Genomic DNA, 110,275 nt, shown 5'->3' with positions numbered 1-110,275 from the left:
GGCGGCACCCTGGCCGGACGCAGGTCGACGCTTGTCAGCGTTGCCAGCGCGGCTTGCGTGGACGGGCCGGTCATGCGGATCCAGAACCATGTCTCATCCCGGTATCCGTCCCAGGCATCGGGCGGCAGAGGCGTGGCCGGGAGGCTTGCCTGCCCGTCGGTGAGGACGAGGATCTCATATGTTCCGAGACGGGCGACGGTGATGCCCCCGGCCTCTGCCGTCTGGTTGATCCGGTCCGGGAAGGGCAGCCCATGGCCCGCGCACCAGGCAGGGGTTCCGGGCCCGCGCAGGCCCAGTCGCGGGCGCGCGGTCAGGTCGATCAGGCGGTTGTCGCCGGTTGCCGGTACGAGCGGACGATCTGCCAGCGGGAAGCTGCGCCGGGGATGAGCGGTCATGTTCAGGCCTCCTGCCTGGCGTTTTGCGGATCGTAGAAGGCGTGGCCGACAAGCGGCGCCTGCACCTCTACCCCGGAGCGGGTGCGGATGGCGATGCCCTGCCCCGGTTCGGCGCCGGCATGGGCAAGCCCGATGAGTTTCCCCACCGTCGGCGAGACGGCGACCGAGGTCACATGCCCGACGGGCTTTCCGTCCGCCATGACGAGACAGGATTCGCCGACCTCGCCGAAGGCGCTTTCGGGCAGTTCGAAGCGGCAGAGCGTGCGGGCCAGGCCGATGGCGCGCCGCTTGTCCACGGCGGGTTTGCCAAGGTAGAAGGGCTTCTTGCGCGATATCGCCCATTGCATCCCCAGTTCGTCCGGCGTGCTCAGCGCGTCGGTGTCCTGGCCGATGATGATGTGGCCCTTTTCCAGCCGCAGGATGCGCGAAGCTTCGAGGCCGTAGGGCCGGACCCCGGCGCCTTCGAGCAGGTCCCAGAGGTGCGGCGCGTAGCTGCGAGGGGTGTGCAGCTCGAAACTCAGCTCGCCGGTGAAACCGATCCGCATGATCCGCACCGGGCAGCCGCCGAGCGTACCGCTGCGCCCTTCCAGGAAGGGGAAGGCCTCGCGGCCGAGGTCGATGTCGCCGGCGAGCGCTTCGAGCGCCGCGCGGGCGTGCGGGCCGGTGACATTGATCGCGGCAAAGCCGGCGGTGACGTTCTGGATATCGACCTGCATCCGCCACTGGGCATTCCACCAGGACATGTCCGAGAAGACGCGATCCACCGCGCCCGTGGTGGCGGTGACGTAGAAGTGGTCCGGGGCCATGCGCCAGGCGACCCCGTCGTCGATGACCGACCCCATCTCGTTCAGCATCAGGCAATAGCGCACGCGGCCAACCGGCTGGTTCGCATGCGCCATCGTGTAGATGCGGTCGAGGAAGGCGCCCGCGTCCGGGCCACGGATGGCCAGCTTGCCGAGGGTCGAGACATCGAGCATCCCGACGTCCTCGCGCACCATCCGCACCTCCTGGGCGGCCAGTTCGGCGGTCGGGCCATCGCCGTAGACCATCGGCCGCCACCAGGCGCCCGCCGGCCCCATCCGCGCGCCGGCCGCGCGGTGCCGCGCGTTGAGCGGGGTGCGGCGTTCCTGGCTGCGCAGCGGTCCGGCCAGCACGCCGAGCTTTTCGGGGCCGAAGGGCGGGCGGGCGGTGGTGATGCCGATCTCGCCCACGGTGCGCCCGGTTTCACGGGCCAGGATGCGGGCGGTCTGGAGGGCCGAATGACGGCCTTGCGACGGCCCCATTCCGACGGTGGAATAGCGCTTGACCAGTTCCAGTTCGGCATAGCCGTCGGCCACCGCGTTGACGATGTCCTTGACCTGCAGGTCCTCGTCGACATCGACGAAATCGCGGCCCTTCGGGTCGGGATCGGAGACCGGGAAGGTCCGGTGGAAATGCGCCTGCGCGTCATCGGGGACATCCGGCAGGCTGGCCGCAAGACCCAGCGCCACTGCCGCCTGCGCGCCTGCGCGTTCGCCGCTGGCGATCACCGCATCGGGGGCGAAACACCCGGCGACCGAGCCGGCGAGATGCATGTTGGCGGGCAGGTTCGACAGCGTGAACCGCTGGCTGGCGTCGTCGAAGCCAAGTTGCGCGCCCGCGTGCAGGGGCAGCTGGTATCCCGGCGTCGCGCCCGCATCGATCACGGCGAGGTCGCAGGCAATGGTTTCGCGACCGCTGGCCGTGGTCACGTCAAGGGCGGTCAGTCGGCGCTTGCCATGGGCGCCCTGGATGCGTGCGCCCTTGAGAACGCGAAGCCCGGCCTCGGCGAGGGGTTCGGTCGGAAGATCCACCGCCTCGGGCGGGACCAGGACGGCGCGGACAGGAACGCCGGCCTCGTGCAGATCGAGCGCGGCGGCGATGCCATGAGGGGTGCCGGCGAAGACCACGGCGGCGCTGCCGGGGCGGATGGCATAGTGGCGCATCATGCGCTGGACCGCCGAGGCCGAGACGATGCCGGGCAGGTCGTTGTTGCGGAAGACCAGCGGCTGGTCCTGCGTGCCGGAGGCGACGATCACCTGCGCGGCGCGGACGCGGAAGAGCGTGTCGCCCTGGATCACCGGCAGGAAGTTGTCCGTATACCAGCCGTTGCAGGTGGCCCCGGTCAGGATCGTGACCCCGTCGAGACCGCTGCGCGCCTGTGCAAGTGCCGCGCTGCCGTTGCGGGCATAGGTCAGCGCTCCGCCGGTTTCGGGCTCGCTGTCGACGATGACCACCTCAGCTCCCGCCGCGGCGGCGGTGCGCGCGGCGGCGAGACCGGCGGGCCCTGCCCCGACGACCAGGACGTCGCACTGGAGGTTGCGGCGCTGGTAGTGCCCTTCGCCCAGCGCGGTGTCCACGACGCCAAGGCCGGCCGAACGGCGGATCAGCGGCTCCCAGAATTTCAGCCAGCTTGACCGCGAGGGACCGAAGAAGCTGCGATAGTAGAACCCCACCGGCATGAACCGGCCGAAACGGTCGAGCACGCTGCCAAGATCGCGGTCGGCGCCATGGGTGGTGTTCTGGGCGCGCACCGCCATGCCCTCGGTCAGCGGCCGCCGGTCGGCGCGGACGTTGGGTTCGGAGCCGATCTGCACCAGTGTATTGGCCTCGAGCCCCGCCATCGACTGGGGTCCGCGCGGGCGGTGATACTTGAACGAGCGTGACAGGACCCAGCGGCCCTCGGCAAGCAGGGCGCTGGCGACCGTGTCCCCGGCGAGGCCGCAGTGCGACGTTCCGTCGAAGGAGAAAGTCAAGGCGGTGTCGCGGACGATCCGGGTGCCCCAGGGGGCAGGCAGGCGGGCGGTCATGTCAGGTCTCCGGCGAGGTGGGGAGCCAGGTGCGCAGGACCTGGTCCGTCACTGTGTGGCGTTCGGCGAGAAAGACGGTGTTCGAGGGGCGGTGGCGCCACCATTCGACCATCGGCCCGAGCGGGTTCTCGGCAAAGAAGACATGCGCGACGACAGTGTCGGGGTCATCGCTGCGGGTCGACCGGCGGGGGCCGAGATACTGGAATTCGGAGATGTCGCGCAGCCCGTTCACCGGGCATTCGAGCTGTTTCATGGCGTCCTCAATGGCTGGCGGCGGTGGCGCCCATCTCGTTCAGCAGGGCGAAACGGTCGAAGCGGGTCAGGGCGAAGGGCGCGATGATGTCGGGCACCTTTCCGGTCGCCACGCATTCGGCCATGTATTTCCCGGCCACCGGGGTCGCCTTGAACCCCCAGGTGCCCCAACCGGCGTCCAGCCAGTAGTTCGACAGCGGCGAGGCCCCCATGATCGGGCTGTAGTCGGGGGTCATGTCGGTGATGCCGGCCCATTGGCGCAGCAGCTTGACGTTGTGCAGGAAGGGGAAGAGGTGCAGCGCCCCCTGGGCCAGGTGCACCTTCTGGTCGAAGCTCGAACGGGTGGAGGCCAGCTGGTAGGGATCGGAGCCGCCGCCGATCACGATCTCGCCGCGCGAGGATTGCACGAGGTAGGTGTGCAGGTTGGCCGAGGACAGCAGGATATCGAGGAAGGGCTTCAGCGGCTGCGTCACCATCGCCTGCAGCGGGAAGCAGCGGATCGGCAGGCGGATGCCGGCGAGTTCGGCCACCTGCCCGTTCAGCCCGCCTGTCGCCTGGATCACCTGACCGGCGCGGATGGTGCCCCGGTTCGTCTCGATCTCGGTCACCCGGTCGCCGGTGCTGCGGATCGCGGTGACGGTCGTGCGCTGGTGGATCTCGACCCCCTTGGCCGCCGCCCCCCTGGCATAGCCCCAGGCCACCGCGTCATGCCGGGCGGTGCCGCCGTCGGCGTGCCAGAGACCGCCCAGCACCTCGTGCAGGCCGCCTTCGTCCATGTGCAGGTGCGGGCAGAGTTCGCGCACCGTCTGCGCGTCGACCACCTCGATCCGGGCGCCGGCGAGCTTGCCCATCTCGGCGCGCAGGTGGAAGCTGCGCATCGTCGCGTCGGAATGCGCGAGCGTGAGCTGTCCGCGCTGCGAGAACATGACGTTGAAGCCGAGATCCTCGGACATGCTCTCGTAGAGGCTGACCGCCTCGCGGTAGAAGCGGATCGACTCGGATGTCAGGTAGTTCGAGCGGATCGTGGTGGTGTTGCGCGCGGTGTTGCCGCCGGCGAGATAGCCCTTTTCGAGCACCGCCACCGAGCGGATGCCGTGCTGGTTCGAGAGATACCATGCGGCGGCCAGCCCATGACCGCCGCCGCCGATGATGACGACGTCGTAGCTCCGTTTCAGATCCGGTGTCGCGGGGATGTCGCGAAACGGCCGGTGGCCCTTTGAAAGGCCATATCTGAGCAATGCGAAGGGCATGGTCGAGCTCCATTGGTTCGCGCCATTGAACCGCCCGGCACCCCCTTGCCGCAAGAAATGGAAAATTGCCCTCAGGCATCGAATTGCTTATGACCAAGAAAGACAACAGGGGTCCACCGTGGCACGCCAGATTCCGCATCTGATCTACCTCCAGGCCTTCGAGGCCGCCGCGCGGCACCTGAGCTTTACCCGCGCGGCGGAGGAGCTGAACTGCACGCAGGCCGCCATCTCGCAGCGGATCCGGGGGCTGGAGCAGTATTTCGGGCGGCCTCTTTTCCTGCGCAAGGCCAATGGGTTGGAACTGAGCCAGGCGGGACAGGCCTACCTGCCGGGGATCACGCAGGCGCTGGACGTGGTCGAGGCCTCGACGCGGGGACTGACCGGGCGCAGGGCGCGGCAAAGCCTGACCGTCTCGGCGCCGATCTCCTTCCTGAACCTGTGTCTTGCCCCCTTGCTGGAGGGCTTCCTGGCCGGTCGCGAGGAGACGGCGGTCCGGCTGAACGGGGCGATCTGGACCGATCCCAACGTCGAACTTGCCGATGTCAGCATCGCCATTGCCGAGCGCGGGATGATGGCCCCGGATACGGTCGATCTCGGCCCGGCCCGACTGGTGCTTGCAGGAGCGACGCAGGCCGAGCGGCGGATCGAGGTGCAGGGGAAATACCCCCTGTGGGATCTCTGGGGCCAATCGGGCGAAACCGGCGCGACCTTGCGGGTCGATACCGCCGTCACCGCGCTCGACCTGGTGGCGGCGGGGATCGGGCGGAGCGTGGTCTATGAACCCTATGCGCTGGGTGCCCGCGCGCGCGGTGCCGGGTTCGAACTGGGGCCGGCCGTGGACGTGGGCCATATGCTGACGGTCCGCGCCAACCCGGATCGCCCGAGGTCGGCCCTCGCCGGCGAGTTCATCGGCTGGTTGTCAGGCCACTTTCCAGCGGTCGAGTGAGATGTCGCCGAGGTTCACCAGGCCCAGGTCCGGATCGAAGATCACCTTCATGATCCGCGCTTTGGTCAGCTTGTAATGGGAGACGGCAAGCGCGTCTGCCGCCTCGACGTCGCGTGCCTTGATCGCCGCGAAGATCTCGGCGTGTTCGCCCGTGGTGGTCGCGAGGTGCGCGTGCAGTTCCTGCGCCTTCTCGCCCACCTCGGTGCCCTGCCCATAGGAGAAGCAGGCCCGCGCCAGCCGGATCGTGCCGACCAGCGCCTGCTCGTAGAAGTTGGAGATGTAGCGGTTGCCGGTCGCGTTCGAGATCGCCGTATGGAAGTCGGCGTTGGCCTCGGAGAGGAGCACGCCGTCACAACTCGCGACCGCGCTGTCGAAGGCGCGCATGTGGCGTTCGATCTCTTTCAGGTCCTTTTCGGTGCGGTTCTCGGCGGCAAGCCGATGCACGAGGCGACTGGAAATCAGCAGGGCATCGTAGAGCTTGGGCACGTCGTCGAAATCGAGCGGGGCGACCTTGGCCTTGCGCCCCTCGCGCACCACCAGCCCGTCGGCGATGAGCTGGATGATCGCTTCGCGCACCGGCGTGCGCGAGACCTCCAGCCGGTCCGCCAGTTCCGCTTCGTCCAGCAGTTCACCGGGGCGCAGGTCGAGCCGCAGGATCGAGTCCCGCAATGTCCGCGCGACCTTGGATCCGTCCCGTTCCGACATCCGACTCTCCTTCCCTTGCCCTTTGCCCCTGACTGTTAAGTTGTGGTCCCGCCTGTGTCCATCGCCCTGCCCGCCGGAACCGGGTCGACCTCGACCCAGGCGCCGCCTTGTGCGGCGGAACGACCGATCGCTTCCATCGCAGCAACGCCCGCCAGCGCCTGCTGCCGGGTGACCGGATAGGGCGCCGCATCCGCTATGGTCGCGGCGAAAGCGGCCAGTTCGGCGGCGAGCGTGTCGGTTTTGCCGAAGCTCTGCTCGGTCTGCTTGCCGGCGAGGTCCGAGAGGACCAGCTGCTCCTGGTTCGGCATGTGCGCCCAGCCCTTTGAGCCGAAGATGTGCAGCCGCCAGAAGCTGGCGGAGGCCATCAGCGTCGAGAGCGTGCCCGTGGCGCCGGAAGCGAAGTCGAGATGCACCGTGGTGGTATCGTCGAGATGGCTGGAGACGGCGAGGCGGCGGCTGAGGACCGAGACGCGCGCCACCGGCCCCATCACGCCGATCATCGCGTCGAGGATGTGAATGCCCATCGCCGCCATGCCGCCGGCCGGGTTCTCGGCCGATGATCCGCGCCACATGTCGTCGCGGTAGTCATAGCCGAAGGGGCCGCAGAAGCTGCCCTCGACATGCAGGGCGCGGCCGATGCCGCCTTCGGCGACGGTTGCTGCAAGCGACTGGTAGGCCGGCAGGAAACGACGGTTGAAGCCAACCGCGAGCCGCACGTTCGCCGCCGCGCAGGCGTCGAAGGCGGCGGCGGCATCGGACAGGGTGAGGGCAAGCGGTTTCTCGACGAAGACATGCCTGCCCGTCGCGGCCGCCTCGCGCACCTGCGCGCCGTGCTGGCTGTGCGGCGTCGCGAGAACGACGGCATCGACCGCGTCGAGAACATCCTCGAGACCGGGGCGAAGCGTCAGGCCATGCTCGGCGCAGAAGGCTTCGGCCTTGCCCGGCGTCCGGGTTGCCGCGTGGGTGAACCGGAGCGGCCCGCCCTGCCCCGCCGTGACGAGGTTGCGGCCCCAGCGGCCGAGGCCGACGATGGCGGCACTGACCGGGGGCGCGCTCACAGCTTGGCCCCGCCGTCGATGATGACGTGACTGCCCGTCATGTAGCCCGAGGCGTCGGAGCCGAGGTAGAGCGCGAGTTCGGCGATTTCGGCGGGTGTGCCCATGCGCCCGACCGGCTGGCGCGAGGAGAACATGGCGCGGGCGGCGTCGGGGTTGTCCATCGCCTCGATCCGGGCGGTCATCGACGGCGTCTCGACGCCCGAGGCGCAGATCGCGTTGCAGCGGATGCCCTGCCCGGCATAGTCGAGCGCCACGGATTTCGTCATGCCGAGCACCGCTGCCTTGGTGGCGCCGTAGGCAAAGCGCTGGGGCGCCGCGCCGACCGAGGAGATCACCGAGGCCATGTTGACGATGCTGCCGCCACCGCCCGCGATCATCAGCGGCAGCGCCGCCTGCATCATCAGGAAGATCGAGGTGACGTTGACCGAAAGCGCCCGGTCCCAGTCGGCGCGGCTGCATTCGTCCAGGGAGCCGACGGTCACGATGCCGGCGCAGTTGAACTGGACGTCGAGGCGCGGCAGGGCGGCGTGGAAGGCTGCCACGGCCCCGGCATCGGTGATGTCGAAGGCGTGGGGGACGATGCCGGCGCCCCTCTCCAGCGCGGCGAGCCCGGCGGCATCGCGGTCGATGGCGTGGACCTCGGCGCCCTCGGCGGCAAAGGCCAGCGCGGTCTCGCGCCCGATGCCGGCCGCGGCGCCGGTAACGACGCAGAGCTTGCCGGTGAAGCGGTTTCGGGACATGGGGTTCCTTTCTACTTCGAATAGAGCTGGTCGGGCAGCCAGAGAACGATCTGCGGCCAGAGCGTGATGCAGAGCACGCCGAGGCACATCAGCAGGAAGAAGGGCGAGGCGGCGAAGATGATCCGGGTGATGCTGGTCCGGGTCAGATCCTGCAGGATGAACAGGTTGAACCCGATCGGCGGGGTGATCTGCGCCAGCTCGATCATCAGGATCAGGAAGATGCCGAACCAGATCGGGTCGAACCCGGCGGCCAGCACCAGCGGCAGCGTGATCGGCAGGCTCATCACCGTCATCGAGACGCCTTCGAGGAACATGCCCAGGACGATGTAGAGCAGGGTCAGCACCAGGATCAGCTCGTACGGCGACAGTTGGAACCTGCCGATGGCGGCGGAAATGTCCTGCGGCACGTGCATGAAGCCCATCGCGGTGGACATGAAGGCCGCCGAGATCATGATCGCGCTGATCATGCAGCTGGTGTGGACCGAGGCGAAGAGGCTTTCCATGAAGACCTTGCCGCTCATCTGCCCGGTGACCACCGTGTAGATCAGCGTCACGCCGACGCCGACCGCAGCGGTTTCGGAAGGAGTGGCGATGCCGGAATAGATCGCTCCGAGCACCAGCGTGATGAGCAGCCCGATGGGGAGGAGGTTGCCGACGCCGCGCAGCATGTCGGCGGCGGAGGGGCGCGCGGTGTCGGCGGGCGCGACCTTCGGAAACAGCAGGCTGACCGCGATCACATAGAGCGAGTAGAAACCCGCGATCATCAGGCCCGGCAGGATGCCGGCGGCGAAGAGGCGCGAGATCGAGACCTCGGCGACCACGCCGTAGACGATCATGATGATCGAGGGCGGAATTAACAGGCCAAGGCTGCCGGCCCCGGCGAGCGAGCCGTAGGTGAGCGGCGAGTAGTAGCCCCTGCGGTCGAGTTCCGGCACGGTGATCTTGCCCACCGTCGCGGTGGTCGCCGCGCTCGATCCGCAGATGGCGGCGAAGATGGCCGAGCCGACGATATTCGTGTGCAGCAGGCGCCCCGGCAGGTGGAAGGTCAGCGGCGACAGGCCCTTGAACAGGCGGGTCGAGATATCGGTTCGGAGTATGATCTCGCCCATCCAGACGAACATCGGGATCGCCGACAGCTCCCAGCCGGTGGCGCTGCGGATCATGATCGGTCCGAGAATGGTGCCGATGCGGGCCAGCGGCATGTCGATGAACAGCGACAGGCCGGCGATGCTGACCAGGAGGAGGCCGGCGAAGACCCAGACGCCGAGGCCGAGGAAGAAGACGATGAGGGCGAGGACGCCGCCGGCGATGTAGAGACTTTCCATGGGTCAGTCTCCCTCGACCGCATCGGCGGGAACGCCGTCGAACACCGCGTCGATGGCGCTGGACAGGATCTGCACCAGCAGGAAGACCAGTCCCGTGAAGATCGCCGCGTCGATATACCAGGTTGGCGTCTCCATCAGCGTCGGGCTGACCGACCCGCGCAGGAAATCGCGGCGCAGGATGGTCCAGATGTTCGAAGCGACGAAGGCGAAGATCACGAAGGTCACCGTCAGGCAGAACAGTTCGACTGCCACCGCCAGGCGCGGACTGGGCAGCGCCCGGATCAGGCTGACCCGGACGTGCTTGCGCGACTTCAGCGTATGGGCGATCGAGAGGTAGGTCATCGCGCCCATGGCGTAGCCGATGAATTCGCCCATCGAGTTGGTCGAGCTGCCGAAGAAGCTGCGAAGTATGATTTCGAGGTTCACGTGGACGACCATGTAGATAAGCAGCCCCGCAGACACCCAGATCCCGAGGCCGGAGCAGAAGGCCGAGACCGCATTGACGCCACGTTTCACCATGACCTGTTCTCCCTGCGTTTTATATGTGGAGGGCACCCGAAGGTGCCCTCTTGATGCTTACTTGGCCTGGCGGCTGCGGTAGGTGTCCAGGATCTCCTGGCCGGTCGCGCCGGTCTTGGCCAGCCAGTCGGTGTAGACCTGTTCGCCCGCCGCGACCAGTGCCGCGCGGAATTCCGGCGAGACGCTTTCGGTGATGGTCACGTTGTTGGCGCGCATGTCCTCGTAGTTCTTGGCCACCCGCTTGCCCAGCTCGGCCCAGGCGGCCTCGCTGGCGATCTCGGCGGCGTCCAGCACGATCTTCTGCTGTTCCGGCGTCAGGCTGTCGAAGGCGTCCTTGTTCATGTGGGTCATGTTCAGCGCCATCGAATAGTTGACGGCGGTGAAGTTGTTGAGGAATTCCCAGAACTTGACGCTTACCCCGCCATCGGCCGAGGTCAGCACCGCGTTGATCGCGCCCGAGGCCAGCTGCGGCACGGTGTCGGCCCAGCTGATCTGCACGGCATTGGCGCCGGCGTTGCTCATGGTGCGCACGCCGCTGGGATCCCAGGCCCGGATCTTCAGCGCGGCGAGTTCCTCCTGCGACGTGATCGGGCTGTTGGCCCAGATCCCCGACGGCGGCCAGGGTGTCGCCCAGAGCAGCACCTGGTTGTGCTTGGCGAAGACCTCCTCGTAATGCGGACGGCCGACTTCCCACAAGAGCTTGGCGTCGGCGTCCGAGCCGGCGATGAAGGGCAGAGAGGACAGCAGGAATATCGGTTCGATGCCGGCGACCGCGCCCATCACGGTATCGGCGATCTGGATCGCGCCGTCCCCCACCGCGTCGAACTGGTCGACCGACTTGTAGCCGATCGAGCCGTCGTAATGCGCGGTGATCTTGATGGTGCCGCCCGAGAGCTCGTCGACGGCCTTGATGAAGGCCTCGTCGCCGACGCCCATGATCGAGGACTGGCCGTATTCGTTGGCCAGGTCCCAAGAGATCTCCTGCGCCGTGGCCGGCAGGCCCAGGCCGCCGAGCGCGGTCGCGAGCAGGAATGCAGTTGCCTTGAAGTTCATGGTCATCTCCTTGTTGGTACGCGGCTTACCGCGCCTTTGGTTCATTTGTAATTGCGGGTCATGTAGGCTTCGGTGAACTTGCCCGAACGGGCATCTTCCGCCCTCTCGGTCTCCGTGCGTTCTGCCGGCGGGCCATAGCCGCCGGCGCCGGGTGTCTCGATCACCACGCGCGAGGCGGGCGACAGCCGGATCGTCGAGGCCTTGGGCGGCAGCATCCTGCGCGCCTGGCCTTCCGTTTCGATGGCGAAGGATCCGGCGCCGCCGGGCTGGCCGCCGAAGAGCCCCCAGGGCTGATGGCGGAAGCGTTCGCCGACACCGTTGAATTCGCAGGTGTGATCGACCGGGCGCAGGATGCGGCGGATGCCCATGCCGCCCCGGTGGCGGCCCGCGCCGCCGCTGTCCTCGACCAGCGCATAGCCCTCGACGCGGAGCGGATACTCCTGCTCGATGGCCTCGACGGGGAGGTTCGAGGTGTTGGTGATGTTCACCTGCACGCCGTCCTTGCCGTCCTTCGTGGCCCGCGCGCCCATGCCGCCGCCAAGCGTCTCGAGATAGACATACTGTCGCCCGGTGCGGGGGTCGATGCCGGCGAAGACCGCGCTGGTGTTTGCGCCGTTCGCCGCCGCGATCGCGCGGTCCGGGAGTGCCTCGGCCAGGGCGCCGATGACCACGTCGACCACCCGCTGGCAGGTATTGGCGCGCAGGGCGACGGCGGCCGGGCTGACGCAGTTCACCAGCGAGCCTTCCGGCGCCACGATGTCGATGGCGTCGAAGATACCGTGGTTGTTCGGCACCTCGGGATCGAGCAGCGCCTTCAGCGCATAGCAGACCGCCGACTGGGTGGCGTTGAAGGTCAGGTTGAAGTTGCCGGCGACCTGCGGATCGGTTCCGGTGAAGTCGAAGCAGATCCTTTCGCCGGCCTTCTCGATCTTGAGAACGATGCGGATGTCCTCGGTCCCTGCTCCGTCGTCGTCCATCATGTCGGTGAAGCCGTAGCTGCCGTCCGGCACCTGGGCGATGGCGGTGCGCATCCGCAGGTTGGTGCGCTCGACGATCTCGTCGAAGATGCGGCAGAGGCGGTCGGCGCCGATCCGGCCCATCACGTCCTCAAGCCGACGACGACCAAGACGCGCCGCGGCGATCTGCGCGTTGAGGTCGCCCTGGCGTTCCTCGGGCAGGCGCATGTTCAGCATCAGCAGGCGCTGGATGTCGTCCACCAGTTCGCCCCGGCGGAACAGCCGCACCAGCGGGATGCGCAGACCTTCCTTGTAGATCTCGTCGAGCCCGCCCGACATGGAGCCGACCGCCGCCCCGCCGACGTCGGCGTGGTGCACGATGTTGGCCACGAAGCCGATCAGCCGTTTGCCGTCGAAGACCGGCGCGGCGAGGTTGATGTCGGGCAGGTGCGTGCCGCCGGCGACATGCGGATCGTTGGCGATGAAGATGTCGCCCGGCGCGAGATCGTCGCCGAACTGCGCGCAGATATGGCCCATGAGGCCGGACATCGAGGCGAGGTGGATGGGCAGCGCGTTCTCGGCCTGCACGATCAGCCGGCCGTTCGCGTCGGCGATGGCGGTCGAGTGGTCGTGACGCTCCTTGATGTTGGTCGAGAAGGCCGAACGCATGATGGTCAGGAAGCATTCGTCGGCGACGGACTTCAGGCCGTTCCAGACGATCTCCAGCTCGATCGGGTCAATGGGTGCCGGAGTCGTCCCGGCGCGTTCAAGTGCTGCGGTCTCAGACATTGGCGAGCTCCATGATGAGGTTGAGCGCGGCGTCGACGGTCACCGTTGCGCCGGGCGGCACGACGGTCGTGGCGTCGAACTGGGCAATGATGACAGGCCCCTTGAGCACGGTGCCCACCGGGATGCCGGTGCGCTCGTAGATCGGGGTGTCGACGGCAGCCTCTTCGGTGAACCAGGCTTTCGTCGTGCCGACGGGCGCGGCAAGCTCGGCTGGGCCGGTGGCGTCGGCCCGTCCCTGGAGCAGCCGGGCCAATGCCTTGGCGCGGACGTTCACCACCTCGACGGGCGCGTCCGGGTCGGCATGGCCATAGGACCGCAGATGCGCTTCGAGGAAGCCGTCGCGCAGCGCGGCCAGATCGCTCAGGTCGCCGGAGAACTCCACCGGCAGTTCGTAATTCTGGCCGACATAGCGCATGTCGAGCGAGAGGATCACCCGCCCGTCGCTGGCGTCTCCGGCTTCGGCGTCCAGCCATGCGCGGCCAGCCTCGTCGAGTTGCTGCGCCGCCTCGACGATGCGCGGCAGCGCGGCCGCGTCGAGCGTGGCACGGCAGGCGGCGACAAAGTTCTCCTGCAGCTCGGCCTCGAGCAAGCCGTCGGCGCAGAGGATCCCCGGCGCCCGCGGCACCAGGATGCGGCGGATCCCCAGCGCCTTGGCGACGTCGAAGGCGTGCAGCCCGCCGGCCCCGCCGAAGGGCATCAAGGTGAAGTCGCGGGGATCATGGCCCTTCTCGGTCGAAACCGCGCGGATGGCCCGGGTCATGTTCGAGGTGGCGATGCCGGCGATGCCCAGCGCCGCGCGGACCGGCGAGACGCCGAGGTCCGCGGCGATCTCCTCGACGACCGCGCGGGCCTTCTCGGGATCGATCATCAGCCCACCGCCGGCAAGCGAGAGCGGCAGGCGGCCGAGATAGACGTTGGCATCGGTGACGGTGGGCTTGGTGCCGCCCTTGCCGTAGCAGGCAGGGCCCGGCACGGCGCCGGCGCTTTCGGGGCCGACCTTCATCAGGCCGTCGGCGCCGATCTGCGCGATGGAGCCGCCACCCGCGCCGACGGTGTGGATGTCGACCATCGGCAGGCGGATGCGGAAGCCCGCGATCTCTCGCACGTGGGCGATCTCGGTGCGCCCGTCGCGGATGAGGCAGACGTCGGTCGAGGTACCGCCGATATCGAGCGTTATCAGGTTGCCGATACCCGAGGCGGCTCCTGATGCCGCGGCGCCGACGGCGCCCGCGGCCGGCCCCGAGAGGGCCGTGCGGACCGGGAACTGCGCGGCCTTGGCGACGGACATCAGCCCGCCCGAAGACTGGAAGATGCCGAACCGCGCATTGGGAGCGAGTCCGCCGATCGCCGCCTGGAGCCGGTCCATGTAGCGGCTGACCTCGGGCTGGAGAAAGGCGTTGATGAGCGCCGTCGAGAAGCGTTCGTATTCGCGGAACTCGGGCTGCACCTCGGACGAGATGGAGACATAGAGATCGGGCCGGGCCTTCCGGATTGCCGCCGCGATCCGCTGTTCGTGGTCCGGGTTGATGAAGGAGAAGAGCAGGCAGATCGCGAGGCTCTGAACACCGTCGAGCGCGGCGATCTCTTCGATCAGCGCATCGATGGCTGCATCGTCGAGTTCGGCGATCACGCCGCCGTCGTAGCCCACCCGCTCGGTGACCTCGAGCCGGTTGTGGCGCGCGGCGAGCGGCGGCGGCGCATCAATCTGCAGATCGTAGATCGAGGGGCGGACCTGGCGCCCGATTTCGAGCAGATCGCGGAACCCTCGGGTGGTGACAATGCCGACCTCGGCCCCCTTGCGCTGGAGCAGGGCATTGGTGGCGACGGTGGTGCCATGCGCGAAGCGGTCAACGGCGGTGCCATCCAGCCCGATCTTCTCCTGCAATTCGCGAAAGCCGTTGATGATGGCCTCGGACGGGTCCGCCGGCGTCGAAGGCCGCTTGTGCACCACCATCGCACCGCTGCGCACGTTGCGCGCCGAAAAATCGGTGAAGGTCCCCCCTACGTCGACCCCGACGATCCATCCCTGGCCTCGGTCGCTGTCCAGCATCGCGTATCCCCTGCGAATCATGTTCGATGCATTTCAGTATCCATTTTGGATGCCGAAATTCCAAACAAATTCTTGCCGGGTTACCCTGAGACCTCCGAGGTGCCAGATTCTTGGGCGAGTTTGGCGGCCGGTTTTCCGGGACTATCCCTTTGCAGCAAGTACCGACCGGGACGGCGCTCCGTGGATCGTCGCGGCCGAACAACTACTGGACCGGCAGGCTTCCGATCCTTCGCAAGCGTCCATTTCTGACAGGTCGTGGCGTCAGTTCGAGCGGGGCTGCCAGTTACAGGGCAGGAGGTCATCGATGCATTGGTCAGATGATCATCGGTCATTCGCTGCAGAACATCGGTGATCCAGGCCCATGGATCGACGTTGCTCAGATTCGCATCGGCAAGCAGGGTGCCGATGGTGGCCCGCCCATTTGTTCCACCCAAAAGCGCCGCAAATCAGCGGCACTCGCCGATTCCAGCGCTGCGATGCCGGCACCGGCCTTCCGGTACGACTTCACCTTCCTCCCATCCTGGTCAGCCTCGCAGCCGGAAGACCGAGCCCTTCCCGCCGGTCTCCCGCTGCACCTCGTGCCCGCTTTCCGCGACCCCGGTATTGCTGCCCGCCCACTATGGGTCTGCCAGCCGAACCCAAGGCACATCTGTTCAGCGCGTAGGGCAAGGCGGGCGCCGGCCCCCATGGCGCCCAGCCAAGAAACGCGGGGAGCGCAACCCCGATCAGGGCAGGCACGAACCAACCCGCAACTTGGTCGGCATATTTCTGGATCGGAGCGCGGCTTCGCTGTGCGTTTGTGACCATCTCGGCGACCTGGCTCGGCATCGTGTCGGCGCCTAGTCGACGCGCCTCGATTACCAGGGAGCCGGTGCCGTTGATGGTCGCGCCAGTGACCGGCTCGCCGGCGACCTTCTCGACCGGTGCCGGTTCGCCAGTGATCATGCTTTCGTCCACCGACGAGCGGCCCTCGATGACCACACCGTCCACCGGAACCTTGTCGCCGGGTCGAACACGCAACCGGTCACCGACCTGCACATCCTCCAGCGGAATTTCCGCTTCGCTGCCGTCAGCGCGGATGATGTGGGCAGTCTTGGCGGCCATGCCAAGAAGGGCCAGGACGCTGAAGAGCCATGACGCCCATCGCGATCAGGGAGAACATGTTGAGGCTCATGCGGCGGAACGAATTCCAGCCGCACCAGAGCACGACGGGCGTGCCTCGGGCAGGTCCAGATCGTCGTTTGGATTTCGGACCTTTCGGGGCTGTCGTTCGTCGTTTCGACTTACATCTTGTGGGGGCGATAAGTGATGCCGTTGGCTTCCTGTATCTCGCGGACGTATGTGATGATGCGCGCCACCTCGCCGCTGGTCACTTTCTGCGGCGGCATATTGCCGAACGGCCAGTGATGCTGCCGCACACCGTTCATGGCGGCAATCATGAAGGCCTGATCGGCGTGGTGACCGGGATTGTAGATGTCGTGGATCAGGGGCGGCCCCTGATCGGTGCCCAGGCCGTTCTGGCCATGGCAGGTGGCACAAACCGCGTTGAAATAGCGCTCGCCCTCCTGCGCCTCCGACGAAAGCTGGGGCATGACAAATTCGGCCTGTGTCAAGACCTGCGCGGACCGCTGCGGTGGAGCCGGGCGGAGGGCGAAATACGCACCGATCCCCAGGATCGCGAGCCCTGCAATGGCGAGATAAAGCTTGGCTGAAGTCATGTATTCGGTTCCTGAGTTATTGAATTCGAGGCAACCTGCGCCAGGGCGGTTGCAATGCTTCCGGCAATCGAAATTGCATTGGACGCGTGAGGGATCGTATCGGTCGTGACGATGCGTGCAGCACCCGCAGTGAGTATGTCTTCGAAAGCGCTGCCCGCAAGGACCGCGTGGATGAGAACACAGACCGGTGCCCGCCCGCCTGCCGCCAGGACGCGGTCGACCGCGCGGACCATGGTCCGGCCCGAGGAGGCAATATCGTCGAGGAGAACTGGCGTGCCGCTGCCCAGGTCCGCAACACGGGGGAGGGTCACTTCGACGGACCGGTCACCGCTGCGCTGCTTGTCCAGCACCTCGAATGGACGCCTTGCCATTGCCGCAACCTCGGCAACCCATTGCCGGCTTTCGTTATCAGGCCCGATCAGGACCGCGTCGGGAACCTCGCTGGCGATCCAATCCGCAATCAGCGGTGCCGTCGCCACCCGAATGGCGGGAACCGAAAACACCTCGTTCAGGCTTTTGATCCGGTGCAGGTGCGGATCGACGGTAATCAGCCAGTCGAAACTCTCGCCAAGGAACCTGGCGAAGAGCGGCGCGCTGATGGCCTGGCCCGGCGCAAACCTGCGATCCTGGCGCATGTAGCCGAGGTAGGGCGCGATCAGCCCGACCCGGCCTGCCCCCAGCTCGCGCGCCGTTTCGGCGGCAAAGCGCAGCGGCAGCGCGGAGCGGTCCGGATCGCGCAGGTTGATGACGATGGCGATTTCGGCACCATCCAGCCCCTCCGGCAGGGTGACAAGGCTCTCGCCGTCCGGAAAGTGGTGCCAGTTCAATGCCAGAACCGTTCCGCCGAAATGCCGGGCAATGGCCTGTGCCAGCGGCAGCATTTCGGGGAAAGCTACGAAGATCATGGTGGCCCCTCGGCTATCGTCATGACTTCGCGGTGCAACTCGGCATAGGCGCGGGAATAGGCCAGTTCGCCCTTTGTCGAGGCATGGATCGTGAACATCGGCTGACCTGGCGCAAGGGTCTCGCCCGGCCGCGCGTGCAGCCGGACCCCGGCGCATTTCTGGCGCGGCGCTCCTGCGAGTTTGGCAATACGGGCGATGAGGCGGTTATCGATGGCCCGCAGGGTGCCGCCATGCGGCGCCAGCACTTCGGCGCGTTCCGGGGCCTCCTTCGGCTCGTGGAACCCGCCCTGCCTGTCGCAGATCGCCATGAATTTTGCCTCGGCCGCGCCGCTGTCGAGGATCGCTTCGGCAATGCCGCGTCCCGCGCCCGTGGTGCCGGCGGCAATGTCGAGCAGGCCGCCTGCCAGGTCGAGCGCGCGCGCACGAAGGTCTTGCGGCGCCCGCGCCTCGCGCCGCAGGACCGACAGAACGTCCGCTGCTTCCAGCGCCGGGCCGATGCCATACCCGACCGGGCCGCTGCCGTCGCTGACGTGCAGCACTACATTCAGGTCGAAGTGGTGGCCCACCGCGACGAGGCGATCGCCCAGCGCCGCGGCGGCCACGTGACTGCGCACCTTGGCAGTCGGACCGACCGGCATGTCGATCAAGACGTGGTTCGACCCCACGGCGGCCTTCTTGGACAGGATGCTGGCCACCAGTTGCCCCGTCGAATCAAGGTCGAGCGGTCGTTCGATCCGGATGAAGTGGTCGTCTGCCGGACTGAGGTTCAGCGCCCCGCCCCAGACGACGCAGCCACCCTCGGCCTCGACAACCTTGCGGATGGCCATTTCGTCGAGATCGACGGGGGTCATCACCTCCATCGTATCAGCTGTACCTGCGGGAGAGGTAATGGCCCGGCTCGACGTCTTGGGAATGATTTCTCCCGCCGCCGCGACGATGGCAACGACGATAGGCGAGGTGCGGTTTCCCGGCAGCCCGCCGACGCAATGCTTGTCCAGAACCCGCGCCCTGCCCCAATCGAGGCGGTCACCGGCCTCCAGCATCGCGCGGGTCAGAGCGACCGTTTCCGCTTCGTCCAGCCGGTCGCCGGTGCAGGCGGTCAGAAAGGCTGCAAGCTCGAGATCCGACAGCCGGTGGGCGAGCGTGTCCTGGACGATGGCGGTAAAGTCGGCCGCGGTCAGGCGCGCGCCATAGGCCTTGGCGCGGATCTGCGAGGCCGATGGCGCCGGTTCAGGGTGCGAAAACCTGCCGCGATCCCCCTCCCGCGCCGCGAGCGCGGTCCAGGCGGACATCGACAGGGCAGCGTGATCGCTGGGAAGCCACGCGCCCTTCGTCACCACGTTCAGCTCCGCGATGATCGAGCGGCCGCGCAGGTCGATGCGGACGCGGGTCTGCGCGACGAAACCCTCCGCGCGGCAGATGTGGCAATCCTCGGTCATGTAGACCACGGGTTGGCGATAGGTATCGATGCCGGCTGGGATCAGGGCAAGCACGTCGGTCATCGCGGGCGGTCCAGGCGGATGGTTTCCAGATGTTCCGGGGCCCTTGCGGGCCAGCCGAGTTCATGTTCGATCCTGCCGCGCAGGATGTCCGAGGCCGCGGGCTCGCCATGGGTCACGTAGGTCATCGCCGGCCGTTGGGACGCGCCGCGCATCCACTGCAGGATTTCGTCGCCATCGGCGTGGCCCGAGAAACTCTGAAGCTGGGCAACCTCTGCCTCGATCGGGATCTCCTGCCCGAACATCCGCAGTCTTTTCGCCCCGTCCACCAGTGCCGCGCCGCGCGTGCCGCCGGCCTGGAAGCCGGACAGCAGGATGGTGTTCCGCCGATCCGGCCCGAAGCTGACCAGGTGGTGGAGGATGCGGCCTCCGGTCAGCATACCGCTGGCCGAGATGATGATCATCGGGCCCCGCCGCGTGTTGAGCGCCTTCGATTCTTCGACCGTGCGAACGCGCCTGGCCAGCCGGAACATGGCCTGGCAATCTTCCCAGGGCACGTGGTGTTCGTCGTGGTGGCGGTGGTAGATCTCGGTCGCGTCCACCGACATCGGGCTGTTGAGGTAGACTGGAACGCGCGGGATATCGCCGCGCGCCATCAGGCGTGCAATATGGAACATGAGGCCCTGCGCCCGTCCGACGGCAAAGGCCGGGATCAGGGCGGTGCCGCCGCGGGCAAAGGTGCGGTTCAGGATCGGGGCCAGTTCCGCTTCGGAGTCGATATCGGGATGCTTGCGGTTGCCATAGGTCGACTCGCAGACCAGCACGTCCGCGCCCTCGAAGGCGTCCGGCGGGCGCATCAGCGGATCGCGGTCGTGGCCGAGATCGCCGGTGAAGTGAACGGAGATATCGCCCAGCTCGAGGCGGATCTGCGCAGCTCCCAGGAGATGACCGGCGGGAATGAAGGTCGCCACGATATCTCCGCCGAGGTCGATGCGCCGGTGAAAGGGCGTCGTGTCGATCCTGAGCAGGGCCGCCTTGGCGTCCTTCAGGGTGTAGAGCGGCGTCGGCTTCCGGTGCCGGGAAAACCCCTTTCGGGCGGCGTAACGCGCCTCTTCCTCTTGGAGGTGGGCGCTGTCGGGCAGGATCAGCCCGCAGAGCTCCGAGGTTGCCTCGGTGCAGAGGATCCGTCCGCGATAGCCATTGCGGACCAGCGCCGGCAGGTAGCCGCTATGGTCGAGGTGGGCGTGGGTCAGCAGGACCGTGTCGATACTGGCAGGGCGCACCGGAAACGGCTTGCGGTTGCGCAGACGCAGGTTCTTGAAGCCCTGGAACAGACCGCAATCGACCAGGATGCGGCGGGTCCCTGCTTCGACCAGGTAACGCGACCCGGTAACGGTGCCGGCCGCGCCGAGGAAGCGGAGGGTGGGGCCCGAGATGCGGGTCATGCGGGCCTCCGTCGCGATTGGGCGGCGCAGTTGGAACCTCTGGCAGGCAGCTCCAGCAACCGGGTTCGAAATCCTGGCCATGCCGCCGGCGGTGGCGGGGCCGCTCCTGCGGATGAGACTGTCAGTGGCGTCATGTTCTCCTCCTGGCCGGTTTGGGGCCGGCCCGAGGTGAACACCCAGGGCCGGCGCAGGATGTCAGTTCCCGAACGGGGGCTGCCCGCCCATCATGCCCGAACCGCCCATCATGCCCGGTCCGCCCATCATGCCCGGTCCGCCCGGCTTCATCCCGCGCATCTCCATCCGCCTGGCCGGGGCCGCCATTTCATCGGCGGTGATGCGACCATCGCCATCAGCGTCCAGATGCTGGCACCGGTCAACCATGGTCTCGCGGATCATCGCCGCATGCAGGGTCTCGAACTCGGACAGGGACAGGGTGCCGTCGCCGTCGGCGTCGAACTCGGTCAGGCGCGCCCGCATCGTGGCCATCGGGTCGCCCTTGGCGCCGCCGTGCATCATCATCCGCATCATGTCGCCATCCATCATGGACATGCCGCCGCCATCACCCGGACCGCGCATCCCATCGGACATCATCTGGCGGTGCATCTGCATCATCATTGGCATCATCATTCCCATCATGTCCTGCATCATGTCGCCTCGGTCGCGCATCGGGCCGTCGTCCCTGTCCGTGCCGGATGGCGCGCCGTGGCCGTGATGGTTCTCGGCCACGGCGGGGGAAACCAGCGAAATGGCGATGGCGGTGGCGAGTGTCGTAATCGTCTTCATGGTAGGATCCTCGTTTTACGGGGTTTCGGAGAGGCGGGCGCGACAGGCGCCGGGCCTTCTATTCTTTGGGAACCCGCCGCTGCCCCAATGCCTGGTCGTCGGCAGCGATTGCGCCGAAGACATATCGTCACGATGGGGCGAGTGAGGTCTCCGATCGGGACCAGCTCAGCGGCGCAGCTTCATTTCTGCCGGGGTGGGTGGAAGACGCTGTAAACCGGAGCGGGCGCCTCGGCGTGGCTCAGTTCCACGATTGACACATCTTCTCCTTCCGGCTCCGGCAGGTCGTTCCACACCTGAGGAAGAAACAGGACGTGACAGGCTGATGGCCCAGCGCAATGACGGGAGGCAGAACTCTTGTGGCTTTCGGCAACGAATGGATCGGGCGAATGATGAAGGACAGGCCTCGCATATTCAGGGTGGCCGACACCTTGCTCATGCGCGTGAGCCATGCCTCCCAGAGCGATCGATCCCAGGATCAGCACCATCGCCAGGCCCCGTGTCGCCGACTGCAACAGCAATCTCCACCTGGATCTGTTCATATGGCAAGCCTCCTGATCCTGCCATCATGCGACACAGATAAAGTCACACATTGATTCACATCAAAAGAAGCATCCCTGTACGTAACCATAGTGTGAAGCGGCCGTGAATGGCGGAAGGAACAATGGTCCGGCCGCTTCGGCCGACTTCCGAGTTCCGTCTGGTCAGCGCATCAATTCAGGTCTGAGTGGAACGGCGCATGGGACCTCACCCTGTTTCTGGTCCGGGCGGCATGCGAACTTTCCGGTCAGGACCCCAGTCGGAAGATGAAGGAATACGCCAGAAGAGATTGTCGGGAAACGTCTGCAGGTTGACGTGTCGGTGCCGCAGGGCCAGTCGCTGGCCAAGGCAATGTACGCAGCTCAATTCCCCACCGTTCAATGGCTGGTTTGATGTCAGAACCTACACTTGGCTTAGACGCTCGGCCGCATGCATCAATACGAGCGCGCGGGCCGCGTTCGAAATCTGGCCTGTGTAGCTGGCGGAAATACGACCCGGTCGAGATCCGGCCAAAGCCCTGCCAGCGAGTATCCCTACTTCCAGCACTCAATGAACAAAACGCTTGACCTTCCACCTGCTGGAACCCGCATCCTGCGCTTCAGTTCGGAATGGAAGCCGGTATGGAAAGCCCCAGACGACAGCAAGCGCAACACCGAGAGCCGCGGCGCGACGGCGACCTGAGCGGCGACTTCCGCGCGGAACCGCCTGCCTCGGCGCCGCATCCACGCGGTTGTGGCAACTCGGCGCGTCCCGCCGTGATCGCCCTGGCCTCCTCACGCTTTCGCGACTTGCCGGGCCGGTTGCCGCTGGTTATCCAGAACCCATGATGAAGCGCCTGCAGTCGTTCCTGGGCCTTTTCGCCATGATGCTTTTCATGGCGGCGGCCTTCGTCAACCCTGCGAATGCATCGGCCATGCTCTCGTGCGGCGCGGCCGATATCGTTCATCAGGCCGACGCGCACACCGATCATCACGGGCACGAACACGACAGCGAAATGGCCGCCAAGGCCAAGCCAAAAGCCGAACATTGCGCCAGCCATGCCTGCTTGCTTGCCCTGCCCGGAATGCCGGCGCTTTCGCTGATCTCATTCGATCTTCGCCCCCTTGCCTTGCCGCCTTCCGCCTCGCCGTCTCCTCAGAATTGGGAGCCGCAGGGCTTAAGGAAGCCGCCCCGCTTCTGATCGTTCGATAACCTGTCGGCCGTTCCTGAACGGCCGGTATCGACGATCCGAACGCGGAGCCTAACAATGAGATTGATACCTGCGGCCCTGTTGCCGCTGCTCGCCGCCGCCTGTGGGCCGCTGGCCGAGCTTTCCCTGCCGGCGCCCCTGGCCGCCGCTGCAGATCCCGTGGCTGGGGTCCGCGCCGCGACGACCGGCCCCAACGTCCGGCACACCCCCCGTCCCATCACCGATCCCGGCGATTGGCGCAGCCTGAACGATGCGCAGAAGGAGGCGACGAAATGATGCGCCTGCTGATCGCGCTGGGCGCACCAGCAGTGCTCGCGGCCTGCGCCGATACCGCATTGGTCTCGACCGCCAGCGCGCCGCGGGCCGGCTTTGCCCTGGTCGCGGAAACGACGCGCCGCGCAACGGGGGCGGAAACTGCCTGGCATCAGAGCGCGGCCGATGTAGAGGCCAGCCAGGCCAAGGTCCGGGCGCTGGTCCAGGGCAAATCCATAAGCGCCGAGACGGCGGTGCGCGTGGCCCTGATCAACAACCGCCGCCTGCAGGCCGCATATGCCGAGCTTGGCCTGTCGGCGGCGGACCTCTGGGAAACCGCGCTTGGCCCGATCCCGACCCTGAGCCTGAGCGTCACCAACCTCGGCCCCAGTGCCGCGACGCGGACGCTGGAAGTCGCCCTCATGGGCTCGCTTCTCGACGCGGCCACGCAGAAGGCGCGCTCGCAAAAGGCCGAGCTGGAGTTCCGGGCCGCCCAGCTGGAGGCCGTCGGCACCGCCCTCGCCATCGCGCATCAGACACGTCGCGCCTGGGTCGAAGCGGTTGGAGCATTCGAGGCCGCCGCCCTGGTCCGCCAGGCCCAGGAGACCGCCGACGCGGCCTCGGAACTGGCCGCCGAACTTGGCCGCACCGGGGCGATGAACAAGGCCGACCAGGCCCGCGAACATGTCTTCACCGCCGAACTCGCCGGCGAAGAAGCCGCCGCCAAACTCGAAGCGCAGCTGGCCAAGGAGAAGCTGACCCGGCTGATGGGCCTCTGGGGGGCCGATATCCGGTTCTACGTCCCCGACCGCCTGCCGCAACTGCCGGCCAGGGTTCCGGCGCGGAGCGACCTGGAGCGCCTGGCCCTTGCCAACCGGGTCGACCTCGCCGCTGGCCGGCTGGAGCTGGAGCAGATTGCGCTGGAACACCGCCTGGCCCAGTCGACCCGGATGCTCTCGGACATCGAACTGGCGGTCGGTGGCGAGGCGGAGCGCGACGGCGGAACAACCGAGAAATCGCCGATGATCGAGGTCGGCTTCGCGATCCCCATCTACGATACCGGCAAGCTGAACCAGCGCCGGGGCGAGATGGCCTATATGCGCGCCGCGAACATCCTGGCGCAGGACGCGATCAACGCGCGCTCGGAGGCGCGGTCGGCGCATGCGGCGATCACCGGAGCGCATTCCATCGCCCGCCACTGGCAGCAGCAGGTGCTGCCGCTGCGCCGGACCATCGATGAGGAGGCGCTCAAGAGCTACAACGGTATGCTCACCTCGACATTCGAACTTCTGGCCGACGCCCGCGAGGGGCTCGAGGCGCAACTGAACGCGGCTGCCGCGCGGCGCGACTACTGGCTGGCGGACGCCGACGCCAGGGCCGTCGTCTGGGGCGGCACGGCAACGGGAGAAGACGGATGATCACACGCAGAAACCTGCTGAGCGCCGGCGTGGGGGCCGGTGCGGTCCTCGCCTCGGCGGCGGCGGCGCAGACCCGCTTCCGCGACCTGCCGGAAGCGGCGAGCACCGACAGCCCCTACACCCAGGTGCCGCCCCGGCCCGCGGACGGCTTCGACTACAACCCCGTCGTGACGCTCAACGGCTGGTCGCTGCCCTGGCGGATGAACGGCGACGTCAAGGAGTTCCACCTGGTCGCGGAACCCGTCGAGCGCGTCATGGCCGATGGCATGATCGCCCGGCTGTGGGGCTATAACGGCCAGTCCACCGGCCCGACCATCGAGGCGGTCGAGGGCGAGCGTGTCCGCATCTATGTCACCAACCGCCTGCCCGAGCACACCAGCGTGCACTGGCACGGGCTGATCCTGCCCTCGGGGATGGACGGCGTCGGCGGGCTATCGCACCCGGCGATTCCGCCGGGCAAGACCTTCGTCTACGAGTTCGACCTCATCAAGTCCGGCACCTTCATGTACCACCCTCACGCCGACGAGATGGTGCAGATGGCCATGGGCATGATGGGCCTGTTCATCGTGCACCCGCGCGATCCGTCCTTCATGCCCGTTGACCGCGACTTTGCCTTTCTGCTGGCGGCCTACGACATCGACCCCGGCACCTATGTTCCGAAGGTCGCAGAGATGACCAATTTCAACATGTGGACCTGGAACAGCCGCATCTTCCCCGACATCGACCCGCTGGTGGTGTCGCTGGGAGACCGGGTCCGGGTGCGGGTCGGCAACCTCACCATGACCAACCATCCCATCCACATGCATGGCTATGACTTCGAGGTGACCGGCACCGACGGCGGCTGGGTCCGCCCCGAGGCGCGCTGGCCCGAGGTGACGATCGACATTCCGGTCGGCGCGATGCGCGCCTACGAGTTCGATGCCGTGCATCCCGGTGACTGGGCGATCCACTGCCACAAGTCCCACCACACGATGAACGCGATGGGGCACGACATTCCGACCTTCATCGGGGCGGACAAGCGGCGGCTGACGCAGATGATCCGCCGCCAGCAGCCGGGCTACATGCCGATGGGCACCGCGGGCATGGCGGACATGGGCGAGATGAGCATGGAGATCCCCGAGAACACCGTCCCCATGATGACCGGCTGGGGCCCCTACGGCCCGCTGGAGATGGGGGGCATGTTCTCGGTCGTGAAGGTGCGCGAAGGCATCGCCGCCGACGATTACTCGGACCCCGGCTGGTACGAGAACCCGCCCGGCACCCAGGCCTGGGAATGGACGGGGGAACTGCCAGACCATGCCCGGAACGACAGCCCGAAAACGATCCTCACACCGCGGCCCGGACACGGGTCGCACAAGGGATGATGCAATGAAAAAGGAGAAACGACCCATGCAGATCAAACCTCTTCTCGGAACGATTGCCCTGGCCATCGCGCTTCCCAGCGCCGCCCTGGCGGCCGGCACCCATGCCGGCGGGCATGGCCATGACAAGGCCGGCCACGTACAGGATGGCGGCCATCATGCCATGATGAAGATTGGCCAGCCCGCCAAGGCCGCGCCGACCCGGACCATCGAGATCACCATGCGCGAGACCGAGGACGGCCGGATGATCTTCGAACCGGGCGACCTGAAATTCGCCCCCGGCGAGACGGTGCGGCTGAAGATCACCAACGCCGGGGAGACCGACCACGAGTTCGTCATGGACACGGTCGACGCCATCGAGGAGCACAAGGCGCTGATGGAGAAATTCCCCGAGATGGAGCACGACGACCCCAACGCGGTCCGCCTGCGCCCCGGTGAAACCGGCGAGATCCTCTGGACCTTCGGCGAGGCCGGAACATTCAAATATGCCTGCCTGATCCCCGGTCATCACGATGCCGGCATGCACGGCCCGCTTCACGTCAACTGATGGAGAATCACATGAAAACCACGATCCTTGCTGCGGTCCTGATGGCCCTTGCCGCTCCCGCCTTCGCCGATACGCACCTGACCAAGGGCGTCGTCACCAAGATCGACACCAAGTGGAACAAGGTGACCATCGACCACGAGGCCCTGACGAGCCTCGACATGCCGGCGATGAAGATGGTGTTCCAGGTGGCGGACCCGTCGATGCTCGACGGTCTGTCCGAAGGCGCCGAGATCACCTTCGTCGCCGACCGCGTGAACGGCAAGCTCACGGTAACCGAGTTGAACAAGGACAATTGACAGCACTGCACCGGGGGCATGGGCTATCATGCCCCCAAGCGGCAGCACCGGAGCCTCGCAATGCATGTGTCGGAACACGACAGGTCAACGCCAGCGACGTCGGTCACGATTGCCTTCATCGACCTGGCCGGCTTCAGCGCGATCACCGACATCTACGGTGACGAGGCGGCCTTGGCGTTGCTCACCACCTTCGAGGCACTCGTCCACGACGCCATCGAGGGTCATGCCCCGCCAGTCAAATGGATGGGCGACGAGGTGATGCTGGTGTTTCCCGATCCCATGACCGCACTCGGAGCCCTTGGACGCCTGCTTTCGGCCTGCCGCCAGCAACCGCGACTTCCGCTCACCAGGGTGGCCGTCCATCACGGTCCGGTTCTGCAAAGAGCGGGCGATTTCTTCGGATCGACCGTGAACATCGCCGCTCGCGTTGCATCGCTGGCAGGTCCCGGTCAACTCCTCGCAACCGAAGCCATAGCGAAGATGGCGGAAGAAGAAGGCATCTCCATGCGTGCCCTGGGCCCAACGGCGATCAGGTCGCTTCCCGCGCCCCTGGCGCTTTACGAGCTGTATCTGGCGCCTGCTCCCGATCCCGCGTGGATCGACCCGGTCTGCAAGATGCTGGCACCCTTCGCACCCTTTGGACGCGATGCGCCGGATCAACCCTGGTTCTGCTCGGCCCAATGCGCCGCGGCATTTGCCAGGTCGCCTTGGGCCTACCCCTTGCCATCCGTTGCGCGCGATTGATCCGGATTCGGCAAATAAACGCGAACAGACTCGAGAGTTTCGGTTTGCTGTATCGGGTGGACTTTATGGCTTGGAGTTAAGGAGCAGAAAGGCGCTGGCGCGCAAAGCGGAATACGACTCACAAGGTTAAATCAGGCCTCTGCGTACCTTCGACTGGATGCGAACTCACGGTGGAGGAAGATACGGGTCTCAGGTCAGCTTTCACCAACCATCCGCCGGGGTCTGTCCTAAGGTCTGGGCAGGCGTCGGAGAGACTTGCATACCACCACGGCAATGGCATCCCCCAAGACATGGCGCAGCCGTGCGCGGAAGAAGGGAAATCCCACCCACACGCACGGCTGATCGTCCAACCCGAAAGGCCGACCTTGCCCCATCGCTTTTGGAGCGTTTCGCTCCGGCGTTTAGCGGGTCCGCAATTGGGCCAACGCGGTGTTCCACTTCACCAGCGCAGCAACCGAGGTGTCCGCGGATTCAATTTGAAGTTCATTGGGAACAAATGCGCCTTCAACGACCTGCTTCGCGACCGTCGGGATGATCAAGCCTTCCGAAATCGGCACTGCCTTGACCGCCAGCAGCAGCAATTTCAGTTGCTGCGCGGCACGCAACCCGCCGGACACTCCCCCGTAACTGGCAATCGCTACCGGTTTGAAGCCCCACTCGGGCCCCAGGAAGGTGACCGCGTTGACGAGGCTCGACGGCGGCATGTGGTTGTATTCGGGTGTCACGACGACGAAGGCATCGTTCCGGCCAACCGCCTCGGCCCAGCGTAACGTATGCGCATGTGCATAGTTGCCAAGGCGGGGGTGCTTCGGTTCGTCGAAGAGAGGGAGGTCGAAATCCAGAAGATCGAGGATCTCCGGCTCCACCGCCTGATGCGCCGATACCGCATCGAACAGCCATTGCGCCACCTTGGGGCCGGTGCGGCCCGGCCTGGTGCTGGCGATAATGATCCCGAGCTTCATGGGTATTCCTTTCCTGTTGACCTGTCGCGCGCGGCAATGCTCCTGCCCCGTCCAGCGATGGCAGGCAGCATTGCCGGGGGTTCATCCTGGCGAGGCCCCGGCGGCGATTTGCCGGCCGGGCCCCCGTCGTTCCGGTTCACGCCGGATCGGCCAAACGGCCGCCGCCATCCACCGAGATGTTCGCGCCGCTGATGTATTTGGCCTTTTCGGACAACAGGAACGCCACCGCCTCGCTGACGTCTTCGACCTGGCCGGCGCCACCCAGGGCGGTGAAGACACTGGGCCCTTTCGCCTTCTTGATCGCCTCCAGCCTCGGAGACTCGATTGGTCCGGGAGCGACGACGTTGACCCGGATCTTGTCGGGGCCGAAGCGCTTTGCCAGGCCCTGAGCCAGCAGGTTGACACCCGCGTTTGCCACCGATCCCGGCAGGTGCCGCAGCGACGGATTCTTGCCGCCGCCGCCGCTGAGCAGCACGACGCTGCCGCCACCCGATTGGGCCATGTGGGGCACAACGGCGCGGGTCAGGCGCACGGAACCCATGAGCTTGGTGCCGAGGACCGCCCCCCAGTCTTCGTCGGTCAGGTCGAGGAAATCGCCGAAGATCGGCAAGGTGGTCGTGACGACAAGCCCGTCAAGCCGCCCGTGGCGGCGAACGATCTCGTCGGCGGCTGCAATCGCGGCCTCCATGCTGCTGACATCCACGTTCAGCAGATCGGCCCCTTCAATCGCCGGGCCCTTCGTCTCGATCGAGCGTGACGAGGCGACAACCGTTGCGCCCTGGTCCAGGAGTTGGCGCGCAATGCCTTCGCCAATCGCCCCGCTGGCGCCGACGACCCACATCACTTTCCCAACAAGTTTCGTCATTCTACTTTCCTTCGTTTGCAATCGCCGCGATCAGACCATTCAGGTCCCTGACAGTCGGCATTTCGATCAGCGCCTCCACGGCGTCGCTCAGGCGGGCGAGATTTCGCTGCGGCCTGCCCTTGTTCCGCTGGGCGAGGCAATCGACCAACTTCTCTGTAAACTCCGCCCCGGTCATGGGACGTTCGGGGCTTCCCGGCATGGTGTCGCACGAGCCCGAGAAACGCCCCTGGCGGGTCGAGACTTCGACGACGGCGGGCGTCAACTCTCCGGTTTGGCTGGTGTCGACCGATATCTCGATCCGGTTGCAAAAGGCGGCAATCTCCGGGTCGCGAACACGGTCGACATCGAGATCGGCCAGGTCGCACTTTCCGCGCAGGGCCATGCAGGCAAGCCCGTATTCAAGGCTGAACTGTGCAGCCACCACGGGGTTCTCGGAGGGATCGAACCCGCCGCCGACCATATGGTTCATGAAGGGCGTGATCGTCACCGCGATCCGGTCGATCTCGTGCCCGACAAGGCCATGCTTCGCCATGAGGTCCGCGAGGGCGCTCATCGCCGCGTGACTGCAACTGCAGACGGGATAGACCTTCTGGATGGCCCTGGGAAACAGGAACGAGGCCCCCAACCCTTCCAGCAGTCGCGACGGCTCGCCGCCCTGGTACAACGACCATAGCCCGCCGCGGCCCGTCAGCCAGTTCGTCGCCCCCGTTACGCCATGTCCGACCGCGGCAGCGGCGAAAATGCCGTGCCGCGCTGCGAGGCCGGGCTGAAGCCGCTTTGTCAGGGCCCGGTCGATATTCGTCTGCTGGCTGCCGGCCGCGAGGCTCAGCGCGATGCCGAGCGCCTGGGCCGCCTGGGCTTCGCTATACCCCAGGAGCCGAGCAGTTGCCGCAGCCGCCCCGAATACCCCGTAGAGCGATGTATGCGTCCAGCCCCTTTGTGGCGGCGTGGCGGCCTCGGACAGGCGACACATCACCTCGCAACCGACCGCATGGGCCGACAGGACATCCACGCCACTGGCGCCGACAGCCTCGCCAACAGCCAGAACGACGGGCACGATCACCGCGTCGGCGTGAACGGATCCGTAGAGCGTATCGCCGTCGAGCGCACTCGTTGCCGCGGCATTCACCATCGCCGCGCCGGAGGGAGCCAGCGACGGACCGCCGCGCCAGACCGTCGCCGGCCCGGCTGCACATTCGGCACGTGCCAGTTGCTCGATACTGGCAACGCCGGGTCCGTCGACCCCGGCGATGCCAAGGACGACGGTTTCGAGCAGGTTGCGGCGCCCGATCCCGGCGTCTTCATCCGAGAGCGACAATGGCCCCACCGCGAAACGCGCCAGTGCCTTTTCCGTGGCGACTGGCGCGTCGCGATCTGATGCGCTTGTCTGCGACATCTCACATACCGGCGCGGACCGTGTTGCGGATCCGTCCGACGTTCGGGATTTCCAGTTCCATCACGTCGCCGTCCGCCAGCAGGCGCGGCGGCTTCATCGCGAAGCCGACACCGCTGGGCGTCCCGGTGGCAATGATGTCGCCCGGTTCAAGCGTGATCCCCTGCGACAGAACGGAAACGAGTTCCCGAATGTCGAAGATCATTTCACCGACGCTGGCGTTCTGGCGGATTTCCCCGTTAACACTGAGGCGGACTTCCAGGGCATCCGGGTCCGGGATGTCGCCCGCCGGGACAATCCATGGCCCCATCGGGCAGCTCCCGTCGAGGCCCTTGCCCTTGAACCAGCGGTCGTGACGCTTCTGAAGGTCGCGTGCGGTCACATCATTGATGACGGTATAGCCGAAGATGTGGTCAAAAACCTGCTCGCGCGGAATGTTGACGCCGCGTTTGCCGATGATGATGCCCAGCTCGACCTCGTAGTCCAGCGCCTCGGTCAGGCCCTCATGCAACGGAACGTCATCGACGGGACCTACAACCGTTGTGGGAGGCTTGCTGAAATACTGCGGATGCTCGGGGATCTTGGCCTCCTTGGCGCGCGCCTCGGAGGCTTCCTTGACGTGCGCCTTGTAGTTGCGCCCGACGCAGAACACGTTCTTCTTCGGACGCGGGATGGGCGCCAGCAGGTGCACGTCGGACGCGCGCACCCGTGTGCCGGCCGGGTCTGCACCGGCCGCGAGCAACCGTTCCGCGAGATCGGGGAAAGCCGCGATTGCATCGGTCAGCGAGGTCGATGCCGGCAGGCCCTGGGAGGCAAAGAAGGCATCGAGCGAGATGATCTCGGTATCGGCGCCCGGCATGAGGTCGGCCGGATTCAGGCAATAGCCGGCCTGCTCGACGCCATTGCTGGCGTAGCTTACAAATCTAATCTGCATTTTTGTTCTGCTATCCGGTTAGTTGAGGGCGCGCGCGTCGGCGATCTTCTTGGCAATGCGCTCGCGCCAGACTTCGATCGGGACGAAGGTGGGGTCGTCCTCGCAGAGCTTGCGGGTCTCGGCCCGGATTTCCTCGGCGGATTTGTCGAGATCGAGAGGCTCGGCGCAGGGTTGCGCGATGTACCAGGGAGCGTCCGTGAATATCTCGATCCGATTGAGTTCGGGATCGCGGAAGTAGAGCGTCCAGGCGTTGCCGTGGTTGACGGCCCGGAAATCGCTCGCGCCGCCGACCTTGCTAATACGCCGGTAGTGCGCCTGCAATTCCTCGAGCGTCTCCACCCGAAAGGATATCTGGTTGACGACCTTGTCATTTAGATCGCCGGTGCGTCCCGTCGCCAGCACAACCTGGTGGTGCTCGCGGGCGTCTCCGCTCATGAACACCAGCGTGCGACCGGGAAGATCGCCGCGGTCGGTGACAACGAGGCCAAGAACCTTCTGATAGAACTCGGCCATCGGCTCGATGTCTTTCACGAAGATGCCGACATGGCTGAAACTGAGAAGAGCGTTTGTCATCTGTGATCCTTTCGGAAATTCATATCGGCAGGTAGATCGTGTCGAGGATGTCGATCGTGTCGAGGACCGCCGTGCAGTTGCGGATCGCGAGATTGCCGTCTGTGACGCTGAACTGAAGTTCGTAGCGGCCACAGGTCGAGGGACGGCCATTGAGCCAGACCATGAACCCGGCCTGGGCCGTGAGTTCCGCCGCGTTCGCGTGGGTCCAGCAGATCGCGTGCATACGCCGTCGCAAGTCACGCGTGCGACCGGACTCGATCCGCGCGGTCAGCCGGCGCATGTCCTCACCGATCAGAAGGACGTTGTCGCCGTCCTTGTATTCGATGTCTCGCAGGACCGAATAGTATCCGTCCTCGGCAAAAAGCCCCAGCCACTCGTCGAAAGAGTTCTGATCGAGCAGACGGATATACGTCTGCATGATCGAGGCGACGGCCTTGTCGAAATCAGCTTGTTGCATTTTCGCGTTCCAGAATTTCACGGTTAGCAGTCTCGTCCCCAATGTTGACCGCGTCGGCCATCAGAGAACGCCAGCCCGCCCAGAAGGAACGGACAGCATGATCTTCGGTCGGGCCGCCGACAGGACCGGGGTTCATGTGCCCACGGCTGACGATGACGCGCCCGCCGTGGCGTGCCATCAGGCCCTTCTGGATCTGGCTGAAGATCTCGATGTCATCGACGCCCGCGCGGCCGCCCGGCCCCCAGGAATAATGAAAGCGCTCGCCGATCTTGCGCCGGCGTTCGCTGTCTGCGCTGGCGGGCACCAGGACATAGTTCACGACCCGCGTCTTGTTCACGGCGATCGGCACGATCACCCGCAACGCGGTGACGTCCCAGACCGGGTTGTAGAGAGCGATCAGCGACGGGAAGATGTTCAGATAGACCCGCCGATTGCGCACCTGCTGAACGACGAGCGTTTCGGCCGCATCCTTCTGGTCGAAGGCCCCGTGGATGCCGAGATCGACCGAGAAGTGGCTCCCCTCCTCTGCCATGAAGCCCGCGTTGCCCTTCATTCCGAAGACCGAGGCGCGCTGCTTGAAGGCGTAGTCGTGGAGGTATTCGGCGTGATAATCGTCAACCGTATTCTCCATGAGGAGTTTCCAGTTGCCGTCATAGAGATAGTCGTAGATCCCGATCGTATCGAGCGGTTCGTCGGTATAGAGCGCGATCTCTTCGAGGTAGGGCATCGCGTCGGCGATGTAGGACTTGAGATCGGGTCCTTCGGTGGTGAGCTTGACGAAAACCAGCCCGAAAACCTGTTCGATCGCGGGGACTTCGACAAGGCCGAGCTTGTCGAGGTCGAAATCCGGCCCGTATGCCTCGACGCGCGGCACCGATTTCAGGTTGCCCTGGGTGTCGTAGGTCCAATGGTGATACGGGCAACGAATGCGTTCGCACTTCCCGGACCGCTCGGTCAGCAGAAGCGTCGCCTTGTGGCGGCAGCTGTTGTAGAAGCCGCGAATTTTCCCGTCATTGCCGCGGACAGCGATGATCGGCTGCCCGCCGACCTCGGCAGTGCGGTAGTCGCCCGGTTCGGCCAGTTCGCTTTCGTGGGCCACGAAGGACCAGGAGCGTCCGAAGATGTGCTTCTGTTCGAGGTCGTAGATACCCGGATCGGTGTAACAGGCGCGGTCGACCACGAAGGGGCCGGCGTGTATCGTTTCGGCAAGTTTCAGCATTCTGAACCTCTCACATTTTCTCGGAATCGACGCCGGGGATTGCGCCCATTGCGGCCTGGGCCAGGCCGATTTCACCCATCAGGCGCTTGATCCGCGCATTGCAATTGCCATCGAAAGGCTCGTGCAGCAGCCTGATCCGCTCGCTGAAGGTCTTCTTGATGGTCTTGTCCGTCTGGGACCGCTTGTCCCAAAGCACCTGATCTTCCAGCACCTGGGGAAGTTCAGATGAATCCAGCCATGCCGACTTGTAAGAGATGATGCCGGCGCGGTTGACCAGGAACACCGGGTTGTTGAAGTGCGGGTCGACATAGGACCGCTGCGTCGTGCCCTCGATGTCGTCAATGACAAGGGGGAAGGTCAGCTGCTCCTCGTCCTGGAGCCGCTGGGCCAGACGCCGCTTGTCCTCCATCGAGGTATGCGGAACGATCTTCTGCCCCGGATGCGCCTCGCGCGTGTAGACGTAGCAGAACTCGATATCCTGCTTGTAGATCTCGTAGAGCGACACGAGGCTCGGATTGCTCGTGCGCACATTTGTGACGCAGGGCGGGCAGGCGTAGCAGCCGAATACGATCAGGACGGACTTCTTTCCGAGGAGGTCCGACAGTCGCCAGGTCCCTCCCCCGAGACGTTCCTGCTCGAAGTCGGGCGCCAGCGAGCCGAGGGGCGCCGTGGAGCGGAACGTGTCGATGAGCCGGCCCCATTCCTCATTGAGCTCACCCCCCATGGGGTCGCTTTGCCAGGCCCGCGACCAGGATCCCGGAGTAGGCGTATTATAGGTTTCGTCAGGCGTATAGCGGTGGTCAATTTCCATCGAGTCCTCCTTTCTCGGTCGTCGCGTGCATCAGGATCTGTTCAGGTCGAACTGGAGGCCCAGTTCGTACTGGCCGACCACCATCGCACCGACATGGTGCCGGCGGTGCAGCGTGTGCACCTGCCCGTCCCGCACGAGACGTTCCAACGGGTATTTGCGGAAGAAGCCGGAGCTTCCGACCAACTGGCCGATTTCGCCGGCCAATTGGTTGAATGTTTCAACGGCCAGCCATTTCGCCTTGTTGCTCAGCACGATGGCCTTTTCACGTTCGGTGGGAATGAGATTGGCCGCGTAGTAGAAAAGAAGGCGTGCCGCATCCGTGCGGGCGGAAATCGATCCGAGTGCGCTCTGATATGTCTCGTTGTCCTTCTGACCCTTGTCCCTCAGATAATCCCGCGCAAATTCATGCATACCCTGGATGGTTCCGAGGTAATTGGCGGTGAAGCCGAAGTTGATCTTCGCGAGCCAGAGCTCCTCGTAGAAGTTTCGCGAATTCCGGAGAATGCAATCTTCCGGAACGAAGCAATCACGGAATGTCAACAACGGGCTGACGCAGGCACGCATCCCGCTCGGATCCCAGACGCTTTCATCGATTTCGAGACCTTCGGTGGCGGTATTGACAACCACGGTTTCCATTCTCTGGGCCGCGGTATTGAACATATGCACCGTCATCCAGGTGCAATGCGTGGCATTCGTCGCGTAGTGCTTGACGCCATTTAGATTGAAACCGCCGTTGACGGGCAGCGCGGTCGAGGAATGCCTTCCCCCGCCGGGTTCGGAAGCCGAGCCGACAAGCAGCTTGTTTTCCGTGCGCGTCGGTTCGCTGAAACGTTTGACCTGCTCGTCGCTGCCCTGATCGCGAAGGATCTGCATCGCATTGCTGTGCGTCTGGAAGCAGTGTGCCGTCGAAGGAGCAGACTTCGCGAGGCGCTCGATTATCAGGAAGAACGACAAGGGATCGCGGCCGTCAAAATTGTAGCCGAGGCCGCCGTCTTTCTCGGGCAAGGTCGCAAGCAGGAGATTTGCCGCGCCGAGGTCGTTGAAATCCTCGACGGGGAATTCGGCACTTCTGTCATAATCCGCTGCCCTTCGGGCGATGCCCTTGGAAACGATTTCATCCAGCCTCTCGACGAGGGCGACGTGATGTGAGTTCAGTCCAAGCATCCGATATCCCGTTTTTGTTCACATGTCGCACATTTGTGCGTTTGTTTATCAAGATTGCGTTTATTGCCCCTTGAGTCAAGGCAAGTTTTGCTGACCAGGTCTGTTACCGAGGCAATTGCACCGACTGCTGGGGTCGCAAGGCCCAACCGGGTTCATTCTCGGCGCGATAAAGCAGATCGACTTCCCAGTTCAGGTATTCGACCATTGCGGGTTTCCCGCCCCCAAGCGGCGAAGAGGGCGTATGCCACATGTCCTGCGGCGGGCTGAGGGAATTGACGAAGCCCGATTCGAAATCACCAAAGGCCGCCGGCCATTCGCCGTGATCGGCGAAAAGGACCATAACATCATCAGGCCAATTCGACGCGATATCGCGATAGGCCAGGCAGGCAATGTCGGGATCCCTGGCCATTATGACCAGGGGGCCCCTGATGCCCGCCCCGAGCAGCCGCTCCAGGAGACCTTCCCGCAATGTGAAAAGCGCACCGGGAGCATGACCTTGAAGGAAGACGCCACTGGGAGACAGATCCAGAAGGGTTGCGCCTTCACTTCGCGCTCGTGCCGTTTCGGCAGCAAGTCTCGCCTCTGGCGGAACAAGATGGGCGAAGCGGCAGATACCCTGCGGAGTTGTCTCCATCGGGCCTTCGTCCAGAACGAACACTTCCCGCCAGCCGGAACGCCGCAACCAGTAAGCGGCCATCGTGTTCCTGACCCCTGCGTCATCGAAGAGCACGATCCGCGAGCGGAGCGTGCCGATATATGTATCCGTGCATTGAACCAGCTGTCCGGCGGGTGCATTGCGGGCCCCGGTCAGCCTTGCTTCCGCAAACTCCTTGGGGTCGCGAACGTCGAAGAGATAGGTGGTCCGGTCATCCGCAGACTCCATCTCCAGGTACTTGTCCCAGGAAATGACGGGGATCTTTTCCGCGCTCCGCCAGGTACCGGCCATTGCCCGCGCGCCCTGCATGGCAGCGGCATCCGGCCTCTCGACCTCAAGCGACTTCCCGTGTTCGACGCTGAAACCGGCAAGTTCCCAACCCATCGTTCCGTTTCTAAGCGCGTAGACAGGGTTGGGAATCCCGGAGGCGATCAGGGTCTGCGCGCCGATGATGCTTCTGGTGCGCCCCGCACAGTTGATTACGACCGGCAATTCGGGTGCTTCAAGAAGCGCGGGCAGCCGGTAGATCAGCTCTCCGCCCGGGCAATTCACGGCACCGGGGAGGCTCATCCTGCGGAATTCCTCGAGAGGCCGGCAGTCGACAACCGGGATCCCAGGGTTATCGCTGCGCAAGGCATGCAACTCTTCGGGGGAAATCGATGGCGTTTCGTCGACGTGTTCGATGTACTCGCCGAAAGCCTTGCTCGGGACGTAGATTCCCTCGAAGAGCTTCAGTCCGTGCCGCTCCCATTCCGCGGCGGAGCCGTCCAGGCAGCGAACCGTTTCGTAGCCAAGGGACATCAGGACGGCCCGGGCCGACGCCATGCGGTTCAGCGACGTGGCGTCCTGCCGGCCGTCGTCACAGAGCACGATCGGCGTTCCCTTGCGAGGCACCAGTCGCTCGATCCCGGCTTCCAGCTGCGACAGGGAAAGGCAGCGCGCGAAGAAAAGATGACCGCGAGCGTAGACTCCCTGATCGCGCACATCGAGGAGGCACAGCTCCCGTTCACGCTCCAGGTCGGCCACCAGATCTTTCGGTGAAATTAATTCGGCAGTAGAAATCATTTCAGATTAGCCCTATTAGTTCGCATACCGCACAAACATGAAGGTCCATGCGAATGAGCGCTGACGAGCAGTCCGGAACCACGAACAAGGCCTATGTCCGCTCTCTGGAACGCGGACTGGTGACGATCCGTGCGCTGGGAGAGTTTCCCGATGGCGCCACGCTGAGCGAAGTCTCGGCGAAAGTTGATCTGGACCGGGCAACGACGCGGCGATTGCTTCTGACACTGGTCGACATGGGCTATGTCCGTCAGGACAAGAAGCAGTTCGTTCTTGCGCCGCGCGTGCTGGAGCTCGGTTTCTCGTATTTCTCGTCCATGCCGGTGTGGGAAGCGGCCCAGCCCTTCCTCGACTCCTATTGCGAGACGACGCTTGGAACCATCTCGATTGGCGTTCTCGACAATGCCGAGGTCATCTACGTCGCGCGGGCGCAAAGCCGCCGCAGCGTCTATGCGATAAACGTGACGGTGGGCTCGCGCTTTCCCTGCTATTCCACCTCCATGGGACGCGTATTGCTGTCCGGCCTTCCGAACGAGCAGATTGCCGAGGTTCTTGGCAGCATCGAGTTGAAGGCCAGAACCCCGAATACGACGGTGTCGCTTGGAGATTTGATGGCTTCGATCGAGAATGTCCGCGACCTCGGGTACGCGATCTCCAACGAGGAGACCGAGATTGGCATCCGTTCGATTGCGGTGCCCCTCCGTAACCGGAAGGGCGATATCGCCGCCGCCCTGAATACAAGTTTCCAAGTCTCTTACGCGACCACGGCCGAGCTTGTTGAGACCTACCTGCCGCAACTGCGGGACGTGGCGGCGAAGATCGAAGCCCTGAACATGCTTCCGTCGCGCAAGACCGGCAACTGAAGCCTTCCGGATCACTTGGCCTGCTCCACCGCAACCGCGGGACCGGCGAAGCGGGCGGCGGCCAGCAGGGCAACCAGGCCCACTGCCGCCACTGCGTTGACGATATGCGCGCCCGAGAAGATGTCGACCGGCAGAAGCAGCGCCAGCCCCACCAGGAGATAGATCGGCCGCATGAACCTGGTTACCGGACGCGTCAGGTATCCCGTAATGGCACCCGAGACGCACCACACGCCGACCAGCGCGGTAACGAAGGTGAAGGCGATATCGACCCAGTCACCTTCCATGATGAGACCCGGGGAGAAGACGAAAAGGAAGGGGATCAAGAAAGCTGACCAGCCGAACTGCACCGCCTTGAACGCCGTCTCCATCAACGGGGCCTTTGCCAGGGTCGCGGCGGCGAAGGCGGCGATTGCGACCGGTGGCGTGATCATCGACATCATCCCGTAGTAGAGCACGAACATGTGCGCCGCCATCGGGGAGACCCCGAGCTGGACAATGGAGGGCGCAACGAGCGTTGCGAGGAGAATGTAGACGCCCGTCGTCGGCATCCCCATGCCCAGGATGATGCAGAGAAGAGCCGAAAGGAGCAGCAGCGGGAAGAGCATTCCGCCGGCGATGCGAACAAGTTCGAGCGTCAGGCCGAACCCCAACCCGGTGATGTTCAGGACGCCCATGATGATGCCGGCCGCGCCGCCGATCATGAGCATTTCGAGCGATGCCCGGCCCGTGCTCAGGGTTGCCGTATACAGCGCCTTCAGGCTCAGGCGTGCGCCTCCGTAACCGAAGAAGTATCCGATAGGGATCACCGTCAGCGCGGCATAGAGAGCCGCCGTCTCGGGCTTCAGGTTGAAGTGGAACAGGCCGACGATGATGAACAGGAACGGGATGAAGTTGAGGAACCCCCGTCGCAGCGTCTTGGAGCCTGACGGGATGAGCGCCTTGTCAATGCCCGAGATCTTGTCGCGTGCGGCCTGCTGGTCCACCACGCAGAAGAGCGCCGCAAAATACAGGACCGACGGAATGATCGCCGCATAGACGATCGAGGTGTAGTCAACCTGGATGAATTCGGCCATCAGGAAGGCCGCGACGCCCATCAGGGGCGGCATGAGCTGACCGCCGGTCGACGCGACAGCCTCGATCGCAGCCGCAGACGAGGCCGAGTAGCCACCGCGACGCATCAGGGGAATGGTCACGCTTCCGGTTGCAACCACATTGGAGACGGCACTGCCGGAGATCGACCCGAACAGGCTCGACGCGAGCACCGCAATCTTCGAGGAGCCGCCGCGGTATCTCCCCATCATGGACATTGCCAGGTCGGTGAAGAACTTGCCGCCCCCGGCCGGTTCCAGAACGAAACCGAAGAACATGAAGGCGACGATCACGGTCGTAGCCACCTGCATCGGCACGCCGAAAATGCCATTGGCGTCCAACGTCAGATACGGCACCAGCCGTTCGAAGGTTACCCGTTGCCCCTGCAGGCTGCCAGGCAACAGGTAGCCGAAGAACGCGTAGAGCACGAACACGAGCAGCAACGCGAACAGAAATGTTCCTGCCGTTCGACGAAGTCCTTCCAGAATGCCGAGCAAGAGCAGGAGCGCTGCAGCAATTGTCGAAACCTCCGCGCCCTGGAAGTTGTAGATAATTGCCTCGTAACGCACCATGATGAAGATCGAGGTGAGCGCCATCACAACGGCGATCACCACGTCGTACCATGGCGGGCTACGGCGGGCAGAAGCCTGGTGGCCATTCGCCGGAACGAGCAGAAACAGCGCGGGAAGCCCCAGAGCCAGGATGCCCGCGTAATACTGTTCGTTCATGAAGAGCATGCCGACAGCCCGGTAGAGATCGGCGGCCCAGGCAAGGGCCGCCAGGACCAGAACAATCAATAAGAGATGTGCAAACTTGACGAGAACGGTTGCCTCGGATGAAGTTGCCACTTCGCTTCCGACTGAATCAGCGGAGACTTCCGCACCATGGTTTGCCATCATATTCTCGCGTTATTCTGGTTACTTGCCGATTTCGCTGTAAAACTTGAGCGCGCCATCGTGATAGGGCACACCGACGTCCGGATGCATGTTGTCCGGTTCGAACTCGGCCATGGGCGCATAGGCTTCGATCAAGGCCTGCTTGTTCTCGTGCAGCGCTTTCGCGATCTGGTAGACCACAGCCTCGTCCAAGCTCGCGCTCGCAGTCAGCACATACTTCGAAGACAAGACGTTGAGAGGCTCGGTCACACCCGGATACTGCGGATTCGGCTCTACCCGTTCGATGAACGAACCAGGCAAGACCTCTGCAGCACGCGCCTTGGCCTCTTCGGTGTCGGGAACAGAAATGAACCGGATTCCAACTGCCGCCTCTGCCTCGCGCGTTTTCCCGGAACTCAGCGAGAATGAAGTGACGTCGAGGTTTCCGGCAACAAGGTCGTCGACCGCGCGGCCCCCATCCGGAACCGGAATCAGAGTAACGTCATCCTTGGATACGCCCGCAGCAGCGAGTTTTGCGTCGAGCATCAGCGCCGCTGCCCGCACACGCGCGAAACCATCGGCCACGCGTTTGCCCTTGATGTCTTCGGTTGTTTGAATGTCCGAGTCCTTCCGGACCATCAACCCTGTCCGAAGTGTGCGCAGCACTGCGATGACCCGAATGTTCTCCTGCTTCTGGCCCCGATATTCCGTCCCGCCCAGCCAAGCCTGATAGAGTGGCGGCGTCGTGGCGATGGCCAGTTGCAGATCACCCGCGTTGACACGAGTAAGGGAAACTTCCGAGCCGCCTTCCGGGATGACACGGGGGTTCAAATCGGTCGCCTGGTCGATGATCTTCGCGACTGCCGCTCCGGTAAGATAGGAGGCAGAGCCCTGCGGGGACGTGCCGAGCGAGATGGTCTGCGCATGGCCGACGCCAGCAAAGGCGATTGCCCCGGCCATGGCCAGTGAACCTAGTATTTTCATGTCTTCTCCTCCCAATGCGGCACGGATTCAGATATGCCGCCCGCGTTTCCAAATGTCCCGCACCAAGGCGCAAAGCGGCGCAGGGTTTTTGCGCGCCCCTTGGCCATGGCACTTAGGTCCCCCCAATGCAAATGTGCGCATAGCGCACGTTTGTTCATTAAATGCTAGGCGAGTGCATCTTTACTGTCAACGTGTTTTGCGACCTGCCTTGGATGAGCAAGATCCCCGGCCGTCGCCAATGAGGCAGCTCCAACCGTGGATGATTGACAAACCTGCGGCAAAACCTCAAAATATCGCACAAATGTGCATCATGTGAACTTTGTGAGGCGATATGGAACTGCGTCAGAAATTCTTGGAGGGTATGAGCCGATCTGCCTCCACCGTTTCGGTGATCACAACTGACGGCCCGGCCGGACGGCACGGGGTGACGGTCAGCGCCATGTCGTCCGTTTCGGCTGATTCTGCGTCGCCTTCACTGCTCGTCTGCATCAACAAGACCAGCAGCGCCGCCGACGCGATCAGGGAGAACGGCGCCTTTTGCGTAAACGTGCTGCGCGACGACCAGGTCCGCCTGTCGGATGTCTTTGCAGGAAGGCACCGCGACGAGTATCCAGACAAGTTCGACTTTGGCGAATGGACCAGACTCAAGACCGGCGCCCCGGTCGTGCCCGACGCCCTGGTTGCCTTCGACTGCCAATTGAAGGAAGCCATCCTTCACGGCTCGCACTGGATATTCATTGGCGAAGCGGATGCTATCGAGTTCGCTGCGGGGATGTCGCCACTGATCTACGCCAACCGGGGCTACGCCAAGCCGTCTCCCCTGGTCACGCGGAAAGCAGCGGACACAACGGAGCGTTCGGTTACGGTGGGGTGTTCGACCAATTGGGGACCGTTCTTCATGGGAGGCATAGCTGCGCGGTTTGGCGGCACCCATCCCGATGTGAACCTGAATGTTGTCGAGGGCACCCAACGCGATCTGCTGATCGCGCTTGAACTTGGCGATATAGATTGCGCGATAACACACGATCTTGAACTGCCGGCCACACTTCAAACGCAAGAGTTCACCAAGCTGGAACCCTACTGCCTGTTGCCGGGTGGCGACATTTTCGAGGACAAGGAGGCCGTTGATCTCATTGAGCTTTCCCGACGCCCCATGATTCTTCTCGACAGCAGCCCGGTCACTGAAATGTTGGCCGGCCGTTTCTCCGACATCGGATTGACGCCCAACATCGCCTTCCGCGCACGAACGTTCGAGATGGTGCGCACTTTGGTCGGCAATGGCCTTGGCTATTCGATTCTGTTCACCCGACCGAACGGCGCGGCGGGCTATGACGGCACCACAACGACGAAGAAACGCCTTAAGGAGGGCAGCCTGCCCGCAATGTCCCTGGTATTGGCCACGCGGAAATCCGAGGTGACCACTCCGCTGGTCAATGACTTCATCCAAGCGTGCCTCGCGTGCAGGCCGGAGGCAGTCCAAGGCACCCGAAGCATTCTTCCGGCCACCGAGCCAACGGCATAGTCGGCACACAGGATAATTTTGCGACAAGCCTTCACGGCGTCCAGCGCCAGGCAAGCCTTGGAGCACGCGTCGTGGTTCCTGTGTTTCGACATGTCCCGATCTTCAGGCCTTGGCGACCACGAGACGCGAGACCGCGGCTCGCGTCACCTTCCGCGTCTCGGGACGCTGCTTGAGAGGGCTGCGCATACAAGCGGACCCCGCGACGATATCTGCCGCTTGTGAAAGGTCCCGCGAAACCGGTGCCATCCGCGATTGAAAGGGCCATCGCCGAGTCTGGCGATATCCTCCAAGGCGCGGGCGCATCAGAACGTGGCGCGACCTCCGGATATATCGAAGGTCGCCCCGGTCGAAAAGGAACAGGCTTCGCTGCAAAGCCAGCCGATCATCTGCGCCACCTCTTCGGGCGCAACGAAGCGGGCCATCGGCACATTCGCCAGCAAGGCACGTTTGCGATCCTCGTCGAGTTCACCGAAGATATCGGTCGGGCTCGCCGAGGGCGTGACCGCGTTGACCAGCACCCCGGTCGTGGCAACTTCCTTTCCCAGCGACTTGGTCAGAGCGATCTGCGCGGCCTTCGAAGCGGCATAGCCTGACACGAAGGGGTTCCCATCCTTGCCCGCCACCGAGGCCACGTTGACGATCCGCCCGTATCCGCGCGCCGACATATGCGGGACCAGGGCCGAGCAGCAGTGGAAGGTGCCCATCAGGTTGATGCGCAGAACCGCCTCGAAGTCGCTGGCCAGATAGGTGCCGACCGGCGCGCGCGGGCCGAGCGTGCCGGCGTTGTTGACCAGGATGTCGACCTGTCCGAAATGGTCGATGGCGGCCCTTGCCGCTGCCTGAACCGCCTGTTCGTCGCCGACGTCGGCCTGGACTATGTGGACCTCGGTCATGTCAGCCAGTTCCGTCGCCGCGGCCTCCAGGCGCAAGGTGTCGCGCGCCCAGAGCGAAAGGCGGGCGCCACCGCGCGCCAGCAACCGCGCGGTCTCCAGCCCGATACCCCGGTTGCCCCCGGTCACAACGGCAACCCGGCCCGCGAAGTCCGGTCGAGCAATCGTGGGCATGTCACTTCTCCTCGCGCATTTTTGGTTGCGCAAACGTTTACCATCCCTACCGTACACAAGGAAAGTCCCGGATTCGAAAGGGTATGAAAATGGACGCTCCGCATCGGGATCGCGTGATCCGTGGATTGACTTCTGTTCATTTGAATCGCCCCGGAACCACGGGATAATCATATATATCCTTGGCCATCGGCCATGCGAGCCTATCTGCGCCGACGGGAGGAACTGCTGCGGCGTTCATGTTGTGGGAAAGGGAGGACACCTTGAAACCAAGCCTGAAGATCAGAAATATCGTTTACGCAGTTGTCGCTGCGAGCATCTCGACTGCAGGAACGGCCTGGGCCGAGACCAAGCTGGTCTATGCCGGCTACATTTCCGAGCGCTCCATCGCCACGACGCTGGACACCTGGTTCATGGATCAGGTCGAAGCGCGCAGCGGCGGCGACATCAAGTTCGAGCGCTATTACGGTGGCGCGCTGATGAAAGCGCCGGACATCTATCCCGGCTTGGCCCAGGGCGCCGTCGATTTCGCGACGGGTACGCCGCAGGCCTACAACCCGAAGGACTATCCGCTGTCGAACGTGGTGCTGCCCTGGATCACGGAAAAGGCCGACGCGGTGGTCTATGCCTTCCGCGATCTCTACGAGGGCAACGCCGACCTGCAGAAGGAATTCTCCTCGCAGGGTGTCAAGATGATGTGGGCCCTGCCCTTCCCCGATGGCGGCATCTGGGGCAGTTTCCCGGTGCGTATGCCCGAGGACATGAACGGCAAGCGCATTCGCGCCGTTGCCGCGATCGCCTGGGGCGTGGAGGCTGGCGGCGGCTCGCCCGTGCCGATGAGCTTTGCCGACGCCGTCGAGGCGGTGAACCGCAATGCGCTGGACGCAATGGCCAATACGCCCTTCGACAGCGCGGTGAACAACGGCGTGCCAAAGGTCGTGGCCTATGCGTCCGATGCCGGACGGCTTGGCATCAACAGCGTCTCGATCGCCTCGCTGAACCAGGCGAGCTATGACCGGCTGAGCGATGCACAAAAGGCGGTCATCAACGAGGTCGCCGCCGAGGTGCCGGGCCGCTATGTCGAGCTGATCAACGCGAGCATGAGCAAAGCTGCCGAGCGGTTCCTCGAGGAAGGCGCCGAAACCGAGGTGATCCTCGCCACCGACGAGGAAGCCGCCAAATGGCAGGAAGTCATGGGACCGCTGATGCGCTCGAAATACATCGAGATGGCCTCTTCGGTCACGGAGAATGGCGGCGCGATCTACGACCAGTTCGTCGAGCTCGTCCGCAAGTATGAACCGGAGGCCGTCTATACGCCGGGCCTGGCCACCTACGTGAAGTTGAAGGCCGGTCACTGAGACCGATCAAACCATTGGCCGGCCGTTGTGGACCCCCCACGGCGGCCGGTTCTGTCAGGCGAGAAGAGGAGGCCGCCCGATGAAATTCTTCCATGCGATATCGCGCTTCAGCGTGGCCGTCGGCTCTCTGAGCGGACTTGCGACCGGGATCATGATGGTCGTGATCCTGGTCGACGTGATCGGGCGCGCGTTCTTCGCCGCACCACTTCCGCTGGCAACCGAGATCAGCGTCATGCTGCTGATTGTAAAGGTCTTCCTGGGCATGGCCGGTGCGCAGGCCACCGATTCCAACTTTCAGGTCACCGTGCTGACCGATCAGTTGTCGACACGGCTTCGGCATTTCCAGCGCCTCCTGACCCTTCTTATCGCGCTGCTTGGCATAAGTCTCATCACCTGGTTCGCCGCCAAATATGCGATCTCATCGACGCAGAAGGGCGAGATGTCATTCGGCGTGCATCCCTGGCCGATCTGGCCCGAGCGGATCATCCTGGCGGCCGGCCTGGTGCTGCTGGTCGTGCAGCTGGCGGTCGATCTGATCGGCACCATGATCTGGGGCGAGGCCAAGATGAAGGCCGGCCTGCCCGACCATAGCGGCGCGATCTGAGGTTCACTGAAATGCAATCCATCGACCTCGCACTCGGGTTCGGACTTCTGGGCGGGATGCTGATCCTGCTGCTGATCGGTCTGCCGATTGCCTATTCGCTGCTGACCGCCGGTCTCGTCGGCCTGATCCTGACGCGGCCCTGGATGGCGGTCGAGTTTCTTGTCTCGACCTTCCCCTATTCCGCCTCGGCCAACCTGGCCTATGTCGTGCTGCCGCTATTCCTGTTCATGGGGCACATGAGCTTTTCCGCCGGCATTGCCCATCGCGCCTTCGACAGCGCGAGGGTCTGGGTCGGCGCCCTGCCCGGCGGCATGGCCATCGCAACGGTATTTGCCTGCGCGGGGTTCGCGGCGGTGTCGGGGTCTAGCCTTGCGACCTCGGCCACGGTGGCGCAGGTCGCCGTGCCGCGGATGCTGAAGGAAGGCTATTCCCACGCGATTTCCGCAGGCAGCGTCGCCGCCGCCGGAACGCTCGGCGTGCTGATCCCGCCCTCGGGGCTGCTGATCGTCTATGCCATCGCGACCGAGACCTCGGTGCCCGACCTCTTCCTCGCCGGCATCGTGCCCGGCATCCTGACCGCGGTGCTCTATGCGATCATGCTGTTCGGCTGGGTCAAGCTGGTGCCGGGCGCCGGCCCTTCGGTGCGCGGGCAGCGCACCACGATGGGCGAAAAGATGAGGGCTGCCTTCCAGAGCTGGGAGATCCTGCTGCTGTTCCTGATCGTCATGGGCACCATCTATCTCGGCATCGGCACCGCCACCGAGGCGGCCGCCTTCGGCGCGGCCGGGGCCGTGCTGATCGTCGCGCTGCGCGGTGGCAACCGGCGGGCAATCATCTGGCGCGGGCTGGTGGATACCGGCGTCACCACGTCGAGCGTCTTCCTGCTGATCATCGGCGCGGGCTTCTTCGGCCTGGCCCTGACCACGACGCAGGTGCCCCAGCAACTCACGCTCTGGCTGACGCAGTTCGACCTGCCGAAGTGGCAGCTGACCCTGCTGTTGCTGCTCCCCTACCTCTTCCTCGGGTTCTTCGTCGACGCGATCACCATGATGCTGCTGACCCTGCCCATCATCTTCCCGGTGGTGCTGGCGGCCGGCATCAATCCCATCCTGTTCGGCATCCTGGTGACGAAATGCGCGGAGATCGGAGCGATCACCCCTCCGGTTGGCCTGAACATATTCGTGGTGAAGAACACGGTACCGGAGATCGACGTGATGCACGCCTTCAAGGGAGCAATCCCCTTTGTGGTGGTGGAACTCATCATCATCGGGCTGCTGGTGGCCTTCAATGATATCGCCCTGATCCTGATCTGAGGAGCGTTGAACGAACAGCAAAGGCCGCCCCGAGCGATCCGGGCGGCCTTTCTGTCTTGGAGTTGCTACGTTCAGAGGGTGTTCTTGACCGCTTCCACGATGCGTTCGACACTCGGGATGTAGGCATCTTCGAGGTTCGGGGCGAAAGGCACCGGCGTATGCGGGCAGGTCACCATCCCGACCGGGGCCTTCAGGGCGTCGAAGGCCTGCGAGACCGCCAGGGCGGCCACGTCGGCGGCCAGCGAGCAGCGCGGCGGGCTTTCGTCCACCACGATCAGGCGGCCGGTCTCGTCCAGGCTGTCGAGGATCGCCTCCTCGTCGAGGGGCGAAGTGGTGCGCGGGTCGAGCACAGTGACCTTCACCCCGTCTTTCGCCAGCCTATCCGCCGCCTGCATCGCGCGCGGCACCATCGCCCCGAAGGCGACGATGGTGGCGTCGCGCCCGTCGCGCAGAATATTGGCCTCGCCGAAGGGGATCTCGTAGGCCTCTTCCGGCACCTCGCCCTTCATGTCATAGAGCGCCTTGGATTCGAGGAACACCACCGGGTCGTCGTCGCGGATCGCCTTGATCAGCAGGCCCTTGGCGTCATAGGGGTTCGAGGGCATCACCACCTTGAGACCGGGGATCATGGTCAATATCGGGTGCAGGTTCTGGCTGTGCTGCGCGCCGGCGCGCATCCCCGCCCCGCCCATGGTGCGGATCACCAACGGCGTGCGGGCCTTGCCGCCGAACATGTAGCGGAACTTGGCGGCCTGGTTGTAGATCTGGTCGAGACAGACGCCGATGAAGTCGACAAACATCAGCTCGGCCACCGGGCGCATCCCGGTCACCGCCGCGCCGGCGGCAGCCCCGATGATGGCGCTTTCGGAAATCGGGGTGTCGATTACCCGGTCGGGGCCGAACTTGGGATAAAGCCCCTTGGTCACGCCCATGACGCCGCCGACCGAGCCGACATCGCCGCTCCCGCCGGTGCCGCCGCCCACGTCGATGCCCATCAGGATGACGCTCTCGTCGCGCGCCATCTCCTGTTCGAGAGCCTGGTTGATCGCCTTGCGATAGGAAATTACGGCCATCTCTCGCCTCTCAATATTTCACGTAGACATCGGCTTCGAGCGTCGCGAGCGCCGGCAAGGGCGCCTCGCGCGCGGCGGCGGCCGCGGCGTCGATGCGGGCGCGCACCTCGGCATCGATCTCGTCAAGCTCGGCCGTCTCCAGCAGCGCTGCGTCGGCAACCTTGCTGCGGAAGCGCAGGATCGGGTCATTGGCGCGGGCGGCGGCGAGTTCGTCGGGGCCGCGGTATTTCTGCGGATCGCCGACGAAATGGCCGAGGAACCGCGCGCAGTGGGTTTCAAGCGCATAGGGCCCCTTGCCCGCGCGCGCATGTTCCAGCGCCTCGCGCATGGCGGCCTGGACCGCGAAGAAGTCACCTCCATCCACGCTTTGCGCCGGCATCCCGAAGGCGGCCGCGCGGTCGGTCAGCGACGGGGCCCCGACCGAGTATTCGGCCGAGGTGAACTCGCCATAGCCGTTGTTCTCGAAGACGAAGATCATCGGGACCTGGAGGACCACAGCCATGTTCATGGCTTCGAGCGTGGTGCCCTGGTTCGAGGCGCCATCGCCCGAAAAGGCGACGGCGACGCGGCCGGTGCGGCGCAGCTTCTGCGTCAGGGCCGCGCCCACGGCGATGGGCGGGCTGCCCCCGACGATGGCATTGGCGCCCAGCATCCCCTTGTCCATGTCGGCGATGTGCATCGATCCGCCCTTGCCGCCGCAGATGCCGCCCTGCTTGCCCATGATCTCGAGGAACATGCCCTCGACCTCGCAGCCCTTGGCGATGCAATGGCCATGGCCGCGATGGGTCGAGCCGATCTGGTCCTCGTCCGTCAGGTCGAAGCAGATGCCGGTGCCCGATGCCTCCTGGCCCAGGTAGACGTGGGCAAAGCCGGGAATGGTGCCGTCGGCGAATTCCTTCTCGACCCGCTCCTCGAAGGCGCGGATCGTCATCATGGTGCGATAGGCGCGTTTCAGGTCGTCACGATTGAGTTGCATGTCCCCTCCTCAGATCAGCTCGCGCAGCAGGGCACCGACCCTGGAGGCCGCCTCCAACTGCGGCAGGTGGCCGGCTTCGTCGAGCCAGTGCACCGACCAGCCGGGTGGCAGCGCTGCGGTATCGGGCGCGCCGACGATGGCGTCGTTGTGGCTGGCGATCAGCGTCGTCTCGGGCAACTCGCCCAGTCGCGCGCGCAGGGCGGCCATGTCGGAGCCTTCGAGCATCCGTTCGCGCAGGAGGCCCAGCGCGGCCTGCGCACCGTCAAGGCGCAGCATCCGCACCACGCCGTCCACCATGTCGCGGCTCACGGTATCGGGATCCCGCACGAGCAGTTGCAGCGCCTTCTTCACGTCGCGCGCCTTTTCGGCGGTCACGATGGCTGACAGGAACTCGTCCGAAAGGGTGCCTCCGGGCAGGCCCGCCGGGCAGACCAGCGCGAGCCTGGAGACGAGATCGGGACGATCGAGCGCCAGTTGCATTGCAATTGCGCCGCCGAGGGAATGCCCGGCGACCACCGCGTCAGCGACACCAAGGTCGTCGAGCACGGCGGCGACATCCCCGGCCATGGTCGCCAAGGTACCGTCGCCGACGGCCTTTTCCGACGCCCCGTGACCGGGCAGGTCAGGCGCGATGACGCGGGCGACGCCCTTCAGGTCCTCGATGGTGAACATCCAGTTGTTCAGATCGCCCGAGAAGCCGTGCAGCAGGACAATCGCAGGGCCCGAACCGGCGAGGCCGACATTGATCCGCTTGCCCCGGGCTTCGACGGTCTGGAGCGCGAGCGATGCGGTCTCTTCCCCTTCGTCTTCCTCGACCACCGCGACCGGGCTGGCGGCGATGAAGGCGTCGATGTCGTCCTCGGAGGCCTTGCCTTCGACCAGCACGCCGATCAGCGCGCCGACGGGCATGACCTCGTCTTCGCCAGCCAGTATGCGCACCAGCCGGCCGGAATTGGTGGCCTGCAGGGTATTGGTGATCTTGGTGGTCTCGATGTCGATCAGATCATCGCCCTCGGCCACGTCATCGCCAATGGATTTGAGCCATTCGATGATGGTGCCCTCCTCCATGGCGAGGCCCCATTTCGGCATTCGGATTGCCTTGATAGTCAACGTGATGCTCCTCAGCGGCGGATGACCGCGGTGCGGCCATCCCAGTCGCGCGCGGCCTCGCGCACCTTGTCGTTGAGCCGCCCAGCGCGGCCGGTGATGTCGTAGAGTTCCATCGTGGTGGAAGGGTAGTCGCCCTGGGTCTCGAAATAGGCGAGCCGGTTGTCGCCGATGCGCCCCGATTGCAGCACGCGGTGACCGGCAGCGAGGATGCGCGCCATGTCACCGTCGAAATCGGTGGTCCAGGCCGAGGTGTGGTGCAGCACCTGTCCCTGCGCCGCGAGGTGGTCGCGATAGGCCGAGGGCACGTCGTTCTTCTGTTCGATCAGCTCGATCTGCATGTCGCCGTCATTGGCCAGCGCGATGGAAAGTTCGATGGGCTGCGGCGTGCCCCGATACTGGAAATCGTCGATCACGACTTTTTCAAACAGGAAGAACGGGCCGATGCCCAGGGTTCCGCTCCAGTGATGCATCGCCGCCTCGATATCGCGGACGACATAGCCCAACTGGCGCACAGGGCCGAATATGCGGCTCATGCGCTGTCTCCTCTTGCAATGCTTTCCTGGTGTTGATGCCGCCTCGAAGGGTGAAACCGCAAATGACCAGTCGGCCATTTGCGGCATGAGGCGGCCTCATGCGCCGGGGTCAGGCGATGAAGGAACCGCCGTTGACGCTGAGCGTGATCCCGGTGACGTATGACGACATGTCTGATCCCAGGTAGAGCGCCGCGTTGGCGATATCCAATGCCTGCCCCGGCCGGCCCAGGGGATAAGCCTTGGCCGCCTCGATCTTGCCCGGATCGGCGGAAGGGCCGCGGCGCGAAAAATCGGTCATGATGAGACCCGGCGCAATGGCGTTGGCACGGATACCCTCAGGGCCGAACTCCTTGGCCATGGCGCGGGTAAGACCCAGCACGCCGGCCTTGGCGGCGCAATAATGCGGGCCGCCGAAGATGCCTCCCCCCTGCTGGGCCGAGAGCGAAGAGACGTTGACGATGGAGCCCACGCCATGTGTCAGGTGCGGCAGCGCGGCCTGGGTCATCAGCAGCGTTCCGCGCAGCACCACGTCGGTCACGAGGTTGTAGTCCTCCTCGGTAATCTCGGCGACCTTGCGCCGCTGCGTGAGGCCGGCGTTGTTCACGACGACATCGAGCCGCCCCCATTTTTCCATCGCCGCGGCTACGGCCTGCCCGCAGGCGCCGGCGTCGGTGACGTTGCAGACCAGACCGATCGCGTTCTCGCCAAGTGTGGAGGCGGCCTGGGCGGGATCTTCGGCGGCGAGGTCGCACAGCGCGACCCTGGCGCCGTGTTCAATGAAAAGCCGCGCAGTGGCGAAACCGATTCCGGTTTGCCTTCCCGCTCCGGTGATGATCGCCACGCGACCCTTGAGTAATCCGTCCATGTCAGTCCTCTCCTGGAAATGTCAGACAGCGGGTCGGAACCGGACGGCCCGTTTGACCATCTTCCGAAACCACTGATTGCCGGGGTCGGCATCGCGGCTTGCGTGCCAATACAGGTGAAAGTCCATCCGGCCGATCTCGAAAGGCACCGCGAGCAGTTGAACCGCCTCGGATTCGCGGAACATCTCTGCAAGACGGCGCGGCATGGTGGCCACCAGATCGGAGTCGCGCACGGCGTTGTAGGCCGCGAGGTAGTGCTGGCAACGCAAGCGGATCTGGCGACGGTGCCCCAGACTGCGCAGCTTGGAATCCTCGAACGTGTCGCCCTCTTGCCGGACGCTGATCTGCACGTGCTCGCAGTCGAGGTAGGCGTCGAGATCGTATTGGCGGCAGGCCAATGGATGGCCCGCGCGGGCGACCACGCAGAATTCCTCCTCGAGGATGCGCTCGCTCAGCACTTCCTCGGGCTGCTCAAGGCAGACATCGACAATCGCATCGACCGCGCCGGAGGCCAGCCGGGTGGACATCGCGGTGCGACGGACATGCATCGAGACCAGCGTGGCCTGTGCCGCTTCGCCGCGCATGGCGTCGGCCAGAGGTGGCACGAGTGATGCCTCCAGCACGTCGCGTACGCCAAGGCTGTAGGTGCGCGCGATTGTCGACGGGTCGAACTCAGACCGCGGATCGAACAGGGCCTCGAGCCGCTCGAGCCCGGCGCCCGCCTCCTCGGCAAGCTTGCGCGCCATCGGCGTCGATACGAGGCGATTGCCCTTCCGCACGAAGAGCGGGTCATCGAACAGCAGGCGAAGGCGGCCAAGGCCATGGCTGATCGCGGATTGAGTGAGGTTGAGGCGCTCGGCCGCGCGGGTCACGCTGCCCTCGCGGTAGACGGCGCAGAGGATCACCAGAATGTTGAGATCAGGTCGCCGCATCTGCCTGCCGCTTGTTGGCCCGGAACCGCGCATCCCGCACAATTTCGCCCATATTGTGAAAACGTTTGTGCAAGGCTAGGCCAGCCAGAAAACTCTGTCAAGACACAGTGGAGAAGGCGGCGCGAAGGCAATAACCTCAGATTATTATAGGAATTATCACGGGACCGGGGAGTCGGAAACCATAGTATCAGGCGCGCACTCAGACGGCAGGCGCAAAGCGCCACACTTGACAGCCCAAAATTTTGGTGCGCACATGAGCAAACGATTCCGCATCAGATACACCAAAGGCGGAACGCCAAGAAAACGCCGGAGGAAGACCTTGACGACCAGCACGAACCCGCAAGATTCCCGCCGTCTGCCACTGCGTCGCCCGCCCTATGACGACGCGACCCGCAAGACGATCGAGAATACAGCCTTCCGGGGCCTTTCTCCGCTGAACCTGCGCCTTTCGATGGCGCATCACCCCCTCCTCGCCTCGCGCTTCCAGGCCATCGCGCATGCCGTGCTGTTCGAGGCCGAAGTTGCCCTGCGTCCGAAGGAAATCGCGATCATCCGCACCACCGCGCGCGCCGGTGCGGAATACCCCTGGGGCATGCATGTCGAGATCTACGGCGAGCGGTGCAACCTTGACCGGGCGATGGCCGACGAGCTGGCGGAGGCTGCAGACTGGCAAGCCCTGAGCGATCCGCGCTGGACCGATGAAGACCGCCTCATGGTCAGACTGGCCGACGAGCTGCACGAGCGGGCGAATGTAAGCGACGAGACCTGGTCGGAGCTGAATGCGAAATGGCCGCAAAACCAAGTGATCGAACTGGTCTTCGCCTGCGGCGTGTATCGCCTCGCCTCCTATTACACTAATACCACTGCGGTGCCGCTCGAAGACGGGCAGGCGCATTTTCCCGAGGGTCATCGCAAAGGGTAGAAATCGTGTCGGACCGAAGCCGCAAAACCATCAAGGACGTTGCCGCCGCCGCCGGCGTTTCCATCGGAACCGCGTCGAGGGCGCTGAACCGGACGGGACGCGTCAGCGAAGCCACGGTGATCCGGGTGACGAAGGCTGCGCAGAAGCTCGGCTACCAGCCGGATGCCATCGCCCAGAGCTTGCGGCTGAAGTCGACCAAGGTGGTCGGAATGCTGGTCACCGACCTGTCCAACCCCTTCTTCGCAGGCGTCATCCGCGCCGCCGAGAAACGGTTGCAGCAGGCCGGATATGCGCTGCTCGTGGGAAACACCGACAACGAGAAGGCCCGTGAACGCTTTCTGATCGACCTGTTCCAGCGGCGCCGTGTCGACGGGCTGATCGCAGGCCCCTGCGAGAGCGAAGACGCCGAGATGCTGGAAGAGCTGGATCGCGGCGGACTGCCGGTCATCGGTTTCGACCGGGATTTCGGGGCGGGCCAGAGCGGGCTGCACGTCGACCACCGCCGCGCCGCCTTCGAGGCAACGCGGCACCTTCTGAACCTCGGGCACGAACGCATCGCACTTCTGTCGTCCAGCAGCACGCTCAGCCCCGGCAGGGAGCGGATTGCAGGCTATGCCGCGGCGCTCGAGGAGCGCGGCATCGCGCTGAACAACGCGCTGATACGGGCGCACAAGTCTTCGATGGAATTCGTGGCGAGCGAAGCGCTTTCGTTGATGTCGCTGCGCCCTGCCCCGACCGCCTTCCTTTGCCTCGGCACAAGGATGCTGGCCGGAACGCTGCAGGGGTTGCGACAGAACGGGCTGAGCGTTCCCGATGACGTCAGCGTTCTGACCGTCGGCGATACCGACCTCGCACGGCTTTATGCGCCGTCGATCAGCGCCGTGACCTGGGACCTCGAAAGCGTCGGGCAGATGCTGGCCGAACTCATGCTGCGCCGCCTGGAAGAAGGCGAGAGCGAGAGCGAGCCCCGTCGCATCATGATTCCGACCCAATTCATCGACCGCGAATCCTGCGCCCCTCCGGGGCACAGGCCCGAAACATGACGAACTGAACGTGGGGAGAGGCAAGTGGGAGACAGGCTGAAGGACAAGGTGGCGGCGGTGATCGGTGCCGGATCGATCGGCGCCGGTGCCAGCAACGGGTCGGCCGTTGCCGCGCTTTTCGCGCGTGAGGGTGCGAAAGTGCTCTGTGTCGACATCTCGCCCACGGCGGCCCAGAGAACCGTTGACGAGATCACGAGCGCCGGTGGAATCGCCAGCGGCTTTACCGCCGATGCCTCGGACACCGCGCAGATTGCCGCCGCCGTCGAAGCCTGCGTCGACCGCTACGGTCAGATCGACGTGCTGCACTACAACGTCGGGATCGAAGCCTTTGGCGAGTTGATCGACGTCACCGACGAGAGCTGGGACAGAGTTTTCGACATCAACCTGAAGGGCGCGATGGCCGCGGCGCGGGCCGCCGTTCCGCACATGATGGCCCGCAAGACAGGCTCGATCATCAATGTCAGCTCGATCGCCAGCCTGCGCTGGAGCCAGATGCAGTTCCTGTCCTACAACGTTTCGAAAGCCGCGCTGAACCGGATGACGCGGGTCGTTGCACGGCAATATGCGCCGCACAACGTGCGCTGCAATGTCATCCTGCCCGGCCTCATCAACACGCCCCATGCCGCCGCGCTGTTCAAGACCGAGGAAGAACGTCTCGAAGCGATGAAGGCGCGCGATGCCCGCTGCCCGATGGGCCGGCAGGGCACGCCGGAGGATATCGCGATGGCGGCCCTGTTCCTGGCCAGCGACGAATCCCGCTATGTCACCGGCCTGGAAATGGTGGTGGACGGCGGGATCACGCTCTGAGTGTCAGTCGATGAACTCGTACATAAAGCTCTCGGCACCATCCCGGCGAATGCGCCCCGCCGTCGGACCGGCGAAATGAATCGGCAGCATCAACTCGCCGCTGTCGGCCAGCCGCTCGGTCAGCGCCTCGCGCGTTGCGCGGGCACGGGGCACGTCCATGTCGCCGTTGTTGACCAGATGCGGTTCGCGGAACTGGATGGGGTGGTGGATCGCGTCACCCGTGATCAGCCCCTCGCCCCGATTGCCTTCGACGTTGACGCAGAAATGGCCGGGGGTGTGACCGGGCGTCGGGATCAGCGTCACGCGCTCTTCCAGTCCCAGTCCATGCACGAAATCGAAGCCCACCAGCTCGGCCTGCCCTGCCTCGACCACCGGCAGAACGCTGTCATGCCAGGAGCCGCGATTGATCGGCGTCTCGGGCGTGGCGGCCTGGCGGGCCGAATGCCCCTCGAACTCGTCCCGGCCGAAGATATAGCGCGCGTTCGGGAAGGTCGGGACCCAGCGCCCGTTCTCGAGCCGGGTGTTCCAGCCGACGTGGTCGACGTGCAGGTGGGTGCACATCACCATGTGAATGTCGGCCGGGGTCAGGCCGTGGCGCGCGAGATCGCGCATGTAGCGGTCCCCGGCGAGCTGGTTCCAGAATGGGGTGCCGGGACGATCCTTGTGATTGCCGACACAGGTATCGACCAGCATGTTGAACCCGCCGGCCCGGATCAGGAAGCTGTGAAAGCTGAGGCTGATGCGGTTGGCCGCGCGATCGAAGAGAAAGTCCTGCATCCAGGTCAGGTTCCGGTCGATGGTCGGCTGGTCGATGTTGTGGAACAGCCAGAACGGGTCGAGCCAAAGGCTCTCGTTCTCGACGATACGGTCCACGGTCACGCCGCCCAGGTCGATGGTTCGCAATTCGGTTCCTCCTCGGAATTCACTGGCATCCAGACCGGCTCTCATTCCGCGGTTTCTGCAGGTTTCATTCCGCGCGGCCCATCTGTCGTATCGTTATATTGCGCTCGATTGTATGAATTGAAAGAGCGAATCTCTCCGCGACGAGAAATTTACGGCCGGAGGGAAAATGGAATTGCCAAAGCCGGCCGATGGTCCGGCCCATCACACTGCGAAACCGCCGGCAACCGGAGCCCACGCCCCGTGGTCTCTGCATGCTGGACGAACATGGCCAATCAGGGAGGATGATCCATGAAATGCAAGACTGACAAGCGGCTTCCGCTGGCGTTCGCCAGCGCAATCTTTGCGGCCGCCCTGGCGCAACCCGTTGTTGCGCAGGAATTTTCCGACGTGACGCTGCGCCACGCCACCGGCCTGCCGCAGACCTATCCCATGGTGGTGACAACCACCCGCTTCAACGAGATCGTCGAGAAGGAAAGCGGCGGCAAGGTCAAGGTCCAGATGTTCTGGGGCGGCTCTCTCGGCGGCATGAAAGAGGCGCTGGACCTTGTTTCCAAGGGCGCCGCGGATATCTCGGATATCGTTCCCGGCTATTTCATCACGCAATTGCCGCTGTATTCCATGACAAATGCGATCCCGCATACCTTCATGGACCCAGCCGCCGCAACAATTGCACTCATGGACGTCAGCGATTCCAATGATGCACAAATTGCGGAATACCAGAAAAACAACATCAAGCCGCTGATCTTCCGCGCGCTGGATAATTTCTATTTCATGTGCACGAAGCCGGTCAAAACCATGGCCGACTTCCAGGGCCTCAAGATCAAGTCCTTTGGCAATTACATCCCCAAGCTGATCGAGGCCCTTGGCGCGACCCCCGTCAACGTGATCGTTGCCGACTCGTACGAGGCGCTGAAGCGCGGGTCGCTCGACTGCACCTATTCTTCCTTCCCCGACATGGATGCCTACAAGCTGCACGAGGTCGCCAAATACATCACCGACGTGCCCATGGGCGGGATCGTGGCCTATTCCGACAGCATGAACCTCGACAAGTTCAACGCGCTGACGCCGGAAACGCAGGACCTGCTGGTCAAGACCGGGCGGGAGGTGACGCTCTGGTGGAATGAACAGTCGGCCGCGGACAGCGAACGCGCCAAGGCGGCGATGTTGGCAAACGGTGTCGAGATGGTCGCCTTCGATGACCCCGAGGCGCTGCACGCGGCCGTGCCGGACATGATCGCGCTCTGGGTCACCGCCATGGAAGAACGTGGCATGGGCGCCGAGGGCAAGGCCTATGCCGATGACCTGATGGCGAAATACAACGCTGCGGCCAAGAAGTAACGACAGGCGCTCCGCCTTGGGGCCCGGCCGAGGAGGCCGGGCCAAACTCGACAAGATCTCGGGAGGAAAGATGCGCGCGATACTTCTCGCGATAGATACGGGCATCAAGTGGCTGTGCATCGCGGCACTGGCCGTTGCCGCCATTTTCATCGCGCTCATGGCCGTAGTGGGAACCGCCGATGTCATCGGCACGTCGGCCTTGGGGCATCCCGTGCCGAGCGCCCTGGAGATTTCCGAGGTTGCCCTGGTGATCGTCGTCTTTACCGGCCTTGCGGCCGCGCAGATGAAGGGCTCGCATATCACCGTGGATATCCTGTCCGGCCGGTTTCGGGGGCCTCTCAAGATGGTGTCGCAAGCGGCGTCCCTGCTCTCCGCCATCGCGTTTTTCGGAGTGATCGCCTGGTTCGGCTGGCTCGAGGCGCTGCACAGCTGGGAGATCAACGAATATGCCTCGGGGGGCACGCCGATCCCGATCTACCCCGGCAAGTTCCTTTTGGCCTGCGGCTGCACCGTCGCAGCCCTTGAATCCCTGCGCCAATTGCTGCGCGCCTTGACCGGCACCCTGCCCGCCCCTGCCCCACGCAACGACGAGACCGCAGCATGACCGACGCCCTTCTCTCCGGCTTCGCCGCGATCGGCGGGATGATCCTGCTTGCGGCCTTTGGCATTCCCATCGCCTTTTCCATCGGAATCGTCGGCGCAATCGGGCTCTACACCACCGGAGGCGCAACCTTCCTCTGGGTCATGGTCCAATCGCTGCCCTATTCGGTCGCCAGCGAATATTCCTTCGCGGTCATTCCCATGTTTGTCCTGATGGGCACGATCGCGGCCTATTCGGGCATCATCTCCGAACTCTACACCGCCGTGAACCGCTGGATGGAAGGGGTGCGCGGCGGGCTGCTGATGGCCACCACCATGGCATCGGCCGGCTTTGCGGCGATTTCCGGCTCGACCATCGTGAACGCGGCGATGTTCACCCGCATCGCCCTGCCCGAGGTCATCGCACGCGGCTATCACAAGGGCCTCAGCGCCGGGGTCATCGCCGCCGCGGGGACATTCGCCGCCCTGATCCCGCCCTCGCTCACCTTCGTGATCTTCGGTATCCTGACCGAGCAGAGCATCGGCAAGCTGTTCATGGCCGGCATCCTGCCGGGGCTGCTGACGGCGGCCTGCTACCTGATAGCGATCCCGGTGATCGCGCGCCTGCGGCCCGACTGGATTCCGCGCTCGACCGCCCGGTCGACCCTGCGGGAAAAGGTGCTGGGCTTGCGCGGCATCTGGCCCATGCTGGTGCTGGTCTTCATCGTGCTGGGCGGGATCTACAGCGGCATCACGCCGCCGACGACCGCGGGCGCGCTCGGGGCCACCGGCGCGCTGGCCATCGCCCTGCTGCGCCGCCGCATTTCGGCCGGCAAGATCTGGGTCTCGATGCGCGAGACGGCGGAACTGACGGCGGTGCTCTTCGTGCTGATCATCGCGGGCCTGCTGTTCTCGCGCTTCCTGGTGCTGTCGGGCTTCGTCTCGGACCTGACCGCGCTGGTCACCGGCAGCGGGCTTTCGGCGGGCGGTTTCATCCTGCTGATGGTCATGATGTATTTCCTGCTGGGCATGTTCATCGACCCGCTGTCGATGCTGGTGATGACAGTGCCCTTCGTCTTTCCGGTGATCCAGGCCTATGGCATGGACCCGATTTGGTTCGGCGTGATCCTCTGCAAGATGATCGAGATCGGGGTGATAACGCCGCCAGTGGGCCTGAACCTCTTCGCGGTGGTCAGCGCATCAGAGGGCAAGGTCAGCATCGGCGAGATCTACCTCGGGATCCTGCCCTTCATCCTGGTCGAGCTGCTGGTTCTGCTGCTGCTGATCCTGGTGCCGGAGATTTCGACATTCCTGCCCGAGAACATGATGTGACGACGCGCACATCACGGCGGGGCTGGACGCACGACGAACTGAAGTCGAGGAAACTGGAATGACCTTTGCTGGAGAGCGGCCCGAGCCGGGACACATGCAGCCGCAGCCCCTCTTGATCCGGCAGCTGCTGTTCTCGCCGGCCTGCTACAACCCGGAGCAGGAGATCGTCTATCGCGGCGCGCTTCGACTGACCTATCGCGATCTGCGAGAACGGGTTCAGCGATTGGCCGGAGCGCTGGCGGCCCTCGGCGTGCGCCGTGGCGACACGGTTGCGGTGATGGACTGGGACAGTCATCGCTATCTGGAGTGCTTCTTCGCCGTTCCGATGCTGGGCGCCGTGCTGCAAACGGTGAACGTCAGGCTGAGCCCCCAGCAAATTCTCTTCACGCTCGGCCAGACCCGTCCGACAGTTCTGCTGGCAAATCCGGACTTCATCCCGCTTCTGGATGAAATGGGCGAGGATATCCGTTTCATCGACCGGGTCGTTCTGATGCCCGACGAAGCGCCCGTCCCCGCGCCCCGACTGCCGGTTGTCGGAGAGTACGAAGATTTGTTGGCCGCTGCGGAAGCCAGGTTCGACTTTCCGGAGTTTCCCGAAGAGACAATCGCGACCACGTTCCATACGACCGGGACCACCGGCCTTCCGAAGGCGGTCTATTTCAGCCATCGCCAGATCGTGCTGCACACGCTTTCCCTGATCGCGACCTATGCGACGCAACCCGGTCACGGCCGGTTTGATCGATCCGACGTCTACATGCCCATAACGCCGATGTTCCACGTTCACGCCTGGGGGATTCCGTTCATGGCGACGGCGCTTGGCGTAAAGCAGGTCTACCCCGGGCGCTATGAAGCGCGACGCTTGCTGGAGTTGCAGCAAAGCGAGGGCGTCACCTTTTCGCATTGCGTGCCGACGATCCTGAAGATGATGCTCGACGAGCCCGATCGGACCGACCTGACCGGCTGGAAGATCGTGATCGGCGGCGCGGTGCTCACGCGGGCTCTGGCGCAAGAGGCGATGTCGAGGGGCATCGACGTCTTCTGCGGTTACGGCATGTCCGAGACCTGCCCGCTGCTGCTCATCAGCCACGTCGACCTCGACCAGTTGGACGACCCGGCCGAGGAACTGGACCTGCGCGTGATGGCAGGGAAACCGGCAATCCTGACCGAGGTGCGCATCGTCGACGACCAGATGCGTGACCTGCCGGCCGATGGCATGGCGCGGGGCGAACTTGTCGCACGCGCGCCTTGGCTGACGCGCGGCTATCGCGGCAATCCCGAAGCGAGTTCCTCGCTCTGGGAAGGCGGATATCTGCACACCGGCGACATCGCGACACACTCTCCCAAGGGCTATTTCAAGATCGTGGACCGACTGAAAGACGTCATCAAGACCGGGGGCGAATGGATCTCGTCCGTCGACGTCGAAGACATCATCTCGATGCATCCGCAGGTTTCCGAATGCGCGGTCATCGGCGTACCGGATGCCAAATGGGGCGAGCGCCCCGTGGCGCTGATCGTCCCGAAGCCGGGCTGCGCCCCGGAAGCGGATGCGTTCTCGGCGCTCCTGGGGGAGCACGTCAGCCGGGGACAACTTTCCCGATTTGGCATTCCGGACCGCTACATTCTTGTCGAAGAGCTGCAGAAGACCAGCGTCGGGAAAATTGACAAGAAGAAGCTGAGAGAGGTCTACGACCAGTCACAGGCACTGTTTGGGGAAGAGCAATGACGGGATCCGCGAGCAATCCTTTGGGACAGGGATCGACAGGTTTGACCGCAAGCGGCCCGGAGCCAACGTTGGTTGTTTGTCCAGCGGGCGTCCGCTTCCTTCGCTGACCAACCTCTCACCCGCGCCGCAGCATTGGAGGCGGGGGCCTTTGCATGCCTTCGCCGGGCCGAATGCCGGTCTTGAGTGTGACCCATGTGAGGGGCGCGGTCCCTCATAACTCGGCGCGATCCCAAACAATCGCATGGGCATCGCCTGCGACAAGGCGCCATCAAGCGCTCCTGACCTACCTCGAGCCTATACAAGCCCTCGCAATTGCCCTAAGTGCGGCTGGTCGTGCGCCCTTGCCGGCGCGAAACCTACCCGCTCGCCGGCCTTGATGGCCCCGAGCAGTTCCCGAGAGTAATGTTCCTCATGCACCCTGCCCTTCGCGCGGCCCTCGATGACCGTGGCTACACCACGTTGACACCCGTCCAGACATCGGTGCTTGACCCCGCCTTGAAAGGTCGTGACCTGCTGGTTTCGGCGCAAACCGGCTCGGGCAAGACGCTGGGCTTCGGTCTTGCCATCGCGCCCACGCTTCTGGGGGACGACGAGGCTTTCGCGCCCGGCGCCGCACCTCTTGCCATCGTCATCGCGCCCACGCGTGAGCTGGCCTTGCAGGTCAAACGGGAACTCGGATGGCTCTACGCCAAGGCGGGGGCGGTGCTGGCCTCCTGCGTCGGCGGCATGGACATGCGCGACGAACGCCGCGCGCTGGAGCGCGGAGCGCATATCGTTGCCGCCACGCCGGGACGGCTGCGCGACCACATCAACCGCGGCTCCATCGACCTCTCCGCCGTGCGCGCCGTCGTCCTCGACGAGGCCGACGAGATGCTCGACCTCGGGTTCCGCGAGGATCTCGAATTCATCCTGGAAAACTTGCCCTCCGAGCGGCAGACCCTGCTGTTCTCGGCCACCGTTCCGCCGGCCATCGCCGCGCTTGCCAAAGGCTACCAGAACGACGCCGAACGGATCGTCGCCAGGTCCGAGACGCCGCAGCACGGCGATATCGAATACCGCGCTTTGACGGTGCCCGAACGGGATGTCGACAACGCCGTGATCAACACCTTGCGCTATCACGAGGCCCCCAGCGCGCTGGTCTTTGCCAACACGCGCGCCATGGTCAACCGGCTGGCGGCGCGGCTGTCGAACCGCGGGTTCAACGCGGTGGCGCTGTCGGGCGAGCTGTCGCAGTCCGAACGCACCCACGCCTTGCAGGCCATGCGCGACGGGCGTGCGCAGGTCTGCGTCGCAACCGACGTGGCGGCGCGCGGTATCGACCTGCCCCGGCTCGATCTCGTCGTACATGCCGAACTGCCCTCCAACCAGGAGACCCTTTTGCACCGCTCCGGGCGCACGGGCCGGGCCGGGCGCAAGGGCGTGAGCGTGCTGATCGTCACGCCGCGCACGCGCAGCAAGGCCGAGCGCCTGCTGGGCTGGGCCAAGGTCAGGGCCGAATGGGGCAACGCACCGTCAGCTGCTGACGTCCGCGCGATGGATGAAGAGCGGATGTTCTCGGACCCGGCCTGGCAAGAGCCGGCAACCGAGGAGGAACAGGAGAGCGTGCAGCGGCTTCTCGACGCCTTTTCGCCCGAGCAGATTGCCGCAGGTTACCTGCGCCTGCTTCACACGCTGCGCGCTCCTCCCGAAGAGCTGGCCGATATGGATGCCAAGCCGGAACCCGTCAGGGATTTCGGCCCCTCGACCTGGTTTGCCGTCTCGGGCGGACGCGACGTCGGCGCCGAGCCGCGCCGCCTCTTGCCGATGCTCTGCAAGGCGGGCGGCCTGTCGAAGGAAGACGTCGGCGCAATCCGGGTTCGGGACGACCAGAGTTTCGTGCAGATCCGCAACGGGGCCGTCGCGGGTTTTCTGGCGACCGTGGGCGAGAGCATGGTACTGGAAAAGGGCGCGCGGCTTACCCAGCTGGCTTCGCCACCCGACCTCGGGGCCAAGGGGCCCGGGCCCAGGAAGGACACCCCCGTCCGCAAGACCCCCGGCGCCAAACCGCATCGCCCCAAGGCTCCCGTACCGGCCGCAGATGAGCCCGGTCCGACGACGAAGCCCGCTCGAAAGCGCGAATACAAACCGAGCGATGACCGCAAGGAAGCGGTCGAGCGCGCCACTGCCGAGCCCCAAACTGCCGCCAAGCCAAAGCACAAACCCAAGGGTCCGCCGCCGCCGAAGGGCAAGCCAAGCAGCAAGAAGAACCGCGCCCGCGCGGCAGTGGCCGTGTCGGGCAAAGGGCCAGGAAAAGGGCCGTCAAAAGGGCCGGGGAAAACCTCAAACAAGGCCGGCACCGCCAAGCGGCCACCCAAGGGCCCAAAGCCGGCCCGTGGTGGATCGTAGAAGGCGAAACACCGGTTCAGGGCTTGGATCGCGGCGCTCTCGATCAATAGTGCGGGACGCCGCGGCTGCGAGCAGCATCTTTTCTCGCGCAGGCGGCGCACGCCGCAAGATGCCCAGGTTGATATAGCCACCTTCGAAACCGCCATTGAAATGGCGAAACTGAAGCCTGTGTCCGTCGCCTCACTTTTCTGCGAGCCGTGGCTTCGCGCGCTTGAGATCCGTGCCGCGGCACGTCTAACGGTGTGTCACCTACAAACCCACCTGGCCGCGCATGTTGAACCATCTCAAGATCTGCCTGACCGTTGCGGCTCTGCTGCTGGCCATGCTGGCGCCCGCACAGGCGGAACAGACCTCGAGCTGTCCCGGCGCGCAGGCCGTTTACGACCTCTGCCATGCGCCCGGCACGGCGGCACCGGGGCGGCACGCTGCCGAGAAGCCCTGTCTGGCCTGTGTCCTTCCGACCGAGGTCTCGCCACGCGCGCCCGCCATCGGCCACCTGCCCCTTGGCCTGGCGGCAAGCGACGCCAGCGCGAGCAGCTGGGTGGTATCCCCGGACCGGCGGCCACCACGCGCCTGATCTCCGTTCGACGCAAACGGCACGCACCGTGCCAGGTGATCTGCGACGCCCAAGGGCGATCGCCCCTTATTGAGACTTGAAAAGATGACTCATTCCTCGAACGAACGCCCGGCGCTGCTGCTGCCGGCCCTTGCACCGCTCTATGCCGCAGCGGCGCCCCTCACGACGCTCTGGCTGCGCGTGGTCTGCGGCGCGGCCCTCATGGTCCACGGCTGGCCCAAGATCCAGAACCCCACCGGCGCCGCCGAGATGGTCTCCGGGCTGGGCTTCGCGCCCGGCTGGTTCTGGTCGATCCTTCTGTCAGTCACCGAATTCACGGGTGGCCTGCTGCTGGTTCTCGGCCTGCTGACACGTCTGGCTGCGGCCGGGACCTCCATCATCCTGCTGGTGGCGGCATATTTCCACTGGATCGTGCTCGACCAAGGGTATCGCGGCGCGGAACTGGCCTGGATCTGGTCCGCAGTGACGCTGTCCTTCGTCGCCAAAGGCGGTGGCCGCTACTCGGTTGACCGTCTCCTGAAGAAGGAGCTGTGATGCGCCGTAGGGATATCATCAAGGGGGTGGGCGCTGCGGCGCTCGCCTCTACCCTTCCAATCCGCGCGCAGGCGGCCAACAGCCTGCCCCTCGCCGCCCCCATTCATGTCGGAAGCGTCGGGCTGTGGACACGCGATGCCGAGGCGCTGGCGGGCTGGTACAAAGAGACCGTCGGCCTGCGCGAACTCAGTCGGGACGGTGCAACCATCTGGCTGGGCGCAGGGACCGCCCCTTTGCTCGCACTGCAGGAACAGAGCGGGCTCACCCTCGCCGATCCGCGCGAGGCGGGGCTGTTCCACACCGCCTTCCTGCTGCCCTCGCGGAAGGATCTCGCGAACTGGATCGGCATGGCCATCGCGCGACAGGTACCGGTCGCCGGCACGGCCGACCATCGGGTGAGCGAGGCCATCTACCTTACCGATCCCGAAGGCAACGGGGTCGAGATCTACGCGGATCGGCCGCAGGAAAGCTGGAACTGGTCCGGCGGCGAGGTGCAGATGGGGACATTCCGGCTCGACGTGGACGGGATCATGGGAACCCTCGGACCGGCCCTGCCGAGCTGGAACGGAGCCCCGCAGGGCACCTCGGTCGGTCACGTGCACCTGAAGGTCGGTGATGCGCGGCGCGCAGGTCGATGGTGGCGGGACGTCATGGGCTTCGACGCCGTCAGCACCCGCGATGACGCGATGTTCCTGTCGACCGGCGGCTATCATCATCATGTCGCGGTCAATGAATGGCTCAGCGCCGGGGCCGGCAAGCGGTCAGAGCGCGCAACCGGCCTGAGTTTCGTGGAACTGCGGCAGAGGGCCCGCGGGGAAGCCAGGCAATACGAAGACGACTGGGGCACGCAGATTCGTCTCGCCTGAGACGCCAGGCAGCCTGTCGGGGTGGACGGCCGTTATCCGCCCACCCCAACGCCCCGCCCGAAGGACAGTTTTCGGGTCCGGGTTTCGGCCCGGTCACAGCTACCGGGTGGCCTTGATGCGCCGGGAACGCTCGGCTACCAAAGGAAATGCCCCAATTGCGCTGCCGGGGGGACATGCAAGCCGGGTAGACCACTCAGAGCCGTCCCGGCGCTATCACGTGCATGAACGGACATTACCGTTGTCCGATCGAACCCGACGCAGAGCTGAACAAACCCAAGTCGAAGGCGAAATATGACCGATACCCTGCCGCCATGCCCCGAGTGCGCCTCGGGCTTCACGTACCAGATGGACGCTTTGCTGGTCTGTCCTGAATGTGGTCACGAGTGGCAGCCGGGCGGCACGGCCAACGACGACGTCAGCGAAGTGCGTGACAGCGTGGGGAATATCCTGCGCGACGGAGATACCGTCACGGTCGTGAAGGACCTCAAGGTCAAGGGGTCGTCGTCGACTGTAAAGGTTGGAACGAAGGTCCGCGGTATCAGGTTGGTGGCCGGTGATCACGACATCGACTGCAAGATACCGGGGATCGGGCAAATGGGGCTGAAGTCCCAGTTTGTGAAGAAGGTGCCCGACTAGGACACTGGACAGGATCAGAGTGCCGCCGACAGCTTTCCATCGGGGCAACCTTGTTCTGCTGGAACCGCTCTCCGGGCCAGGGTCGCGAAGATATTGTCGATCCTGCTCTTGAACAGGAAGATCTGAACACGGCCCCGCCCCATGTGTTGCTCAGGACCGCCGAGAGTCGCGCGACAAGGCCTGTCGATGGTGGAGAGGGGTATCAAAGCGGAGTGAGTGCCCGCGCGGGTTATTTCCGGCTGATCACCCGCCAGCGGCGTCACCGATCCCTCATGCACATGGACACGGACGGAGGTACCACCGTCAGGACCACGGCCCCGGCCGCCTGTCGCTGCGGACCTTGGGCACACCGCTGGTCGAAGCCTGCCGCTCACCGCTGGCCGAAGCCTGCCGCGACGCCCCAGCCATGGCGCGCAGCGCCGCCACGCGGTTCTCGGTGGCGGGGTGCGTCGCGAAGAGGTTGTCGCGCTTGTGCGCGTGCAGCGGGTTCACGATGAACATATGCGCCGTTGCCGGATGCCGCTCGGCCGCGTCATTGTCGATCCGCGCCGCGCCGAGGGCGATCTTCTCCAGTGCCGAGGCCAGCCAGAGCGGCTGCCCGCAGATGTCGGCCCCCGCCTTGTCGGCGGCATATTCCCTTGTCCGGCTGATCGCCATCTGCACCAGCGCCGCCGCAAGCGGGGCGAGGAACATCATCAGAAGCGTGCCGACCAGGCCCATACGCTCGCGCGAGCCGCCGAAGAAGAGCGCGAAGTTCGCCAGCATCGAGATCGCACCGGCGAAGGTCGCCGTCACGGTCATGATGGCAGTGTCGTGGTTGCGGATATGCGCCAGTTCATGGGCGACCACGCCGGCCAGTTCCTCGCGGGACAGGCTGCGCATCAGGCCCGAAGTCACCGCAACGGCGGCATTGGCCGGGTTGCGGCCCGTCGCGAAGGCATTGGGCTGCGGAGTGTCGATCAGGTAGACCTTCGGCTCGGGCAGGCCCGCGTTGCGCGCCAGGTCCGACACCATGGCGTGCAGGCCAAGCCGGTCGCCCGGCGCGACCGGCTGCGCGTTATAGGCCCGCAGCACCATGCGGTCGGAATTCCACCATGTGAAGGCGTTGGTACCTGCCGCGAAGATCAATGCGATCACCGCGCCGCCCGATCCACCCAGCAGATAGCCCACGCCCATGAAGAGCGCGGTCATCGCCGCCATCAGAATTGCGGTCTTTGCATAGCCCATGGCTGACTCCGGACACCCACCTTGCAGTAATGACGCACATATGGAGAGGGTTCCCGACAGTGCAAGACGCAGCACCGGAAGAGCGCCCGCCAAAGCCATCCTTTCCGCCGCCGGCGGTGCCATTGACGGCGGAAAGGTGGTCATTGCCGGCTCGGGCGCCCTGGCTTTGGGCAAGCCCCTGAACGCGCAGCCGGACTTCGCGCCTGTCCGAGCTTTCCGCCTGTTTCGCGGGGGGCATTCCTTCGATCATTGCCACGGCGTCGGCCGATGGCATGCCGAACGTGTCCTGCCTGTCGCATGTGCTGAAGGTCGATGACGACCATGTCGCGATCTCGAACCGTTTCTTCGCCTGGACCGCGGCGAACATCCGGGCCAATCCGAAGGTCGCGCCGATCCCCGTCGATGGCTTCATGGGCGACAAGTTCCTGCTCGACGTCGCATTCGTCCGTCCGGTCGATTCCGGCGCACTCTATGACCGGATAGCCCGGCGGCTCAGCGCCAGCAGCGCGCTGGTCGGCATGTCGGACATCATGAAACTGCGCAGTGCGGATATCTTCCTCGTGACCGACATCGCAAAAGTCCCCCGCCCCGTCTGCGACCGGCCCATTGCTGCCGTTCCGAAGTGGTGCAGGTCAGACGGATTCCCTTTCGGGCTGCGGCGAACGGCCGCTTCCCGCCCAAACTGCTCATTCGTCACTTTCGACCCTTGGCCACATTCGCCCATTCAACGGCGAACGTCTGCACCGAACCAATCTTGACCTGTCACTCTGAAGGTCAGATAGCTCTTGTTGCAATGTTGTTCGCTGACCGACAAGGCAAGCAGCCGGCTGTGTTTCAGCGTCACACCTTCTGAACCCGCAAGCAGATGGAGCCATTTTGGGTGACCTCCAAATCGCTTCCAAGATCGCATGTCACGATTTCCGCGAACGTAACCGGTCGATCAAGAGCCGCAGAGCCGAGCTGAGATTTCGGCGCCCCATGTAGCACAGGTAGTAACCGTCGAAGGGAGGACAGAAGTCCGCGAGGACCCTGCGCAAGCGTCCGCTATCGAGGTCTGCACGAACTTCAGGAAGAGGCAGGTAGCCGAACCCGTGACCGGCCCGCGCCGCTTCCAGCACGAGGCCGGGGTCGTTCAGGATGAAAGGGCCGGTCAGTTTCTTGACCATCTCGACGCCCGCGATCTCAAACTCCCAGTCATAGACCGGCCCGTCGGAGCGGTGCCGCATCAGGATGCAGTCGTGGGAATCGAGATCGTCGGGGTGCTTTGGGGTGCCACGCCGCGCGAGGTAGTCCGCGCTGGCAACCGCCGCCATCTCCAGCCGCGGCCCGACGGGGACCGCGATCATGTCGGGGCTCAGGTGCTCTCCGAGCCGAATGGCGCAGTCGAAGCGGTCCTCGGCGAGATCGGAAAGCCTCCCCTCGCTTGTGATCTCGATGCGCACGTCGGGATAATCGCGCACCAGCTGGGAGGCCACTGGCCAGAGTATGTCACGCGTGGCAGGCACGCTGGAGGTTACCCGCACAAGCCCCGAGGGACGCTCGCCCAGGGTGCGAATTTCTTCGATCCGGTTGCCGAGCTGCTGGAAGCTGGGGCGCAGCGCCGCGAGAAGCTGCTCACCCGCATCGGTGGGGGTCACCTTCCGCGCGCTGCGGTTGAGCAGCCGCACACCGATCTTGTCCTCAAGCCGCCGGATCGTGTGGCTGACGGCAGATTGCGACACGCCAAGACGGTGCCCGGCGCGGGTGAAGTTGCCCTCTTCGGTGACGGCGAGAAGGGTCGATAGATCGCCGAGCAATTCGCGGTCCATTATGCGCTCCTCCTGTAGTTTGCGAATTTCTGCAGCAACGAACTGTACGACGCAAAGGAAAAGCGCCGCTCAAGCATGAACTTGATTCATGGCTACGATAACGCAAGACGGCCTTATCCGTTCTCGGGGGCGGCTCCAGATAGGGTGGCAGACGACACATCCTAACCGGAGTTCCCAAGATGACTACCCAGATCCCTCCAGCCGATCTCCAAAACCCCGCCCGCCGCGAACTGCTGCTGACCGCAGGCATTGGCGCCGCCGCGCTTGGCATGGCCTCGCTGAGCGCCGATGCCGCGCTGGCACAGGCAACCAGTAACTGGGACAAGACCTTCCCGCAGAGTGACCGCGTCGAGCACCGCAAGGTCAGCTTCACCAACCGATACGGAATTGCGCTGGTGGGCGATCTCTACCTGCCGAAGGACCGTAGCGAAGCGCCGCTTCCCGCCCTTGCCGTCGCCGGCCCCTTCGGCGCCGTCAAAGAGCAGGCCGCCGGTCTTTACGCGCAGGAGATGGCCGAACGTGGTTTTGCCGCCGTGGCCTTCGATCCCTCCTACATCGGTGAGAGCGGCGGTGCCCCGCGTTACGTCGCCTCGCCCGACATCAACACCGAAGACTTCATGGCCGCGGTGGACTTCCTCGGCCTGCAGGAAGTGATTGACCGCGACCGCATTGGCATGATCGGGATCTGCGGGTTTGGCGGTATGGCTCTGAACGCAGCAGCGCCGGACAAGCGGGTCAAGGCCGTCGCGGTGACCTCGATGTACGACATGAGCCGGGTGCACGCACGCGGTTACTATGATGCGATGACCGACGAGCAGCGTGCCGAGGCGCTGACCGCGATGAGCCTCCAACGCTGGGAAGACGCCGCGTCACAGGAGGCGCCGAAGCTCGCCGGCGGCCTGCCCGACTCGTTGGACGGCATCGATAACCCGGTGATCGCCATGTATCACGCCTACTACAAGACGGATCGCGGCTATCACCCGCGCTCGCTGAACTCGAACGGCGGCTGGAACGTGACCTCGGCCATGTCTTTCATGAACATGCCTCAGCTCACCTATATCCACGAGATTTCGCCCCGTCCTGCACTCATTATCGCCGGCTCCGAGGCCCATTCCCGCTACTTCAGCGAGGATGCCTATGCAGCCGCGGCAGAGCCGAAGGAGCTGATGATCATCGACGGCGCGGATCATTGCGATCTCTATGACCAGAAGGACATCATCCCGTTCGACAAGCTGCAGGCCTTCTTCGAAGGCCATCTCGCCTGAGGGCCGGGCCTGTCCCCGAGCGCGGGGGCAGGTTCCCTCGCCACTGCAATGACATTGGAGACGACACGATGAAGACGCCCATCGCCGCGCTTGCGCTGGCCCTCGCGGCCCCCGCAGCCCTCGCCCAGCAGATTGAACACACCACCCCACTCGAGCGCGGCGGCCAGATCGGCAGCCCTGAGACCTTTACCGGTACGGTCTTTGTCGCGCCGGTCTTCGGCCCAAAGATGAATGACGTGAGTGCCGGCGAGGTGACCTTCATGCCCGGCGCGCGTTCGGCCTGGCACACGCACCCGGTGGGACAATTCCTCGTCGTGACCGCCGGAACCGGCTGGTACCAGGAGCAGGGCCAGGAAAAACGGGTGATGCGCACGGGCGACGTTGTCTTCGCCCCGGCGGACGTCAACCATTGGCACGGCGCGACGGAGGAAACCTCGGTCACCCATTACGCGATCCAAGCCGCAAAGGACGGCTCCTCCGTGACCTGGGGCGAACTGGTCTCCGACGAAGACTACGGTAGCTGAGACAAGACGCCTGCCACGGAAGACCGGCATGGCCGGTCTTCCGCGCAATTGCCAAGTCTACAACATTTAGGAAGCCCAGATGAAAACCAAAATTCTTGCATCCGCCTTCGCTCTCGCGAGCACTGCCGCCTCGGCACAGGATCTTGCCCGTACTCTCCCTGCTGCCGTCAAGGTGGTAGCTCCGGCCCTCGCCGATTACACGACCGAAGCCCTCTTCGGGTCGGTCTGGGCCGATGAAGCACTCTCGATGCGCGACCGTGCGCTGGTCACATTCGCGGCCCTGGTTACGCGCCACGAGGCAGACTCTATCGGGCGCCACACCGAGCTGGCGCTCGACGCAGGTGTGGCCCCGGCGGAACTGTCGGAAACCATCACCCACCTCGCCTTCTACACCGGCTGGGGCAATGCCACCGCTGCGGCCGAAGCTATGGCTCCCGTTTATGAGGCACGTGGTGTGACTGCCGAGGAGCTGCCAGCCCTCGAACCGGATCTCCTGCCGCTGGACAAAGAGGCGGAAGCCGCGCGCGAAGAGACTGTTCAGACCAATTTTGCAAATGTCAGCCCCGGCGTCGTAGACACCACGCGCGATCTGCTGTTCAACGACCTCTGGCTGCGCCCAGGCCTCGCTCCGCGAGACCGCAGCTTGGTGACCGTCGCCGCGCTGATCGCGGCAGGCCAGCCTGAGCAGATGAGCTTCCACCTGAACCGGGCCATGGACAATGGACTGACGAAGGAAGAGGCCGGCGCGATGCTCTCGCATCTTGCCTTCTACGCGGGCTGGCCCAAGGTGTTCTCGGCGATGCCGGTTGCGCGACAGGTCTTCGAGACCCGCGCGCAATGAAATCCTGCGGCGTGGCCTCGGCCCCGCCACTTCACCAACGGAGACATTCCATGAAGATCATCCGAGCCGGCAGCACACCCTCCGCCCCTGGTCCCGAGGCCTATTTCACCGGAAGGGTGCGGATCGACCCCATGTTCCAGGCCGACGCCCCAGGTCGCACCAGCGGTGCCCATGTGACCTTCGAACCCGGCGCCCGCACCGCTTGGCACACCCACCCCGCGGGTCAGACCATTATCATCACCTTCGGCCGTGGCCGGGTGCAGCGCGACGGCGGTCCGATAGAAGTGGTCTCGGCAGGCGATGTGGTGTTCTTTTCAGCCGGGGAGAAGCACTGGCATGGTGCCTCGCCCGAGACCGCCATGTCTCATATCGCTATTCAGGAGAGCATCGACGGTACGCCTGTGACTTGGTTGGAGAAAGTTTCCGACGCGGACTACACCGCCTGAAGTCAACCGCGTCGCCAGTGTCTAGTCCAACAGCGCGGCTTGCATGGCTCGGCTCCAACGCGGAAATGAGCGCGGCTGTGGGGTGAAACGCTCCCGGTTAACATCCAGAAAATTCGCAATGCTGCCATCTATCGGATGTGCCGCGAATGTCCCCTCAAGACAATTCTGCGGGCCGGCGTAACACGTTACACCGGCCCATCTGCGACTTCGTCGATAGTCTTCTCGAGGTCTGCCTACGAAGCGGTCGACAACCTGTGGTCTTTCCGGATCATCTCGGCGGCACGCTCCCCAATGCCGCCGCGAAGGCCGCACTCTCGACCTACAGCAAGAGCCTTTCCAAGCAGGTCTCGCCCAAGGGCGTGCGGGTTGCGCGGGTTTCGCCGGGCTGGATCGAGACGGAATCGGCGGTGGAACTGGCCAAGCGGCTTGCCGCCGAACACAATGTCGACGTCGAGAAGGGCAAGCAGATGATCATGACTTTGATCGGCGGTGTGCCGATCGGGCGGCCTTCAAAACCTGAGGAGATCGCAAATCTGATCGCTTTCATCGCATCAGACCGTGCAGGCACCATTACTGGAACGGAATATGTGATCGATGGCGGCACCGTCCCGACGGCTTAAAGTATTTGGCCGTAAGTGCCGTCTTTGCAGGGAGTTGGCTGGAACCTGTTACGGGGCCAGAGTGCTGGGTTTCCCGGCGACGAAGCAAAGGGCGGGCTGGTTGCCGCACACAAACTAGAACAGCCCCATTTATCGCCAAACAGGTCAATCGTTTCTACTACCGCGAAGGTCGGCTCTCCACCCTGCCCATCACAGTCGCGGCCCTCAATCCAAACCAGATCCCAACAAAATCGTCCCTGCACGTCGGTGCCAAAACGCCTAACCGTAACCTACGCGGGATGCTTTCGCACCGTTGGAATGACACCAGGACCGGGTGGGGCAACTCCGCGCTCGGCAGTTTGCACTGCCCAGTAATTCCACTAGTACAAACACGGCTGCCCGATGCGCCGAACCAATGCTGGAGCCTGGACTTCGTGAGCGATGCGCTGACGGATGGCCGCCGGTTCCGAGTTCTGGCTGTGGTCGACGACTACAGCCGGGAGTGCCTGGCCCTGGTGGCGCTCGCCATTGTCCTCGGACCAATGGCGGACAAAGGCTCGCCCTCGCTCTCCGGCCTGCGTGTGGTGCGCGAGCTCGACGCGTTGATGTTGCGCCGCGGCTGGAGGAATGTATGGAACTCGCGCTAAATTTCCTCGCAAGCCATTGGTCTATATACAAAAATGGTAGTTACGCGGTGAAGCAAACAGTGCTGAAGCTGGCCTTCGCAAAGCCGCCCAGATAATGCCGAATTAACAGGAATGGAACTATTGAAACTTCTTTCCCTTTCAAAGTGCTAGGGAGTATCGCAGGACCCAATATTGGGCTTTGTGGAGAAATGGTGCCCCCAGAGAGACTCGAACTCCCGACCCACTGATTACAAATCAGTTGCTCTACCAGCTGAGCTATAGGGGCGCCGACACTGGGATTACCCGTATCGCGGAGTCGCCGCAAGGGGCTTGGCGGGCTTGGGCCGCTTTGGCATTTGACCTTTGCGGGTCAAGACGTTACCCCGGGCGACGGACCTTTGGCAGAGCTAGCAACCGGAGCGCCCCATGCGGGTCATCGTGCACACCGGCGCACATTTCACCGATGACGACCGGCTGACCAAGTGTCTCCTCAACAATAAGGAAGATTTCTCGCGCCGGGGCATCGCCGTGCCGGGGCCGGGGAAATACCGCACGCTGCTGAAGGAAACCTTCGCCGCGCTGGACGGGGCCGCGCCCGGCGAGGAGGCGCGCGAGGTGCTGATCGACGCGATCCTCGACGAGGAGGACGCCGAGCGGATGATCCTGTCGAACCAGCATTTCTTCGGCTCGCCCAGGTTCGCGATCGGCAAGGGCGGCTTCTACCCGCAGGCGGTGCCGCGGATGCGCCAGTTGATGCGGCTGTTCCATGCCGACCAGGTCGAGATGTGCATCGCGATCTGCAACCCGGCGACCTTCGTGCCGAGCGTGCTGCGCAAGGCCAACCGCCAGCAGCAGACCGACCTGCTGAAGCGGGTGCCGCCGACCTCGCTGCGCTGGTCGGAATTGTTGGCGCGGCTGCGTGCCGAGCTGCCCGAGCTGCCGATCACCGTCTGGTGCAACGAGGACTCGCCGCTGCTCTGGCCCGAGATCATCCGCGCGCTGGCCGGGCTGCCCGCCGGCACCCGGATCAACGGCGGTTTCGACCTGCTGCGGGATATCATGACGCAGGAGGGGATGACCCGCTTCCGCGCCTATCTCGCCGAGCATCCCGACCTGACCGACAGCCAGAAACGGCGGGTGATGATCGCCTTTCTCGACAAGTTTGCCATCCCCGAGGCACTGGAAGAGGAGCTCGACCTGCCCGACTGGAGCGAGGAGCTGGTCGACGAGCTGACCCGGCGATACGACGACGACCTGGCTCGGATCGCGCGGCTGAAGGGCGTGCGGCTGATGACGCTCTGAGCCGGACGGCAAATCGGCTTGCATCTGCGCGCGCCGGCTTGCGATACAGGGGATGCATTATCCCCAAAGGTCCTGGAATGTTTCGATCCCTGCTGTTTGTTTCCCTGTCGGCCGTGACGCTTGCCCTTGCCCCTGTTCGCGCCGTGCAGGCGCAGGAGGAGGTGACGGTCTTTGCCGCCGCCAGCCTCAAGACAGCGCTCGACGAGATCGCGGCGCAGGGCGGCACGCCGGTTCGGCTGGTCTATGGCGGCAGCTCGGCGCTGGCGCGGCAGATCCAGCAGGGCGCGCCGGCACAGCTGTTCATCTCGGCCAATACCGACTGGATGGACGTGCTGGAGGCCGACGGGCTGATCGTCGCCGAGAGCCGGATTGACCTGCTGACCAACCGGCTGGTGCTGGTGGCCCCCGCCGACAGCGATGTCGCGGTCACGCTGGCGCCGGGTGTCGACCTGACCGCGGCGCTGGGCCCCGAGGGACGGATCGCCATGGCGCTGACGGAATCGGTGCCCGCAGGCATCTATGGCAAGGCGGCGCTGAGCGCGCTGGGGATCTGGGACAGCCTGGCCGAGCGCACCGCCCAGGCCGACAACGTGCGGGCGGCGTTGAACCTGGTGGCCCTGGGCGAGACGCCGCTGGGCATCGTCTATGCCACCGACGCGGTGGCCGAGCCGCGCGTCAAGGTGGTCGCCACCTTCGACGCCAGCCTTCATGCGCCCATCGTCTATCCCGCCGCCATCGTCACCGAGGGCGACAGCCCGGCGGTGCGGGCCTTCTTCGAGACCTTGCAGGGCGAGGCCGCGCACGAGATCTTTGCCGCGCAGGGCTTCGGCTTTGCGGGCGGCGGCGATTGACCGGCTGGCTCGGCCCCGAGGAATGGCAGGCCGTCGGCCTGTCGGTGAAGGTTGCCTTCTGGGCGACGCTGCTGTCGCTGCCGCCAGGGATCCTGGCGGCCTATGCCCTGGCCCGCTGGGAGTTTCGCGGCAAGCAGCTTCTGAACGGGCTGATCCACTTGCCGCTGATCCTGCCGCCGGTGGTCACCGGCTACCTGCTGCTGATGACCTTCGGGCGTCGCGGCCCGGTGGGCGCCTGGCTTGAGGAGGTCTTCGGCCTTGTGCTGGCCTTCCGCTGGACCGGCGCGGTGCTGGCGGCGGCGGTGATGGCCTTTCCGCTGATGGTGCGGGCGATCCGGCTGGCGATCGAGGCGGTGGACCCGCGGCTGGAACAGGCCGCCGCAACGCTGGGCGCGCCGCGCTGGGCGGTTTTCTTCACCGTGACGCTGCCGCTGATCCTGCCCGGCGTGATCGCCGGCAGCGCGCTGGCCGCCGCCAAGGCGATGGGCGAGTTCGGGGCGACGATCACCTTCGTGTCGAACATTCCCGGCGAGACGCGCACCCTGCCCTCGGCGATCTACAGCTTCATGCAGGTGCCCGGCGGCGAGGCCCCTGCCCTGCGGCTTGTGGCCGTTTCGGTGGCCGTGGCGCTGCTGGCGCTGGCCGCCTCGGAGCTGCTGGCGCGCCGCGCCGCGCGGCGGATCTCGGGCACATGAGCCTGGTCGTCGACATCCGCCACGCCTTTGGCGGCTTTGCGCTCGACGTGAGTTTCGAGGCCCCGGCGGGCATCACCGCGCTGTTCGGGCGGTCGGGGTCGGGCAAGACCTCGGTGGTCAACGCGGTGGCCGGGCTGCTGCGCCCGCGCGAGGGGCGGATCGTGGTCGAGGGTGAAACTGTCTTCGACGCCGGCGCGCGCATGAGCCTGCCGCCGCATCGAAGGCGGCTGGGCTATGTCTTTCAGGACGCGCGGCTTTTCCCGCACCTGAGCCTGCGGCAGAACCTGACCTATGGCCTGCGCTTTGCCCCGCGCGGGGCCAGCGGGCCGAGCCCCGAGGAAGTGGCCGAGTTGCTGGGCTTGACCGCCCTGCTCGACCGGCGGCCGGGCGCGCTGTCGGGAGGAGAAAAGCAGCGGGTCGCCATCGGCCGGGCACTGCTGTCGCGGCCGCGGATGTTGCTGATGGACGAACCGCTGGCGGCGCTGGATGCGGCGCGCAAGGCCGAGATCCTGCCCTATCTGGAACGGCTGCGCGACCGCACCGGGCTGCCGATCCTCTATGTCAGCCATGCGGTGCCCGAGGTGGCCCGGCTGGCGACCACGGTGGTGGTGCTGGACCATGGCAAGGTGGTGCGCGCCGGACCGGCGGAACGGGTGCTGTCGGACCCGGACATGGTGCGCCAGATCGGCGTGCGCGAGGCCGGCGCGGTGCTGCCGGCGGTGGTGACGCGGCACCATGCCGACGGCCTCAGCGAGCTGGAACTTTCAGGCGGGCGGGTGTTCCTGCCGGCCTTCGACCTCGCCCCCGGCGAGCGCACCCGGGTGCGCATCCTCGCCCATGACGTGATCCTGTCGCGCGAGGCGCCGGTGGGGCTTTCGGCGCTGAACATCCTGCCGGCCACGGTGATCGCCCTGCGCGAGGGCAGCGGTCCCGGCGTGATGGTGCAGATGCAATGCGGCGAGGACCGGCTGCTGGCCCGGATCACCCGCCGTTCGGCCGACGCGCTGGCGCTGGCGCCGGGCGTCGGGGTTCACGCCGTCATCAAGTCTGTCTCGGTCGCCCGAATCGACATTGGTGGCGGCTGAGCGATTCGCGCGCATGACAGCCCACCTGACCTAACGTCACCCTACTGTCGCCGGTACATCAACAGTTCCTCGGTCGCGTTAACCAGTGTGGCGCGCACGGGGCAGTCCGCGCGCAAAGAGGCCACAATCTCTGAACATTTTGGGCGGAATTGTGGAGGATCCTTGGTCACGCACTTGTGAGGAGTTCACGCCATCCCCGGCCGGGCCGAGCCCCGTTCGGCCCCGCAGCAGAAGAGGTATCCAGCCATGGCCCCAAACCCAGCCTTGCCACCTATCCTCAATTCCACCGACATCCTTGGCACCCTGTTCGGCGACAGCCTGCCCCCGGAGGGGGGCACCCCCGCCACCGGGTTGCGCGAAGCGGTCGCCGACGCCCTGCCGGGACGACCGGGCGCGGCGGAGGACAATACCGGCGACGATGACACGGGCTCGGGCGCCGGGAGCGGTGGACCCGCGCTGGCCGCCTCGGTCGCCGCCGCAACCAGTGACCTGCCCGCGGCCTTTGAGGTCTCGGAGGTCGCCAATGCCACCGCCGACCGCAGTTTCGACATGCCCGCGCAACGGCCCGACGGCGTGGGCGGCGGCAATGGCGGCCCTCCGACGGGCGGTTCGGACCCGCAGCTCGCGGCCACCTATACCAGCGGCGCGACCGATGGGTCGGACGGGCTGGGCACCGACTTCTTCAACGTCGATATCCAGTTCTACGGCGAATGGTCCTATGACCTGATGCTGGCCTTTGGGCAGGCCGCCGACTTTCTGAGCGAGGTCATCATCGCGGGGCTGCGCGACGATCCCGCCGCCTGGAACACCTTCAGCACGTCCAGCAACGCTTTCACGGTGGATGACGTGCTGATCGAGGCCTATCTGCCGCCGATCGACGGCACCAATGGCATCCTCGGCCGGGCCGGCCCCTATTCGATCCGCGATCCGGGGTCGGTCGACCAGTATACGACGGTTGTCGGCATCATGGAGTTCGACGTGGCCGATGCCGCCACGCTCGACGCCGCGGGCAACTGGGACGCCACCGTCCTGCACGAGATGATCCACGTGCTGGGGCTGGGGTCGCTCTGGGATTACTGGTCGGTCACGCAATCGACCCAGATTGCCGGGCAGGACACCAAGAAGCCCACCGATGACGTCTTCACCGAGGTCTATACCGGCGCGAAGGGGAATGCCGTCTATGCCCAGGACCGCGATGCCGGCGATCCGACGCTGCTGCTGGTCGAGACGGATGGCGGCTCGGGCACGGCGGGGGCGCATTGGGACGATGCCACCTATGGCGCCGAGCTGATGACCGGCTATCTCTACCCCGGCGTGCCCTATCTCGAGGACTGGACCATCGCCGCACTGGGCGACATCGGCTACACCACCGCCGATTACACCGATCCGGGCGTGGCGCATAACCGCCTCTACGCGGGCATCGACCTAGAGAGCAGCGACCTCGTCAACGCCTTCGCGAATGTCGATACCACGCTGGTGGCCGACTACCCGATGGTCTGAATACGGGCGCCGCCGGAGGCCTCACGGGCGCCGGCGGCGGTTCCCCGCAGGCGGCGCGACACGGCGCGCCGCGCGGATCACATCCCGAGGGCTTCCTTGTAGAGCTCGAGGATCGCCTCTTCCTCGGCGATGTCGTCCTTCTCGCGCTTGCGCAGCGAGATGACCTTGCGCATCACCTTGGTGTCGTAACCGCGCCCCTTGGCCTCGGCCATGACTTCCTTGATCTGTTCGCCGATGTCCTTCTTCTCGGCCTCCAGCCGCTCCACCCGCTCTATGAAGCTGCGGAGCTCGTCGGCGGTGATGCGGTAGTTGGCCTCAAGCGACTTTTCGTCGGGGAGCTCGGGGGGATAATCGTTCATGGCAATGCGCTCCGTCAGGATGGGGTCCGGACCCGTCGGATACCCCTCCCCCGGCCTCGCCGCAAGATGGCTTGCGCCCGCGAGGCTTGCGCGCGCGGGCGACAGCCGCTAGCAGACGGGCCAGTCTGCGGGAGATTTGCCATGTACGAGATCATGATCTGGGCCGGGGCCGTGCTGTCGCTGCTTGGTCTGACAGGGATCGTCTGGTGCATCCTGCGGGTCAACCGCGCCCGCAAGGCCGGGCTCGACGACGAGGCGCTGCGCGCCGCGGTCGCGGCGGTGCTGCCGGTGAACCTGGCGGCGCTGTTCCTGTCGATGTTCGGGCTGATGCTGGTGGTGGTCGGCGTCATTCTGGGCTGACGCCGAGCCGCTTTTTGCCTGCCGGTCAGACCGGCAGGTTGTCGAACCGGTCTTCGATGGCCTCGTCCAGAAGGACGGCGTTGAGATTGCGCAGGCGTGCGGGCACGCGCTGCCCCTGCATGGCCAGACGTTCGATCACCTTGGTGAGTTGCGGCTGAAGTTCGAGGCGCCGTGCAGCCGTTGCCCCGACAATGGATGCCTCCAACCGACGTGCAGTCAGAAACAGGTCGTGTTCGTTCATGTCAGCCTCCCCTGATTGGCATGGACCCCACTGACATCTGAGTATCACAGGATGATGTCAGTTTCTTTCAAAATTCTCGCGAGCGGGCAGATTCCCGCCAGTGTCCGCGCTAAATGACTGTAGATTCAGCGTCGCGGCCCGGCCACTCGCCAGATTCGGCGGGGATGTGGGCGCTCAGGCGGGTGCAATCGCTGGTAGAGGGGATTCGCCGCTTGATACATATGCAATAAACGTTATATGTTCTGAAGAACCGACAGAGCATTACCCCAAGAGAGACTCGCCATGACCCCCGAAGTTCACGCCTTCTTCGACAACGCGACCAATACCGTCTCTTACGTGGTGCGCGAGCCCGAGGGCCGGGCCTGCGCGATCGTCGACAGTGTGCTCGACTACGACCCGGCTTCGGGCCGCACCGACACCGCATCGGCCGACCGGATCATCGCCTTCGTGCGGGAAAACGTCCTGCGGGTGGAGTGGATCCTGGAAACCCATGTCCATGCCGACCACCTGAGCGCCGCGCCCTATATCCAGGAGAAGGTCGGCGGCAAGATCGGCATCGGCGACCGCATCACCGTGGTGCAGGACACCTTCGGCAAGATCTTCAACGAGGGCACCGAGTTCCAGCGCGACGGCAGCCAGTTCGACGCGCTGTTCAAGGAAGGCGACAGCTTTCACGTCGGCCAGATGCGCGGCGACGTGCTGCATACGCCGGGCCACACGCCGGCCTGCCTGACCTATGTGATCGGCGATGCGGTCTTTGTCGGCGACACGCTGTTCATGCCCGATTTCGGAACCGCCCGCTGCGATTTCCCCGGCGGCTCCTCCGAGACGCTGTTCAGGTCGATCCAGAAGATCCTGGCGCTGCCCGACGAGACGCGGGTCTTCGTCGGCCATGACTACAAGGCGCCGGGCCGCGACGAATACGCCTGGGAGACCACGGTGGGCGAGCAGAAGGCGCTGAACGTGCATATCGGCGCGGGCCGCAGCATCGAGGAGTTCACCCGGATGCGCGATGCGCGGGACAAGACGCTGGGGATGCCCCGGCTGATCCTGCCCTCGCTGCAGGTGAACATGCGGGCCGGCCACATGCCGCCACCCGACGAACAGGGCAACGTTTTTCTGAAGATACCGGTCAACAAGCTCTGACCGGCAAAGCGCGAACAGGACAAAATCATGGAACAGGACTGGATCTGGGGTCTGGTCGGCGGGCTTGTCATCGGGCTCGGCGGCGCGGTCTACCTCTTGGGCAACGGGCGGATCATGGGGGCCAGCGGCATCATCGGCGGGCTGGTCGACGGCAGCGGGTGGAGCACCTGGGCCGAGCGCCTCGCCTTCCTCGCCGGCGTACTGATCATGCCGATCGTGCTGACGCCGCTCTACTCGGTCGAGATCACCACCCATGCGACCTCGAACCTCGCGGTGATCGTGGCGGCGGGCCTCTGCGTCGGCATCGGCACGCGGATCGCCAATGGCTGCACCTCCGGGCACGGGGTCTGCGGCATCTCGCGGCTGTCGCTGCGGGGGATCGTGGCGACGGTCTTCTACATTCTCGCGGGCGGCCTCACCATCGTGCTGTTCCGCCACCTGCTGGGGGTGATCTGACATGCGGATCCTGATTGCATTGCTGGCCGGCGGGCTGTTCGGTTCGGGGCTGTTCATCTCGGGGATGACCGACACCACCAAGGTGCAGGGCTGGCTCGACGTCTTCGGCAACTGGGACCCGACGCTCGCCTTCGTGATGGGCGGCGCGCTGATCCCGATGGCCATCGCCTGGCGCTTTGTTCCGGGCCGCGCGCCACTGGTCGGCGGGGCCTTCCCGCAGCCGCCCGCCCCCGAGGTCGACCGGCGGCTGGTCGTCGGCTCGGTGCTCTTCGGCGTGGGCTGGGGCCTTGCCGGACTCTGCCCCGGCCCGGCCATCGCTTCGCTGAGCTATGGCGGCACCAGCGGCCTTGTCTTCATGGCGGCGATGCTGGTCGGCATGGGCGCGGCCCCCGCCATCGCGACCCGACTGGACAGGCTGGCAACCGCGTCGTAGGAGTTTCGCCATGACACCGCGCACCCTCACCCCCCGCTACTCCGTCTCGCCGCAAATCCTGCCCGAGCATCTGCCCGCGATCGCAGCCGCCGGCTTCACCACGGTGATCTGCAACCGTCCCGACGCCGAGAACCCGCCGCCGCTGCAGGCCGCGGAAATGCGCAAGGCGGCCGAGGCTGCGGGGCTGAAGTTCGAGGTGCTGGAGCTGACGCACCAGACCATGACGCCGGCGAATATCGCCAGGCAGAAGGCGATGATCGAGGCCTCGGACGGCCCGGTGCTGGCCTATTGCGCCTCGGGAACGCGGTCCTCGGTGATCTGGGCACTGGGCCAGGCCGGCGAAATGCCGACGGACGAGATCTTTGCCACCACCGCGCGGGCGGGCTATCAGCTCGATCACCTGCGCCCGGCGGTCGAGCAACTGGCGCGCGGCTAGTCCTCGTCCGCACCGTCGAGCGGGAGGCCCGCGAGTTCCGAAATCTCCAGCGCTGCCTGGCCGGGGCTGAGAAGCGGCAGCGCCTCTTCGCTCTCCTCGCCCGCGAAGGAGGGCATGGCGGCGATGTCGAGCGGCACCGCGCCCCCCTCCCCGGCTGTATCAGCACCGGGGGTATTCGCCATCGGCATCTTCGGCATCTCCACGGTCAGCCCCGCCGCGCTCTCGGGTTGCGGCAGCGACCCGGCGAGGAATTGCCCCTCGCCGCGCGGGGGCGTGCGCGGCGCGCTCTCGTTCAGGCGGACCGCGCGCATTCCGCCGATCTGACCCAGCCGGGCCGAGGCGATGCACGCGCCGTCGATACCGACAAGATCGGCCCGGTCGAGCTGCTTGTGATGCAGCGGCAGCAGGTCGCCGGGGCGCATTCCGGCCAGTTCCGCGAGCGGCAGGCGCAGGTGGCCGATCACCGCCGACAGCTCGGCGCGGGCGGTGCCGGCGACACGGTCGAGCCGGGGGCCCGCGGCACCGAGTTCTTCCGGGTCGGGCAGTTCCTCGGGCTCTGGCAGGGCGAGGAACCAGTGGCCCTGGCGTACCCCCGCAGCGAAATCCAGCGTCAGCTCGAACAGGCGGAAGCGCTCGGCATCGACGGCGATCAGCAGGCTGCGCAGATCCTCGGTCCGGGCGCAGAAAGTAGCCCGCGAGGCAGCGCTTGTCGGGCAGGATGTCGGCGAGTTCGGCCGCGCGTTTCAGCATCGCATCGACCAGCGGGGCGACCATCGCGGCATCGGTGCCAGTAAAGGGCCGTTCCGCCGGTGCGCCGCCCGTCACCTGCCCCATGGTCTGCTGCTGGATGATCGCCGAAAGGCTGTCGCGGTCGACCGAGAGCGCGCCGACCCTGCCCTCGGGGCCGTCGAGCAGGATCAGCATCCGCCCCGCGCCCAGGTGTTCGCCCAGCTGCTCCTGGCCACAGCGCGCCTGGGTCGCGCCGATCACCGCGAGCGGCAGGTCGAACAGGTCGCGCGCGGCGCGGGCCAGCGCCAGGCGCAGCGCGCGGATGGCCGAGCGTGCGCCGGGCGGCTGGGCCTCCTGCCCCGCCGCCATCTTGCGCTGCATGACTGATGCGCCCTGACCTGCTGCCATCGCCTCCGACCTGCCCTTGCCGCCCTGCGTCAGGTCTAGGGCCGGTTGGTTACGATTGGCTTTACACCCGCGCTATTGCGCCGCCATTTCGCGCGCGACCGGCAAAGTGACGCGGAAGGCGCCGCCGCCGGCCCCTTGCAGATAGGTCACGTCCCCCCCGAGGCGCATCATGATCTCGCGGCAGATGGCGAGGCCCAGCCCGGCGCCGCCCGCCTTCTCGACGCTGACGCGGGCGAATTTCTCGAACACCAGTTCCTGTGCCCGCACCGGGATGCCGCTGCCGTTGTCGATGAAATCGACCACCAGCACGCCGCCGGACAGGTGCACGCTGATGGTCAGCTCGGGCGCGGTGGCGTCGCAGTATTTCTGCGCATTGGCGATCAGGTTGATGAAGACCTGCGACAGGCGGTCGAGGTCGGAATAGAGGTGCAGCGTCTCGTCGGCGCGGTTGCGCACGACCCTCAAGGGCCGCTCGTAACCGGCCAGCGCGGCCGAGACCGCATGGTCGAGCAGGTCGCCCAGGGTGCCGTGGCGCATGTTCAGGCTGACCTGGCCGCTTTCCAGCACCGAGAGGTCGAGCAGGTCGTTCAGCAGCCGGGTCAGGCGCAGCGCCTCGTCGTGGATGATGTTGGCATAGCGGCGCTTTTCCTCGGGGTTCAGCGTATCGGCGTCGCGCAGGATCTCGGAAAAGGCGCGGATCGAGGTCATCGGGGTGCGCAGCTCGTGGCTGACCTGGCTGAGGAAGGAATCTTTCTGCGCAGAGATCTGGGTCAGCTTCTCGTTGGCCTCCTGCAGCTTGCGGGCGGTGCGGCTGAGCTCGGCGGACTGGGCTTCGAGACGGCTGGAGTATTCCAGCATCTGCGCCGATTCATCGGCCACCGCCAGCAGGTCCTGCACCGAGACCGAGGAGCCGCCGACGATCTGGCCGACCATCGCGTGCGCCGTTGCCGCGCCGACCGAACCGGCCAGCTGGCGTTCCAGCCGTTCGAGGAACTCGGGCGTCGGATCGGGCAGCAGGCCACGGCCGCCCTGCAGCTCGGCCTCTCGGCGGAACAGGGCCCGGGCGTCTTCGGCACCGAGGATCCGCTGGGTCATCACCATCAGGTCCTCGGTCTGCGCGACCGAGCCGGTCCAGCCGCGCGGGCCGGCGGAATGCTCGAAGACGTTGACGAACTGGGCGCCCTGCAGCCGTTCCACCGGGTTCGGGAAGGTGAGCAGCGAGACCGCGACAAAGGCGATGGTGTTGAGCAGGAAGCTCCAGACCACGGCGTGCACGATGGGGTCGAGCCCGGCGATGCCGAAGAGCGCCTGCGGGCGCAGCCAGAGGATGCCGAAGGGGCCATGCGCCATCACCGGCGCCGAGAGGATGCCGCCGCCGAGGCCCGGCAGCAGCATGGCCCAGACCCAGACCGCGAAACCGAGGCTGAGACCGGCCAGCGCGCCCATCCGCGTCGCCCCGCGCCAGAACAGGCCGCCGACCAGCGCCGGCAGGATCTGGGCGATGCCGACGAAGGCGATCAGCCCGATCGAGGCCAGCGCCGAGCCGCCGCCCGAGAGCTGGTAGTAGACGCAGCCCAGCGCCATTACCGCGCCGATCGAGACGCGGCGGGCCAGCAGGATCACCTTGCGCACATCGCCCGACTGCGCCGCGCCGCTGCCGCGGTAGCTGAGCCAGATCGGCATGACGACATGGTTGGACACCATGGTCGAGAGCGCCATCGCCGCCACGATCACCATCGAGGTGGCCGAGGAGAAGCCGCCGATGAACGAGAGCATCGCCAGCCCGTCGCGCCCCGAGGCCAGCGGCACGGTCAGCACGAAGAGGTCGGGGTTGGACCCGGTCGGCATCATCTCGAGCCCGACCGCGGCGATGGGCACGACGAAGAGGCTCATCAGCAGCAGGTAGAGCGGGAAGGCCCAGGCGGCGGTGCGCAGGTGGCGCTCGTCGTCGTTCTCGACCACCATGACCTGGAACATGCGCGGCAGGCAGACGAAGGCGGCGGCGGCCAGGAAGGTGATCGCGGCCCAGCGGCTGCGGTCGACCTGCCAGAGGCCGATGTCCGAGGCGTCGATGCGTTCCATCACCCCGGCGACTCCGCCCGAGAGGCCCCAGACCACGAAGACGCCCACCGCCAGCAGGGCGACCAGCTTGACCACCGCTTCCAGCGCGATGGCGGTGACCACGCCGTGGTGGCGTTCGTTGGCGTCGAGGTTGCGGGTGCCGAAGAGGATGGCGAAGATCGCCAACCCGGTGGCGACCCAGACCACGCTGGCGTCGGGGTTGAAGGCGCTGTCGGTGTCGGCCTCGGCGAAGATCGAGAAGGAGAGCGTGATCGACTGCAATTGCAGCGCGATATAGGGCGTCACGCCGATCACGGCGAGCAGGGTGACGCAGATCGCCAGCGTGTTGGACTTGCCATAGCGCGACGAGATCAGGTCGGCGATGGATGTCACCCGCTGGCTGCGGCCAATGCGCACCAGCTTGCGCAGCCCCCACCACCAGCCGACCATCACCAGCGTCGGGCCGAGGTAGATGGTCACGAACTCCAGCCCCGAACGGACGGCGTAGCCGACCGCGCCGTAGAAGGTCCAGGCGGTGCAGTAAATCGACAGCGAGAGCGTGTAGATCAGCGGCGAGCGGAGCCAGGTGCTACGCCCGCGCATGGCCACGCGGTCGGCGGCGAAGGCGACCGCGAAGAGCAGGGCCACGTAGCCCAGGCAGACCGCGAAGAGGACGTTGAGCGTCGCCATCTCATCCCTGCCCCGGCCCGTCCGCGCCGCCGGTATCTTGGTGTCGCACCGCCAGGCCGAACAGGCCGGCGGCAACGATCAGGCCGGCCCAGGTGCCGAAGATGTAGAGGATCGCCATCGAGGTGCGCACCGGTTCGACCCCCTCGGCGGTCTCGCGCGCGCCGGGCCAGAGCAGCGGCACCAGCAGCAGCGCCGCCCCCACCAGGGGCAGCACGCGGGCGGCGTCGGTCAGGCGGCGGCGGCGATAGCCCTGGCGTTCGAGCGCGGCGGCTCCCTGGGGGTCTTCGGCGCTCACGGCCGCGAGGCCTGCGCGACGAGATCGCGGACGGCGGTGACGACCTCGGCATTCGAGAAGGGCTTGGTCATGAAGCGGCTGACCCCGGCCTTCTCGGCCATGTCGCGGTCGCGCATCTGGCCGCGTGCGGTCAGCATCAGCACCGGCAGGTTGGCGAGATCGGCGATGGCGCGCAGCTCTCGCAGGATGTCCATGCCGCTCTTGCCGGGCAGCATCATGTCCAGGATCACCAGGTCGGGGCGCAGGTGCCGGACCACCTCGACCGCGTCCGCGCCGTTGGAATGCGCCTCGACCTTCCAGCCCTCGCGCGTGAGCAGGAAGCGGATCGCTTCGATGATGTTCGGTTCGTCCTCAATCAGCAATACATGCCGGTTGCTCAAATTGGTTTCCTCCCCGCGGGGCCCCTCTCCCCGTTACCGCAAGCCCGTGAGCCAGATGCGGTTTGGCGAGTTTGCCCTGCGTCTGCCATCAAGTCAAAACTCTTCGCGCAGGATCGAGGGCTCGCGCCGTGCGTGGCAGCGGAGCCGGGGGCAGACCCGGCAGCTGCTGCCGACGCGCAGGAAGGTGCCAGCCTCGGCCTCGTCCGCGCGCAGCGGCAGGATCAGCATGGCGGTGTTGTAGAGCGGGTCCTCGGTGAAGGCGGTCGCGCGTTGCGGCCAGGAGATGGCGAGGCAGTCGAAATGCGCGGTGCCGCGGCCAAGCTGCGTGACCTTGCGGCGCACCGGCACCAGCGGGCGGGAGAGCGCGAGGAAGAGCGGCCAGAGCGGACAGGGCGCGCCGAAGCGCGGCAGCGCAAAGCCGGTCAGCACCTTGCGGAACAGGATACTGCCCGAGGCGTCGGCGATCACGAGCCCAGCCCCGCCGGGCAGGATTCTCTCGGGCATGGCGGCGATGCGGCGCAGGATGGCGGGCAGGTCGGCGCCCAGTTCGGCGCCAAGCGCGCCGGGGTCGGGGCCGAGCCGGTCCAGCGCGGCGGCGAAACGGTCGAGCGGCAGGGCCAGCGCGTCCTCGGTATATTGCTGCAGGAACTCGCGCGCGATGTGGCGTGCGGCGCGGCCCCCCAGTTCGGGCGCGGCGCGCACCAGGTCGTCGGGGCTCTGTTCGCCGGTCTCAAGGCCGGGGAAGTGGTAGCCCTGCGCCGCGAAGAAGGCCTCGGCCTCTTCGCGCGGCACCCCGCGCTGCACCTCGCCGGCGTCGTTGTCGTCGAGGTAGCCGACCAGTGCCTTGGAGCTTTCGGCCAGACGGCGGCTGTCGTTGTTGAGGTTGCGGTGGAAGCGGGTGCGCCATTCGGGGTCGATCTCGTCGGTCTCGGCCAGGATCGAGGCGGTCGAGCGGATCGCGGCGGCGGTCGAGAGCACCTCGTGCAGCGAGGCGGCGAGATGGGGGTCGTGGGTCAGCCGGTCGGACAGCGTCTCGACCGTGCGTTCGAGCGAGGCGACCCGGCGGTGCAGCAGGGCCAGCACCTCGGCCCAGCCGGGAAAGCGGCCTGCCAGTTCGTCGGCGCGGTCGGTTTCGGCGGCCACCGCCCCGGCATCGGCCGCCGCTTCGCGCAGGGTCGCGATCAGCGCGGCCTCGGCGCCCTCGGTCAGCATCGAGGGTTCGACCCCCAGCACGCGGGCGATGTCGATGAGCAGTTTCCCCCCGATTCTGCGGCGGTTGTGCTCGATCAGGTTGAGGTAGGACGCGGAAATGCCTATCTGCCGCGCGAGATCGGCCTGGCGCAGCCCGGCGATCGACCTCCGCTCGCGGATTCGGGTTCCCGTAAGGCTGTCGCGCGGCATTTCGGCCTCCCTTCCGAATTGCGCGGAGTTTCAACGGCTTTCTGCATCGCAACATAATGCAATTTACAGAAAGCCTCTCCCCTCTGTGTATTTGTTTACAAAAATATCGTTCAGATCAAGAGGCTTATTGCCAGATTTTCTAAGGACGCTGCATATTTGCTTTGCACAATGGTGCCTGTGCGTAGCGGAAAGAGAGGAGCCGCTTCGCATGTTTCACGCAAAGGGAGGATGTTAATGTCCAAAAACGATGTCACACGTCGTGGCGTGCTGCGGACCGGCGCTGTCGCCGGGGCCGGGCTGGCGCTACCGACGATCTTCACGGCGTCTTCCGCCGCAGCCTTTACCAACGAGCCGACCGGAGGCACGGTCACGCTTGGCTTCAACGTTCCGCAGACCGGTCCCTATGCCGACGAGGGCATGGACGAACTGCGCGCCTTCGAACTCGCCGTCGAGCACCTGAACAACGGTGGCGGCTGCCTGGACACCTTCTCCTCGAAGGCGCTCAAGGGCAACGGCATCCTCGGCAAGCAGGTGAAGTTCGTCACCGGCGACACCCAGACCAAATCTGACGCTGCACGCGCATCGGCCAAGTCGATGATCGAAAAAGACGGCGCGATCATGATCTCGGGTGGCTCCTCCTCGGGCGTCGCCGTGGCTGTTCAGGGCCTTTGCCAGGAAGCCGGCATCATCTTCATGGCGGGTCTGACCCACTCGAACGACACCACCGGCAAGGACAAGAAGAAGAACGGTTTCCGCCACTTCTTCAACGCCTACATGTCGGGCGCCGCGCTGGCGCCGGTGCTTCAGAAGGCCTACGGCTCGGACCGCAAGGCCTATCACCTGACCGCCGACTACACCTGGGGCTGGACCCAGCAGGAGTCGATCCAGGCCGCCACCGAGGCGCTGGGCTGGCAGACCGTCAACAACGTGCTGACCCCGCTCGCCGCGACCGACTTCTCGGCCTATATCGCGCCGGTGCTGAACTCGGGCGCAGACGTGCTGATCCTGAACCACTACGGCGGAAACATGGTCAACTCGCTGACCCAGGCCGTGCAGTTCGGCCTGCGCGACAAGATGGCCAACGGCAAGCAGTTCGAGGTCGTGGTTCCGCTGTATTCGGAGCTGATGGCCAAGGGCGCCGGCGCCAACATCAAGGGCGTGTTCGGATCGACCAACTGGTCGTGGACGCTGCAGGATGCCGGCACCCAGGCCTTCGTCAAGGCCTTCGGCGCCAAGTATGGCTTCCCGCCGTCGAACGCCGCGCAGACCTGCTATGCGCAGACCCTGCTCTATGCGGATGCCGTCGAACGGGCCGGCTCGTTCAACCCCTGCGCCGTGGCCGAGGCCCTCGAAGGCTTCGAGTTCGACGGCCTGGGCAACGGTCCGACGCTGTATCGCGCCGATGACCACCAGTGCTTCAAAGACGTGCTGGTCATGAAGGGCAAGGAGAGCCCGGCCAACGAGTATGACGCGCTGGAAGTGGTGGAAGTCACGCCCCGCGCGCAGGTCGAATATGCGCCCGACCACCCGATGTTCGCCGGCGGCGACCTCGGGCAATGCAACCCCGGCGCCTGATCCGATCGGGCCGGAGCGTCAAGCACGCTTCGGCCCACCTTCCCGACATAGGGCCCTGAGGCGGCCAACGAGCAGTCTCTCCGGCCGGTCCGGAGGGGCCTAATTCCTTGCAGACATCTGGTGGGGACGATGGACGATATCATCCTGCAAATTCTCAACGGGCTGGACAAGGGCAGCGCCTATGCGCTGATCGCCCTGGGCCTGACCCTGATTTTCGGCACGCTTGGCGTCGTCAACTTTGCCCACGGCGCACTGTTCATGATCGGTGCCTTCTGCGCGGTGACGCTGCAGAAACTGCTGTCGCTCGAGCGGATCGAGGTCTCGGCGACCGAGAAGACCGCCTGGGGCACCCCGCTCGAGATCAAGACGCCCTATGCCGAGCTCTGGTTCGGCCATGACTTCGGCGCCGCGATCATCGACTGGTCGGTCCCGCTGGCGATCCTCTTCGCGATCCCGGTGATGCTGGCGATCGGCTACGTGATGGAACGCGGCCTCATCAAGCACTTCTACAAGCGCCCCCACGCCGACCAGATCCTGGTGACCTTCGGCCTTGCCATCGTGCTGCAGGAGCTCATCAAGCATTATTACGGCGCCAACCCGATCCCCACCCCGGCGCCCTCGGCCTTTCGCGGGTCGTTCGACTTCGGCGTGCTGCTGGGGTTCGATGCGGGCAGCATCATCTATCCCTACTGGCGCATGGTCTACTTCGCCTTCTCGGCGGTGATCATCGGCGCGGTCTTTGCCTTCCTGCAGTTCACCACCTTCGGGATGGTCGTCCGCGCCGGCATGGCCGACCGCGAGACGGTGGGGCTGCTGGGCATCAACATCGACCGCCGCTTTACCATCATGTTCGGTCTCGCGGCCGCCGTCGCGGGCCTGGCTGGGGTCATGTATACCCCGATCAACTCGCCCAACTACCACATGGGAATGGACTTCCTCGTCCTCTCCTTCGTCGTGGTGGTGGTCGGCGGCATGGGCTCGCTGCCCGGCGCCGTGCTCGCGGGCTTCCTGCTCGGCATCCTCGAGAGCTTCGCCTCGTATTCGCCGATCAAGAACTTCTTCGAGACCTGGCTGTTCCTGCCTTCGATCGACCAGATCATCATCTACCTGGTCGCCATCATCATTCTGCTGACCCGTCCTCGGGGCCTCATGGGCCGCAAGGGCGTGATGGAGGACTAATCCATGCTTGGTCTCGACAAGAAAGACACCACGCTGCTGATCGTCGTCGCGGTGCTGGCCCTCTTCGCACCCTTCCTGCTGAACCCCTTCCCGACGGAATCGGCGCTGGCGCAGTTCAACGCCGGCTACCCGGACCTGATGCAGCGCTTCGTGATCTTCGGCATCTTCGCCATCGGCTTCAACATCCTGTTCGGGCTGACCGGCTACCTGTCCTTCGGCCACGCCGCCTTCCTCGGCGTGGGCTCATACGCGGCGGTCTGGATGTTCAAGCTGCTGGGTTACAACGTGGTTCCGGGCATCATCCTCAGCGTGATCGTCGCCGGCGTCTTTGCACTGCTGATCGGCTTCATCTCGCTGCGGCGCTCGGGGATCTACTTCTCGATCCTGACGCTGGCCTTCGCGCAGATGTCCTTCGCCATGGCCTATTCGGTGCTGACGCCGATCACCAACGGCGAGACCGGCCTGCAGGTCTATTCCAGCGACAACCCGCTGTTCCAGACCGCGACCGACCCCAACGTGCCGCACCTTTTCGGCCTGGTCATGCGGGAATCCTACACGATGAAGGTTGGCGCCTGGTCGTTCTCGTTCAACAACGGCTACTACCTCTGCGCCATCCTGATGCTGGTCGCCTTCTACATCTCGATCCGCATCTTCCGCTCGCCCTTCGGGCTGATGCTGCGGGCGGTGAAGTCGAACCAGCAGCGGATGAACTACACCGGCCTCTCGGCACGGCCCTATACGCTGGCGGCCTTCGTGATCTCGGGCATGTATGCCGGTCTTGCCGGTGGCCTGCTCGCCTCGATGGACCCGCTGGCGGGCGCCGAGCGGATGCAGTGGACCGCGAGCGGCGAGGTCGTGCTGATGACCATCCTCGGCGGTGCCGGTACCCTGATCGGGCCGGTCCTGGGCGCGGGCTTCATCAAGTATTTCGAGAACATCTTCTCGAAGATCAACGAATCCACCCTGCATGGCTGGTTCTCCTGGCTGCCCGACCCGATCGAAGACCCGCTGGTCTGGCTGCTCGAGCACTTCATCGGCGGCGGCTGGGCGCTGACCCTGGGCACGCTGTTCATGCTGGTGGTGATCTTCCTGCCGGGCGGCCTGGTCGAAGGTGGCCAGCGTATCGGACGGCTGATCTCGGGCAAGTCCCGCGGCACCGAGGACGAAACCGGCAAGCCGGCCGCAACATCGCATCCGGCGGAATGAGGAGGGCGCAAGATGGGTATTCTTGAAGTCAAGAACGTCAACAAGCGCTTCGGCGGTCTGCAGGCGCTCGGCAACGTGAACCTCTCGGTGGCCGAGAACACGGTTCACGCGATCATCGGCCCCAACGGGGCAGGCAAGTCGACGCTGCTGAACGTGCTGGTCGGCAAGCTGATCCCCGACACCGGCTCGGTCATGTTCGACGGCAAGTCGGTGCTGGGCCGCGCGCCCTACGAGATCAACCAGATGGGGATCAGCCGGGTGTTCCAGACGCCCGAGATCTTCGGCGACCTGACCGTCATGGAAAACATGATGATCCCCTGCTTTGCCAAGCGGGACGGGGCGTTCGAGCTGAACCCCCTCGCCTCGGTCGGCAAGCAGACGGATATCGTCGAGCGCGCCGAGCAGATGCTGATCGACATGAAGATGATCGACAAGCGGCACATGCACGCGGCTTCGATGTCGCGCGGCGACAAGCGGCGGCTGGAGATCGGCATGTGCCTGTCGCAGCAGCCCCGGCTGCTGTTGCTGGACGAGCCCACCGCCGGCATGGCGCGGGCCGATACCAACAACACCATCGACCTCTTGAAGCAGATCAAGGCCGAGCGCGACATCACCATCGCCATCATCGAGCACGACATGCACGTGGTGTTCAGCCTGGCCGAGCGGATCACCGTGCTGGCGCAGGGGACCCCGCTGGTCGAGGACACGCCGGACAAGATCAAGGGCCACCCGAAGGTGCGCGAAGCCTACCTGGGCGAGAGCGCGTAAGGGAGATCAAGCATGAATGTTAAACCCGACTTCTCGAACAGCGCCAACCAGGCGGCCACCGCGCCGGCTTTCCTGTCGGTCTGGGACCTGCACGCCTATTACGGCGAGAGCTACATCGTGCAGGGCGTCAGCTTCAACGTGCACGAGGGCGAGATCCTGGCGCTGCTGGGCCGCAACGGCGCCGGCAAGACCTCGACCCTGCGCGCCATCGCGCGGCTGGGCAATCCCGAGCTGCGGCATGGCGAGATCTGGCTCGACCACCAGCCGCTGCACTCGATGACCAGCTACCAGGCGGCGAGCGTCGGCCTGGGCCTGGTGCCGGAAGACCGCCGGATCATCCCCGGCCTGACGGTCGAGGAGAACCTCCAGCTCGCGCAGATCGCGCCGCCGATCGGCTGGTCGATCGACCGCATCTACGAACTCTTCCCGCGCCTGGGCGAACGCCGCAAGCAGGAGGGCGTGACGCTGTCGGGCGGCGAGCAGCAGATGCTGGCGATCGGGCGGGCGCTCTGCCGTGACATCAAGGTGCTGCTGCTGGACGAACCCTACGAGGGGTTGGCCCCGGTGATCGTCGACGAGATCGAGAAGACGCTCATCAAGATCAAGGAACTGGGCATCACCACGGTCATTGTCGAGCAGAATGCCGTGCGCGCGCTGGAGCTGTCCGACCGGGCGGTGATCCTCGACACCGGCAGCGTGGTCTTCGACGGCAGCGCCGCCGAGGTGCTGGAGAACGAGGAGCTGCGGGCGGAATACCTCGCGATCTGACTTCGGCGCATTTGCCTCGAATGCAGGACAGACAGGCGGGCCTTCGGGCCCGCCTGTTTACGTTCCGTTAGGCTGTGTGGCGGCATTCTGAACATCGGGTGAGGGCTGTCTCGCGAAGATGGAGCAGCGCGATGAACATCAGTCTTGGCGGTTTGTCCTGCCGCCTGCCCCCACCGGCCACCCGGCCGCCCTGCCGGCCGATCCCTATACCCGGCCAGCCCCTGCGCGGGTGACGGCTCTGGCGGGCGACGCCGCAACCCCCGGCGCGATGGCGCAGGAGCGAGGCGACATGCCCAGCACCCCGCCCTCGGCGATGCAGCGCAAGATCATGGAAATCCTGCAGGCCCAGGCCGAGGCACTGGAGGCGCAAGAGGCCGGGCGCGACCCGAACGAGGACCGCGAATCGCACTGACAGACCCGCCCCGCTGCCGCAAATGGTCAGCTGCCCGGCCCCTGCATGGCCGCCTTGCAGGCAATGCCCGCAGGACGGCGCAACTGTGCCGAGGACGCTTTTCATGCCCGAAACCTTGCCCTATAAGCAGGGGATCACATCAAGACCCGCACCCAGACGGGTCCGGCAGTAGCGGGCGAGGACCCATTATGTCAGAGAAAAAACACGAGGCCGATGTCGCTTTCATCAAGGCCCTGGCGGAACTTCTGCGCGAGAACGATCTCACCGAGTTGCAGGTCAAACGCGAATACGGCGATGACGACACGCTGAGCGTCCGCGTCAGCCGCATGATCCCGGCGCCGGTCATGGCCGCGCCCGCGGCGGTTTCGGTCGCTGCTCCGGCAGCCGCAGCACCTGTCGCCGCAGCGGCCCCCGTGGCCGCCGCCAGCGACGATCCGGCCGACCACCCCGGTGCCGTGACCTCGCCGATGGTCGGCACGGTCTATCTGCAGCCGGAACCCGGCGCCTCCTCCTTCATCAGCGTCGGCACGCAGGTCGCCGAGGGCGACACCCTGCTGATCGTCGAAGCGATGAAGACGATGAACCACATCCCCGCCCCGCGCGCCGGCACCGTGAAGCGGATCCTGGTGGGCGACGGCGACGCGGTGGAATACGGCACCCCGCTCGTCATCCTCGAATAAGGCTGCGGCGCGATGTTCGACAAAATCCTGATCGCCAACCGCGGAGAGATCGCCCTGCGCGTGATCCGCGCCGCGCGCGAGATGGGCATCGCCTCGGTGGCGGTGCATTCGACCGCTGACAGCGACGCGATGCACGTGCGCATGGCCGACGAGTCGGTCTGCATCGGCCCGCCGCCCAGCCCGCAGAGCTATCTGTCGATCCCCGCGATCATCGCCGCCTGCGAGATCACCGGGGCCCAGGCAATCCACCCCGGCTATGGCTTCCTGTCGGAAAACGCCGGCTTCGTGCAGGTGGTCGAGGATCACGGCCTGACCTTCATCGGCCCGACCGCGGAACACATCCGCATCATGGGCGACAAGATCACCGCCAAGGACACGATGAAGAAGCTGGGCGTGCCATGCGTGCCCGGTTCCGATGGCGGCGTGCCCGATCTGGCGGCGGCCAAGAAGGTTGGCGCCGAGATCGGCTATCCGGTCATCATCAAGGCCACCGCCGGCGGCGGCGGCAAGGGCATGAAGGTCGCCCGCAACGATGCCGAGATGGAGCGCGCCTTCCAGACCGCCCGGTCCGAGGCCAAGGCCAACTTCGGCAACGACGAAGTCTATATCGAGAAATACCTGACCACGCCCCGCCACATCGAGATCCAGGTCTTCGGTGACGGCAAGGGCAATGCGGTGCACCTGGGCGAGCGCGACTGCTCGCTGCAGCGGCGGCACCAGAAGGTCTTCGAAGAAGCGCCCGGCCCGGTCATCACGCCCGAGGAACGCGCCCGCATCGGCAAGACCTGCGCCGAGGCTGTCGCGCGGATAAACTACATCGGTGCCGGCACCATCGAGTTCCTCTACGAGAACGGCGAGTTCTACTTCATCGAGATGAACACCCGCCTGCAGGTGGAACACCCGGTGACCGAGGGCATCTTCGGCGTGGACCTGGTGCGCGAGCAGATCCGTGTCGCCTCCGGCCTGCCCATGTCCTTCAGCCAGGACGACCTCAAGATCAACGGCCATGCCATCGAGGTGCGGATCAACGCCGAGAAGCTGCCGAACTTTGCCCCCTGCCCCGGCAAGATCACCCAGTATCACGCGCCGGGTGGCCTGGGCGTGCGGATGGATTCGGCGCTGTATGACGGCTATCGCATTCCGCCCTATTACGACTCGCTGATCGGCAAGCTGATCGTGCATGGCCGCGACCGGCCCGAGGCCCTGGCCCGACTCTCGCGCGCCCTGGGCGAGCTGATCGTCGACGGCGTGGATACCACGGTGCCGCTGTTCCACGCGCTGCTGGCCGAGCCGGCCATCGTGAACGGCGATTACAACATCCACTGGCTGGAGCACTGGCTGGAAACCCATCTCGGCGGGGCGTGACCCGCCGAACGGGGCTTTCGGCCCCACTGGGGCGCATGGCATGGACCTGACCCCCGACCTTCTGCTGCATGGCTACTCCATCGGGATCTTCCCGATGGCCGAGCATCGGGACGACCCGGAGATCTTCTGGGTCGACCCGCGCCGGCGGGGCGTGTTTCCGCTGGACGGCTTCCACATCTCGCGCTCGCTGGCGCGGCGGATGCGGCGCGGCGGCTATCGCATCGCGATCAACGAGGATTTCGCCGGTGTCGTCGATGGCTGCGCCGACCGGGCGGAGACCTGGATCAACAGCGAAATCCGCGCCCTCTACATCGAGCTATACCGGCGCGGGCAGGCGCATTCCTTCGAGGTCTGGCAGGATGGCGCGCTGACCGGCGGCGTCTATGGCGTGGCGCTTGGCGGGGCCTTCTTCGGCGAGAGCATGTTCTCGCGCCGCACCGATGCCTCGAAGATCGCCCTCGCCCATCTGGTCGATCACCTGAGCCGGGGTGGCTTCACCCTGTTCGATACGCAGTTCCTGACCGAACACCTGGCCTCGCTGGGTGCGGTCGAGATCAGCCGGGCGGAATATCACCGCCGGCTGGATCGTGCCCTGAAACAGAAAGCCAGCTTCCTGCGTCCCGAAATCGCCTCGGCTCAGGAGGTGATACAGCGCAATACCCAGATGTCGTAGCGGTTGTGATCCAGCGCGTTCAGCGCCGGGGCCGAGGCGATCATCCAGCCCTGGAAGCGGATGTCGGGGCTGCGCGCGTCGCGGATGGTAAGATAGGCATAGGCGTCGCCGGTCGGGTTGTTGACCGGGTAGCGGCAGTCGGCCAGTTCGACCTCGAGCCCGAAGACCGCACGTCCGCCGCCCGAGAGCAGCTCGATGTCGACGGTCTGGCCGTTGGCCTTGTCGAGCCCACGCAGCAACGCGCCGGTGCCCGAGGTGACCTCGACCGTTTTCTCCTGGGCGACCGCCGGAAGCGCCAGCGCCAGAAGCAGGGCGAGGACCGGTTTCACTGCGACTCGGTGCCGGTTTCGGCGCTGTCCGGACTGCCGGCAACGAACTTGACCAGCAGCTGGATCAGGCTGACCGCGCCCTGGGTGTTCTCGATGACCTCGCCGGCGGCGAGATAGGTCAGCGAACCGCCGGGCATGATTTCGAGGAAGTTGCCGCCCAACAGCCCTTCGGAGGAAATCACCGCCGCGCTGTCGTCCGGGATCTCGATACCGTTGGCGATCGAGAAACGCGTGTCGGCGCGGTAGGTTTCGGGGTTCAGCGCAACATTGGTGACGGTGCCGATCTTGACCCCGGCCAGCCGTACATCGGTGCCCACCGTCACGCCTTCGAGCGAGCGGAAGGAGGCGGCGAGTTCATAACCCGAGGTGGACTTGCCCAACCCCGTGGTCTGCATGGTGTAGCCGAGGAAGGCCAGCGCCGCGATAAGGACGGCGCCGCCAACCATCACCTCTGTGGTGCTCTGCGTGCTCATGTGCTGCTCCGTGGCCCCGTGGTTATTCCGGGCTCCAGGCCTCGTAGTCCTTGCGCTCGACCGGGTCGGCGCGGCGCAGCGATCCGGCGGGCACATAGGCCAGGGCCGAGCCGGTCAGGTTTTCCTGGTGGGGCTTTTCCCAGGCCTTGTGGGCCAGCGGTTTCGATGTCGGCGGCTCGTTCCAGGTGCGGTGCAGCCAGCCGTGCCATTCCGGATCGATCCGGCTGGCCTCGACCTCGCCGTTGAAGATGACCCAGCGCTTGCTGTCATCCGCATTGCGGTAAAAGACGTTGCCCTGATTGTCCTTGCCGACCTCGACACCCTTGCGCCAGGTGAAGATCTGCGTGTTCAGCGTCTGCCCGTTCCACCAGGTGACTGCGCGCAGCAACGTGTTCAGGATGCCCATGGATGCCTCGTACCAAGCCTTGCTTCGATATGGCCCAATTGCCCGGAAAGGTCCAGTCTGGATCGGCGTTTGCGGGCGGGACGGCGGAAATGCCTCAGCCCGGCAGCAGCGCGGTGACCTCGATCTCGATGCGATAGGCCGGATCGATCAGCCCCGCCTCGATCATCGTCGCCGCCGGCGGGTTGGCGCCGAAGGCCTCGCGCAGGAGGGGCCAGCAGGGTTCGAACTCGGCCCGGTCGGGGAGGTAGTAGGTGACGCGCACGGCGTGTTCCAGCCCGCTGCCGGCCTCGGTCAGGGCCTTGGCGATGATCCCGAGCGCCGAGCGGCACTGTTCCACCACGCCTTCGCCCTGCCCCACGGTGCCGGCGACATGCACGAAGCCGCCCGCGACAACCGCGCGGCAATAGCCGATCTTCGCCTCATAGGCGCCGCCGGAGTGGATTCGTCTGATGGTCATATGCTGCCCCTGATCAATGCGGTCGGGCAAAGACTGCCCGACCGTCATATCAGTCGCAAGGGGCCACTCAGCCGGCCGAGGCCGAGCCTTTTTCCGCCTCGGCGTGGATCATCAGCGGCTTGGCATCCGAGACCACCGCCTCTTCGTTGACCACAACCTCGGTCACGCTCGGCAGGCTCGGCAGTTCGAACATGGTGTCGAGCAGGATCTCTTCCAGGATCGAACGCAGGCCGCGCGCGCCGGTCTTGCGGGCAATGGCCCGCTTGGCGATGGCGGTAAGCGCGTCGTCGGTGAAGGTCAGCTCGGTGTTTTCCAGCTCGAACAGGCGCTGATACTGCTTGACCAGGGCGTTCTTCGGCTCGGTCAGGATGGTGACCAGCGCAGCCTCGTCCAGGTCTTCCAGCGTCGCCAGAACCGGCAGACGGCCGACGAATTCCGGGATCAGGCCGAACTTGAGCAAGTCTTCCGGTTCGAGATCGGTAAAGATCTCGCCCACGCCGCGGGCATCGTTGTCGCGCACGTCAGCGCCAAAGCCCATGGCCGAGCCCTTGCCGCGCGCCGCGATGATCTTTTCCAGACCCGAGAAGGCGCCGCCGCAGATGAACAGGATGTTGGTCGTGTCCACCTGCAGGAATTCCTGCTGCGGATGCTTGCGGCCGCCCTGCGGCGGAACCGAAGCCACGGTGCCTTCCATCAGCTTGAGCAGCGCCTGCTGCACGCCCTCGCCCGAGACGTCGCGGGTGATCGAGGGGTTTTCCGACTTGCGGGTGATCTTGTCGACCTCGTCGATGTAGACGATGCCGCGCTGTGCCCGTTCGACGTTGTATTCGCTGGCCTGAAGCAGCTTGAGGATGATGTTCTCGACATCCTCGCCCACGTAGCCGGCTTCGGTCAGCGTGGTGGCGTCAGCCATGGTGAAGGGAACGTCGAGGATACGCGCCAGCGTCTGCGCCAGCAGCGTCTTGCCGCAGCCGGTGGGACCGATCAGCAGGATGTTCGACTTCGACAGCTCGATGTCCGAGGTCTTCTGCGAGTGGTTCAGCCGCTTGTAGTGGTTGTGCACCGCAACCGAGAGCACCCGCTTGGCGCGGGCCTGGCCGATCACGTAGTCGTCCAGCACGTCGCAGATGTCACGCGGCGTCGGCACCCCGTCGGAGGACTTCAGCCCGCTGGCCTTGGTCTCTTCCCGGATGATGTCCATGCAGAGCTCGACGCATTCATCGCAGATGAAGACGGTCGGGCCGGCGATCAGCTTGCGAACCTCGTGCTGGCTCTTGCCGCAGAAGCTGCAATAGAGGGTGTTCTTGCTGTCGCCGCTGGAATTCGTTGCCATGGCCTACCTTTCGGCTTCGAAGTTCGTCACGTCCCGCGTGCCTTTCGGGGTTCCATCCGTCTGCTTGGCGTCAAGCTTAGGACAGCGGTGGGGGCACCACAATCGCAAATAATGCCGCGCCCGCCCCAGATTCCCGATCAGGCCGCCGGACCCTTGTCCCGGTTCTCGACGATCTCGTCGATATGACCCCAGGCCTTGGCCTCTTCCGGCGACATGAAATTGTCGCGATCAAGCGCCTTTTCCACGGCTTCCTTGGATTGGCCGGTGTGCTTGACGTAGATCTCGTAGAGGCGATCCTTGAGTTTCTGCGTCTCGGCGGCGTGAATCATGATGTCCGACGCCTGGCCGCGATAGCCGCCCGAGGGCTGGTGCACCATGATGCGGCTGTTGGGCAGCGAGAAGCGCATCCCCGGCGCGCCGCCGGCCAGCAGGACCGAGCCCATCGAGGCGGCCTGGCCGATGCAGACGGTCGAGATCTTCGGCCGGATGTACTGCATGGTGTCATAGATCGACAGGCCCGAGGTCACGACACCGCCGGGGCTGTTGATATACATGGAGATTTCCTTGGACGGGTTCTCCGCCTCGAGGAACAGAAGCTGGGCCACGATCACCGTGGCCATCTCGTCGTGCACCGGACCGGCGACGAAGATGATGCGCTCCTTAAGCAGGCGCGAGAAGATGTCATAGCGGATCGAGCCGCGCGACGTGGTCTCCTCGACGGTCGGGATGATGAAGTTCGTCAGTTTGTCGATCGGGTCGAACATGGGCCTGCCTCATTCCTGTCGCGCAACTGCTTACGCCTGAGATCCTAACACAGTCTTAGTATTGCCCTCGGGGGGCCGCAAGGCCTGCAGGACGAAACCGGCGCGCGCCCGGTTAACTGTATCTTCATTTCGGCGCGAGACTGTATCTGGTGTGTTGCGCGGGTTCGATCAATGCCGGCGCTTCGCGAAAATTGTCCCGTCCCTGCCCCGGACGCGGATTCTCCGGCGCAGCGGTCCCCGAGTGCTGTTGCCGCAAAAGCACGCCGCCCGCGCTCCGGCAGGAACGCGGGCGGCTCTCGCGATAGCTTCGGCGGTTACTGCGCGAAGGACTTGAGATAGGCGATCACCGCCGCGATTTCCTCGTCCTTCTTCAGCCCGTTGAAGGACATCTTGGTGCCCTTGATGTAGTCGCGCGGCTTCGCGAGGAACTCGGCCAGCGTGGCGTCGTCCCAGACCAGGCCGCCCTCGGCCGCCGCCTTCAGCTGCTTGGAATAGCCGAAGCCTTCGACCGCGCCCGCCGGATGGCCGAAGACAGCGTTCAGCATCGGGCCGACCTTGTTCTTGGCGCCCTCGCCCACCTGGTGGCAGGCTGCACATTTCTTGAACACGGTCTCGCCCTTGGCGACCAGCGCCGGGTCGAGCGCGGCGGTCTCCTCGGGCTTGGCCTCTTCGGCTGCCGGTGCCTCGGTCGTGGCCTCGGCCGCAGCCGGCACCGCCTCGGCGGCTGCCGCGTTGCGCGGGTTGGTGGATTTCACCAGTTCCTGCACCTTGCGCGCCTTGGTCTCTTCCGGGGTCACGTCGAGCACCATCGCCCGCATGGTGATCTCGACCTTGTCCTTGCAGTCGGTCATGCAGGGTTCGCCCGACCACTTCGAATATTCGCTCTCGGCGCGGTCGTCGATGATGAAGCCGTCCTTGTTGGGCAGCTCGATGTCCAGCAGGTTCTCGTTCGAGAGGACGAAGTCGTCTTCCACGAGGTCGTTGGAATAGAGGATATAGGCCACCACGGCATAGACCTCGTCGACCGTCAGGGTCTGCGCGTTGCCGAAGGGCATCGAGCGGTTGACGTAATCCCAGGTGGTGGTGACATGCGGCCAGTAGGACCCCACCGTCTTGAGCGGGTCCTTGTGGTCGAGCGTGCCCTGCCCGCCCGCCAGCTTGGGCCAATTGTCGACGCCCTCGGCGAAGTCGCCGTGGCAGATCGCGCAATAGTCGCCGAACAGCGCCTCGCCGTCCTCGACCGAGCCCGAGCCGACCGGCAGGCCGACGCCCTCGGGGTTGACGTCATGGTCCCAGGCCGCGATCTCGTCGGGCGCGGCCGGGCGGCCGAGGCCGAACTTCTCGGCCGAGGCGGGGCCGGCAACCACCAGCGCACCAGCCAGGGCAATCGCCAGATGCTTAGGAAACTTCGACATTTTCCGCCTCGCCGTTCGATTGCACCCACCAGGTCTGGATGCAGTTGTTGTGATAGATCGAGTTCTCGCCCCGCACCTCGCGCAGCTGCGCCTTGGTCGGCTGGACATAGCCGGTTTCGTCCATCGCGCGGGCCTGCAGCAGCATTTCCTCGCCGTTCCAGGTGGTGTCGAGGTAGAAGCGGGTGAGCGCCATCTTCTCGCCGGGCTTGGCGAGGCGGGCGGTTTCCCAGGTCTTGCCGCCGTCCTTGGAGATGTCGACGCGGCTGATCGCGCCGCGGCCCGACCAGGCCAGGCCGGTGATGACCAGCGGGCCGTGGCCGTGGCGGATGGGCGCCTGCGGGCTGGGCGAGGTGATGATCGACTTGGCGTCCATCACCCAGGTCCACTTGCGCGAGACGCCGTTGGCCAGCGTGTCGGTATACTTGGAGGTCTCCTCGCGGCTTTCGACCGGGGCGTCGGCCACCTCGATGCGGCGCAGCCACTTGACCCACATGTTGCCTTCCCAGCCCGGCACCACCAGGCGCACGGGATAGCCATGCTCCTTGCGCAGCGCCTCGCCGTTGGCCTTGAAGGCGACCAGCACGTCGTCGAGCGCCTTCTCCATCGGGATCGAGCGGCCGTTGGACGAGGCATCGGCCCCCTCGACATAGACCCATTTGGCCGAGGTGTCGAAGCCGGCCTCTTCCAGCAGGGTCCTCAGCGGGATGCCGGTATATTCCATGTTGTGGATCATGCCGTGGGTGAACTGCGCGCCGTTCAACTGCGCGCCGGCCCATTCCATGCCGGTATTCGCCGCGCATTCGCAGAAATACACATGCGTCTGGCGCGGGAAGCGTTCGAGGTCGGCATAGGTGAAGACCAGCGGCGTATCGACGAGGCCGTTGATCATCAGCCGGTAGTCGTCCTTGCTGAGCTCGATCGCGCCCGAGTGGTGCCGTTCGAAGGCGCAGCCCTGCGGGGTGATGGTGCCGTCAAGCGCGTGGATCGGCGTGAAGTTGATCGAGCTGATCGGGTCGGCGGTCAGCCAGGGCACGTTGCGCCGCACCACGTCGGTCTCGAAGCGGATCGGCAGGCCGTAGGGCGTGGCGTCGACGCCCTCGCCCAGGCCGCGCGCCCATTGCTGCACCTCGGTGATCAGCGGATCGCCCGCCCGCGCTGCACCGGCGACGGCGATGCCCGCGCCGGCGACCGCCGCGCCGGACAGGAACTGCCGCCGCGACGGGTTGTTGTTGGACCCCTTGCTCATGGATTCCTTCCTCGTGCTGATGCGGGCCGATGCCCGCCCCGATGGCCGCCCGGCGGCCCGCTCAATTCACAACACATTCGCATGTGTGAATTAGTAAAAGACAAAAAACCCCGCGCCCTTGCGAGGCGCGGGGGTATTGCGATCAGTTGCGGACCGACGGACCTTCGACCGACAGACCGTTGCCACGGCTGGCCACATAGAGCTCGAGCGCGGTGAACTCGGGCCCGCCCGGCTTGAACGGCACGGCGCGGGTGTCGCGGATGCAGCCCTTGAAGCGGTCGTGGACCGTGTTCAGCTTGGTGTTCTTGAGCCGGTAGGCCGGGAAGCCGTTGATCTGGCCCTGGCTCAGGTGGTCGGCGCGGATCATGTTGCCATAGTTGTTCTCATGGCAATTCGCGCAGCTGAGTTCGAGCTGACCGTAGCGGGTGTAGTAGATTTCCTTGCCCTGCTCCCAGGTCGACTGGACCGGGCCGTCGATGGCGACGTTCACCGTCATGCCGCGCGACTGAAGGGCGATCAGCGCCTCCATCTCGGCCATGTCGTCGCCTTCGTATTTCCAGGGCTTTGCGCCCATGCGGTTCTCGCGGCAGTCGTTGACCTGCGCGGCGATGGTGCGCACCTCGTTCGCGGTTTCGTTCCACTTCGGATAGACCGCGCGGACGCCCTTCATGCTCTCGGCCGGATCGTTGTGACAGGACGCGCAGGACTTGCCCTCGGACCCGTCGACCGTGTTCCAGACCTCCATGGCCTTGTCGACGAACACCATGCCGGGGTTGTCGAAGTCGTCCATCTGGAGCGCCTGCGTCTCGTCCGAGCGGAACACCCAGCCCGAGATCACTTCGCTGAGGGCGCCGTCGAGATGGGCCGGGGCCGGTGCATGGGTGACCATCTTGAGATCACCGTTGACGACCAGGTCGGCCTCTTCGTCGGCCAGCACCGGCAGCGCAAGGCCGACAGAGACCAGCGCCGCCGAGACCAGGGTCGTTGCCCTGAGCAGTCTTGTCATGTTGTGGTTCCTCCCTGTGAGCCCGGCTCAGCCGACCTTGATGGACTGCTTGTCCTCGTAGACCGACCCGTCGTCATCGTACCAGGTAAACGCGAAGTCGCCCGATTCCGGGACGGTCGCGTCGAACTGGAAATAGGGGTTGGTCGAGATCGCCGGTTCGAGCGTGACGTCGATCACCAGCTGCCCGTTGAACATGCAGGTGAAGCGGTTGATGATCGAACGCGGGATGACCTTGCCATCCTTGTCCTTGCGCTGGCCGCTTTCCATCTCGTGGCTGATCAGCGTCTTGATGGTGACGGCTTCGCCAGCAGCGGCGGTTTTCGGAACCTTGACCCGGGGTTTGACACCAGATGCCATGTCTTTGTTCTCCTGAATAAGGGCTTCAGCCGCCGCAGCCGCCGATGGTGACCTTGACCGTTGCCGAGGCCTTGGCAAAGCTGCCGTCGGCCAGCTTGGCAATGGCGATCAGATCCTGCGTCTTGGCGAGGCGGATACGGGTCGAGGCGGCCTGCGATGCGGCCAGCGGGCCGAAGTTGAAGGTCGCGACCGGCGGGGTCGGGTTGCCGGTGGCCAGCACCATGATGGCGCTTGCGCCCGGCGCCGCGACGTCGATCGGAACGGTGTTGCCGTTCTCGGCGATCTCGGGCGCGGTCAGGGTGACACCGCTGTCGGCCAACGCGGCGCCGCCGGTGAATTCGGCGATCAGCTCGTCGGTCGTCGCGGCCGCCTTGGCGGCGCGGATGGGCAGAACGCTCAGCACTGCGGCGCCGAGGCCGAGAGCAAGCGTATCGCGTCTTGTGAACTCCATGTTCCTATACTCCTTGGTGAGCACACGCGCCGGGGCGCGTTATTCCTTGAGCGTCATCAGGAAGGCGACGACATCCTCGACCTGCTGCGCGGTCAGCAGCGGATCGAGCGGGCCTTCCGGGGCTTTGCTGGTGAAGGCGACGCCGGGACGGATGTAGCCTTCGGTCTTGTAGAAGGCGGGCATCATCGAGTCTTCGAAGGTCATCTTCGCATTGCTCACGATGCCGCGCAGCTGGGCCTCGGTCCAGCGGCTGCCGGCGCCATCCAGCGGCGGGCCGATCTCGCCCGGGAAGGGCAGATCCAGCGCGCTGATCTGGTGGCAGGCGATGCAGTTGCCGAACTTGCGGTCCATCAGTTCGGACGCCTTGCTCGGATCGCCGGGAACACCGGTGAGCGACATGGCGACCGCGCCGTCCTCGAATTTGACATCCCCCGGCGCGACGACACCGTCGGCCATGGCCACGCCTGCTCCGAGCGCGGAGATCGCGACGGCCGTGATCATCAGTTTCTTCATGTTCCCTCCCTCAGGGCTGCGCGCCGCATGCGGCCCGACCTCCTCTGTTCCAGTCAAACTAGACTACCGGACGGTCGAGACGCAACAACAAATTCATTGATATGAATTATTGAGATGCCTCCGGCGCAGCTCGCAAATTCAGTGGCTTCCCCTCTGGATACAGCCCCATTCAGCGGGTGTCACCATCGTTGCGCTCGCGAATCATGCGGGCGTGATAGCGTTGGAAATCCTCCTCGGACTGGTCGAGGTAGCGGCTCTCGGCAACCCAGGTCATCATGTCGAGCGTGGTTCCTGCCGAGAAGGCCCCCGGCATCACGGCCACGGCCTGCTGAACGATCGACTTCGTCTCGTCGATCTCGGGCGGCATGAACAGCATCGTCGGGGTGAACAGCACGTTCCACTTGCGCGCCGCGGCCTTCTCGCTCAGCGACTCCCCGTCGGTGTCAACGATCTCGATATCGCCGTGCAGGTTCATCTGGACCGGGTAATAGACCTCTTCCAGCATCTTGCGGACCCGCGGGTCGGTGAAGGTGTTCTCGTGCATGTCCTTGCAGTAGAGGCAGCCGCGCTGCTCGACCAGAATCAGCAGGCGCTTGCCCTCGGACTTGGCCGTTGCCGCGTCTTCCTGGAGATCCTTGAAGGTATCGTGCAGCCAGTCCGCCTTATGCAGACCGTCGTCTCCCATGACGACCTCGGCCGCTGCCGGCAGGGCCATGGCGATGGCAAAAATGCCGGCCAGGAAATGTCTCATGTCTCTCTCCTCCTGAGGCGGGTCAGCCTACCGACTGGAAGCCCGGAAACCATTCTATCATCAATTGCGCGATCCAGTTCACGCCCCCGGTCACGATCAGGAGAGCGAAGAGAATAAGCATGACGCCCATGCCCTTCTCGACCCAGGCAAAGGCGGCGCGGTGGCGCTGGACCCAGGCGAGGAAGGGCTTGGCGAAAAAGGCGGCGATCACGAAGGGCGCGGTCATGCCGACGCCATAGACGAAGAGCAGCAGCGCGCCGCGCCAGATCTCGCCCATGCCGCTTGCGATCATCAGGATCGAAGCCAGCGCCGGGCCGACGCAGGGGGTCCAGCCAAAGCCGAAGGCGAGGCCCATGACATAGGCGCCGACAAAGGTGGTGGCCGGCGCGGTCGATTCCATCCGCGCCTGCCGGTAGAGCAGAGGGATCCGGACGATGCCGAGGAAATGCAGGCCGAAGACCACCAGGATGGCGGCGGCGACCCAGGACAGCGGGTCGAGATACTGCACGAAGAGGCTGCCGAGCGCCGTGGCGCCCATGCCGAGGCCCATGAATATCGTGGTCACGCCCAGCGCGAAGGCGATCGACGAGGTGATCAGCCGGCGCTGCGCCCCCGGTGCTATGGCCCCGTCGCCGCGCAGCTCGGCCATGCTCAGGCCACCCATGTAGGAGAGGTAGAAGGGCACCATCGGCAGGATGCAGGGGGTAAAGAAGCTGAGCACCCCGGCAATCAGCGCGCCCATCAGCGTAATATCCAGCATTGCAAGGCCTCCGCGGCCCGGAATCCCTTCCGTCCGCTTGATCTATTCACATATTCAAATTAGGTTGTGGAAGAAGGAAACGTCAACGGGTCGCCTGATGCTCCGGCTGAAAATCCTGCTGGCCGCGATCGTTGTCGCGGCGACCGCCCTGCCAGCCCGGGCGGTCGAACTGGTGATGGTCGAACAGGCCGGGTGTATCTATTGCGCGCATTGGAACGAACAGATCGCCCCGGCCTATCCAAAGACCGCCGAAGGCCGCTTCGCGCCGCTGCGCCGGGTCGACCTGCACGCGATGCCGTCCGAGCTGAAAACCGCCCGTCGGGTGCTGTTCACGCCGACCTTCCTGCTGGTCGAGGACAACCGCGAACTGGCGCGGATGGAAGGCTATGCGGGCGACCAGTTCTTCTGGCCGCTGCTGGACGAGATGCTGCGGCAACATTCGGACTACAAGGGAGAGGGATCATGAGGACACTTGCACTTGCGCTGGCTTTTGCCGCCGGCAGCGCCTCGGCACAGGACAGCGCGCTGGTCGATTTCCAGGTGCTGACGCCGGAACTGGCGCTCAAGGCCGCGGTGGCGGCGATGGAGAACTGCCGTGACGGCGGCTACCAGGTGGGTGTCACCGTGGTCGACCGCTTCGGCCTGCCGCAGGCCTTCGTGCGCGACCGTTTCGCCGGGCTGCATGTCTACGAGACCTCGCGCCGCAAGGCCTGGACGGCGGTCAGCTTCCGCGCCGCGACCGGCGAGCTTGCCGCCAGCACCGAGGCCGGGCAGATCTCGTCCGGCATCCGCCACCTGAGCGAGGCCCTGCCGCTGGGCGGCGGGCTGATGATCAACGAGGGCGGCGGCGCGATGGTCGCCGGGATCGGCGTCTCGGGCGCCCCCTCTCCCGAACTCGATGAAGTCTGCGCCGAGGCGGGTATCGCCGCCATCGCCGACGAGATTGCTTTCTGAAGGACGACGCATGGCCCTGCCCCGTTTCACGCCTGACACCTCGGACGAAGACCTCGACCGCATGGTCGACAACGCGACGACGGCCTCGAACTTTCTCAAGGCAATCAGCCACGAAGGGCGGCTGATGATCCTCTGCCACCTGGTCACCGGCGAGAAATCGGTGACCGAGCTGGAAGACCTGCTCTCGGCCCGCCAGGCGGCAGTCTCGCAGCAGTTGTCGCGCCTGCGGCTCGAAGGGCTGGTCATCCCGCGCCGGGACGGCAAGGCGATCTATTACCGGTTGGCGGATGATCGCCCCCGGCGTATTCTGGAAGTGGTCTACGAGCTGTTCTGCAGCCAAGACTGACGGGGTTTCGGGGAGGGAACGCCGATGATGGCCTGGGCGACGGAGACCCAGCTGGTGACAGCTGTGGGTCTTTTCGGCGGCATCCTGCTGGGACTGGCGGCGCGGCTGGGGCGGTTCTGCTCGCTGGGCGCGATCGAGGACCTGCTCTACGGCGGTTCCGACGCCCGCATCCGGATGTGGGCGCTGGCAGTCGGCGTCGCGGTGATCGGCACCTTCGGCCTGATGGGCGCCGGGCTGCTTGACGGCGGCAGCACCTTCTACCTCTCGATCCGCTGGATGCCGGTGGCCGCCGTGATCGGCGGGCTGATGTTCGGCTATGGCATGGCGCTGTCCGGGAACTGCGGCTACGGCGCCATCGCGCGGCTTGGCGGCGGCGACCTGCGCTCCTTCGTGGTGGTTCTGGTGATGGGGGTTTCCGCCTATGCCGTGCTCGCCGGCCCCTTCGCCCCGCTGCGCGACCTGCTGTTCCACCAGGAAGACGTGACCTCGGGCACGCCGCCCGGCATCGCCCATCACGTCGCGGCGCTGACCCACCTGCCGGTGGCGGGCATCGGCATGGCGATCGGCGTGGCGATCTGCGGGCTGGCGCTGGCCTCACAGCCCTTCCGGCGCGATATCAAGGCCATCGCCTGGTCGCTGGCCGTCGCGCTCGCCATCGTCTCGGGCTGGGCCGGGACCGCCTGGGTGCAGGCGCATGGCTTTGCCGCAACGGGCGTGGTGTCGCACAGCTTCTCGGCCCCGGTGGGCGAGACCATTCTCTACGCCATGACCGGCAGCGCCCGGCCGCTGTCCTTCGCCGTCGGCTCGGTTGCCGGTGTCTGGCTCGGCGCCTTTGCCGGGTCGGTGATCCAGGGCCGGTTCCGCTGGGAGGCCTGCGAGGACCCGCGCGAGCTGCGCCGCCAGATCATCGGGGCGGCGATCATGGGCGCGGGCGCGGTGATCGCGATGGGTTGTACCGTCGGCCAGGGCATGTCGGGGATGAGCGTTCTTGCGCTCAGCGCCCCGCTGACGCTCTGCGCCATCTTCGCCGGCGCGGCGGTCGGGCTGCGGCAATTGATCGAGGGCTTCAGCCTGGCCGAGTGAGGCTCAGCGCATCAGCGCGAGCAGCCAGATGGTTGCCGTCTGGCCCAGGGCGAAACCGATCAGGAAGAAGACCCCGCCGATGGCCAGGAAGTTGACCGGATGCACGCGCGCCATCGCCGGCAGCAGCAGCGGCGGTTCGAACATCGAGCGAAGCAGGCGCGGACGACGCGTCGGCCGCATCTGTCGGCCGCTGTCCAGCGTCGGATCGTAGTTCGTCATCTGGTCTTCCCGATTTGGTCGCAGCCGCACTCCGGAAGGCCGGAAGCAGTGCGCCCGGCTTTTCCGGTTCTCACCACTGAACAGAAATACGCATACACTATCCGACGGATCGTTTGGCACAGAGACGGCGCGTCTGGCAATCCGTCATGCTCCATTCCCAAGGAAAATAGTGCGCCACTGGCAAATCATTGCCCATCTGCGGGCGTGATGGGCCGCGATCAGGCGC

The 110,275-nt window shown here is 65.3% G+C and carries 117 protein-coding genes, 1 tRNA gene and 2 pseudogenes (1 of these 120 running past the window's edge); 56 read left to right on the top strand and 64 right to left on the bottom strand.

What is annotated here, in order from left to right; all coding sequences use genetic code 11:
* The 4 genes in view from IE266_RS10970 to IE266_RS10955 are tightly spaced (at most 7 nt apart) and all read right to left on the bottom strand, a layout consistent with a single transcriptional unit that may run on beyond the window.
* Window positions 1-395, bottom strand: partial view of an aminomethyltransferase family protein gene (locus tag IE266_RS10970; protein ID WP_189680122.1) — the 5' portion only. 151 nt of this gene lie to the left of the window's left edge; 395 of the gene's 546 nt are visible here — the first part of the coding sequence; its start codon is at window positions 393-395; its stop codon lies off the left edge, out of view.
* Between the two features lie 2 nt (window positions 396-397).
* Window positions 398-3,223 (bottom strand): 2Fe-2S iron-sulfur cluster-binding protein, encoded by a 2,826-nt coding sequence (locus IE266_RS10965; RefSeq protein WP_189680121.1) that lies wholly within the window; start codon window positions 3,221-3,223, stop codon window positions 398-400.
* 1 nt (window position 3,224) lies between these two features.
* Complete coding sequence (locus tag IE266_RS10960; protein ID WP_189680120.1) at window positions 3,225-3,476, bottom strand: sarcosine oxidase subunit delta; 252 nt, start codon at window positions 3,474-3,476, stop codon at window positions 3,225-3,227.
* Between the two features lie 7 nt (window positions 3,477-3,483).
* Window positions 3,484-4,725: an FAD-dependent oxidoreductase gene (locus IE266_RS10955; RefSeq protein ID WP_189680119.1), complete on the bottom strand. Its 1,242-nt coding sequence runs from the start codon at window positions 4,723-4,725 to the stop codon at window positions 3,484-3,486.
* A 118-nt stretch (window positions 4,726-4,843) separates the two neighbouring features.
* Between IE266_RS10955 and IE266_RS10950 the strand changes: the two genes are divergently transcribed.
* A complete protein-coding gene (locus IE266_RS10950; RefSeq protein ID WP_189680118.1) occupies window positions 4,844-5,671 on the top strand; it encodes a LysR family transcriptional regulator in 828 nt (275 codons plus the stop codon).
* Here IE266_RS10950 and IE266_RS10945 read toward each other — a convergent pair.
* From IE266_RS10945 to IE266_RS10875, 15 genes and pseudogenes are all read right to left on the bottom strand, one after another.
* Entirely contained in the window at window positions 5,645-6,376 is a 732-nt protein-coding gene (locus IE266_RS10945) for a GntR family transcriptional regulator (RefSeq protein WP_189680117.1), read from the bottom strand. The genes IE266_RS10950 and IE266_RS10945 overlap by 27 nt on opposite strands.
* A gap of 35 nt (window positions 6,377-6,411) precedes the next feature.
* A complete protein-coding gene (locus tag IE266_RS10940; RefSeq protein ID WP_189680116.1) occupies window positions 6,412-7,434 on the bottom strand; it encodes a Gfo/Idh/MocA family protein in 1,023 nt (340 codons plus the stop codon).
* On the bottom strand, window positions 7,431-8,174 hold the full coding sequence (locus IE266_RS10935; protein ID WP_189680115.1) for an SDR family oxidoreductase: 744 nt from the start codon (window positions 8,172-8,174) through the stop codon (window positions 7,431-7,433). The genes IE266_RS10940 and IE266_RS10935 overlap by 4 nt, the downstream gene beginning before the upstream one ends.
* A gap of 11 nt (window positions 8,175-8,185) precedes the next feature.
* The gene (locus IE266_RS10930) at window positions 8,186-9,499 is read right to left on the bottom strand and encodes a TRAP transporter large permease (RefSeq protein WP_189680114.1); all 1,314 of its coding nucleotides are present in this window, start codon (window positions 9,497-9,499) and stop codon (window positions 8,186-8,188) included.
* A 3-nt stretch (window positions 9,500-9,502) separates the two neighbouring features.
* Window positions 9,503-10,018 (bottom strand): TRAP transporter small permease subunit, encoded by a 516-nt coding sequence (locus IE266_RS10925; protein WP_189680113.1) that lies wholly within the window; start codon window positions 10,016-10,018, stop codon window positions 9,503-9,505.
* A gap of 57 nt (window positions 10,019-10,075) precedes the next feature.
* Complete coding sequence (locus IE266_RS10920) at window positions 10,076-11,071, bottom strand: TRAP transporter substrate-binding protein (RefSeq protein WP_189680112.1); 996 nt, start codon at window positions 11,069-11,071, stop codon at window positions 10,076-10,078.
* 41 nt (window positions 11,072-11,112) lie between these two features.
* The gene (locus tag IE266_RS10915; RefSeq protein ID WP_189680111.1) at window positions 11,113-12,816 is read right to left on the bottom strand and encodes a hydantoinase B/oxoprolinase family protein; all 1,704 of its coding nucleotides are present in this window, start codon (window positions 12,814-12,816) and stop codon (window positions 11,113-11,115) included.
* Window positions 12,809-14,866 (bottom strand): hydantoinase/oxoprolinase family protein, encoded by a 2,058-nt coding sequence (locus IE266_RS10910; protein WP_189680110.1) that lies wholly within the window; start codon window positions 14,864-14,866, stop codon window positions 12,809-12,811. Before IE266_RS10910 ends, IE266_RS10915 begins: the two co-directional genes overlap by 8 nt.
* Window positions 14,867-15,520: 654 nt before the next feature.
* A pseudogene (locus IE266_RS10905) lies at window positions 15,521-16,085 on the bottom strand (HAD-IC family P-type ATPase); the annotation flags it as partial.
* 64 nt (window positions 16,086-16,149) lie between these two features.
* Window positions 16,150-16,584, bottom strand: coding sequence for a c-type cytochrome (locus IE266_RS10900; protein WP_189680109.1), 435 nt, complete (start codon window positions 16,582-16,584; stop codon window positions 16,150-16,152).
* Window positions 16,581-17,489, bottom strand: a complete 909-nt coding sequence (locus tag IE266_RS10895; RefSeq protein WP_189680108.1) for a ribose-phosphate diphosphokinase — start codon at window positions 17,487-17,489, stop codon at window positions 16,581-16,583. The genes IE266_RS10900 and IE266_RS10895 overlap by 4 nt, the downstream gene beginning before the upstream one ends.
* Window positions 17,486-18,991, bottom strand: a complete 1,506-nt coding sequence (locus IE266_RS10890) for a thymidine phosphorylase family protein (RefSeq protein ID WP_189680107.1) — start codon at window positions 18,989-18,991, stop codon at window positions 17,486-17,488. Before IE266_RS10890 ends, IE266_RS10895 begins: the two co-directional genes overlap by 4 nt.
* Window positions 18,988-20,373 (bottom strand): MBL fold metallo-hydrolase RNA specificity domain-containing protein, encoded by a 1,386-nt coding sequence (locus IE266_RS10885; RefSeq protein ID WP_189680106.1) that lies wholly within the window; start codon window positions 20,371-20,373, stop codon window positions 18,988-18,990. The genes IE266_RS10890 and IE266_RS10885 overlap by 4 nt, the downstream gene beginning before the upstream one ends.
* Before the next feature lie 195 nt (window positions 20,374-20,568).
* Entirely contained in the window at window positions 20,569-21,156 is a 588-nt protein-coding gene (locus IE266_RS10880) for an EF-hand domain-containing protein (protein WP_229864032.1), read from the bottom strand.
* A gap of 179 nt (window positions 21,157-21,335) precedes the next feature.
* The gene (locus IE266_RS10875; RefSeq protein ID WP_189680105.1) at window positions 21,336-21,641 is read right to left on the bottom strand and encodes a hypothetical protein; all 306 of its coding nucleotides are present in this window, start codon (window positions 21,639-21,641) and stop codon (window positions 21,336-21,338) included.
* An 878-nt stretch (window positions 21,642-22,519) separates the two neighbouring features.
* On the opposite strand from IE266_RS10875, the gene IE266_RS10870 reads away from it, so the two are divergent.
* The 7 genes from IE266_RS10870 to IE266_RS10840 all read left to right on the top strand — a co-directional run bounded on the left by IE266_RS10870 (window position 22,520) and on the right by IE266_RS10840 (window position 27,500).
* Window positions 22,520-22,873: a hypothetical protein gene (locus tag IE266_RS10870; protein WP_189680104.1), complete on the top strand. Its 354-nt coding sequence runs from the start codon at window positions 22,520-22,522 to the stop codon at window positions 22,871-22,873.
* Between the two features lie 66 nt (window positions 22,874-22,939).
* Complete coding sequence (locus IE266_RS10865) at window positions 22,940-23,158, top strand: hypothetical protein (RefSeq protein ID WP_189680103.1); 219 nt, start codon at window positions 22,940-22,942, stop codon at window positions 23,156-23,158.
* A complete protein-coding gene (locus tag IE266_RS10860) occupies window positions 23,155-24,552 on the top strand; it encodes a TolC family protein (protein WP_308434586.1) in 1,398 nt (465 codons plus the stop codon). The genes IE266_RS10865 and IE266_RS10860 overlap by 4 nt, the downstream gene beginning before the upstream one ends.
* Window positions 24,549-25,916 (top strand): multicopper oxidase family protein, encoded by a 1,368-nt coding sequence (locus tag IE266_RS10855; RefSeq protein ID WP_189680102.1) that lies wholly within the window; start codon window positions 24,549-24,551, stop codon window positions 25,914-25,916. Before IE266_RS10860 ends, IE266_RS10855 begins: the two co-directional genes overlap by 4 nt.
* A 25-nt stretch (window positions 25,917-25,941) precedes the next feature.
* The gene (locus tag IE266_RS10850) at window positions 25,942-26,460 is read left to right on the top strand and encodes a cupredoxin domain-containing protein (RefSeq protein WP_189680101.1); all 519 of its coding nucleotides are present in this window, start codon (window positions 25,942-25,944) and stop codon (window positions 26,458-26,460) included.
* Between the two features lie 11 nt (window positions 26,461-26,471).
* On the top strand, window positions 26,472-26,756 hold the full coding sequence (locus IE266_RS10845; protein ID WP_189680100.1) for a copper-binding protein: 285 nt from the start codon (window positions 26,472-26,474) through the stop codon (window positions 26,754-26,756).
* A gap of 60 nt (window positions 26,757-26,816) precedes the next feature.
* Window positions 26,817-27,500, top strand: coding sequence for an adenylate/guanylate cyclase domain-containing protein (locus tag IE266_RS10840; RefSeq protein ID WP_189680099.1), 684 nt, complete (start codon window positions 26,817-26,819; stop codon window positions 27,498-27,500).
* A 401-nt stretch (window positions 27,501-27,901) separates the two neighbouring features.
* On the opposite strand, the gene IE266_RS10835 is transcribed toward IE266_RS10840, so the two are convergent.
* The 10 genes from IE266_RS10835 to IE266_RS10790 all read right to left on the bottom strand — a co-directional run bounded on the left by IE266_RS10835 (window position 27,902) and on the right by IE266_RS10790 (window position 37,598).
* Window positions 27,902-28,462, bottom strand: coding sequence for an NADPH-dependent FMN reductase (locus IE266_RS10835; protein ID WP_229864030.1), 561 nt, complete (start codon window positions 28,460-28,462; stop codon window positions 27,902-27,904).
* A gap of 136 nt (window positions 28,463-28,598) precedes the next feature.
* Window positions 28,599-29,303, bottom strand: a complete 705-nt coding sequence (locus IE266_RS10830; RefSeq protein ID WP_229864028.1) for an SDR family NAD(P)-dependent oxidoreductase — start codon at window positions 29,301-29,303, stop codon at window positions 28,599-28,601.
* 25 nt (window positions 29,304-29,328) lie between these two features.
* Window positions 29,329-30,723, bottom strand: coding sequence for an MmgE/PrpD family protein (locus tag IE266_RS10825; protein WP_189680097.1), 1,395 nt, complete (start codon window positions 30,721-30,723; stop codon window positions 29,329-29,331).
* A gap of 1 nt (window position 30,724) precedes the next feature.
* Window positions 30,725-31,579, bottom strand: a complete 855-nt coding sequence (locus IE266_RS10820; RefSeq protein ID WP_229864027.1) for a fumarylacetoacetate hydrolase family protein — start codon at window positions 31,577-31,579, stop codon at window positions 30,725-30,727.
* A 93-nt stretch (window positions 31,580-31,672) separates the two neighbouring features.
* Window positions 31,673-32,227 carry a VOC family protein gene (locus IE266_RS10815; RefSeq protein WP_189680095.1) on the bottom strand — a complete coding sequence of 185 codons (555 nt, stop codon included), beginning with the start codon at window positions 32,225-32,227 and terminating at the stop codon, window positions 31,673-31,675.
* 19 nt (window positions 32,228-32,246) lie between these two features.
* Window positions 32,247-32,684 (bottom strand): nuclear transport factor 2 family protein, encoded by a 438-nt coding sequence (locus tag IE266_RS10810; protein ID WP_189680094.1) that lies wholly within the window; start codon window positions 32,682-32,684, stop codon window positions 32,247-32,249.
* Window positions 32,671-33,903 (bottom strand): aromatic ring-hydroxylating oxygenase subunit alpha, encoded by a 1,233-nt coding sequence (locus IE266_RS10805; protein WP_189680093.1) that lies wholly within the window; start codon window positions 33,901-33,903, stop codon window positions 32,671-32,673. The genes IE266_RS10810 and IE266_RS10805 overlap by 14 nt, the downstream gene beginning before the upstream one ends.
* A 10-nt stretch (window positions 33,904-33,913) precedes the next feature.
* The gene (locus IE266_RS10800; RefSeq protein ID WP_189680092.1) at window positions 33,914-34,714 is read right to left on the bottom strand and encodes a peroxiredoxin family protein; all 801 of its coding nucleotides are present in this window, start codon (window positions 34,712-34,714) and stop codon (window positions 33,914-33,916) included.
* A gap of 30 nt (window positions 34,715-34,744) precedes the next feature.
* Window positions 34,745-35,878, bottom strand: a complete 1,134-nt coding sequence (locus tag IE266_RS10795) for an acyl-CoA dehydrogenase family protein (protein ID WP_189680091.1) — start codon at window positions 35,876-35,878, stop codon at window positions 34,745-34,747.
* Between the two features lie 103 nt (window positions 35,879-35,981).
* Entirely contained in the window at window positions 35,982-37,598 is a 1,617-nt protein-coding gene (locus IE266_RS10790) for a rhodanese-like domain-containing protein (RefSeq protein WP_189680090.1), read from the bottom strand.
* Between the two features lie 53 nt (window positions 37,599-37,651).
* On the opposite strand from IE266_RS10790, the gene IE266_RS10785 reads away from it, so the two are divergent.
* Window positions 37,652-38,458 carry an IclR family transcriptional regulator domain-containing protein gene (locus tag IE266_RS10785; protein ID WP_189680089.1) on the top strand — a complete coding sequence of 269 codons (807 nt, stop codon included), beginning with the start codon at window positions 37,652-37,654 and terminating at the stop codon, window positions 38,456-38,458.
* An 11-nt stretch (window positions 38,459-38,469) separates the two neighbouring features.
* Here IE266_RS10785 and IE266_RS10780 read toward each other — a convergent pair whose 3' ends face one another.
* The gene (locus tag IE266_RS10780; RefSeq protein ID WP_189680088.1) at window positions 38,470-40,443 is read right to left on the bottom strand and encodes a TRAP transporter permease; all 1,974 of its coding nucleotides are present in this window, start codon (window positions 40,441-40,443) and stop codon (window positions 38,470-38,472) included.
* Between the two features lie 21 nt (window positions 40,444-40,464).
* Complete coding sequence (locus tag IE266_RS10775; protein ID WP_189680087.1) at window positions 40,465-41,406, bottom strand: TAXI family TRAP transporter solute-binding subunit; 942 nt, start codon at window positions 41,404-41,406, stop codon at window positions 40,465-40,467.
* 331 nt (window positions 41,407-41,737) lie between these two features.
* Between IE266_RS10775 and IE266_RS10770 the strand changes: the two genes are divergently transcribed.
* Window positions 41,738-42,928, top strand: coding sequence for a flavin reductase (locus IE266_RS10770; RefSeq protein ID WP_189680086.1), 1,191 nt, complete (start codon window positions 41,738-41,740; stop codon window positions 42,926-42,928).
* A gap of 302 nt (window positions 42,929-43,230) precedes the next feature.
* Here the strand turns inward: IE266_RS10770 and IE266_RS10765 are convergent, their stop codons facing one another.
* Complete coding sequence (locus tag IE266_RS10765) at window positions 43,231-43,992, bottom strand: SDR family NAD(P)-dependent oxidoreductase (protein WP_189680085.1); 762 nt, start codon at window positions 43,990-43,992, stop codon at window positions 43,231-43,233.
* 260 nt (window positions 43,993-44,252) lie between these two features.
* Between IE266_RS10765 and dctP the strand changes: the two genes are divergently transcribed.
* From dctP to IE266_RS10750, 3 genes are all read left to right on the top strand, one after another.
* Window positions 44,253-45,347: a TRAP transporter substrate-binding protein DctP gene (gene dctP / locus IE266_RS10760; protein ID WP_189680084.1), complete on the top strand. Its 1,095-nt coding sequence runs from the start codon at window positions 44,253-44,255 to the stop codon at window positions 45,345-45,347.
* 79 nt (window positions 45,348-45,426) lie between these two features.
* On the top strand, window positions 45,427-45,951 hold the full coding sequence (locus IE266_RS10755; RefSeq protein ID WP_189680083.1) for a TRAP transporter small permease subunit: 525 nt from the start codon (window positions 45,427-45,429) through the stop codon (window positions 45,949-45,951).
* 11 nt (window positions 45,952-45,962) lie between these two features.
* A complete protein-coding gene (locus IE266_RS10750) occupies window positions 45,963-47,264 on the top strand; it encodes a TRAP transporter large permease (protein ID WP_189680082.1) in 1,302 nt (433 codons plus the stop codon).
* A gap of 71 nt (window positions 47,265-47,335) precedes the next feature.
* Here IE266_RS10750 and IE266_RS10745 read toward each other — a convergent pair whose 3' ends face one another.
* From IE266_RS10745 to IE266_RS10720, 6 genes are all read right to left on the bottom strand, one after another.
* Window positions 47,336-48,337 carry an alpha-ketoacid dehydrogenase subunit beta gene (locus IE266_RS10745; protein WP_189680081.1) on the bottom strand — a complete coding sequence of 334 codons (1,002 nt, stop codon included), beginning with the start codon at window positions 48,335-48,337 and terminating at the stop codon, window positions 47,336-47,338.
* A gap of 10 nt (window positions 48,338-48,347) precedes the next feature.
* Window positions 48,348-49,313 (bottom strand): thiamine pyrophosphate-dependent dehydrogenase E1 component subunit alpha, encoded by a 966-nt coding sequence (locus tag IE266_RS10740; RefSeq protein ID WP_189680080.1) that lies wholly within the window; start codon window positions 49,311-49,313, stop codon window positions 48,348-48,350.
* 9 nt (window positions 49,314-49,322) lie between these two features.
* Window positions 49,323-50,423: an acetoin dehydrogenase dihydrolipoyllysine-residue acetyltransferase subunit gene (locus IE266_RS10735; protein ID WP_189680079.1), complete on the bottom strand. Its 1,101-nt coding sequence runs from the start codon at window positions 50,421-50,423 to the stop codon at window positions 49,323-49,325.
* 11 nt (window positions 50,424-50,434) lie between these two features.
* Window positions 50,435-50,956, bottom strand: coding sequence for a VOC family protein (locus tag IE266_RS10730; RefSeq protein ID WP_189680078.1), 522 nt, complete (start codon window positions 50,954-50,956; stop codon window positions 50,435-50,437).
* Between the two features lie 109 nt (window positions 50,957-51,065).
* A complete protein-coding gene (locus IE266_RS10725) occupies window positions 51,066-51,821 on the bottom strand; it encodes an SDR family NAD(P)-dependent oxidoreductase (protein ID WP_189680077.1) in 756 nt (251 codons plus the stop codon).
* Between the two features lie 21 nt (window positions 51,822-51,842).
* Complete coding sequence (locus IE266_RS10720) at window positions 51,843-52,751, bottom strand: LysR family transcriptional regulator (RefSeq protein ID WP_189680076.1); 909 nt, start codon at window positions 52,749-52,751, stop codon at window positions 51,843-51,845.
* Window positions 52,752-53,070: 319 nt separating this feature from the next.
* Between IE266_RS10720 and IE266_RS10715 the strand changes: the two genes are divergently transcribed.
* The 3 genes from IE266_RS10715 to IE266_RS10705 are packed head-to-tail and all read left to right on the top strand — an operon-like array spanning window position 53,071 to window position 55,523.
* Window positions 53,071-53,673 (top strand): carboxymuconolactone decarboxylase family protein, encoded by a 603-nt coding sequence (locus IE266_RS10715; protein WP_189680075.1) that lies wholly within the window; start codon window positions 53,071-53,073, stop codon window positions 53,671-53,673.
* A 5-nt stretch (window positions 53,674-53,678) separates the two neighbouring features.
* Window positions 53,679-54,716 (top strand): LacI family DNA-binding transcriptional regulator, encoded by a 1,038-nt coding sequence (locus tag IE266_RS10710; RefSeq protein WP_229864025.1) that lies wholly within the window; start codon window positions 53,679-53,681, stop codon window positions 54,714-54,716.
* A 24-nt stretch (window positions 54,717-54,740) separates the two neighbouring features.
* A complete protein-coding gene (locus IE266_RS10705; RefSeq protein ID WP_189680074.1) occupies window positions 54,741-55,523 on the top strand; it encodes an SDR family NAD(P)-dependent oxidoreductase in 783 nt (260 codons plus the stop codon).
* 3 nt (window positions 55,524-55,526) lie between these two features.
* Here IE266_RS10705 and IE266_RS10700 read toward each other — a convergent pair whose 3' ends face one another.
* Window positions 55,527-56,426 carry an MBL fold metallo-hydrolase gene (locus IE266_RS10700; protein ID WP_229864023.1) on the bottom strand — a complete coding sequence of 300 codons (900 nt, stop codon included), beginning with the start codon at window positions 56,424-56,426 and terminating at the stop codon, window positions 55,527-55,529.
* Between the two features lie 288 nt (window positions 56,427-56,714).
* Here IE266_RS10700 and IE266_RS10695 point away from each other — a divergent pair, with 288 nt between their 5' ends.
* The 9 genes from IE266_RS10695 (at window position 56,715) to IE266_RS10655 (ending at window position 66,396) form a co-directional block, all read left to right on the top strand.
* Window positions 56,715-57,764 (top strand): C4-dicarboxylate TRAP transporter substrate-binding protein, encoded by a 1,050-nt coding sequence (locus IE266_RS10695; RefSeq protein ID WP_189680072.1) that lies wholly within the window; start codon window positions 56,715-56,717, stop codon window positions 57,762-57,764.
* 70 nt (window positions 57,765-57,834) lie between these two features.
* A complete protein-coding gene (locus IE266_RS10690) occupies window positions 57,835-58,368 on the top strand; it encodes a TRAP transporter small permease (RefSeq protein WP_189680071.1) in 534 nt (177 codons plus the stop codon).
* Complete coding sequence (locus tag IE266_RS10685) at window positions 58,365-59,675, top strand: TRAP transporter large permease (protein WP_189680070.1); 1,311 nt, start codon at window positions 58,365-58,367, stop codon at window positions 59,673-59,675. Before IE266_RS10690 ends, IE266_RS10685 begins: the two co-directional genes overlap by 4 nt.
* Window positions 59,676-59,733: 58 nt before the next feature.
* Window positions 59,734-61,398, top strand: coding sequence for a fatty acid--CoA ligase (locus IE266_RS10680; RefSeq protein WP_189680069.1), 1,665 nt, complete (start codon window positions 59,734-59,736; stop codon window positions 61,396-61,398).
* Window positions 61,399-61,809: 411 nt separating this feature from the next.
* Entirely contained in the window at window positions 61,810-63,783 is a 1,974-nt protein-coding gene (locus IE266_RS10675; protein ID WP_189680144.1) for a DEAD/DEAH box helicase, read from the top strand.
* A 271-nt stretch (window positions 63,784-64,054) separates the two neighbouring features.
* Window positions 64,055-64,360, top strand: coding sequence for a hypothetical protein (locus tag IE266_RS10670; protein WP_189680068.1), 306 nt, complete (start codon window positions 64,055-64,057; stop codon window positions 64,358-64,360).
* Between the two features lie 84 nt (window positions 64,361-64,444).
* Entirely contained in the window at window positions 64,445-64,894 is a 450-nt protein-coding gene (locus IE266_RS10665) for a DoxX family protein (protein ID WP_189680067.1), read from the top strand.
* A complete protein-coding gene (locus tag IE266_RS10660) occupies window positions 64,894-65,760 on the top strand; it encodes a VOC family protein (RefSeq protein WP_189680066.1) in 867 nt (288 codons plus the stop codon). The genes IE266_RS10665 and IE266_RS10660 overlap by 1 nt, the downstream gene beginning before the upstream one ends.
* Before the next feature lie 291 nt (window positions 65,761-66,051).
* On the top strand, window positions 66,052-66,396 hold the full coding sequence (locus tag IE266_RS10655; RefSeq protein WP_189680065.1) for a zinc ribbon domain-containing protein YjdM: 345 nt from the start codon (window positions 66,052-66,054) through the stop codon (window positions 66,394-66,396).
* 303 nt (window positions 66,397-66,699) lie between these two features.
* Here IE266_RS10655 and htpX read toward each other — a convergent pair whose 3' ends face one another.
* Complete coding sequence (gene htpX, locus IE266_RS10650; RefSeq protein ID WP_189680064.1) at window positions 66,700-67,623, bottom strand: zinc metalloprotease HtpX; 924 nt, start codon at window positions 67,621-67,623, stop codon at window positions 66,700-66,702.
* Between the two features lie 203 nt (window positions 67,624-67,826).
* Between htpX and IE266_RS10645 the strand changes: the two genes are divergently transcribed.
* Window positions 67,827-68,381 (top strand): pyridoxamine 5'-phosphate oxidase family protein, encoded by a 555-nt coding sequence (locus tag IE266_RS10645; RefSeq protein ID WP_308434588.1) that lies wholly within the window; start codon window positions 67,827-67,829, stop codon window positions 68,379-68,381.
* Between the two features lie 153 nt (window positions 68,382-68,534).
* Here the strand turns inward: IE266_RS10645 and IE266_RS10640 are convergent, their stop codons facing one another.
* Window positions 68,535-69,431: a LysR family transcriptional regulator gene (locus IE266_RS10640; protein WP_189680062.1), complete on the bottom strand. Its 897-nt coding sequence runs from the start codon at window positions 69,429-69,431 to the stop codon at window positions 68,535-68,537.
* Between the two features lie 179 nt (window positions 69,432-69,610).
* Between IE266_RS10640 and IE266_RS10635 the strand changes: the two genes are divergently transcribed.
* From IE266_RS10635 to IE266_RS10610, 6 genes and pseudogenes are all read left to right on the top strand, one after another.
* On the top strand, window positions 69,611-70,696 hold the full coding sequence (locus IE266_RS10635) for an alpha/beta hydrolase (protein WP_189680061.1): 1,086 nt from the start codon (window positions 69,611-69,613) through the stop codon (window positions 70,694-70,696).
* Between the two features lie 68 nt (window positions 70,697-70,764).
* Window positions 70,765-71,220, top strand: a complete 456-nt coding sequence (locus tag IE266_RS10630; RefSeq protein WP_189680060.1) for a (R)-mandelonitrile lyase — start codon at window positions 70,765-70,767, stop codon at window positions 71,218-71,220.
* Window positions 71,221-71,299: 79 nt separating this feature from the next.
* Window positions 71,300-72,061, top strand: a complete 762-nt coding sequence (locus IE266_RS10625) for a carboxymuconolactone decarboxylase family protein (protein ID WP_189680059.1) — start codon at window positions 71,300-71,302, stop codon at window positions 72,059-72,061.
* Between the two features lie 50 nt (window positions 72,062-72,111).
* Entirely contained in the window at window positions 72,112-72,507 is a 396-nt protein-coding gene (locus IE266_RS10620) for a (R)-mandelonitrile lyase (RefSeq protein ID WP_189680058.1), read from the top strand.
* Window positions 72,508-72,653: 146 nt separating this feature from the next.
* Window positions 72,654-73,127: an SDR family oxidoreductase gene (locus tag IE266_RS10615; RefSeq protein WP_229864022.1), complete on the top strand. Its 474-nt coding sequence runs from the start codon at window positions 72,654-72,656 to the stop codon at window positions 73,125-73,127.
* A gap of 374 nt (window positions 73,128-73,501) precedes the next feature.
* Window positions 73,502-73,726 (top strand): annotated as a pseudogene (locus tag IE266_RS10610) (hypothetical protein); the annotation flags it as partial.
* 216 nt (window positions 73,727-73,942) lie between these two features.
* Here IE266_RS10610 and IE266_RS10605 read toward each other — a convergent pair.
* A tRNA-Thr gene (locus IE266_RS10605) sits at window positions 73,943-74,018 on the bottom strand.
* A gap of 140 nt (window positions 74,019-74,158) precedes the next feature.
* On the opposite strand from IE266_RS10605, the gene IE266_RS10600 reads away from it, so the two are divergent.
* The 5 genes from IE266_RS10600 to IE266_RS10580 all read left to right on the top strand — a co-directional run bounded on the left by IE266_RS10600 (window position 74,159) and on the right by IE266_RS10580 (window position 79,165).
* Window positions 74,159-75,034 (top strand): hypothetical protein, encoded by an 876-nt coding sequence (locus IE266_RS10600; RefSeq protein WP_189680057.1) that lies wholly within the window; start codon window positions 74,159-74,161, stop codon window positions 75,032-75,034.
* 77 nt (window positions 75,035-75,111) lie between these two features.
* Window positions 75,112-75,885 carry a molybdate ABC transporter substrate-binding protein gene (modA, locus tag IE266_RS10595; protein ID WP_189680056.1) on the top strand — a complete coding sequence of 258 codons (774 nt, stop codon included), beginning with the start codon at window positions 75,112-75,114 and terminating at the stop codon, window positions 75,883-75,885.
* Complete coding sequence (gene modB, locus IE266_RS10590) at window positions 75,882-76,580, top strand: molybdate ABC transporter permease subunit (RefSeq protein WP_189680055.1); 699 nt, start codon at window positions 75,882-75,884, stop codon at window positions 76,578-76,580. The genes modA and modB overlap by 4 nt, the downstream gene beginning before the upstream one ends.
* Window positions 76,577-77,665, top strand: a complete 1,089-nt coding sequence (gene modC / locus IE266_RS10585) for a molybdenum ABC transporter ATP-binding protein (protein ID WP_189680054.1) — start codon at window positions 76,577-76,579, stop codon at window positions 77,663-77,665. Before modB ends, modC begins: the two co-directional genes overlap by 4 nt.
* A gap of 246 nt (window positions 77,666-77,911) precedes the next feature.
* Window positions 77,912-79,165: a leishmanolysin-related zinc metalloendopeptidase gene (locus tag IE266_RS10580; protein WP_189680053.1), complete on the top strand. Its 1,254-nt coding sequence runs from the start codon at window positions 77,912-77,914 to the stop codon at window positions 79,163-79,165.
* 77 nt (window positions 79,166-79,242) lie between these two features.
* Here IE266_RS10580 and IE266_RS10575 read toward each other — a convergent pair whose 3' ends face one another.
* The gene (locus tag IE266_RS10575) at window positions 79,243-79,524 is read right to left on the bottom strand and encodes a DUF2312 domain-containing protein (RefSeq protein WP_189680052.1); all 282 of its coding nucleotides are present in this window, start codon (window positions 79,522-79,524) and stop codon (window positions 79,243-79,245) included.
* Between the two features lie 141 nt (window positions 79,525-79,665).
* Here IE266_RS10575 and IE266_RS10570 point away from each other — a divergent pair, with 141 nt between their 5' ends.
* Window positions 79,666-79,884, top strand: a complete 219-nt coding sequence (locus IE266_RS10570; protein WP_189680051.1) for a hypothetical protein — start codon at window positions 79,666-79,668, stop codon at window positions 79,882-79,884.
* A 25-nt stretch (window positions 79,885-79,909) separates the two neighbouring features.
* Here the strand turns inward: IE266_RS10570 and IE266_RS10565 are convergent, their stop codons facing one another.
* Complete coding sequence (locus tag IE266_RS10565; protein ID WP_189680050.1) at window positions 79,910-80,125, bottom strand: hypothetical protein; 216 nt, start codon at window positions 80,123-80,125, stop codon at window positions 79,910-79,912.
* 282 nt (window positions 80,126-80,407) lie between these two features.
* Here IE266_RS10565 and IE266_RS10560 point away from each other — a divergent pair, with 282 nt between their 5' ends.
* The 4 genes from IE266_RS10560 to IE266_RS10545 are packed head-to-tail and all read left to right on the top strand — an operon-like array spanning window position 80,408 to window position 82,596.
* Complete coding sequence (locus IE266_RS10560) at window positions 80,408-81,271, top strand: MBL fold metallo-hydrolase (RefSeq protein ID WP_189680049.1); 864 nt, start codon at window positions 80,408-80,410, stop codon at window positions 81,269-81,271.
* Between the two features lie 27 nt (window positions 81,272-81,298).
* Window positions 81,299-81,727 (top strand): YeeE/YedE family protein, encoded by a 429-nt coding sequence (locus tag IE266_RS10555; protein WP_189680048.1) that lies wholly within the window; start codon window positions 81,299-81,301, stop codon window positions 81,725-81,727.
* Between the two features lies 1 nt (window position 81,728).
* A complete protein-coding gene (locus tag IE266_RS10550; protein WP_189680047.1) occupies window positions 81,729-82,160 on the top strand; it encodes a DUF6691 family protein in 432 nt (143 codons plus the stop codon).
* Between the two features lie 10 nt (window positions 82,161-82,170).
* On the top strand, window positions 82,171-82,596 hold the full coding sequence (locus tag IE266_RS10545; protein WP_189680046.1) for a protein tyrosine phosphatase family protein: 426 nt from the start codon (window positions 82,171-82,173) through the stop codon (window positions 82,594-82,596).
* Here IE266_RS10545 and IE266_RS10540 read toward each other — a convergent pair.
* Window positions 82,593-83,069 carry a FliM/FliN family flagellar motor C-terminal domain-containing protein gene (locus tag IE266_RS10540; RefSeq protein ID WP_268249754.1) on the bottom strand — a complete coding sequence of 159 codons (477 nt, stop codon included), beginning with the start codon at window positions 83,067-83,069 and terminating at the stop codon, window positions 82,593-82,595. The genes IE266_RS10545 and IE266_RS10540 overlap by 4 nt on opposite strands.
* Before the next feature lie 233 nt (window positions 83,070-83,302).
* On the opposite strand from IE266_RS10540, the gene IE266_RS10535 reads away from it, so the two are divergent.
* Window positions 83,303-83,722, top strand: coding sequence for a hypothetical protein (locus IE266_RS10535; protein WP_189680044.1), 420 nt, complete (start codon window positions 83,303-83,305; stop codon window positions 83,720-83,722).
* Between the two features lie 83 nt (window positions 83,723-83,805).
* On the opposite strand, the gene IE266_RS10530 is transcribed toward IE266_RS10535, so the two are convergent.
* The 4 genes from IE266_RS10530 to IE266_RS10515 form a co-directional block, all read right to left on the bottom strand.
* A complete protein-coding gene (locus tag IE266_RS10530) occupies window positions 83,806-86,484 on the bottom strand; it encodes a sensor histidine kinase (protein WP_189680043.1) in 2,679 nt (892 codons plus the stop codon).
* 1 nt (window position 86,485) lies between these two features.
* On the bottom strand, window positions 86,486-86,779 hold the full coding sequence (locus IE266_RS10525; protein ID WP_189680042.1) for a hypothetical protein: 294 nt from the start codon (window positions 86,777-86,779) through the stop codon (window positions 86,486-86,488).
* Window positions 86,776-87,159: a response regulator transcription factor gene (locus IE266_RS10520; protein ID WP_189680041.1), complete on the bottom strand. Its 384-nt coding sequence runs from the start codon at window positions 87,157-87,159 to the stop codon at window positions 86,776-86,778. The genes IE266_RS10525 and IE266_RS10520 overlap by 4 nt, the downstream gene beginning before the upstream one ends.
* A 93-nt stretch (window positions 87,160-87,252) precedes the next feature.
* Complete coding sequence (locus IE266_RS10515; protein WP_189680040.1) at window positions 87,253-88,560, bottom strand: helix-turn-helix domain-containing protein; 1,308 nt, start codon at window positions 88,558-88,560, stop codon at window positions 87,253-87,255.
* 234 nt (window positions 88,561-88,794) lie between these two features.
* Here IE266_RS10515 and IE266_RS10510 point away from each other — a divergent pair, with 234 nt between their 5' ends.
* From IE266_RS10510 to aat, 9 genes are all read left to right on the top strand, one after another.
* A complete protein-coding gene (locus tag IE266_RS10510; protein ID WP_189680039.1) occupies window positions 88,795-90,135 on the top strand; it encodes a substrate-binding protein in 1,341 nt (446 codons plus the stop codon).
* 129 nt (window positions 90,136-90,264) lie between these two features.
* Window positions 90,265-91,314 (top strand): branched-chain amino acid ABC transporter permease, encoded by a 1,050-nt coding sequence (locus tag IE266_RS10505; protein ID WP_189680038.1) that lies wholly within the window; start codon window positions 90,265-90,267, stop codon window positions 91,312-91,314.
* 3 nt (window positions 91,315-91,317) lie between these two features.
* Window positions 91,318-92,520 carry a branched-chain amino acid ABC transporter permease gene (locus IE266_RS10500; RefSeq protein WP_189680037.1) on the top strand — a complete coding sequence of 401 codons (1,203 nt, stop codon included), beginning with the start codon at window positions 91,318-91,320 and terminating at the stop codon, window positions 92,518-92,520.
* A gap of 12 nt (window positions 92,521-92,532) precedes the next feature.
* On the top strand, window positions 92,533-93,288 hold the full coding sequence (locus tag IE266_RS10495) for an ABC transporter ATP-binding protein (protein WP_189680036.1): 756 nt from the start codon (window positions 92,533-92,535) through the stop codon (window positions 93,286-93,288).
* A 12-nt stretch (window positions 93,289-93,300) separates the two neighbouring features.
* Complete coding sequence (locus IE266_RS10490; protein WP_189680035.1) at window positions 93,301-94,056, top strand: ABC transporter ATP-binding protein; 756 nt, start codon at window positions 93,301-93,303, stop codon at window positions 94,054-94,056.
* A 118-nt stretch (window positions 94,057-94,174) separates the two neighbouring features.
* Window positions 94,175-94,468, top strand: a complete 294-nt coding sequence (locus tag IE266_RS10485) for a hypothetical protein (protein WP_189680034.1) — start codon at window positions 94,175-94,177, stop codon at window positions 94,466-94,468.
* 188 nt (window positions 94,469-94,656) lie between these two features.
* The gene (gene accB / locus IE266_RS10480; protein WP_189680033.1) at window positions 94,657-95,148 is read left to right on the top strand and encodes an acetyl-CoA carboxylase biotin carboxyl carrier protein; all 492 of its coding nucleotides are present in this window, start codon (window positions 94,657-94,659) and stop codon (window positions 95,146-95,148) included.
* A 12-nt stretch (window positions 95,149-95,160) separates the two neighbouring features.
* On the top strand, window positions 95,161-96,513 hold the full coding sequence (gene accC / locus IE266_RS10475) for an acetyl-CoA carboxylase biotin carboxylase subunit (protein ID WP_189680032.1): 1,353 nt from the start codon (window positions 95,161-95,163) through the stop codon (window positions 96,511-96,513).
* 40 nt (window positions 96,514-96,553) lie between these two features.
* On the top strand, window positions 96,554-97,186 hold the full coding sequence (gene aat / locus IE266_RS10470; protein ID WP_189680031.1) for a leucyl/phenylalanyl-tRNA--protein transferase: 633 nt from the start codon (window positions 96,554-96,556) through the stop codon (window positions 97,184-97,186).
* On the opposite strand, the gene IE266_RS10465 is transcribed toward aat, so the two are convergent.
* The 14 genes from IE266_RS10465 to IE266_RS10400 form a co-directional block, all read right to left on the bottom strand.
* On the bottom strand, window positions 97,150-97,515 hold the full coding sequence (locus tag IE266_RS10465; protein ID WP_189680030.1) for a DUF2155 domain-containing protein: 366 nt from the start codon (window positions 97,513-97,515) through the stop codon (window positions 97,150-97,152). The genes aat and IE266_RS10465 overlap by 37 nt on opposite strands.
* The gene (mlaD, locus tag IE266_RS10460; protein WP_189680029.1) at window positions 97,512-97,988 is read right to left on the bottom strand and encodes an outer membrane lipid asymmetry maintenance protein MlaD; all 477 of its coding nucleotides are present in this window, start codon (window positions 97,986-97,988) and stop codon (window positions 97,512-97,514) included. The genes IE266_RS10465 and mlaD overlap by 4 nt, the downstream gene beginning before the upstream one ends.
* 22 nt (window positions 97,989-98,010) lie before the next feature.
* Window positions 98,011-98,394 carry an NADH:ubiquinone oxidoreductase subunit NDUFA12 gene (locus IE266_RS10455; RefSeq protein WP_189680028.1) on the bottom strand — a complete coding sequence of 128 codons (384 nt, stop codon included), beginning with the start codon at window positions 98,392-98,394 and terminating at the stop codon, window positions 98,011-98,013.
* A gap of 94 nt (window positions 98,395-98,488) precedes the next feature.
* Window positions 98,489-98,851: a RidA family protein gene (locus tag IE266_RS10450; RefSeq protein ID WP_189680027.1), complete on the bottom strand. Its 363-nt coding sequence runs from the start codon at window positions 98,849-98,851 to the stop codon at window positions 98,489-98,491.
* Between the two features lie 67 nt (window positions 98,852-98,918).
* Window positions 98,919-100,184 (bottom strand): ATP-dependent Clp protease ATP-binding subunit ClpX, encoded by a 1,266-nt coding sequence (gene clpX / locus IE266_RS10445; RefSeq protein WP_189680026.1) that lies wholly within the window; start codon window positions 100,182-100,184, stop codon window positions 98,919-98,921.
* A 137-nt stretch (window positions 100,185-100,321) separates the two neighbouring features.
* A complete protein-coding gene (locus IE266_RS10440; RefSeq protein ID WP_189680025.1) occupies window positions 100,322-100,948 on the bottom strand; it encodes an ATP-dependent Clp protease proteolytic subunit in 627 nt (208 codons plus the stop codon).
* 314 nt (window positions 100,949-101,262) lie between these two features.
* Window positions 101,263-102,363 carry a c-type cytochrome gene (locus IE266_RS10435; protein WP_189680024.1) on the bottom strand — a complete coding sequence of 367 codons (1,101 nt, stop codon included), beginning with the start codon at window positions 102,361-102,363 and terminating at the stop codon, window positions 101,263-101,265.
* On the bottom strand, window positions 102,347-103,609 hold the full coding sequence (gene soxC, locus IE266_RS10430) for a sulfite dehydrogenase (protein ID WP_189680023.1): 1,263 nt from the start codon (window positions 103,607-103,609) through the stop codon (window positions 102,347-102,349). Before soxC ends, IE266_RS10435 begins: the two co-directional genes overlap by 17 nt.
* 142 nt (window positions 103,610-103,751) lie before the next feature.
* On the bottom strand, window positions 103,752-104,615 hold the full coding sequence (gene soxA, locus IE266_RS10425) for a sulfur oxidation c-type cytochrome SoxA (protein WP_189680022.1): 864 nt from the start codon (window positions 104,613-104,615) through the stop codon (window positions 103,752-103,754).
* A 27-nt stretch (window positions 104,616-104,642) separates the two neighbouring features.
* Entirely contained in the window at window positions 104,643-104,972 is a 330-nt protein-coding gene (gene soxZ / locus IE266_RS10420; RefSeq protein ID WP_189680021.1) for a thiosulfate oxidation carrier complex protein SoxZ, read from the bottom strand.
* 25 nt (window positions 104,973-104,997) lie between these two features.
* Complete coding sequence (gene soxY / locus IE266_RS10415) at window positions 104,998-105,423, bottom strand: thiosulfate oxidation carrier protein SoxY (RefSeq protein ID WP_189680020.1); 426 nt, start codon at window positions 105,421-105,423, stop codon at window positions 104,998-105,000.
* Between the two features lie 39 nt (window positions 105,424-105,462).
* Window positions 105,463-105,936, bottom strand: a complete 474-nt coding sequence (gene soxX, locus IE266_RS10410; RefSeq protein WP_189680019.1) for a sulfur oxidation c-type cytochrome SoxX — start codon at window positions 105,934-105,936, stop codon at window positions 105,463-105,465.
* Between the two features lie 169 nt (window positions 105,937-106,105).
* Window positions 106,106-106,687, bottom strand: a complete 582-nt coding sequence (locus IE266_RS10405; protein ID WP_189680018.1) for a thioredoxin family protein — start codon at window positions 106,685-106,687, stop codon at window positions 106,106-106,108.
* A gap of 22 nt (window positions 106,688-106,709) precedes the next feature.
* A complete protein-coding gene (locus IE266_RS10400) occupies window positions 106,710-107,447 on the bottom strand; it encodes a cytochrome c biogenesis CcdA family protein (protein WP_189680017.1) in 738 nt (245 codons plus the stop codon).
* 97 nt (window positions 107,448-107,544) lie between these two features.
* On the opposite strand from IE266_RS10400, the gene IE266_RS10395 reads away from it, so the two are divergent.
* The 4 genes from IE266_RS10395 to IE266_RS10380 are packed head-to-tail and all read left to right on the top strand — an operon-like array spanning window position 107,545 to window position 109,830.
* Window positions 107,545-107,913 (top strand): thioredoxin domain-containing protein, encoded by a 369-nt coding sequence (locus tag IE266_RS10395; RefSeq protein ID WP_189680016.1) that lies wholly within the window; start codon window positions 107,545-107,547, stop codon window positions 107,911-107,913.
* Entirely contained in the window at window positions 107,910-108,401 is a 492-nt protein-coding gene (locus IE266_RS10390; protein WP_189680015.1) for a GlcG/HbpS family heme-binding protein, read from the top strand. The genes IE266_RS10395 and IE266_RS10390 overlap by 4 nt, the downstream gene beginning before the upstream one ends.
* A 10-nt stretch (window positions 108,402-108,411) precedes the next feature.
* Entirely contained in the window at window positions 108,412-108,747 is a 336-nt protein-coding gene (locus IE266_RS10385; RefSeq protein ID WP_189680014.1) for an ArsR/SmtB family transcription factor, read from the top strand.
* A gap of 24 nt (window positions 108,748-108,771) precedes the next feature.
* Window positions 108,772-109,830 carry a YeeE/YedE family protein gene (locus IE266_RS10380; RefSeq protein ID WP_189680013.1) on the top strand — a complete coding sequence of 353 codons (1,059 nt, stop codon included), beginning with the start codon at window positions 108,772-108,774 and terminating at the stop codon, window positions 109,828-109,830.
* Between the two features lie 3 nt (window positions 109,831-109,833).
* Here IE266_RS10380 and IE266_RS10375 read toward each other — a convergent pair whose 3' ends face one another.
* On the bottom strand, window positions 109,834-110,049 hold the full coding sequence (locus IE266_RS10375) for a hypothetical protein (protein ID WP_189680012.1): 216 nt from the start codon (window positions 110,047-110,049) through the stop codon (window positions 109,834-109,836).
* Window positions 110,050-110,275 lie beyond the last annotated feature (226 nt).

The sequence above is a fragment of the Seohaeicola zhoushanensis genome (genome assembly GCF_014656415.1).
GTDB classification, from domain to species: Bacteria; Pseudomonadota; Alphaproteobacteria; order Rhodobacterales; family Rhodobacteraceae; genus Seohaeicola_A; species Seohaeicola_A zhoushanensis.
The sequence above is the reverse complement of the archived record's forward strand: the minus strand, read 5'-3'. Positions and strand labels throughout refer to the sequence as shown.

Bases quoted from the DNA above. Each gene is read 5' to 3' on its own strand.
- IE266_RS10560 (WP_189680049.1), top strand. From the start codon at position 80,408: ATGACCCCCGAAGTTCACGCCTTCTTCGACAACGCGACCAATACCGTC.
- htpX (WP_189680064.1), bottom strand. From the start codon at position 67,623: ATGGGCTATGCAAAGACCGCAATTCTGATGGCGGCGATGACCGCGCTC.
- accC (WP_189680032.1), top strand. From the start codon at position 95,161: ATGTTCGACAAAATCCTGATCGCCAACCGCGGAGAGATCGCCCTGCGC.
- IE266_RS10400 (WP_189680017.1), bottom strand. From the start codon at position 107,447: ATGCTGGATATTACGCTGATGGGCGCGCTGATTGCCGGGGTGCTCAGC.
- IE266_RS10505 (WP_189680038.1), top strand. From the start codon at position 90,265: ATGGACGATATCATCCTGCAAATTCTCAACGGGCTGGACAAGGGCAGC.
- soxA (WP_189680022.1), bottom strand. From the start codon at position 104,615: ATGACAAGACTGCTCAGGGCAACGACCCTGGTCTCGGCGGCGCTGGTC.
- IE266_RS10805 (WP_189680093.1), bottom strand. From the start codon at position 33,903: ATGCTGAAACTTGCCGAAACGATACACGCCGGCCCCTTCGTGGTCGAC.
- IE266_RS10565 (WP_189680050.1), bottom strand. From the start codon at position 80,125: ATGAACGAACACGACCTGTTTCTGACTGCACGTCGGTTGGAGGCATCC.
- IE266_RS10945 (WP_189680117.1), bottom strand. From the start codon at position 6,376: ATGTCGGAACGGGACGGATCCAAGGTCGCGCGGACATTGCGGGACTCG.
- IE266_RS10725 (WP_189680077.1), bottom strand. From the start codon at position 51,821: ATGGACGGATTACTCAAGGGTCGCGTGGCGATCATCACCGGAGCGGGA.
- IE266_RS10900 (WP_189680109.1), bottom strand. From the start codon at position 16,584: ATGACTTCAGCCAAGCTTTATCTCGCCATTGCAGGGCTCGCGATCCTG.
- IE266_RS10835 (WP_229864030.1), bottom strand. From the start codon at position 28,462: ATGAAGCTCGGGATCATTATCGCCAGCACCAGGCCGGGCCGCACCGGC.
- IE266_RS10845 (WP_189680100.1), top strand. From the start codon at position 26,472: ATGAAAACCACGATCCTTGCTGCGGTCCTGATGGCCCTTGCCGCTCCC.
- IE266_RS10655 (WP_189680065.1), top strand. From the start codon at position 66,052: ATGACCGATACCCTGCCGCCATGCCCCGAGTGCGCCTCGGGCTTCACG.
- clpX (WP_189680026.1), bottom strand. From the start codon at position 100,184: ATGGCAACGAATTCCAGCGGCGACAGCAAGAACACCCTCTATTGCAGC.
- IE266_RS10515 (WP_189680040.1), bottom strand. From the start codon at position 88,560: ATGCCGCGCGACAGCCTTACGGGAACCCGAATCCGCGAGCGGAGGTCG.
- IE266_RS10850 (WP_189680101.1), top strand. From the start codon at position 25,942: ATGCAGATCAAACCTCTTCTCGGAACGATTGCCCTGGCCATCGCGCTT.
- IE266_RS10870 (WP_189680104.1), top strand. From the start codon at position 22,520: ATGAAGCGCCTGCAGTCGTTCCTGGGCCTTTTCGCCATGATGCTTTTC.
- IE266_RS10620 (WP_189680058.1), top strand. From the start codon at position 72,112: ATGAAGATCATCCGAGCCGGCAGCACACCCTCCGCCCCTGGTCCCGAG.
- modA (WP_189680056.1), top strand. From the start codon at position 75,112: ATGTTTCGATCCCTGCTGTTTGTTTCCCTGTCGGCCGTGACGCTTGCC.
- IE266_RS10920 (WP_189680112.1), bottom strand. From the start codon at position 11,071: ATGAACTTCAAGGCAACTGCATTCCTGCTCGCGACCGCGCTCGGCGGC.
- IE266_RS10375 (WP_189680012.1), bottom strand. From the start codon at position 110,049: ATGACGAACTACGATCCGACGCTGGACAGCGGCCGACAGATGCGGCCG.
- IE266_RS10865 (WP_189680103.1), top strand. From the start codon at position 22,940: ATGAGATTGATACCTGCGGCCCTGTTGCCGCTGCTCGCCGCCGCCTGT.
- IE266_RS10885 (WP_189680106.1), bottom strand. From the start codon at position 20,373: ATGACCCGCATCTCGGGCCCCACCCTCCGCTTCCTCGGCGCGGCCGGC.
- IE266_RS10775 (WP_189680087.1), bottom strand. From the start codon at position 41,406: ATGAAAATACTAGGTTCACTGGCCATGGCCGGGGCAATCGCCTTTGCT.
- IE266_RS10615 (WP_229864022.1), top strand. From the start codon at position 72,654: ATGTCCCCTCAAGACAATTCTGCGGGCCGGCGTAACACGTTACACCGG.
- IE266_RS10680 (WP_189680069.1), top strand. From the start codon at position 59,734: ATGACCTTTGCTGGAGAGCGGCCCGAGCCGGGACACATGCAGCCGCAG.
- IE266_RS10820 (WP_229864027.1), bottom strand. From the start codon at position 31,579: ATGCCGGGCGCCGATACCGAGATCATCTCGCTCGATGCCTTCTTTGCC.
- IE266_RS10545 (WP_189680046.1), top strand. From the start codon at position 82,171: ATGACACCGCGCACCCTCACCCCCCGCTACTCCGTCTCGCCGCAAATC.
- IE266_RS10780 (WP_189680088.1), bottom strand. From the start codon at position 40,443: ATGGCAAACCATGGTGCGGAAGTCTCCGCTGATTCAGTCGGAAGCGAA.
- IE266_RS10825 (WP_189680097.1), bottom strand. From the start codon at position 30,723: ATGTCGCAGACAAGCGCATCAGATCGCGACGCGCCAGTCGCCACGGAA.
- IE266_RS10790 (WP_189680090.1), bottom strand. From the start codon at position 37,598: ATGATTTCTACTGCCGAATTAATTTCACCGAAAGATCTGGTGGCCGAC.
- IE266_RS10745 (WP_189680081.1), bottom strand. From the start codon at position 48,337: ATGGCCGTAATTTCCTATCGCAAGGCGATCAACCAGGCTCTCGAACAG.
- IE266_RS10630 (WP_189680060.1), top strand. From the start codon at position 70,765: ATGAAGACGCCCATCGCCGCGCTTGCGCTGGCCCTCGCGGCCCCCGCA.
- IE266_RS10720 (WP_189680076.1), bottom strand. From the start codon at position 52,751: ATGCGGCGACCTGATCTCAACATTCTGGTGATCCTCTGCGCCGTCTAC.
- IE266_RS10385 (WP_189680014.1), top strand. From the start codon at position 108,412: ATGGCCCTGCCCCGTTTCACGCCTGACACCTCGGACGAAGACCTCGAC.
- IE266_RS10695 (WP_189680072.1), top strand. From the start codon at position 56,715: ATGAAATGCAAGACTGACAAGCGGCTTCCGCTGGCGTTCGCCAGCGCA.
- IE266_RS10925 (WP_189680113.1), bottom strand. From the start codon at position 10,018: ATGGTGAAACGTGGCGTCAATGCGGTCTCGGCCTTCTGCTCCGGCCTC.
- IE266_RS10395 (WP_189680016.1), top strand. From the start codon at position 107,545: ATGCTCCGGCTGAAAATCCTGCTGGCCGCGATCGTTGTCGCGGCGACC.
- IE266_RS10935 (WP_189680115.1), bottom strand. From the start codon at position 8,174: ATGTCCCGAAACCGCTTCACCGGCAAGCTCTGCGTCGTTACCGGCGCC.
- IE266_RS10390 (WP_189680015.1), top strand. From the start codon at position 107,910: ATGAGGACACTTGCACTTGCGCTGGCTTTTGCCGCCGGCAGCGCCTCG.
- IE266_RS10895 (WP_189680108.1), bottom strand. From the start codon at position 17,489: ATGATCTTCGTAGCTTTCCCCGAAATGCTGCCGCTGGCACAGGCCATT.
- IE266_RS10685 (WP_189680070.1), top strand. From the start codon at position 58,365: ATGACCGACGCCCTTCTCTCCGGCTTCGCCGCGATCGGCGGGATGATC.
- soxC (WP_189680023.1), bottom strand. From the start codon at position 103,609: ATGAGCAAGGGGTCCAACAACAACCCGTCGCGGCGGCAGTTCCTGTCC.
- IE266_RS10795 (WP_189680091.1), bottom strand. From the start codon at position 35,878: ATGCTTGGACTGAACTCACATCACGTCGCCCTCGTCGAGAGGCTGGAT.
- IE266_RS10675 (WP_189680144.1), top strand. From the start codon at position 61,810: ATGCACCCTGCCCTTCGCGCGGCCCTCGATGACCGTGGCTACACCACG.
- IE266_RS10765 (WP_189680085.1), bottom strand. From the start codon at position 43,992: ATGCCCACGATTGCTCGACCGGACTTCGCGGGCCGGGTTGCCGTTGTG.
- IE266_RS10755 (WP_189680083.1), top strand. From the start codon at position 45,427: ATGAAATTCTTCCATGCGATATCGCGCTTCAGCGTGGCCGTCGGCTCT.
- IE266_RS10660 (WP_189680066.1), top strand. From the start codon at position 64,894: ATGCGCCGTAGGGATATCATCAAGGGGGTGGGCGCTGCGGCGCTCGCC.
- IE266_RS10510 (WP_189680039.1), top strand. From the start codon at position 88,795: ATGTCCAAAAACGATGTCACACGTCGTGGCGTGCTGCGGACCGGCGCT.
- IE266_RS10550 (WP_189680047.1), top strand. From the start codon at position 81,729: ATGCGGATCCTGATTGCATTGCTGGCCGGCGGGCTGTTCGGTTCGGGG.
- IE266_RS10500 (WP_189680037.1), top strand. From the start codon at position 91,318: ATGCTTGGTCTCGACAAGAAAGACACCACGCTGCTGATCGTCGTCGCG.
- IE266_RS10840 (WP_189680099.1), top strand. From the start codon at position 26,817: ATGCATGTGTCGGAACACGACAGGTCAACGCCAGCGACGTCGGTCACG.
- IE266_RS10815 (WP_189680095.1), bottom strand. From the start codon at position 32,227: ATGACAAACGCTCTTCTCAGTTTCAGCCATGTCGGCATCTTCGTGAAA.
- IE266_RS10580 (WP_189680053.1), top strand. From the start codon at position 77,912: ATGGCCCCAAACCCAGCCTTGCCACCTATCCTCAATTCCACCGACATC.
- mlaD (WP_189680029.1), bottom strand. From the start codon at position 97,988: ATGAGCACGCAGAGCACCACAGAGGTGATGGTTGGCGGCGCCGTCCTT.
- IE266_RS10485 (WP_189680034.1), top strand. From the start codon at position 94,175: ATGGAGCAGCGCGATGAACATCAGTCTTGGCGGTTTGTCCTGCCGCCT.
- IE266_RS10880 (WP_229864032.1), bottom strand. From the start codon at position 21,156: ATGAAGACGATTACGACACTCGCCACCGCCATCGCCATTTCGCTGGTT.
- IE266_RS10875 (WP_189680105.1), bottom strand. From the start codon at position 21,641: ATGGTGCTGATCCTGGGATCGATCGCTCTGGGAGGCATGGCTCACGCG.
- IE266_RS10670 (WP_189680068.1), top strand. From the start codon at position 64,055: ATGTTGAACCATCTCAAGATCTGCCTGACCGTTGCGGCTCTGCTGCTG.
- IE266_RS10915 (WP_189680111.1), bottom strand. From the start codon at position 12,816: ATGTCTGAGACCGCAGCACTTGAACGCGCCGGGACGACTCCGGCACCC.
- accB (WP_189680033.1), top strand. From the start codon at position 94,657: ATGTCAGAGAAAAAACACGAGGCCGATGTCGCTTTCATCAAGGCCCTG.
- soxZ (WP_189680021.1), bottom strand. From the start codon at position 104,972: ATGGCATCTGGTGTCAAACCCCGGGTCAAGGTTCCGAAAACCGCCGCT.
- IE266_RS10800 (WP_189680092.1), bottom strand. From the start codon at position 34,714: ATGGAAATTGACCACCGCTATACGCCTGACGAAACCTATAATACGCCT.
- IE266_RS10860 (WP_308434586.1), top strand. From the start codon at position 23,155: ATGATGCGCCTGCTGATCGCGCTGGGCGCACCAGCAGTGCTCGCGGCC.
- soxY (WP_189680020.1), bottom strand. From the start codon at position 105,423: ATGGAGTTCACAAGACGCGATACGCTTGCTCTCGGCCTCGGCGCCGCA.
- IE266_RS10435 (WP_189680024.1), bottom strand. From the start codon at position 102,363: ATGTCGAAGTTTCCTAAGCATCTGGCGATTGCCCTGGCTGGTGCGCTG.
- IE266_RS10380 (WP_189680013.1), top strand. From the start codon at position 108,772: ATGATGGCCTGGGCGACGGAGACCCAGCTGGTGACAGCTGTGGGTCTT.
- IE266_RS10640 (WP_189680062.1), bottom strand. From the start codon at position 69,431: ATGGACCGCGAATTGCTCGGCGATCTATCGACCCTTCTCGCCGTCACC.
- IE266_RS10890 (WP_189680107.1), bottom strand. From the start codon at position 18,991: ATGACCGACGTGCTTGCCCTGATCCCAGCCGGCATCGATACCTATCGC.
- IE266_RS10930 (WP_189680114.1), bottom strand. From the start codon at position 9,499: ATGGAAAGTCTCTACATCGCCGGCGGCGTCCTCGCCCTCATCGTCTTC.
- IE266_RS10910 (WP_189680110.1), bottom strand. From the start codon at position 14,866: ATGCTGGACAGCGACCGAGGCCAGGGATGGATCGTCGGGGTCGACGTA.
- modC (WP_189680054.1), top strand. From the start codon at position 76,577: ATGAGCCTGGTCGTCGACATCCGCCACGCCTTTGGCGGCTTTGCGCTC.
- IE266_RS10785 (WP_189680089.1), top strand. From the start codon at position 37,652: ATGAGCGCTGACGAGCAGTCCGGAACCACGAACAAGGCCTATGTCCGC.
- IE266_RS10530 (WP_189680043.1), bottom strand. From the start codon at position 86,484: ATGGCGACGCTCAACGTCCTCTTCGCGGTCTGCCTGGGCTACGTGGCC.
- IE266_RS10750 (WP_189680082.1), top strand. From the start codon at position 45,963: ATGCAATCCATCGACCTCGCACTCGGGTTCGGACTTCTGGGCGGGATG.
- soxX (WP_189680019.1), bottom strand. From the start codon at position 105,936: ATGAAGAAACTGATGATCACGGCCGTCGCGATCTCCGCGCTCGGAGCA.
- IE266_RS10960 (WP_189680120.1), bottom strand. From the start codon at position 3,476: ATGAAACAGCTCGAATGCCCGGTGAACGGGCTGCGCGACATCTCCGAA.
- IE266_RS10405 (WP_189680018.1), bottom strand. From the start codon at position 106,687: ATGAGACATTTCCTGGCCGGCATTTTTGCCATCGCCATGGCCCTGCCG.
- IE266_RS10730 (WP_189680078.1), bottom strand. From the start codon at position 50,956: ATGAGCCGCATATTCGGCCCTGTGCGCCAGTTGGGCTATGTCGTCCGC.
- IE266_RS10625 (WP_189680059.1), top strand. From the start codon at position 71,300: ATGAAAACCAAAATTCTTGCATCCGCCTTCGCTCTCGCGAGCACTGCC.
- IE266_RS10740 (WP_189680080.1), bottom strand. From the start codon at position 49,313: ATGCAACTCAATCGTGACGACCTGAAACGCGCCTATCGCACCATGATG.
- IE266_RS10810 (WP_189680094.1), bottom strand. From the start codon at position 32,684: ATGCAACAAGCTGATTTCGACAAGGCCGTCGCCTCGATCATGCAGACG.
- IE266_RS10440 (WP_189680025.1), bottom strand. From the start codon at position 100,948: ATGTTCGACCCGATCGACAAACTGACGAACTTCATCATCCCGACCGTC.
- IE266_RS10555 (WP_189680048.1), top strand. From the start codon at position 81,299: ATGGAACAGGACTGGATCTGGGGTCTGGTCGGCGGGCTTGTCATCGGG.
- aat (WP_189680031.1), top strand. From the start codon at position 96,554: ATGGACCTGACCCCCGACCTTCTGCTGCATGGCTACTCCATCGGGATC.
- IE266_RS10690 (WP_189680071.1), top strand. From the start codon at position 57,835: ATGCGCGCGATACTTCTCGCGATAGATACGGGCATCAAGTGGCTGTGC.
- IE266_RS10570 (WP_189680051.1), top strand. From the start codon at position 79,666: ATGTACGAGATCATGATCTGGGCCGGGGCCGTGCTGTCGCTGCTTGGT.
- IE266_RS10455 (WP_189680028.1), bottom strand. From the start codon at position 98,394: ATGGGCATCCTGAACACGTTGCTGCGCGCAGTCACCTGGTGGAACGGG.
- IE266_RS10770 (WP_189680086.1), top strand. From the start codon at position 41,738: ATGGAACTGCGTCAGAAATTCTTGGAGGGTATGAGCCGATCTGCCTCC.
- IE266_RS10495 (WP_189680036.1), top strand. From the start codon at position 92,533: ATGGGTATTCTTGAAGTCAAGAACGTCAACAAGCGCTTCGGCGGTCTG.
- IE266_RS10855 (WP_189680102.1), top strand. From the start codon at position 24,549: ATGATCACACGCAGAAACCTGCTGAGCGCCGGCGTGGGGGCCGGTGCG.
- IE266_RS10450 (WP_189680027.1), bottom strand. From the start codon at position 98,851: ATGACCATCAGACGAATCCACTCCGGCGGCGCCTATGAGGCGAAGATC.
- IE266_RS10830 (WP_229864028.1), bottom strand. From the start codon at position 29,303: ATGTGGGTCGTCGGCGCCAGCGGGGCGATTGGCGAAGGCATTGCGCGC.
- IE266_RS10955 (WP_189680119.1), bottom strand. From the start codon at position 4,725: ATGCCCTTCGCATTGCTCAGATATGGCCTTTCAAAGGGCCACCGGCCG.
- IE266_RS10490 (WP_189680035.1), top strand. From the start codon at position 93,301: ATGAATGTTAAACCCGACTTCTCGAACAGCGCCAACCAGGCGGCCACC.
- IE266_RS10600 (WP_189680057.1), top strand. From the start codon at position 74,159: ATGCGGGTCATCGTGCACACCGGCGCACATTTCACCGATGACGACCGG.
- IE266_RS10965 (WP_189680121.1), bottom strand. From the start codon at position 3,223: ATGACCGCCCGCCTGCCTGCCCCCTGGGGCACCCGGATCGTCCGCGAC.
- IE266_RS10575 (WP_189680052.1), bottom strand. From the start codon at position 79,524: ATGAACGATTATCCCCCCGAGCTCCCCGACGAAAAGTCGCTTGAGGCC.
- IE266_RS10665 (WP_189680067.1), top strand. From the start codon at position 64,445: ATGACTCATTCCTCGAACGAACGCCCGGCGCTGCTGCTGCCGGCCCTT.
- IE266_RS10635 (WP_189680061.1), top strand. From the start codon at position 69,611: ATGACTACCCAGATCCCTCCAGCCGATCTCCAAAACCCCGCCCGCCGC.